The organism is Streptomyces sp. VNUA24 (assembly GCF_029167005.1).
Taxonomy (GTDB): Bacteria; Actinomycetota; Actinomycetes; order Streptomycetales; family Streptomycetaceae; genus Streptomyces; species Streptomyces scabiei.
The window spans coordinates 7,066,235-7,181,577 of sequence record NZ_CP119143.1 but is presented as its reverse complement, the minus strand read 5'-3'; the positions used below and the strand labels follow the sequence as shown (position 1 = coordinate 7,181,577).

Annotated in this window: 97 protein-coding genes, 2 tRNA genes and 2 pseudogenes (2 of these 101 running past the window's edge); 60 read left to right on the top strand and 41 right to left on the bottom strand. The window is 72.1% G+C overall.

Annotated elements, in window-relative coordinates:
* From eccCa to PYR72_RS30740, 5 genes are all read left to right on the top strand, one after another.
* Window positions 1-3,271 carry the 3' portion of a type VII secretion protein EccCa gene (gene eccCa, locus PYR72_RS30760; protein ID WP_275458297.1) on the top strand. It extends 746 nt beyond the left edge of the window, so 3,271 of the gene's 4,017 nt are visible here — the last part of the coding sequence; its start codon lies off the left edge, out of view; its stop codon occupies window positions 3,269-3,271.
* Window positions 3,268-4,761 carry a DUF6177 family protein gene (locus tag PYR72_RS30755; RefSeq protein ID WP_275458296.1) on the top strand — a complete coding sequence of 498 codons (1,494 nt, stop codon included), beginning with the start codon at window positions 3,268-3,270 and terminating at the stop codon, window positions 4,759-4,761. Before eccCa ends, PYR72_RS30755 begins: the two co-directional genes overlap by 4 nt.
* Before the next feature lie 128 nt (window positions 4,762-4,889).
* Entirely contained in the window at window positions 4,890-6,044 is a 1,155-nt protein-coding gene (locus PYR72_RS30750; protein ID WP_275458295.1) for an extracellular solute-binding protein, read from the top strand.
* Between the two features lie 48 nt (window positions 6,045-6,092).
* A complete protein-coding gene (locus tag PYR72_RS30745) occupies window positions 6,093-7,865 on the top strand; it encodes an iron ABC transporter permease (protein ID WP_275458294.1) in 1,773 nt (590 codons plus the stop codon).
* Window positions 7,858-8,985, top strand: a complete 1,128-nt coding sequence (locus tag PYR72_RS30740) for an ABC transporter ATP-binding protein (protein ID WP_275458293.1) — start codon at window positions 7,858-7,860, stop codon at window positions 8,983-8,985. Before PYR72_RS30745 ends, PYR72_RS30740 begins: the two co-directional genes overlap by 8 nt.
* Window positions 8,986-9,018: 33 nt before the next feature.
* Here PYR72_RS30740 and PYR72_RS30735 read toward each other — a convergent pair whose 3' ends face one another.
* From PYR72_RS30735 to PYR72_RS30720, 4 genes are all read right to left on the bottom strand, one after another.
* Entirely contained in the window at window positions 9,019-12,522 is a 3,504-nt protein-coding gene (locus PYR72_RS30735) for a BTAD domain-containing putative transcriptional regulator (RefSeq protein WP_275458292.1), read from the bottom strand.
* 313 nt (window positions 12,523-12,835) lie between these two features.
* Complete coding sequence (locus PYR72_RS30730) at window positions 12,836-13,648, bottom strand: peptidase S1 (protein ID WP_275458291.1); 813 nt, start codon at window positions 13,646-13,648, stop codon at window positions 12,836-12,838.
* A 446-nt stretch (window positions 13,649-14,094) separates the two neighbouring features.
* On the bottom strand, window positions 14,095-14,460 hold the full coding sequence (locus tag PYR72_RS30725) for a hypothetical protein (RefSeq protein ID WP_275458290.1): 366 nt from the start codon (window positions 14,458-14,460) through the stop codon (window positions 14,095-14,097).
* Window positions 14,461-14,613: 153 nt separating this feature from the next.
* A complete protein-coding gene (locus PYR72_RS30720; RefSeq protein WP_275458289.1) occupies window positions 14,614-15,114 on the bottom strand; it encodes an ATP-binding protein in 501 nt (166 codons plus the stop codon).
* A gap of 158 nt (window positions 15,115-15,272) precedes the next feature.
* Between PYR72_RS30720 and PYR72_RS30715 the strand changes: the two genes are divergently transcribed.
* From PYR72_RS30715 to PYR72_RS30695, 5 genes are all read left to right on the top strand, one after another.
* On the top strand, window positions 15,273-16,127 hold the full coding sequence (locus PYR72_RS30715) for a Scr1 family TA system antitoxin-like transcriptional regulator (RefSeq protein WP_275458288.1): 855 nt from the start codon (window positions 15,273-15,275) through the stop codon (window positions 16,125-16,127).
* On the top strand, window positions 16,124-16,390 hold the full coding sequence (locus PYR72_RS30710) for a DUF397 domain-containing protein (RefSeq protein ID WP_275458287.1): 267 nt from the start codon (window positions 16,124-16,126) through the stop codon (window positions 16,388-16,390). Before PYR72_RS30715 ends, PYR72_RS30710 begins: the two co-directional genes overlap by 4 nt.
* Before the next feature lie 7 nt (window positions 16,391-16,397).
* Window positions 16,398-17,393 carry an AraC family transcriptional regulator gene (locus PYR72_RS30705; RefSeq protein ID WP_275458286.1) on the top strand — a complete coding sequence of 332 codons (996 nt, stop codon included), beginning with the start codon at window positions 16,398-16,400 and terminating at the stop codon, window positions 17,391-17,393.
* A 90-nt stretch (window positions 17,394-17,483) separates the two neighbouring features.
* Window positions 17,484-17,759: a hypothetical protein gene (locus PYR72_RS30700; protein WP_275458285.1), complete on the top strand. Its 276-nt coding sequence runs from the start codon at window positions 17,484-17,486 to the stop codon at window positions 17,757-17,759.
* Window positions 17,756-18,151: a DNA-binding protein gene (locus tag PYR72_RS30695; RefSeq protein WP_343245545.1), complete on the top strand. Its 396-nt coding sequence runs from the start codon at window positions 17,756-17,758 to the stop codon at window positions 18,149-18,151. The genes PYR72_RS30700 and PYR72_RS30695 overlap by 4 nt, the downstream gene beginning before the upstream one ends.
* A 47-nt stretch (window positions 18,152-18,198) precedes the next feature.
* On the opposite strand, the gene PYR72_RS30690 is transcribed toward PYR72_RS30695, so the two are convergent.
* The 3 genes from PYR72_RS30690 to PYR72_RS30680 are packed head-to-tail and all read right to left on the bottom strand — an operon-like array spanning window position 18,199 to window position 21,343.
* Window positions 18,199-18,996: a sugar phosphate isomerase/epimerase family protein gene (locus PYR72_RS30690; RefSeq protein WP_275460569.1), complete on the bottom strand. Its 798-nt coding sequence runs from the start codon at window positions 18,994-18,996 to the stop codon at window positions 18,199-18,201.
* Between the two features lie 38 nt (window positions 18,997-19,034).
* Window positions 19,035-20,189: a dihydrodipicolinate synthase family protein gene (locus PYR72_RS30685; protein WP_275458284.1), complete on the bottom strand. Its 1,155-nt coding sequence runs from the start codon at window positions 20,187-20,189 to the stop codon at window positions 19,035-19,037.
* Window positions 20,186-21,343, bottom strand: coding sequence for a Gfo/Idh/MocA family oxidoreductase (locus PYR72_RS30680; RefSeq protein WP_275458283.1), 1,158 nt, complete (start codon window positions 21,341-21,343; stop codon window positions 20,186-20,188). The genes PYR72_RS30685 and PYR72_RS30680 overlap by 4 nt, the downstream gene beginning before the upstream one ends.
* Before the next feature lie 235 nt (window positions 21,344-21,578).
* Between PYR72_RS30680 and PYR72_RS30675 the strand changes: the two genes are divergently transcribed.
* The 10 genes from PYR72_RS30675 (at window position 21,579) to PYR72_RS30630 (ending at window position 31,580) form a co-directional block, all read left to right on the top strand.
* Window positions 21,579-22,622: a LacI family DNA-binding transcriptional regulator gene (locus tag PYR72_RS30675; RefSeq protein ID WP_275458282.1), complete on the top strand. Its 1,044-nt coding sequence runs from the start codon at window positions 21,579-21,581 to the stop codon at window positions 22,620-22,622.
* 116 nt (window positions 22,623-22,738) lie between these two features.
* Entirely contained in the window at window positions 22,739-22,936 is a 198-nt protein-coding gene (locus tag PYR72_RS30670; RefSeq protein WP_275458281.1) for a CsbD family protein, read from the top strand.
* A gap of 174 nt (window positions 22,937-23,110) precedes the next feature.
* Window positions 23,111-24,112 carry an iron-containing redox enzyme family protein gene (locus PYR72_RS30665; protein ID WP_275458280.1) on the top strand — a complete coding sequence of 334 codons (1,002 nt, stop codon included), beginning with the start codon at window positions 23,111-23,113 and terminating at the stop codon, window positions 24,110-24,112.
* A gap of 71 nt (window positions 24,113-24,183) precedes the next feature.
* Window positions 24,184-24,957 (top strand): methyltransferase, encoded by a 774-nt coding sequence (locus tag PYR72_RS30660; RefSeq protein ID WP_275458279.1) that lies wholly within the window; start codon window positions 24,184-24,186, stop codon window positions 24,955-24,957.
* Window positions 24,938-25,153 carry a CDGSH iron-sulfur domain-containing protein gene (locus tag PYR72_RS30655; protein WP_275458278.1) on the top strand — a complete coding sequence of 72 codons (216 nt, stop codon included), beginning with the start codon at window positions 24,938-24,940 and terminating at the stop codon, window positions 25,151-25,153. Before PYR72_RS30660 ends, PYR72_RS30655 begins: the two co-directional genes overlap by 20 nt.
* Before the next feature lie 14 nt (window positions 25,154-25,167).
* Window positions 25,168-26,703, top strand: coding sequence for an FAD-dependent oxidoreductase (locus PYR72_RS30650; protein WP_275458277.1), 1,536 nt, complete (start codon window positions 25,168-25,170; stop codon window positions 26,701-26,703).
* A gap of 76 nt (window positions 26,704-26,779) precedes the next feature.
* Window positions 26,780-27,586 (top strand): sugar phosphate isomerase/epimerase family protein, encoded by an 807-nt coding sequence (locus PYR72_RS30645; protein WP_275458276.1) that lies wholly within the window; start codon window positions 26,780-26,782, stop codon window positions 27,584-27,586.
* 254 nt (window positions 27,587-27,840) lie between these two features.
* Entirely contained in the window at window positions 27,841-28,767 is a 927-nt protein-coding gene (locus PYR72_RS30640; RefSeq protein WP_275458275.1) for an MHYT domain-containing protein, read from the top strand.
* 210 nt (window positions 28,768-28,977) lie between these two features.
* The gene (locus PYR72_RS30635) at window positions 28,978-30,780 is read left to right on the top strand and encodes a glycoside hydrolase family 3 protein (protein WP_275458274.1); all 1,803 of its coding nucleotides are present in this window, start codon (window positions 28,978-28,980) and stop codon (window positions 30,778-30,780) included.
* A 164-nt stretch (window positions 30,781-30,944) separates the two neighbouring features.
* Window positions 30,945-31,580 carry a hypothetical protein gene (locus PYR72_RS30630; protein ID WP_275458273.1) on the top strand — a complete coding sequence of 212 codons (636 nt, stop codon included), beginning with the start codon at window positions 30,945-30,947 and terminating at the stop codon, window positions 31,578-31,580.
* An 87-nt stretch (window positions 31,581-31,667) separates the two neighbouring features.
* Here PYR72_RS30630 and PYR72_RS30625 read toward each other — a convergent pair whose 3' ends face one another.
* The 4 genes from PYR72_RS30625 to PYR72_RS30610 form a co-directional block, all read right to left on the bottom strand.
* Window positions 31,668-33,098, bottom strand: coding sequence for a S28 family serine protease (locus PYR72_RS30625; RefSeq protein ID WP_275458272.1), 1,431 nt, complete (start codon window positions 33,096-33,098; stop codon window positions 31,668-31,670).
* Between the two features lie 204 nt (window positions 33,099-33,302).
* A complete protein-coding gene (locus PYR72_RS30620; protein WP_275458271.1) occupies window positions 33,303-33,653 on the bottom strand; it encodes a hypothetical protein in 351 nt (116 codons plus the stop codon).
* Window positions 33,654-33,774: 121 nt separating this feature from the next.
* Entirely contained in the window at window positions 33,775-37,575 is a 3,801-nt protein-coding gene (locus PYR72_RS30615; RefSeq protein WP_275458270.1) for an ABC transporter ATP-binding protein, read from the bottom strand.
* Window positions 37,576-37,682: 107 nt separating this feature from the next.
* Complete coding sequence (locus PYR72_RS30610) at window positions 37,683-38,576, bottom strand: serine hydrolase (protein WP_275460568.1); 894 nt, start codon at window positions 38,574-38,576, stop codon at window positions 37,683-37,685.
* 229 nt (window positions 38,577-38,805) lie between these two features.
* Here PYR72_RS30610 and PYR72_RS30605 point away from each other — a divergent pair, with 229 nt between their 5' ends.
* Window positions 38,806-39,171: a DUF4180 domain-containing protein gene (locus PYR72_RS30605; protein WP_275458269.1), complete on the top strand. Its 366-nt coding sequence runs from the start codon at window positions 38,806-38,808 to the stop codon at window positions 39,169-39,171.
* 341 nt (window positions 39,172-39,512) lie between these two features.
* Here PYR72_RS30605 and PYR72_RS30600 read toward each other — a convergent pair whose 3' ends face one another.
* The gene (locus PYR72_RS30600) at window positions 39,513-40,850 is read right to left on the bottom strand and encodes a phosphatase PAP2 family protein (protein ID WP_275458268.1); all 1,338 of its coding nucleotides are present in this window, start codon (window positions 40,848-40,850) and stop codon (window positions 39,513-39,515) included.
* An 819-nt stretch (window positions 40,851-41,669) separates the two neighbouring features.
* Between PYR72_RS30600 and PYR72_RS30595 the strand changes: the two genes are divergently transcribed.
* Both PYR72_RS30595 and PYR72_RS30590 read left to right on the top strand, forming a co-directional pair.
* Window positions 41,670-42,476 (top strand): endonuclease, encoded by an 807-nt coding sequence (locus tag PYR72_RS30595; RefSeq protein ID WP_275458267.1) that lies wholly within the window; start codon window positions 41,670-41,672, stop codon window positions 42,474-42,476.
* Between the two features lie 219 nt (window positions 42,477-42,695).
* Entirely contained in the window at window positions 42,696-44,186 is a 1,491-nt protein-coding gene (locus PYR72_RS30590; protein WP_275458266.1) for an FG-GAP-like repeat-containing protein, read from the top strand.
* Between the two features lie 88 nt (window positions 44,187-44,274).
* Here PYR72_RS30590 and PYR72_RS30585 read toward each other — a convergent pair whose 3' ends face one another.
* A complete protein-coding gene (locus PYR72_RS30585) occupies window positions 44,275-45,183 on the bottom strand; it encodes an alpha/beta hydrolase (RefSeq protein WP_275458265.1) in 909 nt (302 codons plus the stop codon).
* A gap of 105 nt (window positions 45,184-45,288) precedes the next feature.
* Between PYR72_RS30585 and PYR72_RS30580 the strand changes: the two genes are divergently transcribed.
* A complete protein-coding gene (locus tag PYR72_RS30580) occupies window positions 45,289-45,903 on the top strand; it encodes a TetR/AcrR family transcriptional regulator (protein WP_275458264.1) in 615 nt (204 codons plus the stop codon).
* Window positions 45,904-45,915: 12 nt separating this feature from the next.
* On the opposite strand, the gene PYR72_RS30575 is transcribed toward PYR72_RS30580, so the two are convergent.
* Window positions 45,916-47,601, bottom strand: a complete 1,686-nt coding sequence (locus PYR72_RS30575; RefSeq protein ID WP_275458263.1) for a thiamine pyrophosphate-binding protein — start codon at window positions 47,599-47,601, stop codon at window positions 45,916-45,918.
* 25 nt (window positions 47,602-47,626) lie between these two features.
* Window positions 47,627-48,607, bottom strand: a complete 981-nt coding sequence (speB, locus tag PYR72_RS30570) for an agmatinase (protein WP_059080999.1) — start codon at window positions 48,605-48,607, stop codon at window positions 47,627-47,629.
* A gap of 112 nt (window positions 48,608-48,719) precedes the next feature.
* On the opposite strand from speB, the gene PYR72_RS30565 reads away from it, so the two are divergent.
* Both PYR72_RS30565 and PYR72_RS30560 read left to right on the top strand, forming a co-directional pair.
* Window positions 48,720-50,282, top strand: coding sequence for a PucR family transcriptional regulator (locus PYR72_RS30565; RefSeq protein ID WP_275458262.1), 1,563 nt, complete (start codon window positions 48,720-48,722; stop codon window positions 50,280-50,282).
* Window positions 50,283-50,379: 97 nt separating this feature from the next.
* The gene (locus PYR72_RS30560; protein WP_013003398.1) at window positions 50,380-51,174 is read left to right on the top strand and encodes a phosphatase; all 795 of its coding nucleotides are present in this window, start codon (window positions 50,380-50,382) and stop codon (window positions 51,172-51,174) included.
* Here PYR72_RS30560 and PYR72_RS30555 read toward each other — a convergent pair.
* The 3 genes from PYR72_RS30555 to PYR72_RS30545 form a co-directional block, all read right to left on the bottom strand.
* Window positions 51,161-52,057 (bottom strand): acyl-CoA thioesterase II, encoded by an 897-nt coding sequence (locus PYR72_RS30555; protein WP_275458261.1) that lies wholly within the window; start codon window positions 52,055-52,057, stop codon window positions 51,161-51,163. The two genes, PYR72_RS30560 and PYR72_RS30555, sit on opposite strands and share 14 nt — an antisense overlap.
* Before the next feature lie 35 nt (window positions 52,058-52,092).
* Window positions 52,093-53,250 carry an acyl-CoA dehydrogenase family protein gene (locus PYR72_RS30550; RefSeq protein ID WP_275458260.1) on the bottom strand — a complete coding sequence of 386 codons (1,158 nt, stop codon included), beginning with the start codon at window positions 53,248-53,250 and terminating at the stop codon, window positions 52,093-52,095.
* Window positions 53,251-53,455: 205 nt separating this feature from the next.
* Complete coding sequence (locus PYR72_RS30545) at window positions 53,456-54,052, bottom strand: TetR/AcrR family transcriptional regulator (RefSeq protein ID WP_275458259.1); 597 nt, start codon at window positions 54,050-54,052, stop codon at window positions 53,456-53,458.
* 105 nt (window positions 54,053-54,157) lie between these two features.
* On the opposite strand from PYR72_RS30545, the gene PYR72_RS30540 reads away from it, so the two are divergent.
* The 10 genes from PYR72_RS30540 (at window position 54,158) to PYR72_RS30495 (ending at window position 67,605) form a co-directional block, all read left to right on the top strand.
* Window positions 54,158-55,774 carry a carboxyl transferase domain-containing protein gene (locus PYR72_RS30540; protein WP_275458258.1) on the top strand — a complete coding sequence of 539 codons (1,617 nt, stop codon included), beginning with the start codon at window positions 54,158-54,160 and terminating at the stop codon, window positions 55,772-55,774.
* 19 nt (window positions 55,775-55,793) lie between these two features.
* Window positions 55,794-57,905: an acetyl-CoA carboxylase biotin carboxylase subunit gene (locus PYR72_RS30535; protein ID WP_275460567.1), complete on the top strand. Its 2,112-nt coding sequence runs from the start codon at window positions 55,794-55,796 to the stop codon at window positions 57,903-57,905.
* Window positions 57,902-58,858 (top strand): hydroxymethylglutaryl-CoA lyase, encoded by a 957-nt coding sequence (locus PYR72_RS30530; RefSeq protein ID WP_275458257.1) that lies wholly within the window; start codon window positions 57,902-57,904, stop codon window positions 58,856-58,858. Before PYR72_RS30535 ends, PYR72_RS30530 begins: the two co-directional genes overlap by 4 nt.
* Before the next feature lie 5 nt (window positions 58,859-58,863).
* Window positions 58,864-60,024, top strand: coding sequence for an acyl-CoA dehydrogenase family protein (locus PYR72_RS30525; protein ID WP_275458256.1), 1,161 nt, complete (start codon window positions 58,864-58,866; stop codon window positions 60,022-60,024).
* A 353-nt stretch (window positions 60,025-60,377) separates the two neighbouring features.
* The gene (locus tag PYR72_RS30520) at window positions 60,378-61,436 is read left to right on the top strand and encodes an ABC transporter substrate-binding protein (RefSeq protein ID WP_275458255.1); all 1,059 of its coding nucleotides are present in this window, start codon (window positions 60,378-60,380) and stop codon (window positions 61,434-61,436) included.
* A 217-nt stretch (window positions 61,437-61,653) separates the two neighbouring features.
* Window positions 61,654-62,463, top strand: coding sequence for a siderophore-interacting protein (locus tag PYR72_RS30515; protein WP_275458254.1), 810 nt, complete (start codon window positions 61,654-61,656; stop codon window positions 62,461-62,463).
* Between the two features lie 109 nt (window positions 62,464-62,572).
* Window positions 62,573-64,018 carry a lysine decarboxylase DesA gene (desA, locus tag PYR72_RS30510; RefSeq protein ID WP_275458253.1) on the top strand — a complete coding sequence of 482 codons (1,446 nt, stop codon included), beginning with the start codon at window positions 62,573-62,575 and terminating at the stop codon, window positions 64,016-64,018.
* Window positions 63,999-65,285, top strand: a complete 1,287-nt coding sequence (locus PYR72_RS30505; protein WP_275458252.1) for a lysine N(6)-hydroxylase/L-ornithine N(5)-oxygenase family protein — start codon at window positions 63,999-64,001, stop codon at window positions 65,283-65,285. Before desA ends, PYR72_RS30505 begins: the two co-directional genes overlap by 20 nt.
* Window positions 65,282-65,836: a GNAT family N-acetyltransferase gene (locus PYR72_RS30500; protein ID WP_275458251.1), complete on the top strand. Its 555-nt coding sequence runs from the start codon at window positions 65,282-65,284 to the stop codon at window positions 65,834-65,836. The genes PYR72_RS30505 and PYR72_RS30500 overlap by 4 nt, the downstream gene beginning before the upstream one ends.
* Complete coding sequence (locus tag PYR72_RS30495) at window positions 65,833-67,605, top strand: IucA/IucC family siderophore biosynthesis protein (protein WP_275458250.1); 1,773 nt, start codon at window positions 65,833-65,835, stop codon at window positions 67,603-67,605. The genes PYR72_RS30500 and PYR72_RS30495 overlap by 4 nt, the downstream gene beginning before the upstream one ends.
* Before the next feature lie 250 nt (window positions 67,606-67,855).
* Here the strand turns inward: PYR72_RS30495 and PYR72_RS30490 are convergent, their stop codons facing one another.
* The gene (locus PYR72_RS30490; RefSeq protein ID WP_275458249.1) at window positions 67,856-69,469 is read right to left on the bottom strand and encodes a beta-N-acetylhexosaminidase; all 1,614 of its coding nucleotides are present in this window, start codon (window positions 69,467-69,469) and stop codon (window positions 67,856-67,858) included.
* Between the two features lie 103 nt (window positions 69,470-69,572).
* Between PYR72_RS30490 and PYR72_RS30485 the strand changes: the two genes are divergently transcribed.
* The gene (locus PYR72_RS30485; protein WP_275458248.1) at window positions 69,573-70,448 is read left to right on the top strand and encodes a DUF4429 domain-containing protein; all 876 of its coding nucleotides are present in this window, start codon (window positions 69,573-69,575) and stop codon (window positions 70,446-70,448) included.
* Between the two features lie 68 nt (window positions 70,449-70,516).
* On the opposite strand, the gene PYR72_RS30480 is transcribed toward PYR72_RS30485, so the two are convergent.
* A complete protein-coding gene (locus PYR72_RS30480; RefSeq protein WP_275458247.1) occupies window positions 70,517-72,100 on the bottom strand; it encodes a metallophosphoesterase family protein in 1,584 nt (527 codons plus the stop codon).
* Window positions 72,101-72,286: 186 nt separating this feature from the next.
* Here PYR72_RS30480 and PYR72_RS30475 point away from each other — a divergent pair, with 186 nt between their 5' ends.
* Window positions 72,287-72,544 carry a hypothetical protein gene (locus PYR72_RS30475; RefSeq protein ID WP_013003380.1) on the top strand — a complete coding sequence of 86 codons (258 nt, stop codon included), beginning with the start codon at window positions 72,287-72,289 and terminating at the stop codon, window positions 72,542-72,544.
* A gap of 70 nt (window positions 72,545-72,614) precedes the next feature.
* Window positions 72,615-74,432: a glutamine--fructose-6-phosphate transaminase (isomerizing) gene (glmS, locus tag PYR72_RS30470; protein WP_059083007.1), complete on the top strand. Its 1,818-nt coding sequence runs from the start codon at window positions 72,615-72,617 to the stop codon at window positions 74,430-74,432.
* A 303-nt stretch (window positions 74,433-74,735) separates the two neighbouring features.
* Here glmS and PYR72_RS30465 read toward each other — a convergent pair whose 3' ends face one another.
* Window positions 74,736-75,266, bottom strand: coding sequence for a universal stress protein (locus tag PYR72_RS30465; protein ID WP_013003378.1), 531 nt, complete (start codon window positions 75,264-75,266; stop codon window positions 74,736-74,738).
* A gap of 365 nt (window positions 75,267-75,631) precedes the next feature.
* On the opposite strand from PYR72_RS30465, the gene PYR72_RS30460 reads away from it, so the two are divergent.
* The 4 genes from PYR72_RS30460 (at window position 75,632) to PYR72_RS30445 (ending at window position 78,608) form a co-directional block, all read left to right on the top strand.
* The gene (locus PYR72_RS30460; RefSeq protein ID WP_275458246.1) at window positions 75,632-76,099 is read left to right on the top strand and encodes a hypothetical protein; all 468 of its coding nucleotides are present in this window, start codon (window positions 75,632-75,634) and stop codon (window positions 76,097-76,099) included.
* A 378-nt stretch (window positions 76,100-76,477) separates the two neighbouring features.
* On the top strand, window positions 76,478-77,701 hold the full coding sequence (locus tag PYR72_RS30455; protein ID WP_275458245.1) for a helix-turn-helix domain-containing protein: 1,224 nt from the start codon (window positions 76,478-76,480) through the stop codon (window positions 77,699-77,701).
* A gap of 103 nt (window positions 77,702-77,804) precedes the next feature.
* Window positions 77,805-78,407, top strand: coding sequence for an oligoribonuclease (gene orn, locus PYR72_RS30450; protein WP_275458244.1), 603 nt, complete (start codon window positions 77,805-77,807; stop codon window positions 78,405-78,407).
* A 128-nt stretch (window positions 78,408-78,535) separates the two neighbouring features.
* Window positions 78,536-78,608: transfer RNA gene (locus PYR72_RS30445), tRNA-His, on the top strand.
* A gap of 53 nt (window positions 78,609-78,661) precedes the next feature.
* Here the strand turns inward: PYR72_RS30445 and PYR72_RS30440 are convergent.
* From PYR72_RS30440 to PYR72_RS30430, 3 genes are read right to left on the bottom strand one after another with little or no spacing between them, the layout of a single operon-like run.
* Window positions 78,662-79,471, bottom strand: a complete 810-nt coding sequence (locus PYR72_RS30440; protein WP_275458243.1) for a serine/threonine protein kinase — start codon at window positions 79,469-79,471, stop codon at window positions 78,662-78,664.
* Window positions 79,468-79,680, bottom strand: coding sequence for a hypothetical protein (locus PYR72_RS30435; RefSeq protein ID WP_275460683.1), 213 nt, complete (start codon window positions 79,678-79,680; stop codon window positions 79,468-79,470). The genes PYR72_RS30440 and PYR72_RS30435 overlap by 4 nt, the downstream gene beginning before the upstream one ends.
* A 41-nt stretch (window positions 79,681-79,721) precedes the next feature.
* Window positions 79,722-80,009, bottom strand: a complete 288-nt coding sequence (locus tag PYR72_RS30430) for a hypothetical protein (RefSeq protein ID WP_275458242.1) — start codon at window positions 80,007-80,009, stop codon at window positions 79,722-79,724.
* 165 nt (window positions 80,010-80,174) lie between these two features.
* Here PYR72_RS30430 and PYR72_RS30425 point away from each other — a divergent pair, with 165 nt between their 5' ends.
* Together PYR72_RS30425 and PYR72_RS30420 are read left to right on the top strand one after the other, a co-directional pair.
* Complete coding sequence (locus PYR72_RS30425) at window positions 80,175-80,447, top strand: GntR family transcriptional regulator (RefSeq protein WP_275458241.1); 273 nt, start codon at window positions 80,175-80,177, stop codon at window positions 80,445-80,447.
* 31 nt (window positions 80,448-80,478) lie between these two features.
* Window positions 80,479-81,036 (top strand): hypothetical protein, encoded by a 558-nt coding sequence (locus tag PYR72_RS30420; RefSeq protein ID WP_275458240.1) that lies wholly within the window; start codon window positions 80,479-80,481, stop codon window positions 81,034-81,036.
* Here the strand turns inward: PYR72_RS30420 and PYR72_RS42995 are convergent.
* The 3 genes and pseudogenes from PYR72_RS42995 to PYR72_RS30410 form a co-directional block, all read right to left on the bottom strand.
* Window positions 81,035-81,334, bottom strand: a pseudogene (locus PYR72_RS42995) (VapC toxin family PIN domain ribonuclease); the annotation flags it as partial. The gene PYR72_RS30420 and the pseudogene PYR72_RS42995 sit on opposite strands and share 2 nt — an antisense overlap.
* A complete protein-coding gene (locus PYR72_RS30415) occupies window positions 81,331-81,510 on the bottom strand; it encodes a type II toxin-antitoxin system VapB family antitoxin (RefSeq protein WP_275458239.1) in 180 nt (59 codons plus the stop codon). The gene PYR72_RS30415 and the pseudogene PYR72_RS42995, both read right to left, overlap by 4 nt.
* 59 nt (window positions 81,511-81,569) lie before the next feature.
* Window positions 81,570-82,625, bottom strand: coding sequence for a LacI family DNA-binding transcriptional regulator (locus PYR72_RS30410; protein WP_275460566.1), 1,056 nt, complete (start codon window positions 82,623-82,625; stop codon window positions 81,570-81,572).
* A gap of 627 nt (window positions 82,626-83,252) precedes the next feature.
* On the opposite strand from PYR72_RS30410, the gene PYR72_RS30405 reads away from it, so the two are divergent.
* From PYR72_RS30405 to PYR72_RS30385, 5 genes are all read left to right on the top strand, one after another.
* Window positions 83,253-84,617, top strand: a complete 1,365-nt coding sequence (locus tag PYR72_RS30405) for an extracellular solute-binding protein (protein ID WP_275458238.1) — start codon at window positions 83,253-83,255, stop codon at window positions 84,615-84,617.
* Between the two features lie 5 nt (window positions 84,618-84,622).
* Entirely contained in the window at window positions 84,623-85,627 is a 1,005-nt protein-coding gene (locus PYR72_RS30400) for a sugar ABC transporter permease (protein WP_275458237.1), read from the top strand.
* A 10-nt stretch (window positions 85,628-85,637) separates the two neighbouring features.
* Entirely contained in the window at window positions 85,638-86,555 is a 918-nt protein-coding gene (locus tag PYR72_RS30395; RefSeq protein ID WP_275458236.1) for a carbohydrate ABC transporter permease, read from the top strand.
* Window positions 86,556-86,700: 145 nt separating this feature from the next.
* On the top strand, window positions 86,701-88,143 hold the full coding sequence (locus PYR72_RS30390; protein WP_275458235.1) for a GH1 family beta-glucosidase: 1,443 nt from the start codon (window positions 86,701-86,703) through the stop codon (window positions 88,141-88,143).
* Window positions 88,144-88,287: 144 nt separating this feature from the next.
* Complete coding sequence (locus PYR72_RS30385) at window positions 88,288-88,734, top strand: NUDIX domain-containing protein (RefSeq protein ID WP_275458234.1); 447 nt, start codon at window positions 88,288-88,290, stop codon at window positions 88,732-88,734.
* Window positions 88,735-88,817: 83 nt separating this feature from the next.
* Here the strand turns inward: PYR72_RS30385 and PYR72_RS30380 are convergent, their stop codons facing one another.
* The 7 genes from PYR72_RS30380 to PYR72_RS30350 form a co-directional block, all read right to left on the bottom strand.
* Window positions 88,818-90,836, bottom strand: coding sequence for a beta-galactosidase (locus PYR72_RS30380; protein ID WP_275458233.1), 2,019 nt, complete (start codon window positions 90,834-90,836; stop codon window positions 88,818-88,820).
* Window positions 90,833-92,155, bottom strand: a complete 1,323-nt coding sequence (locus tag PYR72_RS30375; protein WP_275458232.1) for a glycoside hydrolase family 36 protein — start codon at window positions 92,153-92,155, stop codon at window positions 90,833-90,835. The genes PYR72_RS30380 and PYR72_RS30375 overlap by 4 nt, the downstream gene beginning before the upstream one ends.
* Before the next feature lie 27 nt (window positions 92,156-92,182).
* Window positions 92,183-93,088, bottom strand: coding sequence for a carbohydrate ABC transporter permease (locus PYR72_RS30370; RefSeq protein ID WP_275458231.1), 906 nt, complete (start codon window positions 93,086-93,088; stop codon window positions 92,183-92,185).
* Complete coding sequence (locus PYR72_RS30365; protein ID WP_275458230.1) at window positions 93,085-94,083, bottom strand: sugar ABC transporter permease; 999 nt, start codon at window positions 94,081-94,083, stop codon at window positions 93,085-93,087. Before PYR72_RS30365 ends, PYR72_RS30370 begins: the two co-directional genes overlap by 4 nt.
* 48 nt (window positions 94,084-94,131) lie before the next feature.
* Entirely contained in the window at window positions 94,132-95,442 is a 1,311-nt protein-coding gene (locus PYR72_RS30360; protein WP_275458229.1) for an extracellular solute-binding protein, read from the bottom strand.
* Window positions 95,443-95,644: 202 nt separating this feature from the next.
* Entirely contained in the window at window positions 95,645-97,129 is a 1,485-nt protein-coding gene (locus PYR72_RS30355) for a HAMP domain-containing sensor histidine kinase (RefSeq protein WP_275458228.1), read from the bottom strand.
* Entirely contained in the window at window positions 97,126-97,830 is a 705-nt protein-coding gene (locus PYR72_RS30350) for a response regulator transcription factor (RefSeq protein ID WP_275458227.1), read from the bottom strand. The genes PYR72_RS30355 and PYR72_RS30350 overlap by 4 nt, the downstream gene beginning before the upstream one ends.
* Before the next feature lie 132 nt (window positions 97,831-97,962).
* On the opposite strand from PYR72_RS30350, the gene PYR72_RS30345 reads away from it, so the two are divergent.
* Window positions 97,963-98,517 carry a hypothetical protein gene (locus PYR72_RS30345; protein ID WP_275458226.1) on the top strand — a complete coding sequence of 185 codons (555 nt, stop codon included), beginning with the start codon at window positions 97,963-97,965 and terminating at the stop codon, window positions 98,515-98,517.
* Between the two features lie 79 nt (window positions 98,518-98,596).
* Here PYR72_RS30345 and PYR72_RS30340 read toward each other — a convergent pair whose 3' ends face one another.
* Window positions 98,597-99,469, bottom strand: coding sequence for a fused MFS/spermidine synthase (locus tag PYR72_RS30340; RefSeq protein ID WP_275458225.1), 873 nt, complete (start codon window positions 99,467-99,469; stop codon window positions 98,597-98,599).
* A gap of 78 nt (window positions 99,470-99,547) precedes the next feature.
* Complete coding sequence (locus PYR72_RS30335) at window positions 99,548-99,922, bottom strand: hypothetical protein (RefSeq protein WP_275458224.1); 375 nt, start codon at window positions 99,920-99,922, stop codon at window positions 99,548-99,550.
* Between the two features lie 258 nt (window positions 99,923-100,180).
* Here PYR72_RS30335 and PYR72_RS30330 point away from each other — a divergent pair, with 258 nt between their 5' ends.
* Window positions 100,181-101,692: a hypothetical protein gene (locus PYR72_RS30330; protein ID WP_275458223.1), complete on the top strand. Its 1,512-nt coding sequence runs from the start codon at window positions 100,181-100,183 to the stop codon at window positions 101,690-101,692.
* A 40-nt stretch (window positions 101,693-101,732) separates the two neighbouring features.
* On the opposite strand, the gene PYR72_RS30325 is transcribed toward PYR72_RS30330, so the two are convergent.
* Complete coding sequence (locus PYR72_RS30325) at window positions 101,733-102,332, bottom strand: histidine phosphatase family protein (RefSeq protein WP_275458222.1); 600 nt, start codon at window positions 102,330-102,332, stop codon at window positions 101,733-101,735.
* A gap of 220 nt (window positions 102,333-102,552) precedes the next feature.
* Here PYR72_RS30325 and PYR72_RS30320 point away from each other — a divergent pair, with 220 nt between their 5' ends.
* The 7 genes from PYR72_RS30320 to PYR72_RS30290 all read left to right on the top strand — a co-directional run bounded on the left by PYR72_RS30320 (window position 102,553) and on the right by PYR72_RS30290 (window position 109,483).
* Complete coding sequence (locus PYR72_RS30320) at window positions 102,553-103,596, top strand: phosphatase PAP2 family protein (protein WP_275458221.1); 1,044 nt, start codon at window positions 102,553-102,555, stop codon at window positions 103,594-103,596.
* A complete protein-coding gene (locus PYR72_RS30315) occupies window positions 103,547-104,710 on the top strand; it encodes a hypothetical protein (protein WP_275460565.1) in 1,164 nt (387 codons plus the stop codon). Before PYR72_RS30320 ends, PYR72_RS30315 begins: the two co-directional genes overlap by 50 nt.
* Entirely contained in the window at window positions 104,701-106,317 is a 1,617-nt protein-coding gene (locus tag PYR72_RS30310) for a hypothetical protein (protein WP_275458220.1), read from the top strand. The genes PYR72_RS30315 and PYR72_RS30310 overlap by 10 nt, the downstream gene beginning before the upstream one ends.
* A complete protein-coding gene (locus PYR72_RS30305; protein ID WP_275458219.1) occupies window positions 106,314-107,654 on the top strand; it encodes an AAA family ATPase in 1,341 nt (446 codons plus the stop codon). The genes PYR72_RS30310 and PYR72_RS30305 overlap by 4 nt, the downstream gene beginning before the upstream one ends.
* A 237-nt stretch (window positions 107,655-107,891) precedes the next feature.
* Window positions 107,892-108,254, top strand: coding sequence for a hypothetical protein (locus tag PYR72_RS30300; protein ID WP_275458218.1), 363 nt, complete (start codon window positions 107,892-107,894; stop codon window positions 108,252-108,254).
* Window positions 108,255-108,741: 487 nt separating this feature from the next.
* On the top strand, window positions 108,742-109,419 hold the full coding sequence (locus tag PYR72_RS30295) for a bifunctional DNA primase/polymerase (RefSeq protein WP_275458217.1): 678 nt from the start codon (window positions 108,742-108,744) through the stop codon (window positions 109,417-109,419).
* Window positions 109,410-109,483 (top strand) — tRNA-Lys (locus tag PYR72_RS30290). The genes PYR72_RS30295 and PYR72_RS30290 overlap by 10 nt, the downstream gene beginning before the upstream one ends.
* Before the next feature lie 78 nt (window positions 109,484-109,561).
* On the opposite strand, the gene PYR72_RS30285 is transcribed toward PYR72_RS30290, so the two are convergent.
* Window positions 109,562-110,938: a M6 family metalloprotease domain-containing protein gene (locus PYR72_RS30285; protein ID WP_275458216.1), complete on the bottom strand. Its 1,377-nt coding sequence runs from the start codon at window positions 110,936-110,938 to the stop codon at window positions 109,562-109,564.
* Between the two features lie 386 nt (window positions 110,939-111,324).
* Here PYR72_RS30285 and PYR72_RS30280 point away from each other — a divergent pair, with 386 nt between their 5' ends.
* Window positions 111,325-113,226, top strand: coding sequence for an EAL domain-containing protein (locus PYR72_RS30280; RefSeq protein ID WP_275458215.1), 1,902 nt, complete (start codon window positions 111,325-111,327; stop codon window positions 113,224-113,226).
* On the opposite strand, the gene PYR72_RS30275 is transcribed toward PYR72_RS30280, so the two are convergent.
* From PYR72_RS30275 to PYR72_RS30265, 3 genes and pseudogenes are all read right to left on the bottom strand, one after another.
* The gene (locus PYR72_RS30275) at window positions 113,217-114,329 is read right to left on the bottom strand and encodes an LLM class flavin-dependent oxidoreductase (RefSeq protein WP_275458214.1); all 1,113 of its coding nucleotides are present in this window, start codon (window positions 114,327-114,329) and stop codon (window positions 113,217-113,219) included. The two genes, PYR72_RS30280 and PYR72_RS30275, sit on opposite strands and share 10 nt — an antisense overlap.
* Window positions 114,330-114,544: 215 nt before the next feature.
* Window positions 114,545-115,276 carry a decarboxylase gene (locus PYR72_RS30270; protein WP_275458213.1) on the bottom strand — a complete coding sequence of 244 codons (732 nt, stop codon included), beginning with the start codon at window positions 115,274-115,276 and terminating at the stop codon, window positions 114,545-114,547.
* Window positions 115,273-115,343: pseudogene (locus tag PYR72_RS30265) on the bottom strand (decarboxylase); its annotated part runs 112 nt beyond the window's last position; the annotation flags it as partial. The pseudogene PYR72_RS30265 and the gene PYR72_RS30270, both read right to left, overlap by 4 nt.

Genomic DNA, 115,343 nt, shown 5'->3' with positions numbered 1-115,343 from the left:
GGGCGAGCGGCTGGCGGACTGGGAGTGGGCCAAGTGGCTGCCGCACGTGCTGGACGCGCAGGAGCACGACGGCCCGGTGGCGGCCCGCCGGATCGCGCCGAGCCTGCCGCAGCTGGCCCGGCACCTCCGTCACGAGCTGGGCCGACGCGCGTCGTACGCGGCCGAGGTGCGCCGGGGACTGGCCGACCGCAAGGCGCTGGCGCTGGCGTCCCGGATGCTCGTCGTGAGCGACGAGTACGGCGAGACCGCCGCCGAACTGCCCCGGCCCGACACGGCGGTGGGGCTGGCGGACATGGGGGTCACCGTGCTGCACCTGCTCGCCGAGCAGGTGCACGAGCCCGACCAGGTGTCGGTGCGGATCACCGTGCGGGGCGAGAAGGTGGTGGTGGAGGACCTGCGCGCCCCGGACCCCCTGGCCGTGACAGCCCCCGCCGCCGCCCCACCCGCGCACGGCACCTCCGACCGGGTCACCGCCGCCGGTGCCGAGGGTCTCGCCCGGCTGCTCGCGCCGCTCAGGCTGTCCGCCGAGTCGGCCGCCGAGGGCACCCCGGTCACCGGCCCCGTCGACTTCCCCGGCCTGCTCGGCATCGACGACCCGGCCGTGCTGAACCTCCACGACCTCTGGGCACCCCGGGGCGAGCGGGAGTTCCTGCGTGTCCCCATCGGCCTGACGGACCGTCATGAACCGGTGCTGCTCGACCTCAAGGAGTCCTCGGAGCTGGGCATGGGCCCGCACGGGCTGTGCGTCGGCGCGACCGGGTCCGGCAAGAGCGAGCTGCTGCGCACGCTCGTGCTGGCGCTGGCCGCCACCCACTCCCCCGAGGACCTGGCGCTCGTCCTGGTCGACTACAAGGGCGGCGCGACCTTCGCCCCGTTCACCGGACTCCCGCACGTGGCGGGCGTGATCACCAACCTGGAGAACCAGGCCGGGCTCGTCGAGCGCGTGCACTCCAGCCTCGCGGGCGAGGTCAAGCGGCGGCAGCAGGTCCTCAAGGACGCGGGGAACGTGGCCGACATCGGGCACTACGCGGCCCTGCGCGCGACCCGCCGGCCCGACCTCGAACCGCTCCCGCACCTCTTCGTGGTGATCGACGAGTTCGGCGAACTGCTCACCGCCAAGCCGGACTTCATCGACCTGTTCCTCTCCGTCGGCCGTATCGGGCGGTCCATCGGCGTCCACCTCCTGCTCTCCAGCCAGCGCATCGAGGGCGGCAAGCTCAAGGGCCTGGACACCTACCTCTCGTACCGGCTGGGGCTGCGCACCTTCTCCGCCGACGAGTCGCGGACCGTGCTGGACACGACCGACGCGTTCCATCTGCCGCCGCTGCCGGGCTTCGGCTATCTGAAGGTGGACACCTCCACGTACGAGCGGTTCAAGGCGGGGTACGTGTCGGGCGCGTACCGGGGGCCCGCGCCGGCCGCGCAGGTGGAGGACACCCCCCTGGCCTGGACGTATCCGACGTACAACACGCTCGACGGCGGGCCCGTCGAGGCGGTCGCCGAGGAGCCACGGGCGACCAAGCGGGAGACCGGGCCGACGGTGATGTCGGTGATGGTGGACCAGCTCGCCTCCGCCGCACCGCCGGCGCGGCGGATCTGGCTGCCTCCGCTGCCGGACGCGATCACGCTGGACGCGGCCGCCGGGCCCGTACAGGTGGACGAGCGGGGGCTGCGACTGGCGGCCGCCGAGGGTCCGTTGCGGGTGCCGCTCGGGGTGCTGGACGATCCGGCGCGGCAGTGGCAGGGGCACTGGGTGCTCGATCTGACGGTCGCGGGCGGCCACGCGGCGGTGATCGGCGGCCCGCAGTCCGGCAAGACGACCCTGCTGCGGACCCTCGCCCTCTCGCTCGCCGCCACCCACACGCCCGCCGAGGTGGCCGTGTACGGGCTCGACCTGGTCGGCGGCGGACTGTCGGCGCTCTCCGGGCTGCCGCACGTCGGCGGGATCGCCGGGCGCGCCGACCGGGAGCGGGCCGCGCGCACGGTCGCCGAGGTGCGGACGATGCTGAACGAGCGGGAGGAGCTGTTCCGGGAGCACGGCATCGACTCCGTCGACCAGCTGCGGCACCTGCGGGCGCAGGGCAAGGTGCGCGAGCTGGGGTCCACGGACGTCGTGCTGCTCATCGACGGGTTCGGGGCGCTGCGCGACGAGTTCGCGGAGCTGGACGACACGGTCGTGGACCTGCTCAAGCGCGGCGGCGGGTACGGCATCCACGTCGTGGGCGGCATGCTCCGCTGGAACGACGTACGGATCGCGACGCAGTCGATGTTCGGGACGCGGGTGGAGCTGCGGCTGAACGATCCGAGCGATTCGAGCGTCGACCGCAAACTGTCCGAGACGCTGTCGCCGGACACCCCGGGGCGGGTCCTGACCGACGGCAGGCTGTTCGCGCAGGCCGCGCTGCCCCGCCTCGACGGGCGGCCGTCGACCGGCGGTCTCGTTCCGGCGCTGGAGGAGGCGGCCCGCACGATCCGCTCCACCTGGCACGGTGAACTGGCCCCGCCCGTACGGGTGTTGCCGACGCGGCTGCCGTCCGGCCGGCTGCCGTCGGTGGTCGCCGAGCCGCGCCGGGTGCCGATCGGGGTGGACCAGGACGAGCTGGCGCCCGCGCTGCTGGACCTGTTCGGCGCCGACCAGCATCTGCTGATCCTGGGCGACAACGAGTGCGGCAAGACCAACCTGCTGAAGCTGGTCGCGGCGCGGCTCGTGGAGCGGTACTCGGACGAGGAGCTGGTCTTCGGCGTCTTCGACCCCCGGCGCGGGCTGCGGGGCGTTGTCCCGGAGCCGTACCGGGGCGGGTACGCGCACAACGCGAAGCTGGCGGCGGGTCTGTCGAGCGGGATCGCGGGCGAGCTGGAGAAGCGGATGCCGCAGAGCGCCGACCCGGACGCGCCGGGCGACGAGCCCGCGTTCACGGGGCCGCGGATCGTGATCCTGGTCGACGACTACGACATCCTCACCACGGCCGGACAGCAGCCGCTGGCCCCGTTCCTGCCGTACGTCTCCTCGGCGCAGGACATCGGGCTGCACTTCGTGATCAGCCGCCGGGTCGCCGGCTCCTCCCGGGCGATGTACGAGCCGCTGCTGCAGACCCTGCGCGAGACCGGTACGGCCGCGCTGCTGATGACCGGTGAGCGGAGCGAGGGGCAGCTCTTCCCCGGTCTGTACGCCTCGGCGCAGCCGCCGGGGCGGGGCACCCTGGTCCGCCGGGGGCGGGCCCACCAGTTGATCCAGACGGCACTCGACAGCGAGGAGGGCGACCGCCCGTGACCAGGGACGTCATCGCGCTCACCCCGAAGATGCCCGATGTGTGGGCCCTCATGACGAGTCTGTACGCGGGCGGCTCCGACCTGGACCTGTCGGCGGCGGCCGAGGGCGCGGTCGTGCAGCTGCACGGGCCGGGCGGGCGTCCGCTGGTGTCGGTGGAGGCGCCGGTGCTGGTGCAGGTGCCCGGCGAGGCGGAGCGGCTGCTCGGCGAGGCCGTGAGCGCTCCGTTCTGGTGGACGGAGGCGCGGGCGTCCACGGCGGTGCCGGAGGCGGAGCGGCTGGCGGGTGTGGTGTGCGGGCGGCTCAACGCCCTGCTGGGCGGCTCCACCTGGCCGCCCGGGGCGGCGAGCACCCAGGTGGTGGACGTGTCCGCCGTACCGTCGGCGGGGGCGGGGCAGCCCGCCGTGGACGTGGTGACCGAGCACGCGGCCGTCGTCCTCGTCGACCGGCCGGTGGTGGCCCTGACCAGCTGGCTCGCGGAGATCATGCGGACGGCGGTGGCGTCCCGGCGGTCCCTGCAGATCGTGACGCCGCGCGGCGTCCGCCTGACGCCCGCCGCCCGTACGACGCTGGCGCGCGTCCCCCACCGCTGGGTCGTCCAGGACCCGGAGTGCGGGTACTACGACGGCCTGTCGGGGGCGGTGCTGCGGTGGCGGGACGGGGCGTTCTCGCCCGCGTTCGCCGAGGACGGGACGGCGGCGGTGGCCGCCGCGTTCACGCGCCCGGCGGGCGCGCCGGAGCGGGACGCGGCGGGCGGCCGGGCGGAGGGCGCGGCGGACTCCCCGGCCGATTCCCCGGCGGACGAGGCGCCCGGACGGCAGCTGATCGTCGCCCTCCGTACGGTGCACCGGGCCGACGAGCGGCTGCTGCTGGGCGGCGCCCTGGAGGCGGCCTGGCGGGAGCTGACGGGGGCGCCGCCGGCCGGCTGGGGCACGGCCGAACCGGTCAATCTCCCCTGGTCGCGGCGGCAGTTGACCGATCTGACCCGGGAGCGGGCGCCCGAGCCGTCGCAGCTGGTCGTCGTCGGCGCCCCGGAGCGGCCGGCCCTGGCGACGGTCCGGGTGACGCGGACGACGAAGGGCGTGGAGGAGGACGCGGTCCTGACCCTCGGGTACGCGGCCGGTGAGGAACCGCCGCTGGACCGGATCGAGGCGCTGGCCGGCACGCTGGTCCGGGAGCACGGGCTGAAGACCATGCTGGCGTCGGTGCGTGCGGCGCGCGCCGACCTGACGACCGCGCCCCGCCTGGAGGGCCCGCCGCTGCCGGTGGCCTTCACGCTCGGCCCGGACGACGTGTACGGCATCGGCCTGGACCGGGCGCGGCGGCCCCCGGTCGAGGTCCGTGCGGTCCCGCTCGGCCCGACGGCCCGTCCGGCACTGCACTACCGCCTCGGGGACGGCGCGGACACCGAGGCGTGGGGGCGGCTCCAGCAGCTGACGGCACACCTGAGGGGCGATGGTTCCCGGCCATCCGCCGCTGTTCAGCGCGGGTGACTCGCGTCACTGACACAACGACCACTAAGAGCAGTACGAGCTCTGACGGGTACGGCATTTACCGGCCTGACCTGTGTCCCTAACCTCCCGGCAACAGCTGCCAGCAGGCACGCGCCAGGAGGAGAACCATGGCCAGATCAAGCCAGACCAGCACCCGACGCAGCATCGTCACCGCGTGCGCCGCGACGCTCGCGCTCGGCACCCTGGCCGCCTGCGGCGGCGGGGACACCGACGCGCCGAAGGTGGCGGAGAACAAGATCTCGGCGGGCAAGGTGCCGGACTACTACCCGGCGGACTACGCCGACCTGATCGCGGCCGCGGAGAAGGAGGGCGGCAAACTCACCGTCTACTCCAACCTCGGCGACGAGAACATGGCGCCGATCGTCCGGGACTTCAAGAAGAAGTACGGCTTCGTCAAGACCGTCTCCGTCAACGAGCTGGACAGCGACGAGCTGTTCCAGAAGACCCTGTCGGAGAACGCGGCCGGTTCCTCCCCGGCGGACGTGCTGATCTCCAGCGCGGCGACCGCGTGGTCGGACTTCTCGGCCCGCAAGGACACGGTCCTCACGTACAGGTCGCCGGAGCTGAAGGAGCTGGGCGCGAGCGCCGAGCTGCTGCCGAGCGTGTACTCGCTGTCGCAGGACCCGATGACGATCGCGTACAACACCTCGCTGATGGAGACCCCGCCGACCACCCTGACGGACTTCGCCGAGATCGTGACCTCGGACGAGGGCACGTTCAAGAACAAGGTGACGGTCCGTGACCCGGAGGGCTCGTTCGGCTTCACCGTCACGCGGGCGCTCACCGAGGGCAACCCGGAGGCGTGGGACGACCTGAAGAAGATCCTGCCGCTGACCCGCCCGGAGACCTCCTCCGGCACCCAGCTGGAGAAGATCGTCGCCGGTGAGTACACGGCCGGCTTCCTGATCAGCGCCTCCCCCGCGTACCCCGTGGTGGAAGACAGCGCGGGCCTGGTGAAGATCGTCTTCCCGAAGGACGGCACGGTCGTCCTGCCGCGCGGCATGGGCATCGCCGCCGAGGCGCCGCACCCGGCGACCTCGAAGCTCTTCATGGACTTCGCCCTCTCCGAGGAGGGCCAGCGCGCGGTCGCCGAGGGCGGTCTCGCCTCGTACCGCGACGGGGTGAAGGGCCCGGGCCTGCACACCTACCAGGAGGTCGTGGACGCGGTCGGCGAGGAGAACATCATCCACGTCAAGTACGAGCCGGTCTCCAAGGACGACTCCGCGGCCTGGCTGGAGCGCTTCGACGGACTGCGCAAGTAGCGGGCTCCGCAGGCAGCCAGGTCCCCAGGACGATCGGAGTCAGCTCAGATGTCAACCCTCACCCAGCCTCCCCGCACACCCGCGGACGAGTCACCCACGGAGACGTTCCGGCCCCCGCGCTACCGCCGCCCGTTCGGCATCGGACGGGACACGGTCGTCCAGTACGCGGTCCTGGCGTTCCTCGCCGTGCTGGTGCTGGCCCCGATCGTCCCGACCCTCTACCAGAGCATCCGCAACCGCCCGCTCTACGAGGCGGGCGGGGCCTTCACCCTCAGCGGCTACACCGACCTGTTCACCAAGGCCGGCTTCGGTGAAGTCGCCCTGAACACACTGCTGTTCGCGTCGCTGACGACGGTCCTCAGCCTGGCGATCGCCATCCCGATGGCGATCGTGGTGGTCCGCACCAAGCTGCCGGGCGGACGGCTGATCGCCCTCGCCATGCAGTGGCCGTTCTTCATCTCGTCGCTGATCCTGGGCTTCGGCTGGATCATCATGTACGGCCCGGCCGGGTTCGTCAGCGTCAAGGTGCAGCAGCTGCTGGGCTCGGTGCCGTGGAACCTGTACTCGATCCCCGGCATGGCGCTCACGGAGGCCGTGGCGCTCGCCCCGATCGCCTACGTCTTCTGCGCCAACGCCCTGCGGCAGTCCGACGCCTCGCTCGAATCGGCCGCACAGGTCTGCGGGGCGGGCCCCTTCCGGATCCTCGCGCAGGTGGTCGTGCCACTGCTGCGGCCGCCGATCGTGTACTCGGCGATCCTGGTCTTCTCCGTCTCCATCGAGACGCTGAGCGTGCCGCTGCTCTACGGCCAGCCGGTCAGCATCGACGTCTTCTCAACCTTCCTGTACCACAACGGACTTCAGTCGGTGGACCCCGACTACACGATGCTCGGCGCGGCCTCGACCGTGATCCTCGTGGTCACCCTGAGCCTGGTCGCCGTCCAGGCGAAGCTGCTGAAGGACGCGGCCCGGTTCGTGTCCGTGCGCGGCAAGGTGACCCGGCCGCGCAAGCTGGACCTCGGCTGGCTGAAGTGGGTCAGCATCGTGTGCATCTGGTTCTACGTGATCGTGGGCGCGCTCGTCCCGATCGCCGGCCTGGTGATGCGGTCCTTCACGCTCGTGTTCACGCCGCTGCAGTCGCCGTTCCGGACGGTCACGACGAAGAACTACGAGCTGGTCCTCGACTCCGACAACTACGTGCAGTCCCTCTACAACAGCCTGATCGTGGCCGGTGTCGGCTCGGTGGCCGTCTCCGCCCTCGCCGTGTTCGCGGTGATGGTGGCCCGGCGCTCGACGTTCCGCTTCGGCCGGGCGGTGGAGTACCTGGCCCTGATCCCGCAGTCCCTGCCCGGCATCATCATCGGTATCGGCTTCTTCTGGGCCTTCGCGCTCGCGCCCTTCGGGGTGGGGTCCGTCCTCCAGGGCACGATCTACGCCGTCGTCATCGCCTTCGGCATGCGGGCCCTGCCCAGCGCGTTCGGCTCGGTCGCCCCGGCGATCATGCAGATCGGCGGGGAGCTGGACAACGCGGCCCGGGTCTCCGGCGCCGACTGGCTGATGACCTTCTTCCGTGTCCTGCGGGCCCTGATCACCCCGGCGTTCGCGGGCGCGCTGATCCTCACTTTCGTGATCATGCTCAAGGAGTACTCCCCGGCCGTCTTCCTCTCCTCGGCCGACAACAACATCCTCGGCACCACCATGCTCAGTCTCTGGACGCAGGGCAGGGCCGGATCCGTCGCCGCGCTGGCCACCCTCCAGATCGGCATCACCGCGGTCTTCGTCGCACTCGCGGGACTGCTCATGAAGGGAAAGCACCATGCCTGAGGTGACCGTCAAGAACCTCGCCAAGACCTTCGGCGACAACTCCGTCCTGCGGGACGTCACCTTCACCATCAAGGACGGCGAGTTCTTCACGCTGCTCGGCGCGAGCGGCTGCGGCAAGTCGACGACGCTGAACTGCATCGCCGGCCTGGAGCAGCCGACGGAGGGCTCGATCGCGGTGGGCGGCAGACCCTTCGTGGACGCGGGCGCGGGGGTCTTCCTGCCCCCCGAGGAGCGCAACCTCGGCATGGTCTTCCAGTCGTACGCGCTCTGGCCGCACATGACCATCGCGAAGAACCTGGCCCTGCCGCTGAACATCCGCAAGGTCCCGAAGGACAAGCAGAGGACACTGATCCACGACGCCCTCGACAAGGTGGGCCTGGCCGCGCTCAGCGGCCGCTACCCCCACCAGCTCTCCGGCGGCCAGCAGCAACGCGTGGCCCTGGCACGGGCGTTGGTGTACTCCCCCACGGTCCTGCTCCTGGACGAGCCGCTCTCCAACCTGGACGCCAAGCTGCGCGAGCAGGCCCGCGCCTGGCTGAAGCGGCTCCAGGAGGAGCTGGGCATCACCACCGTCTACGTCACCCACGACCAGGACGAGGCCCTCGCGCTCAGCGACCGGATCGCGGTCATGGAGGGCGGCAACATGATCCAGATCGGCACTCCGCACGAGATCTACGAGAAGCCCGCCGCGCCGGCGGTGGCGGCCTTCGTCGGCCGCTGCAACTTCCTCACCGGCAAGGTCGTGAGCGTCGACGGCACCCGGCACACCGTGCTCCTGGACGCCGGCGGGGAGGTCGTACGGGTCGACAGCGACCGCCGCGTCCCGACCGGCGACTCGGTCACGGTCGCGGTCCGCCCCGAACGCCTGGAGGTCGTGGCCTCGGCCGAGACCCCGACGGCCATGAACCGCCTCGACACCCAGGTCGTCACCAGCTCCTACGTCGGCTCCCGCTACGAGTACGACGTGCGCCTCGGCGACCAGGTGGTGCAGGTGCTGAGCGGCAACGGAGGGCTGGCGGGCGAGGTGGCGCTGGTCTTCGACCCGGGGCACGCGCTGCTGTACGCGGACCGGGTGGAACTGCCGGAGGAACAGCGGGAGTTGCTGACGGTCACCACGTGAGGGTGGCGGTGGCCGGTGACCCGGCCGCCCGGGTCACCGGGGGTCTCGGTCTCCGCGCGGGATGCCGAGGGACCGGAAGATCTCCGCGGCCTCCGTCCGGTACGGGGCCGGGTCCTCCTCCCCGGTCGTGGCGACGGCGCGGCCGAGGATGTCGAGGGTGTCGGCCTGGGCCTTGCGGTGGCCGGTGGAGCGGTGCACCGCCAGGGCATCGCGGGCGTGGGCGGCGGCGACCGCGGCTTCGCCGTGCCGCAGTTCGGCACCGGCCAGGGCGGTCAGGGCCTCCGCCTGCACCAGCAGGTGTTCCGTGCCCCGGGCGATCTCCAGGGCGTGGGAGATCTGCTCGCGGTCGGGCAGGCCGGTCACGGCGGCCAGGCCGAGCAGGGCACGGGCCCGCAGTTCGTCCGCGCCACGTTCCTCGGCCAGCTTGAGCGCTTCCCGGTAGGCGACATCCGCCTCGCCGGGGCGGCCGAGGGCGAGCAGGACGCTGCCGAGGGCGATACGGGCGTCCGCGCGGTAGTACTCCTCGCCGTCCTGGTCGAAGAGGCGTGTGGCGGTCGTCGCCATGTCCAGGGCGGTGGTGAGGTCACCGGCGTCGCGGCGGACGGAGGACTGGAACCGCAGCACGTACGCCTCGCTGCCCTGTTCGCCGCTCTCCCGGACCATCGTCAGGGCGGTCGCCAGGTGGTGCGTCGCCCGCGCGGGATCCCCGAGGAGGTACAGGGTGCGTCCCAGGTTCGCGTGGGTCAGGATGCCGTTGTGCTGGGAGCCGAGGTCGCGCGGAGCGCGCTCGGCCCGCCGCAGCCGGTCCAGCGACTCGGTCAGCCGGCCGAGGTCGCGCAGGGTGATGCCGAGCGTGAGCAGGACGACCGGATGGCCGTCCGGCATGCCGTTGCGCCGGTCGATCTCCGTGGCCTTCTCCAGGTACTCCGCACCGCGTGTCAGCCGGCCGACGAGCCAGTTCACACTGGCGAGGTTGGTGAGCGCCACCGCCGTACCCTCCGGCCAGCCGCCCGCCTCGGAGAGGGCGAGCGTCTGCTCGAAGTGGGGGATGGCCGCGAAGGGGAGGCTCTGGTGGAGTTCCGCGGCGCCGAGCAGGTTGTGCATGGCGGCCTGGGCCACGGGCTCGTCGGCGGCACGGGCGGCGTCCAGGGCGGCCCGGCCGAGGGCCGCCCAGTCCACGGCGGTCTTACGGGTCCAGGAGTGGCCGCGCAGCGCGTCGGCGAGCCGCCAGGAGGCGGGGTGGCACTCGCCGGCGGCCTGCTGCACGGCGGCGGCGAGGTTGGGCAGTTCGTCGTCCAGCCAGCGGATCGCCGCGGCGGCGTCGGGGATGCGGAGCGGGGGCACGGCGTCACCCGGGCCTTCGCCCTCGCCATCGTCGTCGTCGGTGCCGGTGCCGGTGCCGGTGGGAGGCAGGGGTGGCTGGCCGGGGTACAGCAGCCGGGCGCAGTGGCCCGTGGCGGTCAGGAGCCAGGTGTACAGGGCCTCGGAGGCGACGCGGCGGTCGGCGACGGTCTCCTCCAGGCGCAGCCGCTCGGCCGCGTACAGCGCGACCAGGTCGTGGCGGCGGTACCGGCCCGCCCGGTGCTCCCGCAGCATATGGGCGGCGGTGAGCCGTTCCAGCAGCACGGCGGCCTCCGCGGGGGCGAGGCCCGCGACGACCGCGGCGGCATCGAGGCCCGTCTCCGGGCCGGGCACCAGGGCCAGCAGCCGGAACATCCGCCGGGCCGGGGCGTCGAGGGCGTGGTACGAGAGGTCGAAGGCACTGCGTACGGCGGTGGTGGCGTCACCGGTGACGGACAGGGCGGACAGCCGGTCGCCGTCACGCAGTTCGGCGGCCTGTTCCTCCAGGGTGCGCCAGGGGGTGTGGTCGAGGTTGGCGGCGGCGATCCGCAGCGCCAGGGGGAGGTGCCCGCAGGCGTGGGCGAGTTCGGCCGCCGCGCGCGGGTCGGCGTCGACGCGCTCCGCGCCGAGGGTGCGATGCAGCAGGAGCCGGGACTCCTCGGGGCTGAGCACGTCCACCCCGATCCGCCGGGCGCCGTCGCGGGCGGCGAGTCCGGCCAGCCGGTCGCGGCTGGTGACCAGCACCAGACAGCCGGGGCCGCCGGGCAGCAGCGGCCGGACCTGCTCCGCGTCCACGGCGTTGTCCAGCACGACCAGCAGCCGCCGCTTGGCGGCCAGCGTCCGGTACAGGTCCGCCGCGCTCTCCGGCGTCCCCGGAACATGGTCCGCGGCCACCCCCAGCGCCAGCAGGAACCGGGTCAGCGCCTCCACCGGGCGCACCGGGCCCTCCGGCGAGTGGCCGCGCAGGTCCACGAAGAGCTGGCCGTCGGGGAAGCGGTCGCGCACCCGGTGCGCCCAGTGAACGGCGAGAGCGGTCTTGCCCGCTCCCCCCGCGCCGGTCAGCGCACAGACCCCGCTCCTCCCGGCGGGCCCCTCCCCGGCGGCGGGCAGCAGGGCGTCCAGCCGGGCCAGGTGATCGGCACGTCCGGTGAAGAAGGCGGCGTCGTAGGGAAGGAGCGCGGGGACGACCGGCGGGGTGGAGGGTGCGGGGGCCGGGGACACGGTCGTACGGGCGGTGGCGGGGCGGGGCAAGTCCCTGCGCAGGACCCGCAGATGGGCGTCGGTCAGTTCGGGACCGGGACGGACGCCGAGCTGGTCGTCGAGGCGGTCGCGCAGGGCCGTGTACAGGCTCAGCGCGGCGGCCTGCTCGCCCGAGGCCGCGAGCGCCAGCATCAGCCGGGCGTGCACCCCTTCGTGCAGGGGCTCCAGATCGGCCGTCCTGCGCAGTTCGTGGAGGGCGTTCTCCGTCGTGCCCCGTGCCAGGGCGCTGTCGGCGTACGCCTGGAGCACCGTCAGCCGCAGCCGGGTGAGAGTGACGGCCGAGGGGTGCTCGCGCAGCCGGGACGGCATGTCCTGGAGAACGGCACCGCGCCACAGCCGCAGCGCCGACTCGGCCTGGGCGTACGCCTCGTCGGTGTCCTCGGGGAGGGCGGCCAGGGCGGTGAACCGGGCCGCGTCCGAGTCCTGTTCGTCCAGGTCGAGCACGTAGCCGGTCCGGGTCCTGCGCAGTACACCGCCGGGCCGGTCGTCGGGGTGTGTCGCCGGGGTGAGTAATCGGCGCAGCCGGGCCACGTAGGTGTGGACCAGGTTCAGGGAGCTGGCCGGAGGCCGGCCGTCCCACAGGGTGTCGACGATCTCGTCCTGCGACACGGTGGTGCCCGGGTGCAGACCCAGCAGGGCCAGCAGAGCGCTCTGTTTCGCCGCGCCGGGTTCGGTGGGCCGGCCCGTCACGTGGAGGACGAGGGGACCGAGGACGTCGACGCGGAGTCGCCGTTCGTCGCCGGGCTCCGACACCGTGTCCGGTTCCAGTAGTTCCATGAGCCTGAGCACCGAGGGACTGCGCGGTGACCGCGCCCGGCCCCGCTCGATCTCGCGGATGCTGCGGGTGCTGACACCGGATAGTTCGGCGAGCTGCCGCTGGCTCAGTCCCAGCTGCGCCCGACGGGAACGGAGCCAGGCCCCCAACTGCTCAGGCATGCACCCCTGCTTCTCCCCGCATCCCCGCCGACCGCCACCGGCGGCGGCCTCACCAGGCGAAACTCTCCGCCATGGATGGATGACAGTACGTGTGCGAGGCGTGCCTTGGAGAGATCCTTCTCCGTCAACCACTGACCGAAAAGTTTCCGGCAGAAGTGCGCTGACGTCATGTCAATTTCCTTTATATACAGGCAACTTGTGTGACAGATACATCACCGTCCCGGCCCCGTCCGGAGCTGCCCGATCCTGAAGCAGGGCACCTCCCCGCCGGGGAGGTGCCCTACGTGATCCGTCTCGGGCCGAAGCGGCCGAGCTAGTTGAAGTTCTGCTGAACCCAGGCGGCGTCGAGGGACCCTTCCTTCACGAAGGCCTTTCCGCTCTGAACGACACCGATCCGGTCCCCGGACAGGACCAGCGAACTGACGCCCTGGGACTCCTTGGTCCAGCCCGCCTCGAGACCGCCCTCCTTCACGAAGGCATCACCGTTACGGTGAACGACACCGATCCGGTTCCCGGACAGGGCCATCGACGTGACGCTCTGGGACTCCAGCGTCCAGTTCGCCGAGAGACCGCCCTCCTTCACGAAGGCATCACCGTTGCGCTGGACGACACCGATCCGGTTCCCGGACAGGGCCATCGACGTGACGCTCTGGGACTCCAGCGTCCAGTTCGCCGAGAGACCGCCCTCCTTCACGAAGGCATCACCGTTGCGCTGGACGACACCGATCCGGTTCCCGGACAGGGCCATCGACGTGACGCTCTGGGACTCCAGCGTCCAGTTCGCCGAGAGACCGCCCTCCTTCACGAAGGCATCACCGTTGCGCTGGACGACACCGATCCGGTTCCCGGAGAGGACCAGCGAACTGACGCCCTGGGACACGTTGACCCAGCCCCCCGAGAGACCGCCCTCCGTCACGAAGGCATTACCGGTACCACGCTGGACGACACCGATTCGGTCCCCGGTCAGGGCCAGGGAACTGACGCCCTGGAAGACCTGGACCCAGTCGGCGGAGCCTTCTTGGACATAGACGGTGCCGTCCGTGGTGAGGATGCCGGTTCGGTTGCCGGTGACGACGACGCTCGCGACCGGGGTGTCGGCGGCGGCGCGAGCGCCCTCTGCGGCCACAGCCGGCTGGGTCGTCAGCACCGGCAGGAGAACGGCAGCGGAAACCGCCGTGATCAGACCGGCCTTCCACCTTCGGACCGTAGACGACCGCTCTCTGAGAAAAGCGAACATGGTTGTCCCCTCGTGAGGAGTTCGAGTGCAGGGCTGGACCGCGCGACTTGACGGCCTGTGCTGGTGCCTCTCGCCGGCATCTCGACTCTAGGAACAAGGGAGGTCAGAAGAACTGGACGGTTTCTGGACGCCGGCCGTCTCCCACCCGGACCCCGGACGCAACCGTCCGAACTGCGGAAACGCACTGCCCGACCACGAGAGTCCGACTGCCGGGCGGCAAACCATTGCCGCCCGGCCGGCATTGTTTGCCGCTTCACTGCTGGGCGGCCCCGTGCGGAGCTCGAACACGCGTGAGTCCCGGGAGGTCTGCTTCCTCCCGGGACTCACGCGACGCCTTACGGGGTGACGATGACGGAGTTGTACGTGGTGATGTCGACGTCCGTCCAGGCGCCCGGATAGAAGGTCCAGTCGCAGTCCTCGCCGTTCCAGCCATGGCACAGCCGGAACTTCCAGCCGTCCGTCTGGTTGTTGAACACGGTGTGCAGGCCCACCTGGTTGCGGAGCTGGTGAACCCCTCGGGACCAGTACTGGTTGGTCACGCCACCGCTGCCGTTGGGTCCCCCGTAGATGCACGCGGCACCGGACGGGCAGCCGGCGGGCGCCGCCGAGGCCGGCGACGCCGACAGTACTCCCGTACCGAGCGCCAGCAACGCGGTCGCGGCTACCGCTGCGACCCTTCTCCGGATCGGCGTACGCGTCATGCATGCCCCCTCGATCGTGGTGGAACGGACGACGTGCGGCAGGTCTGTCGCCGGGGTGTGTCCGGCGCCGCACGAAGCCGAGGTGCTTGGAGGCAGACGGTAGGGCGACTTCACATCGGCCCACACCTGTAAAGAGCCGGATTGACAGTCCCGCTAGCCGCGCCTCTTGTGCGGCCGGCGTTCGGGGAGCCGTCTCATCAGGGACCGCCAGTCCGGCAGGTCGATCTCGACGAGGACGGTCTTGCCGGGCGGTCTGCCGTCCTGAACCTCCCAGCGGTCGGCCAGCGCGTCGACCAGGACCAGACCGCGCCCACCCTCGTCCAGGGGACGGGCCGGTCGTACGGTGCCGGGGCCCGGCGGCAGGCGTTCGGCTCGGGTGTCGGTGACCTCGATGCGGAGGGAGCCGGTGGGGAGGGAGAGGCGTAGCTCGAAGTCACGGCCCGGGACGCGGCCGTGCGTCACCGCGTTCGCGGCCAGCTCGGCCACGACCGCCGCCGCCCGGTCGGAGGGGTCCGAGCCGTACCGGATGCCCCAGGCGTGCAGCTGGTTCAGGGCCAGGTGCCGGGCCAGGCGGGCGCCCAGCGGGGTCGAGCTGAAGCGCTGCGTGAACGTCGGTGCCGTCAGCGTTTGTCGCGCGGCGGGCGGTGCGGTCATGACGCCCAATGTGGCCTGCGGGAAGCCCGGTTCGCCAGCTACGCGCCGCGTACGCCGGGGCAGCGTACGCGGTCACTCACTGGACGGTACTGGTGACATGCTGTGACCATGGTCCGGGAACGGTGTGGTTCGGCGGGCGGGTGCGCGGGAGGTGGCCCATGGTGGCCGACAGCGGCGGCATGACGGCGACGGGGCTGGGCGGCGGGGAGCCGGAGGCGTCCGACAGTCTGCGGACGTTCGGGGCGATGGTCCAGGCGTTGCGCGAGCACGCGGGGCTGGGCCGTGAGGAGTTGGCCGACGCGGTCGGCTACTCCAAGCACATGGTGGCGTCGGTGGAGTTGGGGAGAAGAATGCCGGATGCGGCGTTCGTGGAGGGGGTGGACCGGGAGCTGGGGGACACGGGTGCGCTGATCCGCGCGGCTCAGCATCTGGGGCGACAGCCGGGGTTGGCGGCTTGGTTCAGGAAATGGGCCAAGTTGGAAACCTCAGCGATCACTCTCTACACCTACGAGTGCCGGTTGATCCCTGGGCTGTTGCAGACAGAGGCGTACGCACGGAAGTTGTTCAACGATCGGCTGCCGTTGTTGGACGACCAGCAGATCGAGGAGCAGTGGGCTGCTCGGGAAGAGCGACAACGCCTCCTTCGCGAACGGCCAAACACCGCGTTCAGCTTCATCTTGGAAGAGCAGCTGTTCCTGCGCCGTACGGGCGGTGCAGAGGTCACGCGAGAACTCCTCGACCATGTGCTTGAGATCGCCGAACAACGGAACGTGGAGATCCAAGTCATGCCACTCGTCCGGGAGTCGCACGCAGGACTGGCCGGTCCCATCCGACTGCTGGAGACTCCCGAGAACCGCTGGTTCGCGTACTGCGAAGGCCAACGTGGCGGGATGTTCGTAGCCGAGACAAAAGAGATCAGCGTCCTCCAAAGTCGATATGCCAGGATGCGTTCACAGGCTCTCACCATCCCGGACTCCGTGAGCCTGTTGCAGCGGATGCGAGGGGACCTATGAGTGCGACCCAACTGGTCTGGTTCAAGAGCAGTTACAGCAGCGCCTCCGGCGACGACTGCGTCGAGGTAGCCCTGTCCTGGTTCAAGTCGAGCTACAGCAGTGGCGACGGCGACGACTGCGTAGAAGTAGCCGTAGCCCTCCCCCACGCCATCCACGTCCGTGACTCCAAGGCGAACACCGAACCCGGCCCCCAGCTCACCCTCACCCTCTCCCCCGCCGCCTGGGCCGGCTTCGTCCCGTACGCGGCCGGCGCCCGGGGCTGAACCGGCCATGATCGGGACCGTGTTCCGGAGTGACGACGTGCCCGCGGAGCACCGGTTCGACTACTGGCGGGAGTTGGTGCACCAGGCGATCGCGCCCAGCGACATCCACAGCGAGTTCGCGGGCGACTTCTGGGCGCAGCAGCGGCTGCTGGAGCTGGGGCCGGTGCTCGTGTGGCCGACCGCGCACCTGCCGACGGGGTTCCGGCGTACCGAGAAGATGGTGCGGCAGTCCGACCCGGAGATGTACCACCTGTCGCTGGTGCTCGGCGGCGACTTCGGGCTGGAGCACGTGGGGCGGACCGAGATGTACGGCCCGAGCGACCTGTGGGTGACGGACACGTCCCGGGCGTACGACGTGCGCCCGTCGGACAGTCTGGGCCGCCAGGTGAACAGGGGGATATGCGCGGATCTCCCCAAGACGCTGTTGCCCCTGCCGCCCGCCCGGATCACGCAGTTGCTGGGGCGGCGGCTGCCGGGGCGGCAGGGGGTGGGACCCCTGCTGACGGGGTTCCTCACCGGTCTGGAACAGCAGGCCGACACCCTGCAGCCGGCCGACGCGCCCCGCCTGGGCACCGTGCTGATCGATCTGCTGGCCGCCTGGTTCGCCCAGGTGCTGGAGGTGGAGGACGCGCTGCCGCCGGAGACGCGCCAGCGGGCCCTGACGGCACGGATACGGGCGTTCGTCCGGCGGAACCTGCACGACCCGGAGCTGAACCCGCGGGCGATCGCGGCGGCCCATCACATCTCGCTGAGCTATCTGCACCGGCTGTTCCAGGAGGACACCCCGGACGAGACGGTCGCGGCCTGGATCCGTGTCCAGCGCCTGGAAGGCGCCCGTCACGACCTGGCGGACCCCGGCCTGGACTCCACGCCCGTCCACACCATCGCGACCCGCTGGGGGATGCCCCGCCCGTCCGACTTCACGCGGGCGTTCCGGGGGGCGTACGGGGTGTCGCCGACGGAGTTCCGCGCGCGGGAGCGGGCGGCGCGGGAGGTGGGGTAGACGTCACCGATCCCCTGGATCGGTCGGCCGCTGTGGGCAGGTCCGCTACGCGACAGAACGTTCTAATAGAACTTTTGCTAGATTGGGTGGGTGAGTGAACCTGCCTACGGGCCCGGCGAGGGCCCGACCAAGTCCGTCTCGGTTTCCGTACACGAGGGCACCATCGCGGCCCTCCGTTCACGCGTCGGCAAGCGCGGCATCTCGGCCTACGTGGAGGCCGCGATCCAGCGGCAGATCGAGCGGGACCAGCTCGACGAACTCATCGCCGCGAACGAGGAGCTGCACGGCCCCCTCACCCAGGAGGAGATCGACGCGGCCGAGCGCGAGATGTTCGGCAGCGGCCGGGGCGACCGGGCGGTGGCGTGAGCGGCACCTGGGTGCTCGACAGTGAAGCCCTGTCCCTGTACCTGCGTGGCGATCGCACCATGACCGCCAGGCTCGCCGCCGCCCGCAAGCGGGACGTCAGGGTCATCACCAGCGCGGCCACGATCGTGGAAGCCGATCCCCAGGGGGCGCACACCGCCCGCCTCGCCTGGGCCCTCTCCCGGCTCGTCGTGGAGCCGGTCACCAAGGAGACCGCACAAGAGGCCATCACCCGCATGAAGGACAGCGGCAGGACCGGCGGGCACAAGTACGCCCTGGACGCGATCGTCGCCGCCACCGCCCGCGCGGCGCAGCCGCCGGTGACGGTCCTCGCCTCGGACCTCGACGACCTCAAGCCGCTCTGCGGCAAGCAGGTCGAGGTCCGACAGGTCTGACCCGGGCGGCGGGCCGGAGCATGGTGCCCCGGCCCGCCGCCCGGACCTCACGCCGCGTGTTCCACGAACCGCCGGGCCGTCTGCGCCAGCAGCGCACGGCCGTCGCCCGCCCACAGCTCGTCGTTGAACAACTCGACCTCGATGGGGCCGGTGTAGCCCGCCGCCTCGACGTACGCCTTCCACTCGCGCATGTCGATCGCGCCGTCGCCGATCTGGCCCCGGCCGGTCAGGACGCCCTGCGGCAGCGGGGTGATCCAGTCGGCGAGCTGGAAGGTGTGGATGCGGCCGGTCGCGCCCGCGCGGGCGATCGCCGCCGGGGCCGTGTCGTCCCACCAGATGTGGTAGGTGTCCACGGTCACGCCGACCTGCTCCGCCGGGAAGCGCTCGGCGATGTCCAGCGCCTGGGAGAGCGTCGACACCACGCAGCGGTCCGAGGCGAACATGGGGTGGAGGGGTTCGATGGCCAACCTCACCCCGTGGTCCGCCGCGTACGGGCCCAGTTCGGCGAGCGCGTCCGCGATGCGCTCGCGTGCCCCGTGCAGATCCTTCGAGCCGGACGGGAGGCCGCCCGAGACCAGGACGAGGGTGTCCGTGCCGAGCGTCGCCGCCTCGTCGATCGCCTTGCGGTTGTCGGCCAGGGCCGCCGCCCGCTCGGCCGGGTCGATCGCCGTGAAGAAGCCGCCCCGGCAGAGGGTCGTGACCGCGAGGCCCGCGTCGCGGACCAGCTTGGCCGTGGCCTCCAGTCCGTACTCCGCCACCGGTTCGCGCCACAGGCCCACGCCCGGGATGCCCAACTCGGTGCAGCCGTCGACCAGTTCGGGCATCGACAGCTGCTTGACCGTCATCTGGTTGATGGAGAAACGGGACAGATCTCCGTTGGCGCTCACTGGGCCACCCCGTACAGGGAGAGCAGGTTCTTCATGCGGGCCTCGGCCAGCGCCGGGTCCGGGAACAGGCCCAGGCCGTCGGCGAGTTCGTAGGCGCGCGCGAAGTGCGGGAGGGAGCGGGCCGACTGGAGGCCGCCGACCATCGTGAAGTGCTCCTGGTGGCCGACCAGCCACGCCAGGAAGACCACGCCCGTCTTGTAGAAGCGGGTGGGCGTCTGGAAGAGGTGGCGGGACAGCTCGACGGTCGGGTCCAGGAGGTCCCGGAAGCCCTGTACGTCACCTGTGTCCAACACCCGCACCGCTTGCGCTGCCAGGGGCCCCAGCGGGTCGAAGATGCCGAGCAGCGCGTGGCTGAAGCCCTTCTCGTCGCCCGCGATCAGCTCGGGGTAGTTGAAGTCGTCGCCCGTGTAGCAGCGCACCCCCTGCGGGAGCCGGCGACGGATGTCGATCTCGCGCTGGGCGTCCAGCAGGGAGACCTTGATGCCGTCGACCTTGTCGGGGTGGGCGGCGATCACGGCGAGGAAGGTCTCCGTGGCCGTGTCGAGGTCCGAGGAGCCCCAGTAGCCGTCCAGCGCCGGGTCGAACATGGGGCCGAGCCAGTGCAGGACGACCGGCTCGGCGGCCTGGCGGAGCAGGTGGCCGTAGATCTCCAGGTAGTCCTCGGGGCTCGTCGCGGCGGCGGCCAGCGCGCGCGAGGCCATCAGGATCGCCTGGGCGCCCGACTCCTCGACGAGCGCCAGCTGCTCCTCGTACGCCTTGCGGATCTCCGGCAGGGAGGCGGGACCCGTGAGCTGGTCGGTGCCGACGCCGCAGGCGATCCGGCCGCCGACGGCCTTCGCCTCGGCGGCGCTGCGGCGGATCAGCTCCGCCGCGCCCGCCCAGTCCAGGCCCATGCCGCGCTGCGCGGTGTCCATCGCCTCGGCGACGCCCAGGCCGTGCGACCACAGGTGGCGGCGGAAGGCGAGGGTGGCGTCCCAGTCGACGGCGGCGGGCGAGTCCGGGGAGACGTCCGCGTACGGGTCGGCGACGACGTGCGCCGCCGAGAAGACCGTACGGGAGGTGAGGGGGGTGCCGGGGGACACCGCCAGGGGCGCGGTGCGTGGGGTGTAGGCCCGCAACTGCCCTGCGGCCCCAGGGAGGTGGATCGTCACAGCTGGATCTCCGGTACGTCGAGACGGACACCCTCGGCCGAGGACTTCAGGCCCAGCTCGGCGAGCTGGACGCCGCGGGCGCCGGCCAGCAGGTCCCAGTGGTAGGGCGCGTCGGCGTAGACGTGCTTGAGGAACAGCTCCCACTGTGCCTTGAATCCGTTGTCGAACTCGGCGTTGTCCGGCACCTCCTGCCACTGGTCGCGGAAGGAGTAGGTGGCGGGGATGTCGGGGTTCCACACCGGCTTGGGGGTGGCGGAGCGGTGCTGGACGCGGCAGTTGCGCAGGCCGGCGACGGCCGAGCCCTCGGTGCCGTCGACCTGGAACTCGACCAGCTCGTCACGGTTGACGCGGACGGCCCAGGAGGAGTTGATCTGGGCGATCGCGCCGCCGTCCAGCTCGAAGATGCCGTACGCGGCGTCGTCGGCGGTGGCGTCGTAGGGCTTGTCCTGCTCGTCCCAGCGCTCGGGGATGTGGGTGGCGGTGAGGGCCTGGACGGACTTCACCCGGCCGAACAGCTCGTGCAGCACGTACTCCCAGTGCGGGAACATGTCGACGACGATGCCGCCGCCGTCCTCCGCGCGGTAGTTCCAGGAGGGGCGCTGGGCCTCCTGCCAGTCGCCCTCGAAGACCCAGTAGCCGAACTCGCCCCGGATCGAGAGGATGCGGCCGAAGAAGCCGCCGTCGATGAGGCGCTTGAGCTTCAGCAGGCCCGGCAGGAACAGCTTGTCCTGGACGACGCCGTGCTTGATGCCGGCGGCGTTCGCGAGCCGGGCCAGCTCCAGCGCGCCGTCGAGGCCGGTGGCGGTCGGCTTCTCGGTGTAGATGTGCTTGCCCGCCGCGATCGCCTTCTTGATCGCCTCCTCGCGGGCCGAGGTGACCTGGGCGTCGAAGTAGATCTCGACGGTCGGGTCGGCGAGGACGGCGTCGACGTCGGTGGAGACGTTCGCCGGGTCCAGGCCGTGCTGCTCGGCGAGCGCCTTCAGGGCGTGCTCGCGGCGGCCGACGAGGACCGGCTCCGGCCACAGGACCGTGCCGTCGCCGAGGTCGAGGCCGCCCTGCTCGCGGAGGGCGAGGATGGAGCGGACGAGGTGCTGGCGGTAGCCCATGCGTCCGGTCACGCCGTTCATGGCGATCCGTACGGTTCTGCGTGTCACGGCCGGTCCTTTCGTTGGTGTGCGTTCGTGTCTGCGTACGCGTCCGGCGCCGCGTACGCCCGACGAAAGGGTGAGCGTCACAGCAAGCGCTTTCTATCCAACAAGAAGCTAGCCTCTGAGCAGCGGTCTGGACAAGACCGCGAGGGGGTCGAGTTGTTCGAGGGGGCGAACGGCGATCGCGGTCGTAAGGTTCCCCGACAGCCCGAACATCACGCGCACCGGAGGACGAGCAACGATGACTGTGACCCTGGCGGACGTGGCGGCCCGTGCGCAGGTGTCGCCCGCGACCGTCTCCCGGGTGCTGAACGGCAACTACCCGGTGGCCGCGACCACGCGCGAGCGGGTGCTCAAGGCCGTGGACGAGCTGGACTACGTCCTCAACGGACCCGCCAGCGCGCTCGCCGCCGCCACCTCCGACCTGGTCGGCATCCTCGTGAACGACATCGCCGACCCCTTCTTCGGGATCATGGCCGCGGCCATCCAGTCCGAGATCGGCGGGCCCGGCGGGCGCGCGGGCGGGGAGCGGCTGGGTGTGGTGTGCAACACGGGCGGCTCCCCGGAGCGCGAACTGACGTACCTCACGCTGCTGCAGCGGCAGCGGGCCGCCGCCGTCGTGCTGACCGGTGGGGCCATCGAGGATCCGGCGCATCTGACCGCCGTCGGCAACAAGCTGCGCAAGCTGATGGAGGCCGGGACGCGGGTGGTGCTGTGCGGGCGGCCGCCCACGCCGGAGGCGATCGCGATCACCTTCGACAACCGGGGCGGCGGACAGCGGCTGACCGAGCATCTGATCGGACTGGGCCACCGGCGCCTCGGCTACATCGCCGGGCCGCAGGAGCGGACGACCACCCGGCACCGGCTGGAGGGCCACCGGGCGGCGCTGGCGGCGGCCGGCATCGAGGACGACCCCCGGTGGACGGTGTACGGGCGCTACGACCGGCTCTCCGGCTACGAGGCCACGCTGGAGCTGCTGCGCCGGGACCCGTCCCTGACCGCCGTGCTCGCGGCCAACGACACGGTGGCGCTCGGCGCGTGCGCCGCCCTGCGCGACTCGGGCCTGCGCATCCCGGACGACGTCTCCGTCGCCGGCTTCGACGACCTCCCCTTCAGCATCGACGCGGTACCCGCCCTGACGACGGTACGGCTGCCGCTGTCGGAGGCGGGCGCCCGCGCGGGCCGCATCGCGATGGGCCGCGAGGAGCCGCCGCCCGGGGGGATCGCCACGGTGCGGGGGGAGCTGATGGTGCGGGGGTCGACCGGGGCGCCTCGGGGGGAGTGACCCGGCGAACCTCTCACGGAGCGTGACGCTTCGGCGCGCGTCCGTCACCGTCCCGTCCTACGTTGGGTGTGCGAGGCATCGCCTCACCCCTCCCCCCACCCACGAAGGAGAAGATCATGGCCGCCAAGGACAAGGGCAGCATGGACAAGCTCAAGAGCAAGGCCAAGGAGATGTCCGGGAAGGTCACCGGGAACCGCGAGCAGCAGGTCGAGGGCAAGATGCAGCAGGCGCGCGGTGAGGCCAAGAAGATGAAGGGCAAGGTCCAGGAGCGCGCGCAGGCGACGCGGCGCCCGGCGCAGCGCGACGGCGTGTGACGGCACGCGGCGCGCGGGCGGACCGCCGCCGACCGGCGGTCCGCGGTCCGCGCGGCCGGTGCCGCTGACGAGGGGGCTCCCGTGACGGGAGCCCCCTCGTCATGTCCGCCTCGCGGGACCACGGCCACCGGGACGCACAGGTGCAAACTCACGCATCACGGGTACCCGGCGGCCATGGAGACCCGGGTGGCAGGACCGGCCCTGCCGGAGAGCAGAGGACATGTCTCGGCCGCGGTGACGGCGTTCCTGCGGGGCGAGGGGCCCCCGCCGGACAGCCGCGCGATCGCCGGGGCCGACCCCTTCGGCGACGATCTCCAGCTCGCCCTCTACCTCTGCTACGAACTGCACTACCGGGGCTTCGCCGGCGTCGACGCCGGCCTCGAATGGGACCCGGAGCTGCTGCGCTGCCGGGCCGCGCTGGAATGGCCGTTCCTGGAGTCGCTGCGCGACCGGGCGACCCGGCACGTGAGCGCCGAGGAGGCGCTGGACGACCTGCTCGTGGAACCGGCCGCCGACGACGACGGCGGCAGCGGCGTCAGCGGCTTCCTCCAGGACCACGGCGAGCTGTGGCAGGTGCGCGAGTACGCGGCGCAGCGCTCGCTGTACCACCTGAAGGAGGCCGACCCGCACGCCTGGGTGCTGCCCCGGCTGTGGGGGCGGGCGAAGGCGGGGATGGCCGCGGTGGAGTTCGACGAGTTCGGCGGGGGCCGGGCCGAACGGGTGCACGCGCGCCTCTTCGCCGACCTGATGACCGACCTCGGCCTCGACCCTGAGTACGGCCGCTACGTGGACGCGGCCGGCGCCGAGGCGCTCGCCCTCGTCAACCTGATGTCCCTCTTCGGCCTGCACCGCGCCCTGCGCGGCGCCCTCGTCGGGCACTTCGCGACGGTCGAGATCACGTCCTCCCCCGGCTCCCGGCGGCTCGCCCGCGCCATGCGGCGCACCGGGGCGGGCCCCGCCGCCGCACACTTCTACGACGAGCACGTGGAGGCCGACGCCGTGCACGAGCAGGTCGTCCGACGTGAGGTCGTCGCCGGACTGCTGGAGGAGGAACCGCAGCTGGACGCCGACGTGGCCTTCGGCGTCGACGCCACCAACCATCTGGAGGACATCCTCGCCGACCGTCTCCTCGGAGCCTGGCGGGCGGGCCGCTCGTCCCTGCGCGCGCCGGTCTGACGACCCCGGCCGTCCAGCCGTCCGCCCGTCCGCCCTCCCGACGCCCCCCACATGCCAGGAGGCCCCTTCCCGTGAACCCCCTCTCCCTCCCCGTGTCCCTGCCCGGCGTCTACGCCCCGCAGGACGACACCGAACTCCTGGTCCACGCCCTGGGGCGCGAACCTCTCGCCCCGCGGGCCCGTGTGCTGGACGTCGGTACGGGGACGGGAGCCGTCGCGCTGGCCGCGGCCCGGCGCGGCGCGGACGTCACGGCGGTCGACATCTCCCGGCGGGCCGTGCTCAACACCCGGGTCAACGCCCTGCTGGCGCGGCTGCCGGTGACCGTCGTCCGAGGGGACCTGCTGGGGCCCGTGGCCGAGCGGTCCTTCGATCTCATCCTGTCCAATCCGCCGTACGTGCCGGGCCCGGCCGGGACGCGGCGGCGCGGGCCCGGTCCGGGGCCGGGCGCGGCGCCCAGACCCGACAGATCCGACAGGCTCGGCCACGCGCGGGGTGCCGCGCGGGCCTGGCACGGCGGCTGGGACGGCCGGCTCCTGCTGGACCGGATCTGCCGGGACTCGCCGGGGCTGCTGCGGCCCGGCGGCGTGCTGCTGCTGGTCCACTCGGCGCTGAGCGACGCGGACCGGACGCTGACGCAGTTGCGGACGGCGGGGCTGCGGGCCGGTGTCGTGGAGCACCGCCGGGTCGCGTTCGGGCCGGTCCTGCGGGAACGGAGCGACTGGCTGCGCCGCCGCGGGCTGCTGGGGGCCGGCGACCGTGCCGAGGTCGACGGTGACGGCGACGGCGACGGCGACGGCGACGAGAAGGAAGAGCTGGTGGTCATCCGTGCCGAACGTCCCCGCTGAACGCCGCCGCGTCAGTCTGCAACGCCCCGGCCCGCTGCTGGTCGAGGGGCCGGTCGAGGTCGTGCTGGACGACGGTACGACCGTGTCGTCGGACCGTTTCTGCGTGGCCCTGTGCACCTGCCGCCGCAGCCGGATCTACCCGTGGTGCGACACCAGCCACCGCCGTCGCGCCCCGTCACAGCCGCCGCCCTCCTGAAAGGACCCCACACCATGCAGCCCGAGGAGCACACACGGCCGGAGCAGCGGTCGTACTGGATCGAGAGCGCGCCGCACGAGGGCGAACACCCGGCCCTGGACGGGGACCTGGTCGTCGACGTGGCGGTGGTCGGCGCGGGCATCGCGGGGATCAGTACCGCGTGGGAACTGGCGCGGCGCGGGCGGCGGGTGGCGCTGCTGGAGGCGGACCGGGTCGCGGCGGGCGTCACCGGCCACACCACGGCCAAGGTGACGGCCCTGCACACGCTGGTCTACGACCGGCTGCGGCGGACCCGGGGCGCCGAGGCGGCCGCGCTGTACGCACGGTCGCAGAGCGAGGCGATCCGGCATGCCGCCGCGGTGGTGGAGGAACTGGGCATCGCGTGCGACTGGGAGGACGCGGCGGCCTACACGTACGCCGAGGACGAGGGACGGGTCGCAGAGCTGCGGGCCGAGGCGGAGGCGGCCCGGGAGGCCGGGCTGCCCGCCGAGTTCGTGACGGAGACGGGGCTGCCCTTCCCGGTCGCGGGGGCGGTGCGGGTGGCGGACCAGGCGCAGTTCCATCCCCGCAGGTACCTGCTGGCGCTGGTCGGGGACCTGGTGCGGCTGGGCGCGTCCGTCCACGAGCGGACGCGGGTGACACGGCTCAAGGAGGGCTCACCGTGCCGGCTGACCACCGAAGCGGGGTTCACCGTGACCGCCGAGGACGTCGTGATCGCCACGCACTACCCCGTCTTCGACCGGGCGCTGCTGTTCACCCGGCTCTCCCCGCGCCGCGAACTCGTGCTCGCCGCGCCGGTGCCCGCCGACGCGGACCCGCACGGCATGTACCTCACCCCGGAGCAGCGCACCCGCTCCGCGCGGACCGCCCCGTACCGGGACGGACAGCGGCTGCTGATCGTCACCGGGGAGCACTTCACGCCGGGTACGGCCGGGGTGGAGGAGCGGTTCGAACTCCTCGCGGACTGGGCGGTCGAGCGGTTCGGGCCGCTCCGCTTCACCCACCGCTGGGCGACGCAGGACAACGACTCCACCGACTCCGTGCCGCTCGTCGGCCCCTTCCACGCGGGAGGCAAGCACACCTGGGTGGCGACCGGGTTCGGCGGCTGGGGCATGAGCGGCGGCATCATGGCCGGGCGGCTGCTGGCCGAGTCGGTCACCGGGCACAAGTCCGCGTGGAGCGACCTGTACGACCCGCGCCGGGTGCTCAGCGCGGTGCGGGAGGCGCCGAGCTTCCTCAAGCACCAGGCGCAGGTGGCCCGGCACTTCGTCGGCGACCGGATCAGCCCGCCCGGGAACGCCTCCGTGGACGCGATCGCCCCGGGCGACGGCGCGGTCGTCCGCGTCGGCGCCCACCACCACGCGGTCCACCGGGACGAGGACGGCTCGCTGCACGCCGTCTCCGCCCGCTGCACCCACATGGGCTGTCTGGTCGGCTTCAACCGCGCCGAACGGACCTGGGAGTGCCCCTGCCACGGCTCCCGGTTCGACGTGGAGGGCCGGATCGTCCAGGGGCCCGCGACGAAGCCGCTGGAACGGCGGGACATCTGATGCGCCGGCGCGAAGGCCGCCTGCCACGCCGGGCGGGGTGCCGCACGGCGCCGGACGGCGTGTACGGTCCGAAGGCATGAAACTCGCGTTCTCCACCCTCGGTGTCCCCGGTCTCCCCGTCGCCGACGTCGTACGGCTGGCCGTCGCGCACGGCTATCACGGCGTCGAGCTGCGCGCCCATCCCGAGGAGCCGGTGCATCCGGGGATCGGGGCCGGCGAACGCGCCGAGGTGGCCGCCGAGTTCAAGGCGGCGGGGGTGGAGATCCTGGGACTCGCGGGGTACGCGCGGGTCGCCGCGCCGGGCGAGGACGGTCCCGTACTGGACGAGATCCGCGGCCTCCTGGACCTGGCCCGGGACCTGGGCGCCCCCTTCGTCCGCGTCTTCCCCGGCGCCGACCCGGCCGGCGGCCAGAGCCCGGAGGAGGCCGACGCGATCGCGGCGCGGCGGCTCGGCACGGCGGCGGAGGACGCGGCCGACCGGGGCGTACGGGTGCTGCTGGAGACCCATGACTCGCACCGCACCGGCGCCGACGCGATCCGGGTGCTCGGCCCGGTCGGCCACGGCAGTGTCGGCTCCCTCTGGGACGTGATGCACACCTGGCTCGGCGGCGAACAGCCCGCCGAGTCCTACGCCGCCCTCTCCCCCTTCCTCGGCTACGTCCAGGTCAAGGACATCGCCTCCCCCGAGGACACCACCCCGCTCCCGCTCGGTGCGGGCGTCCTGCCGCTCGGCGAGTGCGTCGAACTGCTGTCCCGCAAGGACTGGGACGGGTGGCTGTGCTGGGAGTACGAGAAGCGGTGGTACGAGGAGGCCGCGCCGCTGCCGGAGCTGCTGGCGGCGGGCCGGGAACACCTCGGACGGCTCCTCAACGACGCCGCGTAGAGCACGGGCCCTGAGCTTGAAACATCAAGCTCAGGGCCCTTCTCTTGGGTGCGGCTTGCGTGCGGCTTGCGCGTGGCTTGGATGCGGCGCGAATTTTGACCGCGAATCAGTATCGACTCACCCAAAGCCGATCACGCGCCGAACAAGTACCGACAGTAACTCTGGGAAAACGGAGCGCTGCGACCGGTCCTTACAGCAGACTTACCTCCCGCGACGGCTGGCACAACTGGCCATGTATCGGGGGTATTTGGCATATGCAAGGCACGGTCGACGGTTTCAGCTACGGCGCGGTCACCCCGGTGGCCGCCTATGTCATGGCCTGCCTGGGCGCGGCGCTCGGCCTGCGCTGCGTCGTGCGGTCGGTCTACAACGAGCAGTCCTGGAAGCCCGGCTGGCTGGCCCTCGGGGCCGCCTCGATCGGCTGCGGCATCTGGACGATGCACTTCATCGCGATGATCGGCTTCCGGGTCAAGGAGAGCGAGATCCACTACGACGTCGGGCTGACCGTGCTCAGCCTCGTCGTGGCCGTCACCGTCGTCGGTGTCGGGGTCTTCGCCGTGGGCTACCGCGGGGTCAGCACGGCCTCCCTGTGCGCGGCGGGGTGCGTCACGGGCCTCGGGGTGGCCGCCATGCACTACCTCGGCATGGCCGCCATCCAGCTGAACGGGTACATCCGCTACGACCTCACCGTCGTCACCCTCTCCATCGGCATCGCCATCGCCGCCGCGACCGCCGCGCTCTGGGCGGCGGTGTCGATCCGGGGCTTCCTGACCAGCCTGGGCGCCAGCCTGGTGATGGGGGTCGCCGTCTCCGGGATGCACTACACGGGCATGGCCGCGGTGGGGGTCCACCTGCACAACACGGCCCCCGGCACGTTCACCGGCGAGTCGCCCACGTCGATCCTGCTGCCCATGCTCATCGGGCCGGTCATCTTCCTGCTGCTCGCGGGGGTGGTCGTGATGTTCGACCCGATGCTGGTGCTCGGCGAGGGCGACTGGGACCGGTCGTCCGCCGGCCGCGGCCGGCGGCGCGAGGCCGAGGCCCCGCGGCAGCCCTGGCGGGCCGACCGGCCCGACGTACCGCTGGAGCACCCCGACGACTCCGGGCCCTCCCTCTTCGACCCCCGTTCCCGCCGTGAGGCCCCGGCACGACAGGCGGGGGACCGCGCCCAGCAGTGGTGACGGGTGCGTTGTCGAGTGCGGCCCGGTGGGGCCTGGGCTTTTAGGGGCGCGGGGAACTGCGCGACCAGCCCCCACGCACCCGCACCCGAACACGCACCCCGACCCACTCCCACTCCCTTGACCGGAAGAAACTTTCCGGATAATCGTGGCACTCTGGAAGTTTTCTTCAGTCCGCAGCTCCCTCTCCCCCCTCCGGAAGGAGCACCGCACGTGCCCTCCAGACGTACCCTCCTCGCCGCCACGGCGGGCGTCACCACGGCCCTGACCCTCGGCACCGACGCCCAGGCCGTCAGCGGCCCCGACGACAAGCGGCTGCGCCGCCTCATCTCGCGCATGACGCTGGAGGAGAAGGTCGGCCAGCTGTTCGTGATGCGGGTCTACGGGCACTCGGCGACCGCGCCCGACCGGGCCGACATCGACGCCAACCTCCAGGAGCTGGGCGTCCGGACGGCCGCCGAGCTGCTGGCGAAGTACCGGGTCGGCGGGATCATCTACTTCTCGTGGGCGCACAACACCCGCGACCCCCACCAGATCGCCGCCCTGGGCAACGGCATCCAGCGTGCCTCCCTCGCCCTCCCCCGCGGCCTGCCCGTCCTGGTCTCCACCGACCAGGAGCACGGCGCCGTGGCCCGGGTCGGCAGGCCCGCCACCCTGCTGCCGGGCGCGATGGCGCTCGGCGCGGGCGGCTCCGGGACCGACGCCCGCGAGGCCGGCCGTATCAGCGGCGCCGAACTGCGCGCCCTCGGTGTCCGGCAGGACTACGCGCCGGTCGCCGACGTGAACGTCAACCCCGCCAACCCGGTCATCGGCGTGCGCTCCTTCGGCGCCGGTCCGAAGGCCGTGTCGAAGCTGGTCGCCGCGCAGGTGAAGGGGTATCAGGAGGCCGGGGTGGCGGCCACCGCCAAGCACTTCCCGGGGCACGGGGACACCACCGTGGACAGCCACTACGGCTTCCCGGTCATCGAGCACACCAGGAAGCAGTGGACGGCCCTCGACGCCCCGCCTTTCAAGGCCGCGATCCGCGCCGGGATCGACTCGATCATGACCGCGCACATCATGGTCCCCGCCCTGGACCCCTCCGGCGACCCGGCCACCCTCTCCCGCCCGATCATCACCGGCATCCTGCGCGGCGAGCTGGGTTACGACGGGGTCGTGGTCACCGACTCGCTCACCATGCAGGGCGTCCGGGAGAAGTACGGCGACGACCGGGTGCCGGTGCTGGCCCTGAAGGCCGGAGTCGACCAGCTGCTCAACCCGCCCTCGATCGACGTGGCGTGGAACGCGGTCCTCGACGCCGTGCACGCCGGCGAGCTGACCGAGGCCCGCCTCGACAGGTCGCTCCTGCGCATCCTGCGGCTCAAGGCGAAGCTGGGGCTGTTCGAGCGGCCGTACGTGAGTGACGCCGGGGTCGACCGGGTGGTGGGGATCGCGCGGCACCGCGACGCCGCCGACCGGATCGCCGAGCGGACCACGACCCTCCTGGTCAACGAGGGCGCGCTGCTGCCGCTGAACCGCACCGGGCGGCGCAAGGTGCTGGTGGTCGGCGCCGACCCGGCGTCCCCGACGGGCACCACGGGCCCGCCGACGGCCGTCCTCGCCGCCGAACTCACCTCCCTCGGCTTCACGACGACCCGGCTGCCGACCGGTACGGCCCCCACCCAGGCGGCCATCGACCAGGCGGTCGCGGCGGCGGCCGGCCAGGACGTCGTGGTCGTGGCTACGTACAACGTGACGGCGACCGGCACGCAGAAGACCCTCGTCGCACGGCTGATCGCCACCGGGGTCCCCGTGGTGGCGGTCGCGGTCCGCAACCCGTACGACGTGGCCCACCTTCCCGGGGTGAAGGGCTGCGTGGCCGCGTACTCCTGGACGGACGTGGAGGTGCGGGCGGCGGCTCGGGTGCTGGCCGGGCGGGTCGCGCCGCGCGGGAAGCTGCCGGTGCCCGTGCAGCGGGCCGACGCCCCGACGCGGGTGCTCTATCCGATCGGGCACGGTCTGACCTACGGCCCCTGACGTAGAGGGCCTACGCCGCACGATTCGTACACCGCCCCCAACTGACGCAATGCGCACGATATGTCCGGCGTGACCCCTCCCCGAGGGTCACGCTGGACGGGGGTTCATCGGGGGTGGCCATGCGAGGGGTGCGGCGCGTTCGAACGGTGCGCGCGGGAGTGCTGATGTCCGCGGCCGTCCTGACGGCCGCCGCGCTGTCGGGGTGCCGGGGCTGGTCCGGCGGGACGGACGGGGAGACCGGGGAGCGCTCGACCACGGCCGCGTCGGCCCCGCCGTCCGGGTACGGGTCGGTGTTCCTCGGTGTCGACGAGTGCAGTTCGTTCGGGACGACCAGCTTCACCGAGGTGCCCTGCGCGGGCGAACGGGCCGCCGCCCGGGTGGTGGCCCGGCACGACGACCGGGTGGGCCAGGGCCCGCTCTGCCCGCCGACCACCGACTTCGTCCTCCACATCAGCGAGTCCCGGCCCGCCCCGGACGGGTCCGGCGGGCCGGGTGTGTCCGGGGAGGACGAGGACGGCGACGGTTCCGTGCCGCAGGGCTACGCCTGTATGCGCAAGCTGCAGCCGCCGCACCCGGGCGACCCCGGCGGCGGAGGCGGCCCCCGCACCATCGTGGGCGACTGTGTCTACGGCGCCGGGCGGGGCGAGGTCCGCGAGACGGCCTGCGACGGCCGGGGCCGGCACGACCCGGAGTACGAGGTGACGGCGGCCGTCGACACCAGGACACGGTGCCCGGCCGCCACGGACCTGTACGTACGGCTGGGCGGGGAGCGGCCGGTGGGCTGCGCGGTGCCGGTGTGAGGGACCCGGGCGAGGGGCGGGAAACGGCAGGCCCGGCTGCCACCGGAGGGCGGCAACCGGGCCCGACTCGCCTACTGCTCCCGCGCCCTACGGCCGGAGCGTCATCTCCCGCTCGATGTCACGCTTGTCGAGCTTGGAGTCGAACTTCGCCAGCGGCTTCGCCTTGCCCGGGTCGGCCTGGACGGCGGCCGGGGCGACGCCCGCCCACTTCAGGATCCGGGCCGTGGCCAGGTCCTTCTGCGCCTTCACCAGACCGGCGACGTTGGCACCGTGGTTGGCGCCGGGCGCCGTGAAGACGTACGAGTCGCGCGCCTTCTTGCCCAGGTGGAACGGCTCGGAGCCCCACGGGTCGTTCTGCCCGTAGACGAACAGCATCTGCTTGGCGTTGTTCCGGACCCAGGTGTCGACGTCACGCATCGCGTTCGGGTCGAACGTCATGCCGATGTCCCGCGGGACGAAGTTCCGGGGCGGCTGGTAGCCGTAGCGGATGTACTTCTTCTCGATGTGCGGGAACTTGATGTCGGGCGCGCCCAGCTGCGTACCCGCCTGGTAGTAGTACGGCGTGTACGGCTCCAGGCCCTGGTCGGCGTAGGCGGAGAAGCCGGAGATCGTGTCGATGGACGTCCAGATCTCGTCGTCCGTCGCGGCCTTGGCGTCCTTCGGGATGACGCCGCTGTCGCAGTCGGCGAGCAGGCTGTACTGCCAGAAGCCCCACACGTAGTCGAGGACGACCGCCTCGTACGCCTTGTCGAGGCTGCCGATCGTGTCGAAGGTGAGGCCGTCGGCGGCGGCGACCTCCGCGTACTTCTTCTCCAGCGGCTCACGGCGCACCAGTGCCTCGCGCTGCACGGCGTTCAGCCGGTCGCGGCACTCCTTGGTGCCGACGTTCGCGAAGAACCGGTCGTACGCCGAGTCCTCGTCGTTGACGACGTCGTTGGGGGCGACGTACGCGACGACACCGTCCATGTCGTGCGGGTAGAAGCGCTCGTAGTAGGTGGCGGTCATGCCGCCCTTCGAGCCGCCGGTCGAGATCCAGTTCTCGCGGTAGATCTTCCTCAGCGCCCGGAAGATCCGGTGCTGGTCGCTGGCCGCCTGCCAGATGTCCAGCTTCGACCAGTCGGCCGGGCTGGGGCGGGAGGGGTTGAAGAACCGGTACTCCATGGAGACCTGGTTGCCGTCCACGATCTGGGTGGGCTCGCGGCGGCCGGGGTTGGTGGAGACGTTGTAGCCGCCGGTGTAGAAGACCGTCGGCCGGGTCGTGTCCTTGTGCAGCACGGTGATCCGCTGCTGGAACGTGCCCTTCTTCGGGTTCCTGTGGTCCACCGGCTGGGTGAAGTTGAGGACGAAGAAGCGGTAACCCGGGTACGGCTTCTCCTGGATGAGGCTCACGCCCGGTATGGCGAGCAGTCGGTCCTTGATGTCGGCGGTGTCCGACCCGGCGGCCGTGGCCGCCCCCGCCGTGCTCAGTGTGCCGATGAGCACCACGAGCGACAGCACCCACCTGAGTGCTTTGCGCATGCGTTTCTCCCCTATGCAGCTATGCAGTTGTGCAGCGGCTGTGCGCCGGAAGCTATCGGAGCCACCGCCGGGGCACCAGGGAAGAAAGGGGCCAACTGGACTGCTTTCGGCCGCAGCCGGGAGGGATAGGGAAAACCCTGTGCGGGGCACCGGCCCGCCGGGAGTCCGGAGCCGGCGCGGGACGGGCGGGACGGGCGGGGCGGTTCAGCGCAGGATCCAGCCCGAGTCGTAACTCCGGCCGCCCGCCCTCGCCTTGATGCACACCGGACGCCGGCCCGCGTGCACGGTCACGGGACCGGCGGGGTGCTTCTCGTTGCGCACCCACTGGCCGCCCCAGGCCCGGATGCGCAGGGTCCCCTTGCGGGCGGGCTTCCGCGGCACGAGGACGGCGCAGACGTACCGGCCGCCCTTGCGGTAGACCCGTATGGTGCCGGTGTCGAAGGTCAGCGTCCGCACCTTGCGCCCGGCGCACGACGCGGCCGCCTCCGCACTCGTCGGCGGCCCCGCCAGGGCCAGCAGCCCGGCGGTCGTCAGCACGGCCAGTACGAGCGCCACGCGCCGACGTATCCCACGCCCGCTCACTGCAGCCCCTCCCGCCACCCACCCGTACTGATGTACGGACGCGCAACCCCCCTCGAACGGTTGCGCGCTCAAGGGAACACGCTACGGAGGGACGCTACGGCTTCAGAACCGGCTCGCCCACGAACGTGCGCCACAGTGCCGCGTACCGGCCCTCGCGGGCGAGGAGCTCGTCATGGGTGCCGTCCTCCACGACCCGGCCGTGGTCCATCACGACGACGCGGTCGGCGCGGGCCGCTGTGGTGAGCCGGTGGGCGACGACCAGGGTCGTCCGGCGCCCGGCGAGCCGGTCGGTGGCCTGGTTGACCTGCGCCTCGGTGGCCAGGTCGAGCGCGGCCGTCGCCTCGTCGAGGAGCAGCACGTCCGGGCTCACCAGCTCCGCGCGGGCCAGGGCGATCAGCTGCCGCTGCCCGGCGGAGAGGTTGCGGCCGCGCTCGGCGACCTCGTGGAGGTAGCCGCCGTCGAGCGTGGCGATCATGTCGTGGGCGCCGACCGCGCGGGAGGCGGCCTCCACCTCGGCGTCGGTCGCGTCGGGACGGCCGTAGGCGATGGCGTCCCGGACCGTGCCCTGGAAGAGGTACGCCTCCTGGGGGACGACGCCCAGCCGGTGCCGGTACGAGGTCAGGTCGAGATCGCGCAGGTCGGTGCCGTCCACGGTGACCCGGCCGCCGGTCGGGTCGTAGAAGCGGGCGACGAGCTTGACGAGCGTCGACTTGCCGGCGCCGGTCTCGCCGACGAAGGCGACGGTCTGGCCGGCGGGGATCGACAGCGCCACCCCGCTCAGGGCGGCTTCCCCGTCTGCGGAGCCGTAGGCGAAGTCCACGTCCTCGAACCTGATCTCGCCACGCAGCGAGCGGACCCGGCGCGGCTCGGCGGCGGACTTCGTGGACGTCGGCTCGCGCAGGAGTTCCTGGATGCGGCCCAGGGAGACGGTGGCCTGCTGGTAGCCGTCGAAGACCTGGGAGAGCTGCTGGACGGGGGCGAAGAACAGGTCGATGTAGAGGAGGTAGGCGACCAGGGCGCCGGTCGTCAGGGTGCCCGCGTCGACGCGGTGGGCGCCGACGATCAGGACGGCCGCGGCCGCCGCCGAGGACAGGAACTGCACGAACGGGAAGTAGAGGGAGATCAGCCACTGGCCGTGGATCCGGGCCCGGCGGTAGCTGTCGCTGCCGGCCGTGAACCGCTCGCCGCCCGCGCGCTCGCCCCGGAACGCCTGCACGATCCGCAGCCCGGCCACCGACTCCTGGAGGTCCGCGTTGACCACGGACACCCGCTCGCGGGCCAGCTCGTACGCCTTCACGCTCGCCCGCCGGAAGAAGAACGTGCAGACGATCAGCGGCGGGAGCGTGGCGAAGACGACGAGGGCGAGCTCCACGTCCAGCACCAGCAGGGCGACCATGATGCCGAAGAAGGTGACGACGGAGACGAAGGCCGTGACGAGGCCCGTCTGCAGGAACGACGACAGGGCGTCCACGTCGGTCGTCATCCGGGTCATGATCCGGCCCGTCAGCTCCCGCTCGTAGTAGTCGAGTCCGAGGCGCTGGAGCTGGGCGAAGATCTTCAGGCGCAGGGAGTACAGGACGCGTTCGCCGGTCCGGCCGGTCATCCGCGTCTCGCCGATCTGCGCCGCCCACTGGGCGAGCACCGCGACCAGGCCCAGCAGGGACGCGGCCCAGACCGCGCCGAGGGCCGCCTGGGAGACACCGTCGTCGATGCCGTGCCGGATCAGCACGGGCAGCAGCAGGCCCGTGCCCGCGTCCACGGCGACGAGCCCCAGGCTGATCAGCAGGGGCAGGCCGAAGCCGCGCAGCAGCCGCCGCAGCCCGTACGACTCCTCCGGCGCGACCGCGCGGGCCTCGTCGATGCCGGGGGTGTCGGTCGCCGGGGGCAGCGCCTCGACCTGGGCGAGGAGTTCGGGGGTGGCGGGGGTGCCGTCGAAGGCGGTGTCGCGGGGCTCGCGGTCACCGGTCCACAGCCGGGGCGTGATGCCGCGCTCGGCGTCGAACTCGGCGTCCAGCTCGTCCCTTATCGAGTCGCGTACGGGGGTGTCCTCGGCCTGGGCGAGGGAGGCCGTGGGGGTGTGCCCGGGCGAGACACCGCCGAGTTCGTCGGGGTCCGTGAGCAGCCGGCGGTAGAGGGCGGAGCGGCGCTCCAGCTCCTCGTGGGTGCCGATGTCGGCGAGGCGGCCCCCGTCGAGGACGGCGATGCGGTCGGCGAGGTTCAGGGTGGAGCGGCGGTGGGCGATCAGGAGGGTCGTACGGCCCTCCATGACGCGGGTCAGGGCCTCGTGGATCTCGTGCTCCACGCGGGCGTCCACGGCGGAGGTCGCGTCGTCGAGGACGAGCAGGCGGGGGTCGGTGAGGATCGCGCGGGCGAGGGCGACGCGCTGGCGCTGGCCGCCGGAGAGGGTGAGGCCGTGCTCGCCGACCTTGGTGGCGTAGCCGTCGGGCAGCTCGGCGATGAAACGGTCCGCCTGGGCGGCGCGGGCGGCGGCCTCGATCTGTTCGTCGGTCGCGTCGGGGCGGCCGTAGGCGATGTTGGCGCGGACCGTGTCGGAGAAGAGGAAGGAGTCCTCGGGGACCAGGCCGATCGCGGCGCGCAGCGAGCCGAGGGTGAGTTCGCGGACGTCGTGGCCGCCGATGAGGACGGCGCCGCGGGACACGTCGTAGAAGCGCGGGAGGAGGAGGGAGACGGTGGACTTGCCGGAGCCGGAGGAGCCGACGACGGCGAGGGTCTCCCCGGGACGGATCTCGAAGCTGAGGCCGTCGAGAACCGGGCGCCCGTCCTCATAGGCGAAGGAGACGTCGTCGAACTCGACGGTCGCGGGCGCGTCTGCGGGGAGGTCCTTGGTGCCGTCGGCGAGCGTGGGCTCGGTGTCGATCAGCTCCAGGACGCGCTCGGTGCCGGCGCGGGCCTGCTGGCCGACGGTGAGGACCATGGCGAGCATGCGGACGGGGCCGACGAGCTGGGCGAGGTAGGTGGAGAACGCGACGAACGTGCCGAGCGTGATGTGGCCGCGCACGGCCAGCCAGCCGCCGAGCGCCAGCATCGCGACCTGGCCGAGGGCGGGGACGGCCTGGAGGGCGGGGGTGTACCGGGAATTGAACCGGATGGTCCGCAGCCGGCCCGCGTAGAGCCGCCGGCCGACCTCCCGCAGCTTCCCGGTCTCCTGCTCCTCCTGCCCGAACCCCTTGACCACGCGGACGCCGCTGACGGCGCCGTCGACCACGCCCGCGACGGCGGCGGCCTGGGCCTGGGCGTACCAGGTGGCGGGGTGCAGCCGGGCGCGGCTGCGCCGGGCGATCCACCACAGCGCGGGGGCGACGGCGACCGCGACCAGGGTGAGGGGGAGGGACAGCCACGCCATGATCACGAGGGAGATCAGGAACAGCAGGATGTTGCCGATGGTCATCGGCAGCATGAAGAGCAGGCCCTGGATCAGCTGGAGGTCGCTGGTGGCGCGGCCGACGACCTGCCCGGTGGACAGCTCGTCCTGCCGCCGCCCGTCGAGTCCGGTGATCGTCCCGTACATCTCCGTGCGCAGGTCGTGCTGGACGTCGAGCGCGAGACGGCCGCCGTAGTAGCGGCGGACGTAGGTGAAGACGTACACCAGGAGGGCGGCGCCGATCAGGGCCGCCGCCCAGGGGGCCATGGCCCGGGTCCGGTCCCCGATCACGTCATCGATGATCACCTTGGTGATCAGGGGGACCAGGGCCATCACGGCCATACCGCCGAGGGACGAGCCGAGGGCGAGGATCACGTCCCGGGGATGCCGCCAGGCGTATCCGGCGAGTCTGCGCGCCCACCCTCGGTCGCCCCCCTGCTGCGCTGTCACGCCGGTGCCCTCCGTCCGTCCTGGTCTCCGCTGGAGACCAACACGTGGGGCCGCGGATTTCATCCCGCCGCAACAATTCGGGAGGACGCTCGCGCCCCCGGTGGGGCTGTCCGGCGGCGGCCGGGGTGGTGGCCGCCGCCGGGCTCACGGTCCGGATGACGGAACCCGCGTCACCCGTTCTCGGGCACCGGGACGGTCGCCTCCTGGGGCCGGTCGGTGGGCACGTAGCGCTGCACGCTCGGCGCACCCGAGGCGCTCTTGGCGACGGGTACGAGATCCTTGTGGATCACCTTGGCGACGCCCTGGATGGTGTTGACGCCGTACTGCATGTCCGCGTTGCCGTGGGTGAGCACGGTGATCGTGTAGTCCCGACCGCCGCCGGTGAACGTGCCGACGCTGTGCACCCGCCAGCCGTGCGTGGCGCGGGACAGCCACCCGTTCTTGACGTGCACCTTCACGGTGGAGGGGGCCCCGGCGGGGGTGCCCCAGCGCTGCGAGGCGACGACCTTGTTCATGAGCTTGAGGACGTACGCGCGGGCGTTGTCGCTCAGCACGGTGTTCTTCGCGGTGAGCAGCGCGAGCAGGCGCTGCTCGTCCCGGACGGTGATCTGGGTGAGGCCCCAGTAGTTGTCCGCGCCCGGCTTGGTCTGGGTCATCTGGGCGGCGGTCAGGAACGCCTTGATCTTCTTCATGCCGAGCTGCTTCCACAGGGTGCTGGTGGAGGCGTTGTCCGACTGGGTGATCATGGCGGTGGCGAGCTTGGTCTCACGGTCGGTGAGATAGCGGTTCGTCTTCTTCGCGTCGAACAGCAGCGCGGCGAGCACCGTCACCTTCACGACGCTGGCCGAGTCGAAGGCGGTGTCCCCGCGCAGCGTGCAGGTGGTGCCGGTGGTCCGCTCCGACAGCCCGACGGCCACCGTCCCCTTCCGCTTCGCCAGCGCGGCGGTGATGTCCTTCTGCAGCTTGTCGGCCAGCCCGGCCTGCTTCGACGTACAACTGACCTGCGGTGTCGGCGCCGCACCGGCCGCCGGCGCGAACGCCACGGCCGCCGAGGACACGATCATCCCGGCGCCGATCCCCGCAGCCACCACACGCGCACTCCTGGACGTACGCGACACCCGGGATACCCCCGATATCCGGTGAGTCATCTACCTTTTCCCATCCCCTATGAGCGACTGGAACCCGCCGAGGGCGGGTTCACCACAGTCGACTCGCGAGAATGCACGATAGTTGTACGCCAGTTCGCTTCTGAATCGCGCCCCCGCTCCGCCCCCGGCCCCTAGGGTCGGCGTCATGACGACCACCCTGGAGACGATCCACGACGTGCCCGTGCTGATGTGCGCCCCCGAGGGCGGGAGGATCGCCCGCGAGAGCGACGCCCTGGATCTCATCGGCGACGCCGGGTACCAGGGCGCCGGCTGGGTCGTCGTCCCGGCCGAGCGGTTCGACGAGGCGTTCTTCGAGCTGCGTACGCGGGTCGCGGGCGACATCGTCCAGAAGTTCGTCCAGTACGGCGTCCGCCTCGCCGTGATCGGTGACATCTCCCGCCACACGGAGGCCAGTTCGTCCCTGCGGGACTTCGTCCGTGAGTGCAACCGCGGTCGTCAGACGTGGTTCCTGACCGACCTCGACGAACTGCGCGAGCGCCTGCGGGGCTGAGGACCCCGGCACGGGCCGGGTCGGGTCCCGCGGCTGCCGCGGGACCCTCCGGGATCGGAAACAGGACAAGATCTCGTGCGTGCGTGCGTGCGCGCGCGTGCGGACGGTACGGACGGACGCGGACGCGTCCGCACGCGTCGCGCCGTGGGGGCGTCCGGGGCCCGGACGGCCCGGTGTGCCACCCTCGGCACGGCCCCGGAGCGCCGCCTCGTCACCCACCCCGGTCGGGTGGGCCCCGGTGAGCCGTCGTCGCGCGCGGCGGGCCGCCACCACGCGCGGGGCGGGCCCGGCCCGTCCGGCCCGCGCGGCGCCCGCCGTACGCCCGCCCCCGGAACCGGTGCTCAGCCGACGAGTTCGTGCTGTCGCTCCGCCGAGGGCTCCGGGCGGCGTGCCGACGCGGACGTCCCGGCCCACCGTCTTTCGTTGCGCAGGTAGCCGTAGCCGACCGAGGCCATCAGCAGCAGCAGGAGCGGCCCGAATACCCACGGGTAACGGGCCATCTCCAGCGACAGGAACCGATAGGCCAGCAGCAGCGCGGCGAACACGGTCACGCCGTGGACGACCAGCCACACACCCGACCGGTCCCAGCCGCGGTCGGCCGTGCGCAGGGCCGCCTCGATGGTGAGCGTGAAGACGACACCGGCGATGAGATCCACGCCGTAGTGGTAACCGAAGCCCAGCGTCGCGGTGAGCGTGGCGATCAGCCAGAAGGTGCCCGCGTGGCGCAGGAAGCGCGGGCCGCCGCGGGAGTGGATGAAGATCGCCGTCGCCCAGGCCGTGTGCAGACTGGGCATGCAGTTGCGCGGGGTGAGGTCGTCGTACGGCATCGCGTGCGGGACCCCGACCGGCGGCGGGACGTCGGGCCACAGGTGGGCGAGCGCCCACTGCCCGCCGCCGGTGCCGAACGCGCCGGAGCCGTAGGCGAAGACCGGCCCGACGACCGGGAAGATCATGTAGATGCCCGGCCCGAGGAGGCCGATCACCAGGAACGTGCGCACCAGGTGGTGGCGCGGGAAGCGGCGCTCGGCGGCCACGTGGCGCAACTGGTAGAGCGCGACACCGACCGCGGCCACCGCGAGCTGGATGTAGACCCAGTCGAGGAGGTGGGTGCCGACCGGGCCGGTGGCCCGGACCAGCCGGCCCACCAGCCACGACGGGTTGCCCAGCGCGTGGTCGGCGGTGGCCAGGTACGGATCGAGCACCGTCGGGCGGGTCTTGGACGTGATCAGCAGCCAGGCGTCCCCGGTCTTGCGGCCGGTCACCAGCAGCAGACCCAGCCCGACGCCCTTCAGCAGCAGTGCCCGTTCACGGCCGGTGCGGCGGGTGAGGGCGATGACCGCGCAGCCCAGCAGCACCCACAGCGCGCCGTTGCCGAACATCATCTTCGCGTCGAGGGCCCAGCGCACCAGGAAGAAGACGACGTCGATCCCGATCGCGACACCGGCCGCGATGAACCGTTGCCGCCAGGTGAGCACGACCATCGTCAACGCCATGCTGGCGTACAGCAGCGGCCCCGACTTGGGGGCGAAGATCACCTCTCGTGCCTGGTTGGTGATCGGACCCGGCAGTCCGTAGCCCCGTGAGGCGATCTCCAGCGCAAGGATGAATCCGAGGGTCGCGACACCCGCCACGGCCCACAGAATCGCCCTCGGCCGGCGCCACTCGACGGACGACAGCACGCTTCGTATTCGCGGGACCACCCGCGAGACCTTGGATATCACCTACCCGGCCGTCGTCTCGTTCGCGGGGCCGGGTCTTCTCTCGGTGTGCAGCATGGCTTTCCGGTGGCTGGTGGGGGCGGGTGGACCGTTCCCGGCGGGCGGGACCGCGCTCGCGATCCGGGATCACGGGCGCGGAATCGGCGATCACGCGCACGGGATCGAGGACCACGGGCACGGGATCGAGGACCACGGGCACGATCAAGGATCACGCACACGGTTTCCGGGATCACGAGCGGGATCCCGGCGACCGCGGGCGGGATCCCGGATCACACGCGGGATCGCCCCTGGGAAGACCGCCGGCCGCCCCGTGAGGTTGCTCGCGGCAGGACACACGGGCACCGCGTCCGCCACGCGACGCGGAGCCGGTCCACGGCTCGTCCACTGGTCCACCCCCACTCGCCCCGGTCCGCCCTCGCGTTCCCCACCAGCATCGGTGACAGCCGGGAGAAGGCATAGAGCGCGCCGCGCACTCGGGCGGACCGGCCCGGGGACCGGCCGAGGGGCGGGCCGGCCGGACCTCCCGCCCCGCACCCGCTCAACACGCCTGATTTCCCACGTCAATGGGGGCCTCCCCTCGGGTGGGAACACGCGAGAGAAGCCTGGGGCACAAGGGTTGCCCCGTTGGCCAGAACGTCACCGAATCGCCTTCTCCCCGTAACACATGGACTGACCCGTCCATGCCAATCTCTCGATTGCCCACACAGTCAACCCGCGTAGAACGAGACTCCCCGAAGCAACTCCTCGTACTGCGCGGCCCTCTGGGAAGGGACACCCCTCATGCCCGCTGCGCGGATACGCAGTTGGAAGTCGGTCGCTCTCGCGACGTCGGCCGTGCTCGTCGGCATCGTCCTCCCGGCGGCCACCGCCTCCCCGGCCTCGGCGACGACGACCGCCTACGACAGCACGTACTACAAGAACGCGATCGGCAAGTCCGGCACGGCCCTGAAGTCCTCCCTCCACACGATCATCAGCGCCAACGTCTCCAAGATCTCGTACTCCGCGGTCTGGAACGCGCTGAAGGTCACCGACCAGGACCCGAACAACAGCAGCAACGTGCTCCTGCTGTACAGCGGTGTCTCCCGCAGCAAGTCCCTCAACGGCGGTGACGTCGGCGACTGGAACCGCGAGCACACCTGGGCCAAGTCCCACGGCGACTTCGGCGAGGCGATCGGCCCCGGCACCGACCTGCACCACCTGCGCGCCTGCGACGTGACGGTCAACAGCACCCGCGGCAACCTGGACTTCGACAACGGCGGCAGCGCCGTCACCAACGGCGGCGGCTCCACCGTCGACTCCGACTCCTTCGCGCCGCGCGCGGCCGACCGGGGCGACGTGGCCCGCATCATCCTCTACATGGCCGTCCGCTACGAGGGCGACGACGGCTGGCCCGACCTGGAGCCCAACGAGAGGGTGGGCAACGGCTCCAACCCGTACATGGGCAAGCTCTCCGTCCTGAAGGCGTGGAACGAGGCGGACCCGCCGAGCGCCTTCGAGGAGCGCCGCAACCAGGTCATCTACGACACCTACCAGCACAACCGCAACCCGTTCATCGACCACCCGGAGTGGGTCGAGGCGATCTGGTAACCGCCCGCCGAGCGCGGTGGACCCCCGGCCCCGTACATCCCCCACGTACGGGCCGGGGGTTCGCCGTTTCCCCGGCCGCGGCCGCCCGCCCCGGTCGGGATCGCTCAGTTACCGACCCATGACATTCGCACGTACAACCGATGAAGGCCCCGTCGAGTCGGACTACACGGACGCGGCTCCTCCGCCACGCCGGACCACACCGACCCGAAAGGCACGTGCATGTCACGAGTTCGAGCACGACACAGCATCCGCGCGACACGGCTGAGCGCCTCCATGGCGGCGGTGGCGCTGCTGACCGGGGGCCTGACGGCGCTGTCGCTCGGACCGGCCTCGGCCGCCCCCGCGAAGGTGGGCGTGGCGGACGACTTCAACGGCGACGGATACGGCGACCTGGTCGTCGGCGCCCCGAACGGCAAGGTGTCCGGGAAGGCCAAGGCGGGCTATGTGACCGTCCTGTACGGCTCGAAGAGCGGGGCCTCGGCGGCGAAGAAGAAGCTGATCAGCCGCTCGACGAGCGGGGTGCCGGGCGCCGCCACGGCGAACCAGCGCTTCGGCTCGACGTTCACCAAGGGCGACCTGGACCGGGACGGCTACGGCGACCTGGTGATCTCCGGCGGCACGGCGGGCTCGGTGATCGTCTGGGGGTCGGCCTCCGGGCTGACCGGCGGTACGAGCATCGCCAAGTACGGGGCGGCCCCGCAGGCGGGCGACTTCGACGGCGACGGCAAGACCGACCTCGCCCTCTTCTCCGTCCAGAACATCAGCGGCGACGACCCCGAGGGCGCCCCGGCGGCCCTGTGGAAGGGCCCCATCTCCCGCGCGGCCAAGCCCAAGGCCGTCCTCCCGCTCCTCGACAAGTCCCTGTGGTGGGGCTGGTACGAGGAGGACGCCTCCTGCGCCACCGGCCACGGCTGCGAGAACGGCCCGTCCTCCATCACCGGCCCGGTCGTCTCCGGCCAGGTCGGGGACGTCAACGGCGACGGCCGCGACGACCTGGTCCAGTGGTACTACACGGGCGACGGGACCTACGGCAACCGGCTCCTGCTGGGCGCTGCCACGGGCTTCAAGCGCGGCTTCGCCCCCGGCGACGACGTGACCCGCACCCCGGCCGGCACGGGCCTGGGCGACGTGAACGGCGACGGTTACGACGACATCGTCGTGGGCGCCGACGGCTGGACCGACCAGGTCCGCGTGGCCTACGGCTCCGCCACCGGCACCTCCGAGTCCAACGTCCAGACCTTCGACCAGAACCTGCCCGGCTTCCCCGGCGCCCAGGAGGAGGGCGACCTCGTCGGCTCGGCGGTCTCGGTCGCCGACGTCACCGGCGACGGCTACGCCGACCTCGCCCTCGGCATCGCCTACGAGGACGTCGACGACATCACCAACACCGGCGCGGTCGCCCTGGTCCCCGGCAGCGCCGCCGGCGTCACCGGCGCCGGGACGAAGGTCTTCCACCAGAACACCGCCGGGGTCCCCGGCGCCGCCGAGGCGGAGGACAAGTTCGGCACCACCACGGCCCTGGTGGACCTCGACGGCAACGGCCACCCCGACCTCGCCGTCGGCGCCCCCGCCGAGAACAGCGACAACGGGGCCGTCTGGGTCCTCCCCGGCACCGGCACGGGCCTGACCACCACGGGCGCGCTCTCCTTCGGCCCCGGCGACGTCTCGGCGCCGGCGACGGACGCGATGTTCGGCGCGTTCCTGCGCTGACCGACGCCCGCTGACCGGTACCGGCTCCCCGGTCCGGCGTGACGGCCACGCGCGGTCACGCCGGGCCAGGGGCCTGTGCCCGTACCGGTCAGACGGTGTGGCGCAGGATCTCCTCGGCCAGGCGGGCGTCCAGGGCCACGGGCAGGGTGTGCCCCAGCCCTTCGACCAGGACCAGCCGGGCGCCCGGGATCGCGGCGGCGGTGGCCTCCCCGTGGGCCGGCGGGAACATCGGGTCCTCCGTGCCGTGCAGCACCAGCGTCGGCGCGGTGACGGAGGCCAGGGCCGCCGTGTCGTCCCCGCCGGCCGACCCGGCGAGGGTGTGGTGGAACCCGGCGGCCAGATCGCGCGCCCGCTCGTACACCCGCCGCTCCATGCGCCGGTACTCCTCCTCGTCGAACGGCAGCACCGAGCCGTGCAGCACCCGCCACAGCGGCAGCCGCGCGGCGAGGTACCCGTCCGGTCCCGCCTCCGGGTCGGGCAGCGTGGTGGCGAGCACGGCCAGCAACCCGGCACTCGGCGGGGGCAGTTCGCCGGGCCTGGGCTGCTCTCCCGCCAGGGCCCGCCCCACCGCGGCCGCCGTGTCCGTACCGAGCGGCTGCGACGACAGACTCGTCAGGCTCAGCACCCGCTCCGGATCCGTCACGGCGATCCGCTGCGCGATGATCCCGCCCAGCGACGCCCCGACCAGATGCGCCCTCTCCACGCCGAACGCGTCCAGCACGGCCAGCGCGTCCGAGGCCATGTCCGCGACGATGTACGGCCGCACGGCGAAGTCGACGACGGAGGACCGCCCGGTGTCGCGGTGGTCGTACCGGATCACCCGCCGCCCTCCGTCCACGAGCCGCCGCACGATCCCGTCGTTCCACTGGACCCCCTGCGCCTGCGCGCCCATCACCAGCAGCACGGCCGGATGCTCCGGCGCGCCGAACTCCTCCGCCCACACCTCGATGCCGTCCACCGGGACGATCCGCTCGCGGCCGACCAGGTCCTCGCTCATGACTTCATTTTCCTGCATGGTCGTTCAAGATAATGGCCGGACGGAGATCCCGCACGAGGTTTTCCGAGGTGGACGCGTCGCCGCCGCACCCGGCACCCTGATCGCATGGCCGGAGTCAAGGGACAGGTGCAGCAGCGGGGCGTGGAACGCCGTCGCGCGATGGTGGACGCGGCGATCACGCTCTTCTCCCAGCAGGGCGTACGAGGGACCGGCGTCGCCGCGATCGCGGAACGGGCGGGCGTGACCCCCTCCGCCCTCATCCATCACTTCGGCAGCAAGGACGGCCTGGTCCGCGCGGTCCTGGAGGAGGCCGACCGGCGCGCCCTGGCCCGGTTGTCGGCCACCCCGTCCTCGGAGCCCACGCTCGACGAGGCGTTCGACTGGTTCGTGCGGGACGCCGAGCACACGGCGGCCGCCGCTCGCGAACTGACCGCCCTGCACACCACCCTGACGGCCGAGAACCTGGAACCGGGCGCCCCCCTCCACACCTGGTTCCGCGACCGGGGCCGGGCCCTGCGCGCCCATCTCACGGCCCTGTTCACCCGGGCGGCGGCCGACGGCACGGCCCGCCCGGACCTGAACCCGGCCCTCCTGGCGACCGAGGTGGCCGCCTTCCTCGAAGGCGCCCACCTGCTCTGGCTCCTCGACCCCGACCAGGTCGACCTGACCGCCGTCCACCGCGGCTACTTCGAGGGCCTGGCCTCCCGCCTGCGCCCCTGAACCCGGCCCGCGTCAGACGTGCGTCGGCGCGAACATCCGCAGCACCGCCGGGAGGACGACCACGGAAGGCCCGGGCGTGGCGAGGGACGCGGCCAGGTCGCTCGCGAGGGACTCGGGGGTGGTGCGCACGCCCGGGACGCCGAAGGACTCCGCCAGGGCCACGTAGTCGGGGCGGGACAGCTCCGTGCCGGTCGCCCCGCCGTACGCGTCGGTCATGTACGCGCGGAGGATGCCGTAGCCGCCGTCGTCGACGATCAGCCAGGTGACGTTCAGGTCGTACTGCCGGGCGGTGGCCAGCTCGGCGATCGAGTAGAGCGCGCCGCCGTCGCCGGAGACGGCCAGCACCGGGTGGGTGGGGTCGGCCGCCGCCGCGCCGAGGGCGGCCGGGAAGGCGTAGCCGAGGCCGCCCGAACCCTGGGCGGAGTGCATGGTGTTGGGGCCCTCGGGGTCGAACGCGGCCCAGGCCCAGTAGGACAGGATCGTCATGTCCCAGAAGGAGGGCGCGCGGGCCGGGAGGGCCCGGCGGACGGACGCCAGCAGCTCCTGTTCCAGGGTGAGTTCCTGGGCGTCGACGCGGGCGTGGACCCGGTCGAGGACGTCCCGCACGCGGTCGGGCGCGGACGCGTCCGCGCGCGGCTCCTCGATCGTCTCCAGCAGTGCCGTCAGCGCCAGGCGCGCGTCGGCGTGGATGCCGAGCGCCGGGTGGTTGGACTCCAGCTTCCCGAGGTCCGCCTCGATCTGGATCACCCGGCCGCGCGGCGCGAACGTGTGGTAGTTGGAGGAGAGTTCACCGAGGCCCGAGCCGACGACGAGGAGCACGTCCGCGTCCTCCAGGAAGTCCGTGGTGTGCCGGTCCTCCATCCAGGACCGCAGCGACAGCGGGTGCGTCCACGGGAAGGCGCCCTTGCCTCCGTACGTCGTCACGACCGGAGCCGACAGCCGCTCCGCGAGCTGCCGCAGCTTGCCCGAGGCGTCGGCCCGGACGACCCCGCCGCCCGCGATGATCGCGGGGCGGGCGGCGGTGGACAGCAGGTGGGCCGCCACGGCGGTCAGTTCGGGACGCGGCGGCAACTCCTCCGGGAACGCGTCGCCGCCCGTCACCACCGGGATCGACGTCTCGGCGGACAGCACGTCCTGCGGGATCTCCACCCACACCGGGCCGTGCGGGGCCGACAGCGCCGACTTCCAGGCCGCCTCGATCGCGGACGGGATCTGCGACTGCGTACGGACCGTGTGGACGGACTTCACCACGCCCCGGAACGAGGCGGCCTGGTCGGTGAGTTCGTGGAGGTAGCCGTGGCGACCGCCGCCCAGGCCGGCCCGGGGGACCTGGCTGCTGATCGCCAGCACCGGCGCCGAGGCCGCCGCGGCCTCCTGGAGCGCGGCCAGCGACGTCAGCGCGCCCGGTCCCGTCGACAGCAGCAGCGGGGCCGCCTCGCCGGTGATCCGGCCGTACGCGTCCGCCGCGAACCCGGCGTTGTTCTCCACCCGCAGGCCGATGTACCGCAGGCCGGAGCGGCGCAGCGCGTCGAACACGGGCAGGGCGTGCTGGCCGGGGAGCCCGAACACCGTCGTCGCGCCGAGTGCGGCCAGGGTCTCCACGACCAGGTCTCCGCCGTGACGGCCGGGGGGAGGGTTCAGCGCGGCCTCCGTCTGGGCGGCGGTCGGGCGGAGCACCAGGTCGTGGTCGTGGGTCACTGCGCTGCCTTCTCCTTGTCGCGGATCACCGGCCCGCGTTCTCCGCACGGGCCTCGGCGATCTGGCGGGACATGATCGTGGTGAGTTCGTAGGCCGTGTGCGAGGCGGCCACCGCGGTGATCTCGGCGTGATCGTACGCGGGTGCCACCTCGACGACGTCGGCGGAGACCAGGTGGCAGGAGGCGAGGCCCCGCAGGATCTCCAGGAGTTCCCGCGAGGTCATCCCGCCGGCCTCCGGCGTGCCGGTGCCCGGCGCGTGGGCCGGGTCGAGGCAGTCGATGTCGATGGAGATGTAGAGGGGCCGGTCGCCGATGCGCTGCCGCAGCTGGTCGGCGACCTCGTCGGGTCCGCGCCGCATCACGTCCGCCGAGGTGACGATCCCGAAGCCCATCTTCGCGTCGTCGGTGAGGTCCTGCTTGCCGTACAGCGGGCCGCGCGTGCCCACGTGCGAGAGGGCCTCGGTGTCGAGGATGCCCTCCTCCACCGCGCGCCGGAACGGGGTGCCGTGGGTGTACGCGGCGCCGAAGTACGTGTCCCAGGTGTCGAGGTGCGCGTCGAAGTGGAGCAGGGCCACCGGCCCGTGCTTCTTGGCGACCGACCGCAGCAGCGGGAGTGCGATGGTGTGGTCGCCGCCGAGGGTCATCAGGCGGGCGCCCGTCCCGAGCAGCTCGTCCGCGGCTGCCTCGACCGTCTCCACCGCCTCCTCGATGTTGAACGGGTTGGCGGCGATGTCACCGGCGTCCGCGACCTGCGCGAGGGCGAAGGGGGAGGCGTCCTGCGCCGGGTTGTAGGGGCGCAGCAGCCGGGACGCCTCGCGGATCGCGTTGCCGCCGAAGCGGGCGCCCGGCCGGTAGGAGACGCCCGAGTCGAACGGCACGCCCACGACCGCCACGTCCGCGCGGCCCACCTCGTCCAGCCGGGGGAGCCGGGCGTAGGTCGCGGGCCCGGCGTAGCGCGGGATGCGCGAGGAGTCGACGGGGCCGCGGGGCGTCTCGTTGCCGCTCATGGTGTGCTGCCTTCCTTCTGCGGGGTGACCGGCATCGACCCTAGGTCGCCGCCGCCCGCCTGCGAAGTGTACGTTTCCTCCATTCGAGCGGGATGCAATGGAGGAAACGCACATGACGCCGGACCCGGCGGTACCCGACCCGGCGCCCTCCCCCGCCCCCGCCGTCCCTCCCACCCCGCCCGTGCCCCTCTCCGCGCTGCTGGCCCACGGGGATCTGGGGCTGCGGCGGATCGCCGGCCCGGTGGACGCGGACCCGGCGGTCCACTGGGCGCACACCTCGGAGATGGCGGACCCGTACCCGTACCTGCTGGGCGGCGAGCTGCTGCTGACGGCCGGTGTCCACATCCCGGAGGCGGCCGGGCCGGGCGGCTACTTCGACACGTACGTCTCCCGTATCGTCGCGGCCGGCGGCGCGGCCCTCGGCTTCGGCGTCGCCCCGGTGCACGACCGGGTCCCGAACGCCCTGGTCGCCGCCTGCGACGCCCACGGCCTGCCCCTGGTCGAGGTGCCGCCCGGCACCACCTTCTCCGGCGTGGCCCGCGCGGTCTGGCAGCTCATGGCCCGCGCCCGCCACGCCGAACTCCGCCGGGTGACGGAGGCCCAGCAGGGCCTGGCGGCGGCCGCGTCCCGCCCGGACCCGGTACGCGCGGTCCTGCGGCAGCTCGCGCGGCGTGTGAACGGCGCGGCGGTCCTGTACGGCCCGGAGGGGACGGTACCGGCAGCGGCGGGGCGGGAGTACGACGAACCCGTCCACCAGGGCCTGGCAGCCCTGGCAACCGTGGTCCGCCCCGGCCCCGCCAGGGGCGCGACCAGCCCCCACGCCCCCGCACCCACCACCACACCCCGACCCCCCACCTCCGCGACCGACACGGTCGACGGCACCCACCTCGCCGCCTACGCCCTCACCACCGGAGGCAACGGCTTCACCCTCGGCGTGGCCACCGCGCACCGGGCCCCCGGCGACCACACCATCGCCTCGGTCGCGGCCGTCCTCCTCTCCCTCCTCGTCGGCGAACAGCAGAGCGGCACCGGCGCGGCCCGCGCGTCCGCCCTCGTACGCCTCCTGCTGGGCACCCCTCCGGAGGAGGTCGCCCCCCTCCTGGGCGGCGACCCCCGCCGGTCGGTCGTCCACGCCCGCCCCACCGACGGCGGCCACCCCGACGCCCTCGCCGCCGCCGCGCTCGGCGCCGCCCTGGGCTCCGCGCTGGTCGACGCGCACGGCGACGTCGTCCGCGTCCTCGTCCCCGCCGACCGCGAGGTCACCGCGCAGCCCGGCTGGACGTGCGGCGTGAGCGCGCCCGCAGAGCCGCACGCGTGGCCGGCGGCCGACGCGCAGGCCGCCCGCGCGCTGGCGCGCGCCGGAGCGACCCGGGCGGCGCTCGTCCGGCACGGCTCCCGTACCGCCCTGTCCGACCTGGTGCCGGAGGCGGACGCGGCCGCCCACGCCCGGGCCCTGCTGGCCCCGCTGGCCGAGGCGTCCGGCGCCGCCGCGCTCACCGAGACACTGCGCACCTGGCTCTCCCTGCACGGGAGTTGGGACCGTACGGCCGTCGCGCTGGCGGTGCACCGCAACACGGTCCGCCAACGGATCGGGCGGTGTGCGGCGTTGCTGGGCGCGGACCTCGACGACCCGGACGTACGGATGGAGTTGTGGTTCGCGCTGCGGCAGGCGTGAGCGGCGGCCGGAGGCCGTCCGTCCGCCGGGGAGTGACGCAGGTCGCAGCGGCGGGGACGCCCGCGACTCCCGCGGCCGTCTGCCTCACAATGGACCCATGCCGATATCCGGGACCCCCAGCCGCGCCGAGCTGATCGAGCACCTCGTACGGACGCGTATCGCGGGTGATGTGGCCACGCCGCGCGAGAACAACCTCTCCCACTACCGCGAACTGGCCAACGGCAACCGCCACTACTGGCTCGGTCTGGAGCTGGGGGACCGCTGGAGCGACGAGCAGGACGTGCTGGCCGTGATGGCGGAGCGCGTCGGTGTCAACGACGACCCGGGGTACCGCTACGGCCAGGACACCATCGACCCGGACCTGACCGTCGACGCGCTGGAGCGCATGGCGGCCCGGCTGCGCAAGGCGGCGGAGGGCGGGCAGCGCGTGCTGTTCGCCACCGGCCACCCCGGAGGGCTGCTCCAGGTGCACAACGAGACGGCGCGGGCGCTGCGCGCGGCCGGCTGCGAGATCGTCGTCATCCCGGACGGCCTGCAGACGGAGGAGGGGTACGTCATGCAGTTCGCGGACGTGGCCGTCCTCGAACACGGCGCCACGCTCTGGCACACCCACTCCCCCGAGCCGATGCGGGCCATCCTGCGGGGCCTGGAGGGCGCCGGCCGGCCGCTGCCCGACCTGGTCGTCGCCGACCACGGCTGGGCGGGCTGCGCGGGCCAGCTCGGCGTCGACTCCGTCGGCTACGCGGACTCCAACGACCCCGCCCTCTTCCTCGGCGAGTCCGAGGGCACCCTCCAGGCCGTGGTCCCGCTCGACGACCACGTGGTCAGCCCGCGCCACTACGACCCGATGTCGGCGTACCTGCTGCAGCAGGCGGGGCTCAGCGAGGCGTAGCCCCCGGCGCCCCGGGCCGCTCCCTCGGTACGCGGACGACGCCCTCCTGGATCACGGAGATCGCGAGGCGTCCGTCCTGCGTGTAGATCCGGCCCTGGCCGAGGCCCCGGCCCGCCGACGCCGACGGTGACTCCTGGTCGTACAGGAGCCACTCGTCGGCGCGGAACGGCCGGTGGAACCACATGGCGTGGTCGAGCGAGGCCCCGACGACGTCGCCGACGGCCCAGCCGCCGCGCCCGTGCGCGAGCAGGATGGAGTCCAGGAGCGTCATGTCGGAGACGTAGGTGGCGAGGACGACGTGCAGGAGGGGGTCGTCGTCGAGCTTGCCGTTGGCGCGGAACCAGACCTGGGAGCGCGGTTCGCGGGGCTCGCCGTAGCGGCCGTAGGGCGGGTCGTCGACGTAGCGGAGGTCGACGGCGGCCCGGGCCTCCAGCGCCTTCTCCACCACGGCGGGGTCGAGGCCGTACGTCGGCAGCACCTGCTCGGCGGTGGGCAGGGAGTCCGGGTCGGGCGCGTCGGGCATCGGGGCCTGGTGGTCGAGGCCGTCCTCGTACCGCTGGAAGGACGCGGAGAGGGCGAAGATCGGCTGCCCGTGCTGGACGGCGACGACGCGGCGCGCGGTGAAGGAGCGGCCGTCGTTCATGCGCTCCACGGTGTACACGATGGGCGCGCCGGCGTCGCCGATGCGCAGGAAGTACGCGTGGAGGGAGTGCGGGAGCCGGTCGGCGGGGACCGTGCGCCCGGCGGCGACGAGCGCCTGGGCCGCGACCTGCCCGCCGAAGACCCTCGGGACGATGGCGGGCCGGGACCGGCCGCGGAAGATGTTTTCCTCGATCTGCTCCAGGTCGAGCAGATCGAGGAGTGACTGCAGTGCCTGACTCATGGGGTCAGTTGTACAGAACGGTGTTTTCCGGGACCTTACAGACCCATGTCCTTGGCGATGATCGACTTCATGATCTCGCTGGTGCCGCCGTAGATGCGGTTGACGCGGTTGTCCGCGTACAGGCGGGCGATCGGGTACTCGTTCATGAAGCCGTAGCCGCCGTGCAGCTGGAGGCAGCGGTCGATGACGCGGTGGGCGACCTCGGTGCAGAAGAGCTTGGCGCTGGCGGCCTCGGCGGGCGTCAGCTCACCGGCGTCGAGGGCCTCCGTGGCGCGGTCGGCGACGGCCTCGGCCGCGTCCACCTCGGCCTGGCAGGCGGCCAGCTCGAACTTGGTGTTCTGGAAGTGCGCGACGGGCTTGCCGAAGACGGTGCGCTCCTGCACGTACTGCTTGGCGAACCGGACGGCGGCCTTGGCCTGCGCGTAGGCGCCGTAGGCGATGCCCCAGCGCTCGGAGGCGAGGTTGTGGCCGAGGTAGTAGAAGCCCTTGTTCTCCTCGCCGAGGAGGTTCTCGACGGGCACCTTGACGTCGACGAACGCCAGCTCGGCGGTGTCGGAGGTCTTCAGGCCGAGCTTGTCCAGCTTGCGGCCGATCGAGTAGCCCTCGGACTTGGTGTCCACCACGAGGAGGGATATGCCGTGCCGGCGGTCCTCGGCGCTGGGCGCGTCGGTCCGGGCGCAGACGATCATCTGGTCGGCGTGGACGCCGCCGGTGATGAAGGTCTTGGAGCCGTTGAGGACGTAGTGCGTGCCGTCCTCGCTGAGCTTGGCGGTGGTCTTCATGCCCGCGAGGTCGGAGCCCGTGCCCGGCTCGGTCATCGCGATCGCCCACATCTCCTCGCCGGAGACGAACTTGGGCAGGTAGCGCTTCTTCTGCTCGTCGGTGGCGAGCAGCTTGACATAGGGCAGGCCGAGCAGGACGTGCACGCCGGAGCCACCGAACGTGATGCCCGCGCGGGCGGTCTCCTCGTACAGGATGGCCTCGAACTTGTACGAGTCGATGCCGGCGCCGCCGTACTCCTCGTCCACCCGGATGCCGAAGACGCCCAGGTCGGCGAGCTTGTAGTAGAACTCGCGCGGCGCCTGGCCGGCGGCCAGCCACTCGTCGTACTCGGGCACGACCTCGGCCTCGATGAAGGCACGCAGGGTCTCCCGGAACGCCTCGTGATCCTCGTTGAACACCGTACGACGCACCGCCGCCACCTCCACCTGAGTACCTTCGGATGTGCCCAAGCGCCCACTGCCTCGCACGGCTAAGCGCTTGCTCAGATCAAAAGGTACCGGCGGGTAGGTACACGCGTCCAGATGGTCCACCCCGTAACGCTCGTCACGCTCATGGCGGATCGCCCGGTCCGCACGGCCCGCCGGCCGCCGCCCGCCCCGCCGTCCATCCGCCGGCTCAGCCGGCCGCGGCCGCCCCGAACGCCCCCCGCGCCATCCGGTGCAGCAGCTCCGCCGTGGCCGCGCGGCCCGGAAGTGAACCCGCCCGGCCCAGGTGCGGGGTGGAGTTGAGCAGTCCGAACACCGAGTGGACGGCGGACCGCGCGGCGGGCTCCACCAGCCCGGGATACACCTCCCGCAGCACCCCGACCCACAGTTCGACGTACTGCCGCTGGAGCTGGCGCACCAGTTTGCGGTCGCTGTCGCGCAGGCGGTCCAGCTCGCGGTCGTGCAGGGTGATCAGGGGACGGTCGTCGAGGGCGAAGTCGATGTGCCCCTCGATGAGCGAGTCCAGGACCTCGGCCCCGGACACCCCGTCGGCCTCCGCCACCCGCCGCTTCGCCCCGGTCAGGAGCTGCCCGCTGATGCCCACCAGCAGCTCCGCGAGCATCGCGTCCTTGCCCGCGAAGTGCCGGTACAGACCCGGCCCGCTGATGCCGACGGCCGCGCCTATCTCGTCGACGCCGACACCGTGGAAACCACGCTCGGCGAAGAGGCGGGCGGCTTCCTTGAGGATCTGCTCGCGGCGCGTGGGCGCGTCGGTTCTCGTGGCCATGGAGCCAATTCTAGACAGGGAGGTTAGCGGTCGTTAACCTGAACGAAACGGGTTAACGCTCATTAACAGGTGACCACCGTAATCACTGGGTGAGGGGACCGCACGATGGACCAGGCACCGGAGCTGACGACCGCGGCAGATCCCGCGGCCGAGGCGTATCGGGCCAACGAGGCCGCGCACCGCGCGCTGGGCGAGGAGCTGCGGGCCAGGCTGGCCGCGGCACGGCTCGGCGGCGGCGAGAAGGCCCGCGCCCGGCACACCGCGCGCGGCAAGCTGCTGCCGCGCGACCGGGTGGACACCCTCCTCGACCCCGGCTCGCCCTTCCTGGAGCTGGCGCCGCTGGCGGCGGACGGGCTGTACGACGGGCAGGCGCCGGCCGCGGGCGTCATCGCGGGGATCGGCCGGGTCTCCGGCCGGGAGTGCGTCGTCGTCGCCAACGACGCCACCGTCAAGGGCGGCACGTACTACCCGATGACGGTGAAGAAGCATCTGCGGGCCCAGGAGGTGGCCCTGGAGAACCGCCTGCCCTGCCTCTATCTGGTGGACTCCGGCGGCGCCTTCCTGCCGATGCAGGACGAGGTCTTCCCCGACCGCGAGCACTTCGGCCGGATCTTCTACAACCAGGCGCGGATGTCGGGCGCGGGCATCCCGCAGATCGCCGCCGTCCTGGGCTCATGCACGGCCGGCGGGGCGTACGTCCCGGCCATGAGCGACGAGGCCGTCATCGTGCGCGGCCAGGGGACGATCTTCCTCGGCGGGCCGCCGCTGGTGAAGGCCGCCACCGGTGAGGTCGTCACCGCCGAGGAGCTGGGCGGCGGCGAGGTGCACTCCCGGATCTCCGGTGTCACCGACCACCTCGCGGAGAACGACGCGCACGCCCTGCGGATCGTGCGGACCATCGTCTCCACCCTGCCCGCCCGGGGCCCGCTGCCCTGGTCGGTCGAGCCGGCCGTCGAGCCCAAGGTCGACCCGTACACGCTGTACGGCGCCGTGCCGGTCGACTCGCGCACCCCCTACGACGTGCGCGAGGTCATCGCGCGCGTGGTCGACGGTTCACGGTTCGCGGAGTTCAAGGCGGAGTTCGGGCAGACCCTGGTCACCGGCTTCGCCCGGATCCACGGGCACCCGGTCGGGATCGTCGCCAACAACGGCATCCTCTTCTCCGAGTCCGCCCAGAAGGGCGCCCACTTCATCGAGCTGTGCGACCAGCGCGGCATCCCGCTGGTCTTCCTGCAGAACATCTCCGGCTTCATGGTCGGCCGGGACTACGAGGCGGGCGGCATCGCCAAGCACGGCGCCAAGATGGTGACGGCCGTGGCCTGCACCCGGGTCCCCAAGCTGACCGTCGTGATCGGCGGCTCGTACGGCGCGGGCAACTACTCGATGTGCGGCCGGGCCTACTCGCCACGCTTCCTGTGGATGTGGCCGAACGCCAAGATCTCGGTGATGGGCGGCGAACAGGCCGCGTCCGTCCTCGCGACCGTGAAGCGGGACCAGCTGGAGGCACGCGGCGACGTCTGGTCCGCCGAGGACGAGGAGTCCTTCAAGGACCCGATCCGCGGCCAGTACGAGCGCCAGGGCAGCGCCTACTACGCCACCGCCCGCCTCTGGGACGACGGCGTGATCGACCCGCTGGAGACCCGGCAGGTCCTCGGCCTCGCCCTGACCGCCTGTGCCAACGCGCCCCTGGGTGACCCCCAGTTCGGCGTCTTCCGGATGTAAGGGGGATCTGAAGGTGAGCATGTTCGACACGGTCCTCGTGGCCAACCGGGGCGAGATCGCCGTCCGGGTCATCCGCACCCTGCGCGCCCTCGGCGTCCGCTCCGTCGCCGTCTTCTCCGACGCGGACGCCGACGCCCGGCACGTCCGGGAGGCCGACACGGCGGTACGGATCGGTCCGGCGCCGGCGGCGGAGAGCTATCTGTCGGCGGAGCGGCTGCTGGAGGCCGCCGCCCGCACCGGCGCCCAGGCGGTCCACCCCGGGTACGGCTTCCTCGCGGAGAACGCCGCCTTCGCGCGGGCGTGCGCGGAGGCGGGCCTGGTCTTCATCGGCCCGTCCGCCGACGCCATCTCCCTGATGGGCGACAAGATCCGCGCCAAGGAGACGGTCCGGGCGGCCGGGGTGCCGGTGGTGCCGGGCTCCAGCGGCAGCGGTCTGACCGACGGTGAACTCGCCGACGCCGCCCGCGAGATCGGCATGCCGGTGCTGCTGAAGCCCAGCGCGGGCGGCGGCGGCAAGGGCATGCGGCTGGTCCGGGACGCCGGGCGGCTGGCCGAGGAGATCGCCGCCGCCCGCCGCGAGGCCCGCGCCTCCTTCGGCGACGACACCCTCCTCGTGGAGCGGTGGATCGACCGCCCCCGGCACATCGAGATCCAGGTCCTCGCCGACGGGCACGGCGGTGTCGTGCACCTGGGCGAGCGCGAGTGCTCCCTCCAGCGCCGCCACCAGAAGATCATCGAGGAGGCGCCCAGCGTCCTGCTCGACGAGGCCACCCGTGCCGCGATGGGCGAGGCGGCCGTCCAGGCGGCCCGCTCCTGCGGCTACTCCGGCGCGGGCACGGTGGAGTTCATCGTCCCCGGCGGCGACCCCTCCGCGTACTACTTCATGGAGATGAACACCCGCCTCCAGGTCGAACACCCGGTGACCGAGCTGGTCACGGGCGTGGACCTGGTGGAGTGGCAGCTGCGGGTCGCGGCGGGCGAGCGGCTGGCGTTCGGGCAGGAGGACGTCACCCTCACCGGGCACGCGGTCGAGGCCCGGATCTGCGCCGAGGACCCGTCCCGGGGCTTCCTGCCCTCCGGCGGCACGATCCTGCGCCTGCGCGAGCCGCAGGGCGACGGCGTCCGCACCGACTCCGGCCTGACCGAGGGCACGGAGGTCGGCTCGCTGTACGACCCGATGCTCTCCAAGGTCATCGCCTACGGCCCCGACCGCGCCACCGCCCTGCGCCGGCTCCGGGCGGCCCTCGCCGGGACGGTCACCCTGGGCGTGCAGACGAACGCGGGCTTCCTGCGGCGGCTGCTGGCCCACCCGGCGGTGGTGGCGGGCGAGCTGGACACGGGGCTGGTGGAGCGCGAGGCCGGGGCGCTGGTCCCGCGCGAGGTCCCGGTGGAGGTCCACGCGGCGGCGGCCCTGCTGCGGCAGGCGGCCCTGATCCCGGCCCGGGGCGGCGGAACCGGGACCGGCACCGGCTGGACCGACCCGTTCGACGCGGCGGTCGGCTGGCGGCTGGGCGGCGAACCGGCCTGGACGGCCCACCATCTGCGGCTGCCGGGCCAGGAGCCGGTGACCGTACGGGTGCGCAGCACACCGGACGGCGGGACCGAGGTGCTGCCGGACGGGGCCGAGACCCCGCTCCGGGGGTCCGCGGGCACCTCCGGACCGGCCGGCGACGCGGGCCGCTTCACCTTCCTCCTCGACGGCCTCACCCACACCTTCCAGCACGCGGGCGACTGGCTGGGCCGCGACGGCGACGCCTGGCAGGTGGCCGACCACGACCCGGTGGCCGCGTCCCTGGAGGGCTCCGCCCACGCCGGCGCCGACTCGCTCACCGCCCCCATGCCCGGCACCGTCACGGTCGTGAAGGTGGCCGTCGGGGACGAGGTGACCGCCGGGCAGAGCCTGCTGGTGGTGGAGGCGATGAAGATGGAGCACGTCGTCTCCGCGCCGCACGCCGGGACGGTCGCCGAACTGGACGTCTCTCCGGGCGCGACGGTCGCCATGGACCAGGTGCTGGCGGTCGTCACTCCCCACGAGGAGCAGCAGGAGCACGCGGAGCAGCAGGAGCGCACGGGGGAACAGGAGCGTGCGAACCGGCCGGAGCACGCGGAGCGCCAGGAGGTGGCGCGGTGACCCTGCCCATGACGGTCCCCGAACCCGGCCTGCCGGCCCGGGTCCGTATCCACGAGGTCGGCGCCCGCGACGGCCTGCAGAACGAGAAGTCGACCGTCCCCACCGAGGTCAAGGCGGAGTTCGTCCGCCGCCTGGCCGACGCCGGGCTGACGACGATCGAGGCCACCAGCTTCGTCCACCCCAAGTGGGTGCCCCAACTGGCCGACGCGGAGCAGCTGTTCCCGCTCGTGAGCGACCTGCCGGTGGCCCTGCCCGTCCTCGTCCCCAACGAGCGGGGCCTGGACCGCGCCCTGGCCCTCGGCGCCCGCCGCGTCGCCGTCTTCGCCAGCGCCACCGAGTCCTTCGCCAAGGCCAACCTCAACCGCACGGTCGACGAGGCGCTGGCGATGTTCGAGCCGGTCGTCGGCCGGGCGAAGGCCGAGGGCCTGCACGTGCGCGGCTATCTGTCGATGTGCTTCGGCGACCCCTGGGAGGGCGCGGTCCCGGTCCCCCGGGTGACCCGGGTCTGCCACGCCCTGCTCGACATGGGCTGCGACGAACTCAGCCTCGGCGACACCATCGGGGTCGCCACACCGGGCCACGTCCGGGCGCTGCTGACCGACCTCACCGAGCACGTCCCCGTGGAGAAGCTGGGCGTGCACTTCCACGACACCTACGGCCAGGCGCTCGCCAACACCTACGCGGCGCTGCGGCACGGCGTCACCACCGTGGACGCCTCCGCGGGCGGCCTGGGCGGCTGCCCGTACGCGAAGTCCGCCACCGGCAACCTCGCCACCGAAGACCTCGTCTGGATGCTGCGCGGCCTCGGCATCGACACGGGCGTCGACCTCGGCCGCCTCGTCGCCACCAGCGCGTGGATGGCCGGACACCTGGGCCGGCCCAGCCCGTCCCGCACCGTACGAGCCCTGTCCCACAAGGACGCCGAGGGCCACCAGGACGACAAGGAGCAGTGACGTCCATGAACCACCGCCTCTCCCCCGAGCTGGAAGAACTCCGCCGCACGGTCGAGGAGTTCGCGCACGAGGTCGTCGCCCCCAAGATCGGAGACTTCTACGAGCGGCACGAGTTCCCGTACGAGATCGTGCGCGAGATGGGCCGCATGGGGCTGTTCGGGCTGCCGTTCCCCGAGGAGTACGGCGGCATGGGCGGCGACTACCTGGCGCTGGGCATCGCGCTGGAGGAGCTGGCCCGGGTGGACTCGTCCGTGGCGATCACCCTGGAGGCCGGGGTCTCCCTGGGGGCCATGCCGGTCCATCTCTTCGGCACACCGGCCCAGAAGGCGGAGTGGCTGCCGCGGCTGTGTTCCGGCGAGGTGCTGGGCGCGTTCGGTCTCACCGAGCCCGACGGCGGCTCGGACGCGGGCGCGACCCGGACGACGGCCCGGCTGGACGCGTCGACGAACGAATGGGTCATCAACGGCAGCAAGTGCTTCATCACCAACTCGGGCACGGACATCACGGCCCTGGTCACGGTGACGGCGGTGACGGGCCGCACCCCGGAGGGCAAGCCCCTCATCTCCTCGATCATCGTCCCGTCCGGCACCCCGGGCTTCACGGTGGCCGCGCCCTACTCGAAGGTCGGCTGGAACGCCTCCGACACCCGTGAGCTGTCCTTCGCGGACGTCCGGGTCCCGGCGGAGAACCTGCTCGGCGAAGAGGGCCGCGGCTACGCCCAGTTCCTGCGCATCCTCGACGAGGGCCGCATCGCCATCTCGGCACTGGCGACGGGCCTCGCCCAGGGCTGTGTGGACGAGTCGGTGAAGTACGCCAAGGAACGGCACGCCTTCGGGCGGCCGATCGGCGCCAACCAGGCCATCCAGTTCAAGATCGCCGACATGGAGATGAAGGCCCACACGGCCCGCCTCTCCTGGCGTGACGCGGCCTACCGCCTGGTCGCCGGTGAGCCGTTCAAGAAGGAGGCGGCGCTGGCGAAGCTGTACTCCTCCACCGTGGCCGTGGACAACGCCCGCGACGCCACCCAGATCCACGGCGGCTACGGCTTCATGAACGAGTACCCGGTCGCCCGCATGTGGCGCGACTCCAAGATCCTGGAGATCGGCGAGGGCACCAGCGAGGTGCAACGCATGCTGATCGCGAGGGAGTTGGGTCTGATCAGCTGACCGACAGCTGGTGTTCGAACGATGGCCGGAATCCGCTCTGACGGCGCGGCTCCGGCACCCGCCACCCGGTTCGCCCCGCGCGAGCCGGGTGTCCTTTTGTCCGTCATGCGCACCCGCCGGGCCGGACTCGAAGCGCCTTCACATCAGCGCCACGCACCACCACCCCGAAGACCAACAGTCCTTCACGCGCCTCACCACCCTTCGATTCACAGGCAATTCAAAGAATGAACGGAGGCGGATCCGGGGACTCCACCTCACGGGGCCACCCGCTGGACAATCAGTGAGGTTAGGCTAACCTACCTTCGAATTCGCTCACGGGCGGCCCTCCGCCCCGTTCGAAAGTAGCCATACACATGTCCAACGCCAGAGCCGCTCACCTCACCCGCCGTGGCATCCTCGCCGCCGGTGGCGCACTCGGTCTCGGTGCCGCGCTCGCCGCCTGCGGGGACGAGAGCTCGACGAGCAGCGGCACTGGCTCCGGCAAGGAGACGGCCGCCGCGAAGTCCGGCCCCTGGTCGTTCAAGGACGACCGCGGCGTGACCGCCAAGACCGACGAGACGCCGGCGAACATCGTCGCCTTCGTGGGGGTCGCCGCCGCGCTCCACGACTACGGCATCGGCGTCAAGGGCGTCTTCGGCCCGACGAAGACCGCGGACGGCAAGGCCGACGTCCAGGCCGGCGACCTCGACATCAGCAAGGTGACGATCGTCGGCAACGTCTGGGACGAGTTCAGCGTCGAGAAGTACGCGGCCCTCGCCCCCGACGTCCTGATCACCACCCTGTTCGACGACGCGGGCACCCTCTGGTACGTCCCCGAGGCGTCCAAGGACAAGATCGCCAAGCTCGCCCCGAGCGTCGGCATCTCCGTCTACGACCGCCAGATGACCGAACCCCTGCAGCGGATGCTGGAGCTGGCGAAGTCGCTCGGCGCGGACACGGGATCGCAGAAGATCACCGCCGCCAAGAAGCGCTTCGAGGACGCGGCCGCCCGGCTGCGCGCGGCCACCAAGGCCAACCCCGGCATCAAGGTGCTCGCGGGCTCCGCCAGCCAGGACATCTTCTACGTCTCCGGGTCCAACCTCTCCATCGACCTGGAGTACTTCAAGGCCCTCGGCGTGGACTTCGTGGAGCCGAGCGCCGCCGCGCTGAAGGCCAGCGGGGGCTGGTTCGAGAACCTCAGCTGGGAGAACGTCGACAAGTACGACGCGGACCTCATCATCATGGACAACCGCACGTCGGCCATCCAGCCGGACGCCATCGAGGAGGCGACGTGGAAGAAGCTGCCGGCGGTGAAGGCGGGTCAGGTCATCGGGCGCAATCCCGAGCCGATTCTGTCCTACGACAAGTGCGCGCCGCTTCTTGAGGAGCTGGCCGAGGCGATCGAGAAGGCGAAGAAGGTCGGACGGGGCTGAGGCCGGAGGTCGACTGCGGGTCCGGTGGGGCTTCTCGCGCAGTTCCCCGCGCCCCTAAATGCCCAGGCCCTGCGGGCCTGAAAAGCACGGGGCGCAGCCCCTGCTTTTCAGGGGCGCGGGGAACTGCGCGACCAGCCCCCACCCACCCGCACCCGACAACGGACCGAGCCGCCCCCGAACCCCCACCCGCTCCCGCCCCCCCTCTCCAGGAGCCCCCATGACGACGGCCGTAGCCGCCCCCTTCCGTTTCTTCTCCCTTCAGGTCGTGCGGACGGAGCGGCTGGGACCGTCTCTCGTGCGCGTCTCGTTCGCGGGGGACGACCTGCGGTTCTTCCACTCCGACGGCAGGGACCAGTCGCTGTCGCTGTTCCTGCCGCACCCCGGCCAGACGGTCCCGGCCGTGCCCCACGAGCTGGGCGACGGCTGGTGGCAGGCGTGGCGGGAACTGCCGGACGACGTACGGGCGGTGATGCGGTCCTACACGCTCCGGGCGCTGCGCCGGGATCCCGACGAGGTCGACATCGACTTCGTGCTGCACACCCCGGCCGGCCCCGCCTCCTCCTGGGCCTCCCGCGCCGCCGCCGGTGATCGCGTCCTGCTGCTCGGCCCCGCCGTCGCCGACAACCGGGCCATCCGGTTCCGGGCGCCCGAGGACACCGATCTCGTGGTGATCTGGGGGGACGAGACCGCCGTGCCGGCCGTGTCCGCCATCCTCGAATCCCTGCCCGCCGGGACCCGGGCCCGGGTGTGGCTGGAGGTGCGGGACGCCGGGGACGTCCAGGACCTGGCGACCGAGGCCGACGCCGAGATCACCTGGCTCGTGGGGGAGGACGGGCTCGACGCCGTCCGCGCGGCCCGGCTCCCGTCCGCCGAGCACCCGTACGTCTGGACGGCGGGCGAGTCCGGCCGGGTGAAGGCGCTGCGCCGGCACTTCGTCGCCGAGCGCGGGATCGACCGGCGCCGGGTCACCTTCGTCGGGTACTGGCGCCACGGCATGACCGAGGAACAGCTGCGCGCCGCGGCCTAGTTCACCCCTGCGACCGGAGTGATCACGCTCACGGTCCCGGTTACCCTGAATCCTCGTTACTTAGGTTAGGCTAACCTAAGTTGACGTTCCCTCACCGGAGGACCTCCCCATGCGCTCGCACCTGCTCAATGACACGACCGCGGAGCGGTACCGCCGCACCGTGACCGAAGGCGTGGAGCGGGTGGCGGCCAGAATCGCCACCACCGACCGGCCGTTCACCGGTGTCGGCGTCGACGCCCTCGCTCCCGTCATCGACAAGATCGACCTCGACCGGCCGCTGCACGACACGGCCGCCGTCCTCGACGAGCTGGAGGAGGTCTACCTGCGGGACGCGGTCTACTTCCACCACCCGCGCTACCTCGCCCACCTCAACTGCCCGGTCGTCATCCCGGCCGTGCTCGGCGAAGCCGTCCTGTCCGCCGTCAACTCCTCCCTGGACACCTGGGACCAGTCGGCGGGCGGCACCCTGATCGAGCGCAGACTGATCGACTGGACCAACGAGCGCGTCGGGTTCGGGCCCGCCGCGGACGGCGTGTTCACCTCCGGCGGCTCGCAGTCCAACCTCCAGGCCCTGCTCCTCGCCCGTGAGGAGGCCAAGACCGACCGCACGGACAAGCTGCGGATCTTCGCCTCCGAGGTCAGCCACTTCAGCGTGAAGAAGTCGGCGAAACTGCTGGGCCTCGCCCCGGACGCGGTCGTCTCCGTCCCGGTCGACGGCAACAAGCGCATGCAGACGGTCGCCCTCGCGCGGGAACTGGAGCGCTGCCGGAACGACGGCCTCGTCCCCATGGCCGTCGTCGCCACCTCCGGCACCACCGACTTCGGTTCCATCGACCCGCTGCCCGAGATAGCCGAGCTGTGCGCGCAGTACGACACCTGGATGCACGTCGACGCCGCCTACGGCTGCGGCCTCCTCGTCTCCCGCAGGCGGCGCGGCCTCCTGGACGGCATCGAGCGCGCCGACTCCGTCACCGTCGACTACCACAAGTCCTTCTTCCAGCCCGTGAGTTCCTCCGCCGTACTCGTCCGGGACGGGGCCACCCTGCGCCACGCGACCTACCACGCGGAGTACCTCAACCCGCGCCGCATGGTCACCGAACGCATCCCCAACCAGGTCGACAAGTCCCTGCAGACCACCCGCCGCTTCGACGCGCTCAAGCTGTGGATGACCCTGCGCACGATGGGCGCCGACGGCATCGGCCGTCTCTTCGACGAGGTCTGCGACCTGGCGGAGGAGGGCTGGCGACTGCTCGCCGCCGACCCGCGCTACGACGTCGTCGTGGAGCCCCAGCTCTCCACGCTGGTCTACCGCTACATCCCCGAGGCGGTCACCGACCCCGCCGAGATCGACCGCGCCAACCTGCACGCCCGCAAGGCCCTGTTCGCCTCCGGCGACGCCGTGGTCGCGGGCACCAAGGTCGGCGGCCGCCACTACCTGAAGTTCACCCTGCTCAACCCCGAGACCACGGTCGCCGACATCGCCGCCGTGCTCGACCTGATCGCCGGCCATGCCGAGCAGTACCTGGGAGAATCCCTTGACCGCGTCGCTTCCTGAACCCGCCGTGAAGACCCACGACTTCATCGGCATCGGGCTGGGACCCTTCAACCTCGGCCTCGCCTGCCTCACCGAGCCCATCGCCGAACTCGACGGGATCTTCCTGGAGACGAAGCCCAACTTCGAGTGGCACTCGGGCATGTTCCTCGACGGCGCCCACCTCCAGACCCCGTTCATGTCGGACCTGGTCACCCTCGCCGACCCGACCTCCCCGTACTCCTTCCTGAACTACCTGAAGGACTCGGGCCGCCTGTACGCGTTCTACATCCGCGAGAACTTCTACCCCCTGCGGGTCGAGTACGACGACTACTGCCGCTGGGCCGCGGGCCGGCTGAGCAACGTCCGCTTCAACACGACGGTCACCGAGGTGACGTACGACGAAGAGGCCGAGGTCTACGCCGTACGGACGGCCGCCGGCGACGTCCTGCGCGCCCGGCACCTGGTCCTCGGCACCGGCACTCCCCCGTACGTCCCGGAGGCGGTCCGGGACCTGGACGGCGACTGGATCCACAACTCCCGCTATCTGACGCACAAGCGGGAGCTGCAGCAGAAGGAGTCGATCACGATCGTCGGCTCCGGGCAGTCGGCCGCCGAGATCTACCGGGACCTGCTCGGCGAGATCGACGTCCACGGCTACCAGCTGAACTGGGTGACGCGCTCCCCGCGCTTCTTCCCGCTGGAGTACACCAAGCTGACGCTGGAGATGACCTCCCCGGAGTACATCGACTACTTCCACGCGCTGCCGGAGCCCACCCGCCACCGGCTGACGCGGGAGCAGAAGGGCCTGTACAAGGGCATCGACGGGGACCTCGTCGACGAGATCTTCGACCTGCTCTACCAGAAGAGCCTCGGCGGCCCGCTCCCCACCCGGCTGCTCACCAACTCCGCCCTGCACAGCGCCGCTCACGAGAACGGGACGTACACCCTCGGGCTGCGCCAGGAGGAGCAGGAGAAGGACTTCGAGCTGCACACCCAGGGCCTGATCCTCGCCACCGGTTACCGGTACACCGAGCCGGAGTTCCTCCGGCCCGTCCGCGACCGGCTCCGCTACGACTCCCTCGGCAACTTCGACGTCGCCCGCAACTACGCGATCGACACCACCGGCCGGGGCGTCTTCCTGCAGAACGCGGCCGTCCACGCCCACAGCGTCACCTCACCCGACCTGGGCATGGGCCCGTACCGCAACGCGTACATCATCCGCGAGCTGCTGGGCACCGAGTACTACCCGGTGGAGAAGACCATCGCCTTCCAGGAGTTCTCCGTATGAGCTTCACCTTCCGCCCCCTCGACCCGCTGCGCGACGCCGAGCTGCTGCACCGCTGGGTGACCCACCCCAAGGCGGCCTTCTGGATGATGCAGGGCGCCCGGCTGGAGGACGTCGAACGCGCCTACATGGAGGTCGCCGCCGACCCGCACCAGCAGGCCCTGCTGGGGCTGCGGGACGGCGAGCCGGTGTTCCTCATGGAGCGGTACGACCCCGCCCACCGGGAGCTGGTGGGCCTGTACGAGCCCGAGCCCGGGGACGTCGGGATGCACTTCCTGGTACCGGCGACGGACACGCCGGTGCACGGCTTCACCAGGGCCGTGATCACCGCCGTGATGGCCCACCTCTTCGAGGACCCGGCCACCCGCCGCGTCGTCGTCGAACCGGACGTGTCCAACAAGGCCGTGCACGCCCTCAACGAGCTCGTCGGTTTCGTCCCCCACGGCGAGATCGACAAGCCGGAGAAGCGCGCGCTTCTGAGTTTCTGTACGCGAGAGCAGTTCGCCGACAGCCGGGCCGGCCGGGGTACGGCGGCCCGAGGAGTGACCGTATGACCCTGTCCGATGCCGTCGCGCATCTCTCCCCCCACCACTGGGCCCGGGCCGAACGCCTGCTGATCCGCAAGGCCCTCGCCGAGTTCGCCCACGAGCGGCTCATCACGCCGGAGGCCACCGCCGACGGCCGCTTCGAGGTCCGCAGCGACGACGGTGCGACCCGCTACGGGTTCACCGCCGTCCGGCGCGCCCTCGACCACTGGCAGGTCGACGCCGACTCGATCACCCGTCGACGGGACGGCGTCGACCTCCCTCTGGCCGCCCTGGACTTCTTCGTCGAACTGAAGGAGTCCCTCGGCCTGAGCGACGAGATCCTCCCGGTCTACCTGGAGGAGATCTCCTCCACCCTGGCCGGCACCTGCTACAAACTCGCCAAGCCGAAGGCGCCGGTCTCCGAGCTGGTGGACGCCGGCTTCCAGGCCGTCGAGACCGGGATGACCGAGGGCCACCCCTGCTTCGTCGCCAACAACGGCCGCCTCGGCTTCGGCGTGCACGAGTACCTGGCGTACGCCCCCGAGACCGCGAGCCCGGTCCGCCTGGTCTGGCTGGCCGCGCACCGCTCGCGGGCCGCATTCACGGCGGGCGCCGGCATCGAGTACGAGACCTTCCTGCGGGACGAGCTGGGCACGGCGACGGTCGACCGCTTCCACGCCGTCCTCACCGGCCTCGAACTGGACCCCGCCGACTACCTGTTCATCCCGGTCCACCCCTGGCAGTGGTGGAACAAGCTCACCGTCACCTTCGCCGCCGAGATCGCCCGGCGGAACCTGGTGTGCCTCGGCGAGGGCGACGACGAATACCTGGCCCAGCAGTCGATCCGGACGTTCTTCAACAGCACCGCCCCCGAGAAGCACTACGTCAAGACGGCCCTGTCCGTGCTCAACATGGGCTTCATGCGCGGCCTGTCGGCGGCGTACATGGAGGCGACCCCGGCCATCAACGACTGGCTCGCAGGCCTCATCGCCAACGACCCGGTCCTGAGGTCCACCGGCCTGTCGATCATCCGCGAGCGCGCGGCGGTCGGCTACCGGCACCTGGAGTACGAGGCCGCCACCGACAAGCACTCCCCGTACCGCAAGATGCTGGCCGCGCTGTGGCGCGAGAGCCCGGTGTCGTCCCTTCAGGACGGCGAGTCCCTGGCCACCATGGCCTCCCTGGTGCACGTCGACCACGAGGGCCACGGCTTCGCGGCGGCCCTGATCGCCCGCTCGGGCCTGCCCCCCACGGAGTGGCTGCGCCGCTACCTGAAGGCGTACCTCACCCCGCTCCTGCACAGCTTCTACGCCTACGACCTGGTCTTCATGCCGCACGGCGAGAACGTCATCCTGGTCCTGAAGGACGGGGCCGTGGAGCGGGCGGTCTACAAGGACATCGCCGAGGAGATCGCGGTCATGGACCCGGACGCGGTCCTCCCCCCGACGGTCGAACGCCTGCGCGTGGACGTCCCCGAGGGCATGAAACTCCTCTCGATCTTCACCGACGTCTTCGACTGCTTCTTCCGCTTCCTTGCGGCGAACCTCGCGGAGGAAGGCGTCCTGGACGAGGGGGAGTTCTGGCGCACGGTCGCCGAGTGCGTCCGCGACTACCAGCGGGCGATGCCCGAACTCGCCGACAAGTTCGCCCAGTACGACATGTTCGCCCCCGAGTTCGCGCTGTCCTGCCTCAACCGCCTGCAGCTCCGCGACAACCGCCAGATGGTCGACCTCGCGGACCCGGCGGGCGCGCTCCAGCTGGTCGGCACCCTGAAGAACCCCATCGCGGGCCTGTAGCCCCGGCGGTCCCCCGAGCAGACGGGCACCTCGGAGTACGGTCCTCCGAGGTGCCCGTCGCGATACTTCGGTTCGGATGTCGGGTGCGGCTCCGGTGGGGGCTGGTCGCGCAGTTCCCCGCGCCCCTGACAGACCAGGCCCTGCGGGCCTGAAAAGCACGGGGCGCAGCCCCTGCTTTTCAGGGGCGCGGGGAAATGCGCGAGCCACCACGACGCACCCGCACCCGCCGACGCACCGAACCCCCCACCCTCTACCGCCCCACCGCCGGAGGCCACGGCACCCCCGGCGCACGGAAGTACCCCACCCCCAGCGCCTCCCACCGCGGCCCCTGCGCGGCGAGCCGCCCCCGATACCCGTCCCACCCGTGCGTGGACCTCGGCGACCACCCCAGCTCCGCGACCCCCGGCAGCCGTGGGAACGTCATGTACTCGATGTCCGCCGAGGAGGCGATCGTCTCCGTCCACAACGGCGCCTCGACCCCCCGCACAGCGGCCCCCGGCACCCCCTCCAGATAGGTCCCCGGGTCCCAGTCGTACGCCCGTCGCACGTCCACGTACCCGGCCCAGTCCAGCCCCAGCGGGGTGTCCTTGTCGTACTTCATGTCGAGGTAGATCCGGTCGGCCGGCGACAGGATGATCCCCGTGCCGTTGCGCGCGGCGGCGGCCACCCGCTCCTTCTCCTGCGCACCCGTGCTGTCCAGCCCCCAGTACTGCGCGAGGGCGCCCGGCGCGGGCGTGGCCCCGGTCAGCTGGTGCCAGCCGATCACGGTCTTGTCGTACTTACGGACCACCGGCTGCACCCGGTCCATGAACGTCGCGTAGTCCTCGTGGCTGGTCGAGTGCGCCTCGTCGCCGCCGATGTGCAGATACCGGCCCGGAGTGAGCGCGGCCAGCTCCCGCACGACGTCCTCCACGAAGTCGTACGTCACGTCCTTGCCGACGCACAGGGAGCTGAAGCCGACCTCGGTGCCGGTGTAGAGCGGGGGCGCGACCCCGTCGCAGTTCAGCTCGGCGTAGGACGCGAGGGCGGCGTTGGTGTGGCCGGGCATGTCGATCTCGGGGACGACCTCCAGGTGGCGGGAGGCGGCGTACCGGACGATCTCCCGGTAGTCGGCCTTGGTGTAGAAGCCGCCCCGGCCGCCGCCGACCTGCGTGGAGCCGCCGTACGAGGCCAGGCGCGGCCAGGAGTCGACGGCGATGCGCCAGCCCTGGTCGTCGGAGAGGTGCAGGTGCAGCTTGTTGAACTTGTAGAGCGCCAGCCGGTCGATGTACCGCTTCACCTGGTCGACGCCGAAGAAGTGGCGGGAGACGTCCAGCATCGCGCCGCGCCAGCCGTAGCGAGGGGTGTCCTCGACGGTGCCGCCCGCGACCCGCCAGGGGCCCGGCTGCACGGATCGCCTCTCGACGGCGGCGGGCAGGAGCTGACGCAGGGTCTGCACGGCGTGGAAGAGTCCGGCGGGCGCGCGGGCGGTGAGGGTCACGCCGGCCGGGCCGCTCTCCAGCCGGTAGCCCTCCTGGCCGAGACCCGTCTCCCCGGCGGCCAGGCGCAGGCGGATTCCGGCCTCCTGACGTGCGGTCACCGGCAGCCGGTATCCCGTCGAGGGCCGCAGGATCCCCGCGAGGTACTCCCCGATCCGGCGGACCTCGGGCCCGCCGTCCACGACGATGCGCGCGGCGCTCGTGAGCCGGTACGGCGATCCGGCGGGCCGCACCGAGGCGGGCGCCGGGATCACCTGCCCGAGCGGGACGGTGGTGGCTGCGGCTTGGGCGTTCTCGGACACGGGTGCGGCTCCCACGGCGAACATCCCGGTCGCCACCAGCAGCAGCGAGCCGAGCAAGCGGGTCGATCTGTGACGCGGACTCACGACGTGCTCCCTCCACCGATCGAACTGTGCGCCCCCACCCTCGCCCCTGCACCCCCTCCAGGTCTAGACCATCTCCCCGACGGCCGGTGGAAGAATCCTCTGCATGGCGGAAATCCTCCAGCGCGACGGCACGTGGACCTTCGACGGCGACACCCTGCGGCTGACCCCGGGCCGCGACAAGAGCGTCAGCCTGCTGCGCAAGACCCTCGGCGAACTCGCCGTGCCGCTCGGCGCGTTGGCGGGCATCTCCTTCGAGCAGGGCCGGAGGTCGGGACGGCTGCGCCTGCGCCTGCGCGACGGCTCCGACCCCCTCCTCCAGGCCACCGGCGGCCGGCTCACCGACGCCCACGACCCGTATCGGCTGAACGTCGACTCGGACCGGTACGGGGTCGCCGAGTACGTCGTGGACGAGGTGCGCAACGCGCTGCTGCTGGACGAGGTACCGGGCGGCGCGGTGGACACCTATCTGCTCGCCGGGCCCGCCGTCCCGCTCTCCGTCTCCGCCGGGGACGGCACCGCGAGCTTCGACGGCGACCACGTACGCCTGGAGTGGAACTGGAAGACCGAGGAGGCGAAGGCGGCCTCGGGGACGCGGACGCTGCCGCTGGCCGACATAGCGGGCGTGGAGTGGCACCCCTCGGTCGGCCTGGAGAACGGCTGGCTGCGCTTCATCGTGCGGAACGCGCCGACGAAGGCACCGCCCAAGTACGACCCCAACTCCGTGGAGCTGTGGGGCTTCAAGAAGGACCCGCTGATGGCCCTGGTCGCGGCGGCCGTCCAGGCCCGGCTCCCGCATCCGGCGGCCCCGGCGCCGAAGCGGCTGTCCGCGTCCGCGCCGGCCGCGGAGGCGCCGGCCCCCGAGGAGGACCACGACGCCCTGCTGCGCCGCCTGCGCGAACTGGGCGACCTGCACCGGTCCGGGGTGCTCACGGACGAGGAGTTCACCTTGGCCAAGCAGGCGGTCCTCAAGCGCATCTGACGCGCGGGAGGACCCCTGCCCGGCACCCGGCCGTTCGTGCGCCCCGCCTTCCGGGCGCACCCACGGCACTACTTGGCCCTGCGTGCCACCGTGAAGTGGTCGACCTGCGCCCCGGTCTCCGCGATGCCCCGCACGGTCAGCGTGGCCCAGTGCCCCTTCGGCGCGGGCTTCACGTCCACCCGCAGGAAGGAGTAGTCGAGGTACCGCACCCGCGACCAGGTCACGGTCTCGTTCTGTTTGCCCCCCTTGGTGTTGATGTAGGACGAGACGGACTCGACCTCGTTCTCGTGGCCCTCGTAGGACAGCGGGGCGGTGAAGGAGTAGAGGCTGCGTCCGGCCGCGCCCGCCGTCACGTACACCACGCCCTCGCTCTCCGGGTACGCCGTGCCGCCGATCGGGAGCTTCTTGGTGACCGCGCCCGCCTTGATGACGTCGGTGCGCTCGTACTGGTGGTTGTGACCGTTGATGACGAGGTCGACGGCGTACTTCTCGAACAGCGGCACCCACTCCTGGCGCACACCGCCTTCCGAGGCGTGCGCGGTGGAGGTGCAGTAGGCGCAGTGGTGGAAGAAGACCACGACGAAGTCGATGTCCTTGGACGCGCGGTACTTCTTGAGCTGCGCCTCCAGCCACGTGGTCTGGGTGCCGCCGGAGATGCCGAGGTTGGCCGGGATCTCGAAGGAGATGTCGTTGGCGTCGAGGGCGACGATCGCCGTGTTGCCGTGGACGAAGGAGTAGACGCCCGGCAGGTTCTTCGGGTCGGGGCCGTTGTCGGGGAGGTTCCAGCGGGCCTGCTCGCCGCCGTAGCCGTTGGGCGAGTACCAGGCCTCCATGTCGTGGTTGCCGTACGCGGGCATCCACGGGACGGACTTGGCGACGGACTCGGTCTGGGCGAGGAACTGGTCCCACACGCGGGAGTCGAAGCCGGTGTCGGCGGTCCTGCCCTGGCCGGCCGGGTCGGCGTAGGCGATGTCGCCGGCGTGCAGGTGGAAGGCCGGGTTCTGGCCGAGGAGGAGGCTGTTGTTGGCGAGGCCGTGGTAGCCGACGCCCTCGTCGCCGAAGGCCGTGAAGGTGAACGGCTCCTTGTGGGCGGGGGCGGTGGTGAAGGTGCCGACGGTGCCCGCGTACCGGGGCGAGGCCGGGTCGAAGCCGTCGTGGCCGACGCCGTAGTAGTAGGTCTTCCCGGGCTTGAGGTGGGTCAGCTTGGCGTGCACGTAGTACTGGGTGTGGTCGCCGCTCGCGCCGACACCGGCCGGGGTGAAGAGGGTGCGGACCTCGGCCTCGATCCTGGCCGAGAGGTGCGAGGCGTGCGTGCCGACCCGGACGAAGGGCTTCTTGACCGGGAGCGGGACCTGCCAGGAGACGGTGATCTCGGTACGCGGGTCGTTGCCGAAGGCGAGATGGCGGCCGAAGGGGGCGACGAAGGAGCCGTCGACGTGTTCGTCGCTCGCGGCGGCCCGGGTGGGCGCCGAGGTGCGGAGCGCGGCCGGGGTGGCGGCCCGGGCCGCGGCGGGGACGAACGCGCCGCCCGCGACGGCACCGAGGGTGACCGCGCCGCCTCTGATCATCGAGCGCCGGGAGAACGTGGAGCGCAGGTACTCGTGCTGCTCGGCCATGCTCATGCGCTCGGCCAGCCGCTCGGGTACGCCCATACGAGGAATGTCCATGGTGTCCGAAAGTCGTCGCCTCAGGCGACGGGATACGGGACGCCGGATGGACGGCACACGAACAGCCACTCATAACACATTCAACGTTCCCCCAAGGGGCCGTAACGGCAGCCTGCCCGATATCGGGCAGGATTCTTGCGAAACACCCGCCGCTCCTCCAGGATCTACCGAGTGCACGATGAACTTGTCGATCATTTGACGCGCTCCTCCCCCCTCAACCGGGGCGAGGCGCTGCGGGTGATCCAGGACGTGCTCGCCTACTTCGACGAGACGACCGAGGTCTACGTCCGTCGCCGCCACCGCGAGCTCCAGGCCCAGGGCCTGGTCAACGCGACGATCTTCGAACGGATCGAGGCGGACCTGAAGTACCGGGCGGTCGCACCGCCGGAGCTCACGCTCCGGCAGCTGCGCCGCATCGTCTACGGCTGACCGGCCACGACCCGGTCCGCCACGACCGGCCGGTCACGGCCGACCGTCTACAGCTAGGGGATACGTCTATATGTGCGGGATCGTCGGTTACATCGGCAGGCGCGATGTGGCGCCGCTGCTCCTCGAAGGTCTGCAGCGCCTGGAGTACCGGGGCTACGACTCGGCGGGCATAGTGGTCACCTCGCCCAAGACCGCCGGTCTGCGGATGGTCAAGGCCAAGGGCCGGGTCCGCGACCTGGAGGCCAAGGTCCCCGCGCGCTTCAAGGGCACCACCGGAATCGCCCACACCCGCTGGGCCACCCACGGCGCCCCCTCCGACGTCAACGCCCACCCGCACATGTCGGCCGACAACAAGGTCGCCGTCGTCCACAACGGCATCATCGACAACGCCTCCGACCTGCGCAAGAAGCTCGAAGCGGACGGCGTCGAGTTCCTCTCCGAGACGGACACCGAGGTCCTGACCCACCTCATCGCCCGCTCCCAGGCCACCACCCTGGAGGAGAAGGTCCGCCAGGCGGTGCGCATCGTCGAGGGCACGTACGGCATCGCCGTCATGCACGCCGACTTCAACGACCGCATCGTCGTCGCCCGCAACGGCTCCCCGGTCGTCCTCGGCATCGGCGAGAAGGAGATGTTCGTCGCCTCGGACATAGCCGCTCTGGTCGCCCACACCCGCCAGATCGTCACCCTCGACGACGGCGAGATGGCCACCCTCAAGGCCGACGACTTCCGCACCTACACCACGGAGGGCACCCGCACCACGGCCGAGCCCACCACCGTGGAGTGGGAGGCCGCCTCGTACGACATGGGCGGCCACGACACGTACATGCACAAGGAGATCCACGAGCAGGCCGAGGCCGTGGACCGGGTGCTGCGCGGCCGGATCGACGACCGCTTCTCCACCGTGCACCTCGGCGGACTCAACCTGGACGCCCGTGAGGCGCGCCAGATCCGCCGCGTGAAGATCCTCGGCTGCGGCACCTCGTACCACGCGGGCATGATCGGCGCCCAGATGATCGAGGAGCTGGCGCGCATCCCCGCGGACGCCGAGCCGGCGTCGGAGTTCCGCTACCGCAACGCGGTCGTCGACCCCGACACCCTCTACATCGCCGTCTCCCAGTCCGGCGAGACCTACGACGTGCTGGCGGCCGTCCAGGAGCTGAAGCGCAAGGGCGCCCGGGTGCTGGGTGTGGTGAACGTGGTGGGCTCGGCGATCGCCCGTGAGGCGGACGGCGGCATCTACGTGCACGCGGGCCCGGAGGTCTGCGTGGTCTCCACCAAGTGCTTCACCAACACCACGGTCGCCTTCGCGCTGCTGGCGCTGCACCTGGGCCGCACCCGTGACCTCTCCGTCCGCGACGGCAAGCGGATCATCGCGGGCCTGCGCAAGCTGCCGGCCCAGATCTCCGAGATGCTGGAGCAGGAGGAGGAGATCAAGAAGCTGGCCGAGAGTTACGCCGAGGCCCGCTCGATGCTCTTCATCGGCCGCGTCCGGGGCTACCCGGTGGCCCGTGAGGCCTCCCTGAAGCTCAAGGAGGTCTCGTACATCCACGCCGAGGCCTACCCCGCCTCCGAGCTGAAGCACGGCCCCCTGGCCCTCATCGAGCCCGCCCTCCCGACGGTCGCCATCGTCCCCGACGACGACCTGCTGGAGAAGAACCGCGCCGCCCTGGAGGAGATCAAGGCCCGCAGCGGCAAGATCCTCGCCGTCGCCCACCAGGAGCAGGAGAAGGCCGACCAGACGATCGTCGTCCCCAAGAACGAGGACGAGCTGGACCCGATCCTCATGGGCATCCCCCTCCAACTCCTGGCCTATCACACGGCGTTGGCCCTGGGCCGGGACATCGACAAGCCGCGCAACCTGGCCAAGTCGGTGACCGTGGAGTAGGCGACTCCCGTACGGGCCGGGCGGATCGCACCGGCCGCACGACGAAGACGGACCCCCGCGTGATGGCACCCATCACAAGGGGGTCCGTTCGATGACGCCGGGGTCGCCCAACTCCCCGGCGCACGCTGCCAACTACCCGTGGCCGTCACACCACTCCGTCAGGCATCACGCGGGTTATGCCCTTCACAAGGACACAAACACCCCTACGCGCCAGTAGACTTCCGCGTTTCCGAACCAGTCGGGGAACTCGGGGCTCTCGGGGAATTCAGGGAACTGAGGGGGGACTCAGGGGACTCAGAGAACTCAGGGAATGACGATGACCGGCCGCTGCGCCCGCTTGGCGAGCCGGCCCGCGACGGATCCGAAGATCCGCCCGACGATCCCGTGCGTGGACCCGACGACGATCGCGTCGGCCTCGTACTCCCGCCCCACCTCTTCGAGTTCGTGGCAGATGTCGCCGCCCCGCTCGACGAGGATCCAGGGCACTTCGGCGAGATAGTCGGCGCAGGCCAGTTCCAGGCCGAGGACCTCGGTCCGGTGGTCGGGGACGTCGACGAACACGGGCGGCTCGCAGCCGGCCCACACGGTCGTGGGCAGCCGGTTGGCGACATGCACGATGATCAGGCCCGAGCCGGAGCGGCGGGCCATGCCGATGGCGTACGCGAGAGCGCGTTCACTGGAGGTCGAACCGTCGAAGCCGACGACGACACCGTGCTTGAACGCGGGATCACAGGAGGGACGTGCCTCTTCCGCCGCAAGGGGCTCGGCCGCCGTCTGATCGGCGACGGGCCGCCGCTCGCGGTCCGCGGATTCGAAGAATTCTTGACCGGCCATGGGTGTCTCGGCGTTTGGATCCTCGTGTGGGACGACGTGTAGGGGACGTCAGTGTGCGGCGGAGCCGTGTCCGGGAAACATCTTCCCCAGCCCATACCCCCAAGGGTACGACCGCACGCCTCCTTCGCCCAGATCCCGCACCGGCTGCGCGGGGTTCCAGGGAGCATGCACGAGCACCGCCCCGTAACGCAATGGTTGCTGCCACGTACAGCCGGTTCATCCGGCCCGCCCCGATCCGGCACCGTCGCCGGCGCGTGGATCCCGGCCCCCGCGGCAACCCGATCACCCGGTACCAGTGACCGACGGCTCGAACACGCGTTGAACCCCCGTAAGCCGTCCCCGTGGGAGCCAGGAGGGAGCCCGCAGTGTCCGCGCACCGCACCGCGCCTCGGTCCGCCCCCGAGTCCGACGAGGTCCCCCCGCCCCGGCCGCACTCCCCCGGACGCGCCCCCCAGTCCCCGCCCTCACCCACGCCCTCACCCGCGGCGTCGTCCGCACCCCACTGCGCCGACACCGCCACGGACGTGGTGCGCTGGGCGGCCTTCAGCTGCGTCCTCGTGCCGGTCGTCCTCGTCTGGTACGGCACCTCCCTCGCCGGCGCCACGGGCGCGGCCCTGGGCCTGGCCGCGGTCACCGGCGTCTGCCGCGTCCTCCTGCGCCAGTCCGAACGCGGCGCGGCCCGCGCGGCCCGGGAGAACGCCGCACACCCTCCGGCGGCCCCCGCCGATCCGGTGGCCGAAGATCGCACCCCCCAGCGCGGCCGCCACGGACGCCCCGCTCCCGGGGCGCACAGAGGCGGACGGAACCCCGGCCCGAGTGCGCCGGTCGACTGACCGGTTTCCGCGCACACCCCCGTATCTTTTCAGCCAACTTCGGTTACCTGGGTGTTCCTTGGTCGAACACCCCCCCACCCCCCGTTCGACCTGCACCGAAAGGGGTCCAGGGGCCGCGCGCACCCTACGTGGACCGGCCACGGGGACGAGGCGTACTTCCCTGCACGCCCCACGAGTGCAACGCTTCGTGATCGAATGCTTTACGCCAAGTTGCCATGTCGACAATGTGCCGGTTGGCGATCTGGTCACGCCGGCACCACGGGACACAGTAGATTCGATCATGACTGTCTTACGGCGGGGGACTCGTGCAGGACCAAGGGGAAACGTGCAGGAGCGACACAACCGAGGAGCCGCGACCACCGAGGGGGGCTTAGCAGTATGAGCCAGGACTCCACCGCCGCGCCGGAAGCCGCGGCCCGGAAGCTGTCCGGGCGACGCCGCAAGGAGATCGTCGCGGTGCTGCTGTTCAGCGGCGGCCCCATCTTCGAGAGTTCCATACCACTGTCGGTGTTCGGGATCGACCGCCAGGACGCCGGCGTACCGCGCTACCGCCTGCTGGTGTGCGCGGGTGAGGACGGCCCGCTGCGGACCACGGGGGGCCTGGAACTCACCGCACCGAACGGCCTCGAGGCGATCTCGCGTGCGGGCACGGTGGTCGTGCCCGCATGGCGTTCGATCACCTCGCCGCCGCCGGAGGAGGCGCTCGACGCACTGCGCCGAGCGCACGAGGAGGGTGCCCGCATCGTCGGGCTGTGCACCGGCGCGTTCGTGCTGGCCGCCGCCGGACTGCTGGACGGCAGACCCGCGACGACGCACTGGATGTACGCGCCGACGCTGGCCAAGCGCTATCCGTCCGTCCACGTCGACCCACGAGAACTCTTCGTGGACGACGGTGACGTACTGACATCGGCCGGGACCGCGGCCGGAATCGATCTCTGTCTGCACATCGTGCGGACGGATCACGGCAACGAGGCGGCAGGGGCCCTGGCCCGGCGTCTCGTCGTGCCACCTCGTCGATCGGGCGGCCAGGAGCGCTACCTCGATCGGTCTTTACCCGAGGAGATCGGCGCCGACCCGCTGGCCGAGGTCGTCGCCTGGGCGCTGGAGCACCTCCACGAGCAGTTCGACGTGGAGACGCTGGCGGCACGCGCGTACATGAGCCGTCGGACGTTCGACCGCCGGTTCCGTTCGCTCACCGGGAGCGCTCCCCTGCAGTGGCTGATCACTCAGCGCGTGCTGCAGGCACAGCGTCTGCTGGAGACGTCGGACTACTCGGTGGACGAGGTCGCCGGGCGGTGCGGCTTCCGTTCGCCGGTGGCGCTGCGCGGGCACTTCCGGCGGCAGCTGGGGTCGTCCCCGGCGGCGTACCGGGCGGCCTACCGTGCCCGTCGTCCCCAGGGCGAGAAGCACAGCGACCACCATGACGGGCCGCACGGCGTCCCGGGGCCGGCGATGTCGCCGGAGCACGCCCCGGTGCCGCTCCAGGCCCGCCGCACGGCCGCGGCGAGCGCCCTGGCGCCGTCGGCGTCCCTCTCCGCGGAGGGCGCCAAGCCGGAGCTGTACGCGACCGGCCGGCTGCCGGGCCAGCGCAGCGCGCCGTAGCACCGGTCGGGCCCGTACGGCCCGGTCCCGCACCCGATCACCCCGTGATCACCCTGGTGCAGGACCGGGCCGTACGGCTGTCACGGGTCGTAAGGTGAGACACATGAACGATCGCATGGTGTGGATCGACTGCGAGATGACCGGCCTCTCGCTGTCCGACGACGCGCTCATCGAGGTGGCCGCCCTCGTCACCGACTCCGAGCTGAACGTGCTCGGCGACGGCGTCGACATCGTCATCCGTCCGCCGGACGCGGCGCTGGAGACGATGCCGGAGGTGGTGCGCGAGATGCACACCGCGTCCGGCCTGCTCGACGCCCTGGCCGGCGGCACGACCCTCGCCGACGCCGAGGCGCAGGTCCTGGCCTACGTGCGCGAGCACGTGAAGGAACCGCGCAAGGCCCCGCTGTGCGGCAACACGGTGGGCACGGACCGCGGGTTCCTCCTCCGGGACATGCCGACGCTGGAGGGCCACCTCCACTACCGCATCGTGGACGTCTCCTCCGTCAAGGAGCTGGCCCGCCGCTGGTATCCGCGGGCGTACTTCAACAGCCCCGAGAAGAACGGCAACCACCGGGCCCTCGCCGACATCCGCGAGTCCATCGCCGAGCTGCGCTACTACCGCGAGGCGATCTTCGTCCCGCAGCCCGGCCCCGACTCGGACACGGCCCGCACGATCGCCGCGAAGCACGTCCTGCCCGCGACGTAACCCCGTCCACCGGGGCCCCTCCGGGCCCCCGAACGCCCCCACCGAAACGTGTGCGCGGGCACCCCTTCGGACCCTGTACACTTTTTCTCGGCCGGTCGGTGAAACCTTCGGATGAACCGCCGGTCATGGTGGGTGTAGCTCAGCTGGTAGAGCACCTGGTTGTGGTCCAGGATGCCGCGGGTTCGAGTCCCGTCACTCACCCTGAAGGAACGAGCCCCGATCCGGGAAACCGGTTCGGGGCTCGTTCGTGTGTCTCAGCCTCGCCAGGCGTTCGCGAACTCCCTCACCCCCGTGAAGCGTTCGCCGGGATCGGGGTGCGTGGCCCGCTTCAGGACGGCCAGGCGGGCCGCCGTGCCCCGCCAGGCGTGTTCCTCGTCGCCCGCGTCCAGCAGCAGGCGGGCCGTGCGGCCCAGCGCGTGGACGGTGGTCCGGATGTCGATCGTCGCGCCGCGCTCGAACTCCTCCGGTGCCATGAACCGGGCCGACCCCGGTAGGCGGTCGGCTTCCAGCACGAAGGGGCCCGGCCGGTACTCGTCGAGGTCGATCAGCCGCATCTCGCCCGCCGCGAAGTCGTACAGCAGGGCCCCGTCGTAGAGATCCACGGCAACGTACCCGGCGGCCTCGACGGCGAGATGGGCGTCGAGGACACGGGCGAAGGCCGCCTCGATCCGGTCGACGGGCAGCGAGCGGAAGCGGGTCATCGGGCTGCCGGGGCGCGTACGGTCCCCTCTGCCGCGCTCGGCCGGGTCGTAGAGCACCTCGCCGTCCAGCCACGGCATGACCACGGCCGGCCCGTCCCGCAGCGCGATCCGGTGCATCTGCGGGACGATCGCCGGGTGCCGTACGGCCCGGTGGAACTCCCAGGCCCGCTCCAGCGACCGCCGGCCCACGGCGGCGACCGCCGTCTTCACGAACCACCGCTCCCCGCGGTCCGGCAGCCGCACGCCGTAGGCCCTGCACCCCGAGTCCTGCTTCCCGAACACCCGGAAGACGTCGCCGATCCGGGCCAGGTACGCCCCCAGGGGCTCCTCGACCCGGTCGACGTCCAACAGCGGGTGAGTCACTGCAAACGCTCCCCTCTCGACCGCGCGTTGCTCCGGGCGACGCCTTCCCTCAGCGCCTCGGACCGGGTCGCCGGTCTGAGGCCCTCCAGCAAAGCGTCCCACTCCCGGCCGCCGCCGACCGGCCGCAGTTGGACGTACGGGCCGACGAAGCCCATCACCCTGCCGATCCGCCCACTCCCCGCGTCCCGGACGGTGTCACCGAGGCTCACGTCCGGCGGGTCGGGGCGGCAAGGAGGTTCGCAGCCGCTCATCAGGCCACCGCCTCCGCCGCGAGCGCCAGGGCGGGCCGCCGCCGCGACTGTTCCCGCTCGGACTGGACGACGTACGGCCGGACCATGACGGTGGCGGTGCCGTCGAGCGGTCCGTGGAGGCCGTAGGGGGACCGCGGGGCCGGGAGCGCCTGCGGCAGCGGTAGGGGCCGGTTCCGGGGACTTCCGCGGTGCTGAGGGGCGGGGCGGTGGCCGGTCAGGCGGCGCCTGCCCGTGCCGGGGGCGAAGACGCCCAGCGCCCACCGCAGGAACGCGTGGATAATGCGCACTGTCGTCAGCTCCTTCGAAGCTGGTGGCCATGCCCCGGGAGGTCGCACAACCTCGCCGGGGTCTTTGCATGTCGAGAGATTACGCCACTTGTAAGGTGTTGTCAGGTGATGTCATGTGACTCCACATACCGTTAGGCATCGTCGCAGGTCAAATAGGGTCGGCATATGACTGTCGACCTCGAAGGACCTGAGCCGCTGTACGAACAGATCGCCGCCATACTCAGCGCGCGCATCGCGGACGGCACGTATCCGCCCCGCCGCAGGGTGCCCTCCGAGGCAGCCCTCTGCGACGAATTCAGCGTTTCGCGCCCGACCGCACGGTCCGCACTCCAGCTTTTGAGTCAGCGCGGCCTGATCGTCACTGTGCGCGGCAAGGGCTCGTTCGTCATCGAGCGCGCGGCCGCACAGTCAGCCGACGACGGCGACTCCGCGGGCTGACGCCCGACGGGACATCGGACGAGGGTGGGGCGTGAAAACCTGCGTGGACGAGGCCGTGGCGGAGGCGCTTCGCAACGGTGGCGGTGAGGCGGTTCGCCTGTATGTGTCCGCCTGCACCGAACGCATGGCGCCCTTGTTCATGGGTCTGCGGGCGGGAGACACGGGACGGGAAGCCGACCTGGACTTCTACGCGGAGTCCGTGCGCGATCTCTGGTACGTCGACCGGCCGCTCACGGAAGCCGCCGAGCGTGTACGCCTGCTGGAGCGGTTTCCCGAGCTTCGGCCGGACGAGGAGGGGATCACCGGTGTCGCCGACACCTACGCCTTCTTCGCCGTCCTCTGCCTGCGGCATGCCTTGTCGGCCCACGGGTCGGGAAGCCCCGATGACGCGGTGTCCTGCGGTCATGCGGCGCTCACCGCGATGGGGATGCTGGACCAGAACGTGCCGGGTGCCGGCCTGGTTGCCGAGGAACGACGGCTCCAGTCCTTCTCGCTGAGCGGTGACGCCTCAGGTCTCTGGGACGCGAGCGTCATGGCAGGGCGGGAGAGGCTCCGTATCGTGCTGGGCCGCCTGCCCCGCGGGACATGACCAGCAGGTCAACGGCACCTGCGGCCCGGTGCTGTCCGTACTGGGTCAGCTTGTACTGCGCTGGGTCGACCCAACGCCACGCGTTCTTCGGAACCGGCGAGAGGTGACACAGGGCGTCCAGCTCCTCCGCCAGTTCGTCCCGATGGGCGGGTCCCGTGGCGGAGTGGAGGAACTCGGCCCGCGTGGGTTCGCACACGAAGAAGGCCCCGGCGAAAACGTGACCGTCCCACGCGTGCGGCGCTCAAGGCGTCCGGAAGAGGTGCTACAGAGCCGAGGTGTCGAGAAGGTATGTGATCACTCGAAGGCTGCCCGGCGCGCCCGCTTGGCTTCGCTGTACGCCGCCGCGGCCGCGTCGAACTCACCACGCTCACCACGCGCGGCAAGTCTCTCCGCTGCCTCCAGCCTCCTGACGCGCGCGACATAGTCCGCTTCGGCGAGCGCTTCGTCGTCCAGGTCGATCTGGGTCACCGTCATCGGCTTCACCTCCATGCCGGCCCTACACAGGAAGCGCACTTCACCAACATCGCCCGCACTCAGGAAGAATCCCGCTCCACCAGCTCCGTAGGCAGCACCACCTGGCGTCGTTCCAAGCCCCTCGACACCGCCGGGCGGCGGTCCGCGATCTCGTCCAGGAGGAGGTCGATCATCGCGCGGCCCATCTCCTCTATCGGCTGGCGGACGCTGGTGAGCGGCGGGTCCATGTGGCGGGCGATCGCCGAGTCGTCGTAGCCGACCAGCGCCACGTCGTCGGGTATGCGGCGGCCCTCCTCGCGGAGCACCTGGCGGGCGCCGGCGGCCATGACGTCCGACTCGGCGAAGACCGCGTCGAGGTCCGGGCAGCGGGCCAGGAGTTCGCGCATCGCCCTGCGGCCGCCCTCCTCCGTGAAGTCACCGGGGGCGATCAGACGCTCGTCGACCTCGCGGCCCGCGTCCTCCAGGGCGTCGCGGTAGCCCTCGATGCGCCGCTGGGCGCCGTAGACGTCCAGACGGCCGGTGATCGTGGCGATCCGGGCGCACCCGCGTGCGATGAGGTGCTCGACCGCCGAGCGGCCGCCGCCGTAGTTGTCGGAGTCGACCGAGGGGAGTGTCTCGTGCTCCGAGCGGGGGCCGCTGATGACGGCCGGGATTTCCAGTTGCGACAGCAGATCGGGGAGCGGGTCGTCCGCGTGGACGGAGACCAGGAGGACACCGTCGACGCGGTGCGCGGCCAGGTACTGGGCGAGGCGCCGGCGCTCCCGGTCGCTGCCCGCGAAGATCAGCAGGAGCTGCATCTCCGTGTCGGACAGTTGCGCTCCGACACCCTTGAGGATGTCGGAGAAGTACGGCTCCGAGAAGAAGCGGGTCTCCGGTTCGGGCACGACCATCGCGATCGCGTCGGTACGGTTCGCCGCGAGCGCGCGGGCCGCCGTGTTCGGGACGTAACCCAGCTCCGCGACGGCCGCCTCGACCGCCGCGCGGGTCGCGTCGCTCACCCGGGGCGAGCCGTTGATCACCCGGGAGACCGTCCCCCGGCCCACCCCGGCCCGTGCGGCGACCTCCTCCAGCGTCGGCCGCCCACCGCTCCGGCCCCGTGCCCCGTGGCCTGCCACCATGGTCGTCTCCCGTCACTACCGCGCTGGCGTGGAATCTAACAGTCCTGATCCTCGTACGACGTACAGGACGTACTCGGCCGGGTCACGGCACCGCCGCCGACACCGGCCCGGTTCGCGCCCCGGCTCGTGCCCCCGCTCCCCCGCCGACCGCCCGGCCTGGCCGGACACCGGCCGGCCACCGGTCAGCCGTCGGCGGCTGGTTACACGAGTCCAACAGTGCGGCCGCCCCGGAACCCGGCAGTCCGGTACGGAACCGGAACGGGGCCCGGAGGCGGCCGTCACCGCCGGCCCTCACGCCCGTACCTGCCCGAACACCCCGCGCCCGGACCTTTCCCGCCGATCTACGAAGCCTCTCGCGGACCGACCCGGCCGATTTCGGGCATGCCCGGCCGAGGGCACCGGGTTAGTTAACAGCCCGATAACCGAAGACATCTCTCCGCGCTCGCTCCCTTGACACCCCCGCACGAACCGACGACTCTTCAACACATCACTCGTGGGAGCGCTCCCACAGTACCTGGCACTTACACATCCCGCACGTTCCCCGCCCGAGCCGCAGCATGAACAACAGGGCCCAACAACGCAGTTGGCCGGGGGGTCGGCACGTCAGGGCATCAGGAGGACGCAATGCGAGCACGTACCCTCCCGCACTCCCGGCTCCAGTCGGGCGGGGGCAGCCGAATCGCCCGCAGGACGCGCAAGACGGTGGTCATCGCGGCCGTCGCCGCGCTGGGCGCAGGGCTGCTGGCCGGCTGTGCCGACGACGGCAAGGACGAGGAAGGCGGCTCGTCGGACGGCGGCGGCGGTGGCAAGACCAAGATCACGCTGGGCCTCTTCGGCACCGCGGGCTTCGAGGAGTCCGGTCTGTACAAGGAGTACGAGAAGCTCCACCCGGACATCGACATCCAGCAGACCGTCGTGGAGCGGAACGAGAACTACTACCCCGCGCTCCTCAACCACCTGACCACCGGCAGCGGCCTCCAGGACATCCAGATGGTCGAGGTCGGCAACATCGCCGAGATCGTCGGAACCCAGTCCGACAAGCTGCTCGACCTGTCGAAGTACGGCAAGGAGAGCGACTACCTGCCCTGGAAGTGGAGCCAGGGCACCACCTCCGGCGGCCAGACCATCGCGCTGGGCACCGACGTCGGCCCGATGGCCATCTGCTACCGCAAGGACCTCTTCGAGGCCGCCGGTCTGCCCTCCGACCGCGAGGAGGTCGGCAAGCTGTGGACCGGCAGCTGGGACAAGTTCGTCGACGCCGGCAACCAGTACAAGAAGAAGGCGCCCAAGGGCACCACCTTCCTGGACTCCCCCGGCGGTCTGCTGCAGGCGATCCTGAGCAGTGAGAAGGACCGCTTCTACGACGCCTCGGGCGAGGTCATCTACAAGACGAACCCGGCGGTGAAGTCCGCGTTCGACCTCACGGCCAAGGCCGCCAAGGCCGGGCTGGTCGGGAACCAGACCCAGTTCCAGCCGGCGTGGGACACCACGATCGCCAACGGCAAGTTCGCCGCGATGTCCTGCCCGCCGTGGATGCTCGGCTACATCAAGGGCAAGTCGAAGCCCGAGGCGGCCGGCAAGTGGGACATCGCCCAGGCGCCGAAGTCCGGCAACTGGGGCGGCTCCTTCCTCTCGGTGCCCAAGAACGGCAAGAACGCCGAGGAGGCCGCGAAGCTGGCCGCCTGGTTGACCGCGCCGGAGCAGCAGGCGAAGCTCTTCGCCGTACAGGGCAGCTTCCCCAGCACCCCGGCCGCCTACGACTCGGCCGCGGTGAAGGACGCGAAGAACGACATGACCGGTGACGCGCCGATCGGCACGATCTTCGCCGAGGCCGCCAAGAACATCCCGGTCCAGACGATCGGCCCGAAGGACCAGATCATCCAGCAGGGCCTGACCGACAACGGCGTGATCCTGGTGACCCAGGGCAAGTCGGCCTCGGAGGCCTGGAAGAACGCCGTCAAGACCATCGACAACGCACTGGACAAGTGACCGGTATGCCCACAAGGCCCGACACCGCCGCGCCCCCCGTGAAGGGGGGCGCGGCCCCGGCCCGCCCGCCCGCGGAGTCCGCGAGCGAGGAGCGTCGCCGGGCCCGGCTGTCCCGCCGCTGGCAGCGGGACGTGCGCTGGAGCCCGTACACCTTCGTCTCCCCCTTCTTCCTGCTGTTCGTCGCGTTCGGCCTGTTCCCGCTGCTCTACACCGGCTGGGCCTCGCTGCACACCGTGGAGCTGACCGCCCCCACCGACATGAGCTGGGCGGGGCTGCGCAACTACACCCGGATCTTCGACGACGAGTTCTTCTGGAACGCGGCGAAGAACACGCTGATCATCGGGATCATCTCGACCGTCCCGCAGTTGATGATGGCGCTGGGCATCGCGCACATCCTCAACTACAAGCTTCGCGCCTCGACCTTCTACCGGGTCGTGATGCTCGCCCCGTACGCCACGTCGATCGCAGCCGCCACGCTCGTCTTCGTACTGCTCTTCGGCCGCGACTACGGAATGATCAACTGGTTCCTCGGTCTGATCGGGTTCGACGCCATCGACTGGCAGAACGACACATGGTTCTCGAAGATCGCCGTGTCGACCATCGTCATCTGGCGCTGGACCGGCTACAACGCACTGATCTACCTCGCCGCGATGCAGGCGATCCCGCAGGACCTGTACGAGTCGGCGGCCCTTGACGGCGCCAGCCGCTGGAAGCAGTTCATCCATGTGACGCTGCCGTCACTGCGCCCGACGATCCTGTTCACCGTCGTCGTGTCGACCATCGGCGCCTCGCAGCTCTTCGCCGAGCCCCTGCTGTTCGACGCCAACAAGGGCGCGTCCGGCGGTCCTCAGCACCAGTTCCAGACGCTGGGCCTGTACCTGTACGAGCAGGGCTGGGTGAACCAGCACCTGGGCCGCGCCTCGGCGATCGCCTGGACGATGTTCCTGATCCTCATCGTGGTCGGAATCATCAACTACGTCATCTCGCGCCGGCTGCGCGCCAGTAGTTAGGAGACCGGCCGTGACGACGACACTCACCAAACCTCCGGCCGACGCGGTGCCGGAGCCGCCGAAGAACGGGCGACGCAAGCGCGGACTGAGGGCCGCGCGGGCGGGCGGGCAGCACCACGCCGGGCCCGTCGCGTACCTCATCCTCATCGTGTTCACCCTGGTCTCGGTGTTCCCGCTGTTCTGGACGGCGGTCGCCGCCTCCCGCGACAACGCGCGGCTGGCGGACACCCCGCCACCGTTCTGGTTCGGCGCGAACCTCTTCGACAAGCTCGAAGTGGCCTGGAACGACGCCAATCTGGGCGAGGCGTTCCTCAACACCACGCTCGTGGCCGGCATTTCGTCGCTGACCATCGTCTTCCTGTCGACGATCGCCGGGTTCGCCTTCGCCAAGCTGCGCTTCAAGGGCCGGGGCGCCATGATGCTGATCGTGATCGGCACCATGATGGTGCCGCCGCAGCTCCAGGTGATCCCGCTCTACATGATGGTCGCCAAACTCGACTGGACCGACCAGCTCCAGGCGGTGATCCTGCCCTCGCTGGTCAGCGCGTTCGGCGTGTTCTTCATGCGGCAGTACCTGCTCCAGGCCCTGCCGGACGAGATCATCGAGGCGGCCCGCGTCGACGGCGCGAGCAGCTGGCGGGTGGTCTGGCACGTGGTGTTCCCGGCCGCGCGGCCCGCGATGGCCGTCCTGGGCATGCTGATGTTCGTGCAGACCTGGAACGACTTCCTGTGGCCGTTCCTCGTCCTGACCCAGCTGGGCAACCCGACCGTGCAGGTCGCGGTGGCCGGCCTGGGCCGCGGCTACACCCCCGACCAGGCCCTGATCATGGCGGGCGCGCTGCTCAGCACGCTACCGCTGCTGCTGGTCTTCGCGATCTTCGGCAAGCAGATCGTGGGCGGCATCATGCAGGGCGCGGTGAAGGGCTGAGGCCCCGGTTCGCCGCCGTACGTCTTCTCACCGGGGGTCGGGTCACCGCCGCCTCGACCCCCGCCCTTCGCCCTCGCCTTCGCGCGTGCACCACTCCCCCCACCCACCTCCGTCGGTCGACACGACCACCAATGGGAGCGCTTCCATGCCTGAACCCGTGAACCCGGCCACCCCGGTGACCTTTCCTCCCGCCTTCCTCTGGGGCGCGGCCACCTCCGCGTACCAGATCGAGGGGGCGGTGCGGGAGGACGGCCGTACGCCCTCCATCTGGGACACCTTCAGTCACACGCCGGGCAAGACCGCCGGCGGCGACAACGGTGACATCGCTGTCGACCACTACCACCGCTACCGCGACGACGTGGCGATGATGGCGGACCTGGGCCTCAACGCGTACCGCTTCTCCGTCTCCTGGTCGCGGGTGCAGCCGACGGGGCGGGGTCCGGCCGTCCAGAAGGGGCTCGACTTCTACCGGCGGCTGGTCGACGAGCTGCTGGCCAAGGGCATCAAGCCCGCCGTCACCCTCTACCACTGGGACCTCCCGCAGGAGCTGGAGGACGCCGGCGGCTGGCCCGAGCGGGACATCGTGCACCGCTTCGCCGAGTACGCGCGGATCATGGGCGAGGCGCTCGGCGACCGGGTCGAGCAGTGGATCACCCTCAACGAGCCCTGGTGCACCGCGTTCCTGGGCTACGGCTCCGGGGTGCACGCGCCGGGCCGTACGGACCCGGTGGCGTCGCTGCGCGCGGCCCACCACCTGAACGTGGCGCACGGTCTCGGCGTCTCGGCGCTGCGGTCGGCGATGCCCGCCCGCAACTCGATCGCGGTGAGCCTCAACTCCTCGGTGGTACGGCCGATCACCAGCTCCCCGGAGGACCGGGCCGCCGCCCGGAAGATCGACGACCTCGCGAACGGCGTCTTCCACGGACCGATGCTGCACGGGGCGTACCCGGAGACCCTGTTCGCCGCGACCTCGTCGCTGACGGACTGGTCGTTCGTGCGGGACGGTGACGTGGCGACGGCCCATCAGCCGCTGGACGCGCTGGGGCTGAACTACTACACGCCGGCGCTGGTCGGCGCGGCGGACGCCGACATGGAGGGGCCCCGCGCGGACGGCCACGGGGCGAGCGAGCACTCGCCGTGGCCGGCCGCGGACGACGTCCTGTTCCACCAGACCCCGGGCGAGCGTACGGAGATGGGCTGGACCATCGACCCGACGGGCCTGCACGAGCTGATCATGCGGTACGCGCGGGAGGCCCCGGGCCTGCCGATGTACGTGACGGAGAACGGGGCCGCGTACGACGACAAGATGGACGCGGACGGCCGTGTCCACGACCCCGAGCGCATCGCCTATCTCCACGGCCACCTGCGGGCGGTCCGGCGCGCGATCGCCGAGGGGGCGGACGTGCGCGGGTACTACCTGTGGTCCCTGATGGACAACTTCGAGTGGGCGTACGGCTACGGCAAGCGCTTCGGCGCGGTGTACGTCGACTACGCGACCCTGACCCGCACACCGAAGTCGAGCGCGCACTGGTACGCCCAGGCGGCCAGGACGGGCGCCCTCCCGCCGCTGGCGCCGGCACCGGCGTAACCGGCCATGGAGCGGGGGGCGGGGGAGCCCCCTGGGGGGAACGGGGGCCCGGGGCGCGGCGCACATAGGGGAAGCGCCGCGCCCCGGGCGTGGGTGGTCAGAGCTCCCTGGGGCATGCTAGCGGCCTACGAAGGGACGGGTCTCATGACGTTGCTGGTCGCCGCCGTCATCGTGCACGACCGGGACGCGGGGCGGGTCGTGCTCCTCCAGCGGGGCGAGAACGCGCGCTTCGCGCGAGGGAGATGGCATCTGCCGATCGGCAAGAGCGAGCCCGGGGAGCCGATCACCCGGACCGCCGTGCGCGAGCTGTACGAGGAGACCGGGCTGACCGTGAAGTCCGAGGCGCTGGAGGTCGTGCACCTCGTGCACGCGGCCCGGGGCGTCGAGGCACCGGACGGCTTCCTGACCGTCGTCTTCGCCACCCACGAGTGGAGCGGCGAGCTGGAGAACCGGGAACCCCACAAGCACGCCCAGGTCCGCTGGACCGACACCGGCGCGCTCCCCGACGATTTCGTCGAGGGCGACTTCGCCGCGCTGCGCGGGTATCTCACCGGCGGGCCGCGGCTGTCCCTGCACGACTGGGAAGCATGACCACGGGCCACGGGCCATGGGCCACGGGGACGGGCCGCGGCCCCCGGAGGAGTCGCGGCCCGATGCCTTCGTGAGCGGTGTCCTCAGCGGGGTTCCCGCACCACCGCCACGTCCCCGGCCGGTACCGACACGGTCGTCGAGCCGTCGGTCGTGGCGATCCTCTTGCCCGTCAGCAGCTCGGACGCGTCCGCGGAGACCGTGACCTCGGCGTCGGTGCCGCCGTGGTTGATCAGGAAGAGGTAGTCCGCGTCCGGGCCCCGGCGCAGGGCCGCCTCGACGCCCTCGGGGGTCGGGCGGACCGACGCCACGCCCGCGTCCTCGGCGATACGGGCCAGCAGGGAGGCCAGGGTCGTCGGGTCCGGGCGGGTGGCGACGTACCAGGCGGTGCCCGTGCCGTGGGTGTGACGGGTGACGGCCGGGACCCCGGTCAGGGGGCCGGAGGTGTACGAGGTCACCGCCTCGGCGCCCGCCAGGGCGACCCGCTCCGACCACAGTCCGGCCGTACCGCCGTCGCTCAGGCCCACCGACTCCCCCGGGAGCAGCGGGAACAGCTCGTCCGTGCGCACGCCGAGCGCGTCGCGGAACGCGCCCGGGTAACCGCCCAGCCGGACATGGCAGTTCTCGTCCACCGCGCCGCTGTGGAAGCCGACGGCCAGCGTGCCGCCGGCCTCCGCGAAACCGGTGAGGTTCGCCGCGCCCGCGTCGTCCACCAGGTACAGGCTCGGCGCCAGCACCAGCTTGTACGAGGAGAGGTCCGCGTCGGGGCGGACGAAGTCCACCGCCACGCCGGCCCGCCACAGCGGCTCGTACCAGGCGCGGACCAGGTCCTGGAAGCGGAGTTCGCCGCTCGGCTGGGACGGCAGTTCCACCGCCCACCAGGCGCTCCAGTCCCAGACGACGGCGACCTCGGCGACGCCTTCGCTGCCCCGCACCTCCGCCAACGCCCGCAGATCCGCGCCCAGTCGGACCACGTCCCGCCAGATCTGACTGTCCGTGCCCGCGTGCGGGAGCATCGCCGAGTGCCACTGCTCGGCGCCCGCCTTGGCGGCCCGCCACTGGAAGTAGGCGATGCCGTCGGCGCCCCGGGCCACGTGGGACAGGGCGTTGCGGCGCAGCTCTCCGGCCGTCTTGGCCCGGTTGACGGGCTGCCAGTTGACCGCGCCGGTGGAGTGCTCCATCAGCAGCCACGGGCTCCCGCCGCCCAGCGAGCGCACCAGGTCGCCGCTGAGCGCGATGTCGATCTCGGACTCGGGGTCCGTCGACCGGAGGTAGTGGTCGTTGGAGACGATGTCCAGCTCGGGTGCCCAGCGCCAGTAGTCGAGCCTGTCGAAGTTGAACATCACCATGAAGTTGGTGGTGGCCGGGGTCGCGGGGGCCGCCTCCAGCAGCACCTCGCGCTCGGCCTTGTACAGCGACAGCAGCGCGTCGCTGCAGAAGCGGCGCCAGTCCAGCTGGTGGGTCGGGTTCGGGACCGCGCCGGTCGGCCGGGGCGGGATGATCTCGTCCCAGTCGTAGTACCACTGGCTCCAGAACGTCGTGCCCCAGGCGTGGTTGAGCGCCGCCAGGTCGTCCTCGTACTTCTCGCGCAGCCAGACCCGGAAGGCGGCGGCGCTGGTGTCGCAGTGGCACTCGCCGTTGTGGCAGCCGTACTCGTTGTGGATGTGCCACATCACGACGGCCGGGTGGTCGGCGTACCGCTCGCCCAGCACGCGGGCGATCCGCAGGGCGGCCTCGCGGTAGGCGGGGCTGGAGGGGCAGAAGGTCTGCCGGCTGCCGTAGGAGAGGGTGCGGCCGTCCTTGTCGACCGGCAGGGCCTCCGGGTGCTTGACGAAGAACCAGGCCGGCGGGGCGGCCGTCGGCGTCGCCAGGTCGGCGGCGATGCCGTTCTCGTGGAGCAGGGCGAGGATCCTGTCGAGGCGGGAGAAGTCGTACTCGCCCTCGCGCGGCTCGATCAGCGCCCACGCGAAGATGTTGACGCTGACCATGTTCACGCCCGCCTCGCGCATGAGGCGTACGTCCTCGGCCCAGACCTCCTCGGGCCACTGCTCGGGGTTGTAGTCCCCGCCGTAGGCGATGCCGGGGACCTTCAGTTCGCGCTTCATTCGGTGGCCTCCGCGCCCTTCGTCAGCAGTCGGCGTGTGGTGTCCACGCCCCAGGTGTCCAGTGAGAGCAGGCGGTCGCTGGAGGCCGTCAGGCCCCCGGTCGCCTCGACGTGCGCCGCCCAGCGCTCGCGTGTCTCGACGGCGGGACGGGCCATCAGACAGTCGGGGTCGTTGATCCAGAGGCGGCCGTGCTGCCACTGGCGGCCGGCGCCGGTGAACTCGGCCGGGTCCTGGCCGGGCTGGCTGAAGTCGTCCGCCTCGGGGCGGCGGTGCGGAGCCGTGTCCGGGCTGACCCGCATGGCGTCGAACAGGCCGAGGGACGGCAGGATCGGCGCCCCGCAGCCCAGCAGGTAGGCGTCGGGGCCGATCGCGTCGCGGATCAGCTCGACGCCCTGGCGGTACGCCGTGAGGGCGTCCACTCCGGTGTGCCGTACGCCGTCCAGCGCGCCCGCGTAGAGGAAGTCGGTCTTGAAGTAGTCGTAGCCCTCGGCGCGCAGGGTGGTGAAGACCTCGGTGAGGTACGCCGCCGCCCCGGGGTGCGTGGTGTCGAGGGCGTACAGGTCGTGGCCCCAGTTGTGGCCGGCGTGGGTGGGGCCGCCGTCCTCGTCGCGCACCAGCCACTCGGGGTGTCCGGCGGCCAGGGTGCTCGACGGGTCGACGAGGAAGGGTGCCGTCCAGATGCCGGCGCGGCGGCCCCGGGCCCGGATGGTGCCGGCGATGCCCGCGCGGGAGCGGAAGCGGCCGGAGAGGGTGAGCCAGTCGCCGAGGGCCTTCTGGTAGCCGTCGTCGATCTGCACGACGTCGATCGGGAGGTCGAGGGTGTCCATCGCACGGAGGTTCTCGTGGATGTCGTCCTCGGTGACGGAGGTGAAGTACTCGTACCAGGAGCACCAGACGGTGGGGGCCGGGCGGGGGGCCGCGAGGCCGAGGCCCGCCGCCCACTCGCCCAGCACCGCCTGGATGTCCGTGCCGGTCCACTCCTTCACCGGGCCGTCGGAGGTCACCTCGGCGACCTGGTCCCTGACCGTCAGACGGATCGAGGGGACCTGGTGGACGGGGTCGGGTGCGGCCCAGAGGCGGACCGGTGTGCCGTCGCCCGGGTCGAGGGCCAGCAGGCCCTCCCCCTGGAAGGTGCCGGCCGGGACCGTGACACCCGGGCGGTAGCAGACCGTCGCCCGGTTGTCGCCGGTCGGGCGGTACGGGGCCGCGTCGAGGGCGTAGGCGCCACTGGGGCTCCAGGACTGCCAGCCCTCCTCGTGGACGCGTGCCGTACGGGTGTCCACGGGCACGGAGACCACGTGGGTGAAGGGGTGGTGCACGAAGGGTTCTCTCTCAGAAGTGGCCGGTCAGCCCTTGTTGGCGCCCAGGGTGAGGCCGCTGACGAACTGGCGCTGGAGTGCGAAGTACACGATCAGCGTCGGGATCGCGGTGAGCAGGGCACCGGCGGCGACCAGGTTGGGGTCGGTGAAGTACTGGCCGGAGAGGTTGTTCAGCGCCGAGGTGATCGGCATGTTCTCGCCGGTGGAGATCAGCACGAGCGCCCAGAAGAAGTCGTTGTAGATCCAGATGGACAGCAACGTGGCGAGGGCGGCCATGGCGGGCTTGCACAGCGGCAGCACGATCTGCCAGTACAGGCGCCACACCGAGGCGCCGTCGACGAGGGCGGCCTCGGTCAGCTCGTGCGGCAGGGAGCGCATGTAGTTGCTCAGCACGAAGGCGCAGAACCCGGACTGGAAGGCCACGTGGATGAGGACCAGACCGAGCGCGGAGTCGTACAGCTTGCCGCTCATCGTGATGCCGGGCAGGTCGATGAGCAGGTACAGGCGGTACAGCGGGGTGATGATGACCTGCTGCGGGAGCAGGTTGCCCGCCGTGAAGACCAGGAGCAGGAAGAGGTTGACGCGGAAGTCGAAGCGACTGACGTAGAACGCCACCATCGACGACAGGAACAGCGTCAACAGCACCGCCGGGACGGCGACGACGAGGGTGTTCACGAAGTAGTGCGTCATGCCCGACTGTGTGAACGCGTTCGTGAAGTTGTCGAAGTTCAGCGTGTCGGGCCACGAGACGTAGCCCTTCTCGCTGGTCTCGCCGTACGGACGCATGGCGGAGTACAGGGCCCACAGCAGGGGCGCCAGCCACGCCAGTGCCATACCGGCGAGGAAGACGTGCAGGAGGACCCGGGCGGGGCGCAGCGGCGCACGCTCCTTGGGGACGGCGATCGCGGCGGTCGTGTCGACGGTGGTGCTCATGCGCGCCGCTCCTTCCGGAAGGTCGCGATCAGATACGGGATGATCACGACGAGGGAGATCACCAGGAGGACGACGGCGATCGCCGATCCGTATCCGATACGGCTGGACTCTCCGATGATGTTGTTGGTGACGAGGATCGACAGCAGTTCCGTGCCCTCGGCGCCCTTGTTGAAGACGAAGACGAGGTCGAAGGCGCGCAGGGCCTCGATGATGGTGACGACCAGGACGACGGTGTTCGTCGGGCGCAGGGTCGGGAAGATGACGTTCTTGAACGTCTGCCACTCGTTGGCGCCGTCGAGCGCGGAGGCCTCGCGCAGGGACGGGTCGACGCCCTTCAGGCCGGCCAGGTACAGGATCATCATGTAGCCGGCATGCCGCCAGGACGCGGCGATGAGGATGGCCCAGAGGTTGAGGTCCGGGTCGCCGATCCAGTCGATGTAGTGGCCGGGTTCGTTGGCACCGATGAGGCTGTTGATCAGGCCCGTGTCGGGGTTGTAGATCAGCTGCCAGACGAAGCCGATGACCGCCAGGGACATCACGACGGGCAGGAAGAACGCGGTCTGGTAGACGCGGCTGAACCGGATGTTCTTGTCCAGCTGCACGGCCAGGAACAGGCCCAGCGGTGTGGGGATCAGGATGAGCGCCACGAACCAGATGACGTTGTGTTCGACGGCGGGCCAGAACTGCGGGTTGTTGGTGAACAGTTCCTGGAAGTTGTGCAGCCCGACCCACTTGATGGAGCCGAAGCCGATGCCGTCCCAGGTGGTGAAGGCCAGCGCGATCGAGGCGAAGGCCGTCACCCAGACGAGGGCGACGTGCAGGAAGGTCGGCAGGCCCGCCATCAGGCCCAGGGTGAGCCTGTCCCGGCGGGTGAGGAGCCGCCGGTGCCCCGTGGGCACCTTCGCGGACTTCCCGTTCTGTGCGCTTTTCGCGGCAGGGCCGGAGCCCGGAGGCGGCGTGGCCGCCTCCGGGCTCTCGGTGGGAGTGGTCGTCATGTCAGGAGGTCATCCAGTCGTGAGGACGGTCGATCGTCGGGACGGTCGTCAGGACGCGAAGATCGTCTTCTTCTGACGCTCGATGGACGAGAGCAGGCTGTCGACGCCCTTGGGGTCGCGGATGAACTTCTGCAGCGCCGGCTGCATCACCGTGGAGGTGAAGTCGGGGCGGCTGTCGCGGTCCATGAACTGGGTGAGGCTCTTGGCGCCGGAGATCATCTCGTACGCCTTCTTCTGCAGGGCGGAGTACGAGGAGGTGTCGGCCTTGGTGGAGGCGGCCACGACGTTCGGGTCGGCCTTGAGGTAGATCTGCTCCGCCTCGGGGGTGCCGAGGAACTCCAGCAGCTTGACCGCGCCGGCCTTGTTCTTCGGGGCCTTGCTCAGCATGTAGCCGTCGGTGGGGGCCTCGACGGTGTCCTGGCCGTACGCCGGGTCGATCTCCGGGAAGGCGAAGAAGTCGAGGTCGTCGAGGTCGGCCTTGTTGCTGAACTGCTGGCCCACGAAGGTGCCCAGCAGGTACATGCCCGCCTTCTTCGACACCAGGGTCTGCGCGGCGTCCTGCCAGGTACGCCCGCCGGCGCCCTCCTGGTGGTACGGGAGCAGCTCGGTCCAGTGGTCGAAGACCTTGCGGACCTTGGCGTCGGTCCAGGACGCCTTGCCCGACATCAGCTCGACGTGGAAGTCGTAGCCGTTGGTGCGGAAGTTGAGCTGGTCGAAGGTGCCCATCGCCGGCCACGCGTCCTTGTCGCCGAAGGCGATGGGGACGAGCTTGTCCTTCTGCATCTGCTTGCACAGGGCCATCAGCTGGTCCCATGTGGTGGGAACCTCGTAGCCCTTCTCCTGGAAGACGCTCTTGCGGTAGAAGAGCGCCCAGGGGTACGTGTACAGCGGCACGAAGTAGAACTTGCCGTCCGCGCCCTTGCTGAGCTTCTGCATCGCCTCGGGGAAGTTGCCCGAGATCTTGTCCCACACGTCGTCGATCGGGCTGGCGAGCCCCTTGGCGGCGAAGAACTGCATGCGGTAGCCCGCGAACCAGTGGAACACGTCGTCCGGCGTGCCCTGCAGGTAGGAGTTGATCTGCTCCTGGAACGTGTTGTGGTCCTTGGTGTTCACGTCGACCGTGATCCCGGACTTCTTCTTGAACGCCGCGTAGATCTCGGCGAACGCCTTCTTCGGCACCGCGTCCGACGCGTTGGAGCCGAGCGAGACGGTCTTCGAGTCACCGGCCGAGCTGCCACTGCCGCCGCAGGCGCTGAGCAGGGGAACGCCGGCGCCGAGCGCCACCGCCCCGCCGACGCCGCGCAGCACGCTGCGGCGGCTCGGGCCGGGGACGGAGAGACCGGAAGGTGTGAGGTGCATGTACGGCTCCCTGGGGACAGGTCGTTCGGTCTCAATGGCCCTCGCCGGTGACTGATCGAAAACAATCAGAAACCAACTCGACCGAACATCGGTGGCCGCCATAACAGCTCTATGTCATGTCATGCGTCAAGACTTCTTGTCCCCCTTTGTTGAAACGTAATCCCTGGATGTCGAAACGTGACCGACACATACGTGAGCCACCTCACATCCCGGAGGGCCCTCCCCGGGGGGCACCGCGACCGCGCAAGATCGCCCACCACGGCCGGCCGCCGCCGTCCCCGGCCCGGGCGGACGCCGCCCCGAAGTGTTTGCGCCGGCGTATCCCCACTCCCCCGCGTCCCCGCCGGGACGGCGGCCTGCCGCCGCCCGCGGACCCGCCCCCGTCGAGCTGGAGCCGGATCCGCACCTCGGTGCCGCCCAGCACCGACGCCCCGAGGCGGACGTCACCGCCGGTCGACTCGGCGAGCCTGCGCACGATGTCCAGGCCGAGCCCCGTCGAGCCGTCGCTGCCGGAGCCGCGCCCCCGGGCCATGGCGGCCTCCGGATCGGCGATGCCGGGCCCCGCGTCGGAGACCAGGACGATCACCGCGTCCTCGGCGTGGTGGACGTCCACCGCGAAGGCCGTGCCCTGCGCCGTGTGCCGGAAGACGTTGCCGAGCAGGGCGTCCAGGGCGGCGGCCAGGTCGGCGCGGGCGACGGGCGTGCGGACCGGGCGCTCGGCCCCCGCCACCCGCCAGACGCGCCCCTCGTCCTCCGCGAGCGCCGACCAGAACCCCATCCGCTCCCGGACCACCTCGGCCGCGTCGCACCCGGCGCCGGGCCCCGCCGGCGCCGTCCGCGGCTTGGCCTCCCGCGCGGTACGGATGATCGTGTCGACCTCGCGCTCCAACTGCTCCACCGCCGCCCGCGTCTGCTCGGCGGCCGGTCCGTCGCCGAGCGAGGCCGCGTTGAGCCGCAGCACGGTCAGCGGTGTCCGCAGCCGGTGCGACAGGTCGGCCGCCAACTCCCGCTCGTTCGCCAGCAGTTGCACCACCTGGTCGGCCATCGCGTTGAACGCCGCCGCCGCCAGCCGCAGCTCCTTCGGCCCCTCCTCCGGCACCCGCGCGCCCAGTTGCCCCTCCCCCAGTTCCCGCGCGCTGCGCACCAGCCGCCGCGCGGGCCGGACCATCCGCACCCCGAGCCGGTCCGCCACGGCCACCGAGCCGACGATCAGCAGGGCGCCCACCCCGGCGAGCACCGCCCACGCCGTGGCGAGCCCCCGGCCCACCTCCGCGTCGGGCACGTACACCTCCACGACCGCTGTCGCACCGGAACCGACCGCGGTGGGCTGCAGCAGCGTGGACCCACCGGGCACCCTGGTGGTGGAGGCCCGGCCCAGCTTCCGCACGGCCGCGACGTCCCGGTCGGACGCCCGCTGCCGGCCCACGTCGAGCGCGGGACTCCCCGCGCCCGCCGGCAGGTGCACCGCCATCCCGTCGTCGGACCCGACCGAGGCGAGGACCCGCTCCAACTGCTCCCGGTCGGTGGTGATGGAGAGCGCCGGGGCGATCGCGGCCGCCTCCCGCTCGGCGCCGGAGAAGGCCCGGTCCCGCGCCAGCTCCTTGACGACCAGCCCGAGCGGCACCGCGAAGGCCACCACGACCATCGCCGTCACCGCCAGGCACACCTTGACCAGGGCCCACCTCATGGCCGGGGCCCCGCCCCCGGCGGTTCCAGCTTCACACCGACCCCGCGCAGCGTGTGCAGATAACGCGGTCGCGCCGCCGTCTCTCCCAACTTCCTCCGCAGCCACGACAGATGCACGTCGATGGTCTGGTCGTCCCCGTACGACTGCTGCCACACCTCGGTCAGCAGCTCCCTGCGTGCGACGACCACACCGGGGCGCCCGGCCAGGAACGCCAGCAGGTCGAACTCCCGCCGGGTGAGGTCGAGCGGTACCCCGTCCAGCTCGGCCCGGCGGCGCAGCGGGTCGATCGCGAGGCCGCCGACCCGGAGGACCGGGGAGGGGGGCGCCTCGCCGGCGTAGGCGCGGGAGCGGCGCAGGACGGCCGCCATCCGGGCGGACAGGTGCTCGACCGAGAACGGCTTGGTCAGATAGTCGTCCGCGCCCGCGTTCAGCAGGCGGACGATCTCGGCCTCGTCGTCCCGCGCGGTGGCGATGATCACGGGGACGTCCGTGATGCCGCGCAGCATCTTCAGCGCCTCCGAGCCGTCGAGGTCGGGGAGCCCGAGGTCGAGGACGACCACGTCGAACCGGACGTGCGCGACCTCGCGCAGTGCCTCCAGGGCCGTACCGACGCTGCGCACGGTGTGTGCGGCGTCCGTCAGATGCCTGATCAGCGCCGAGCGCACGAACGGGTCGTCCTCGACCACGAGCACACTTGCCATGCGCCGCACCGTACGCCATGCGGAGGAGCCCGGCCGGAGCCTGTGGACAACTCACGCGGCAGGCCCGCGAGAAGGCCCGGGGCCGGACCGGCGCCCCCGGTCCCACGACACCGCCGGGGCGCGTGGGGCAGTATGGCCGCGATGCGCAGAGGACTCCTACACGTACTGGCCTGGCTGCTCGCCACGGGCGCGGCGGTCACGGTGACGTGGTGGGGCGTCCACACGGTGCTGGCCGGTACGGCCTACGACCCGCCCCGTGCCCTGCCCGTCACGGCCGCCGACGCCCGGGACCGGGGCGCCACGGCGCCCGCCACCACGACGGCCCCTCCCGAGCCCTCGACGAGCACGGAGCCTCCGGCGCGGAAGGAGGCGGACGAGCCGTCCCCCACCCCCTCGAAGCAGCCGGGGTCCGCGAAGCCGAGCCCCGGTCCGGGCACCGGCACCCCGGCCGCCCCGTCCGGCTCGGGCCGGGTGAAGGCGTACGACACCGAGGGCGGCCGGGTGGTCCTCTCGCTCGCCGAGGACTACGCGACCCTCGTGTCGGCGACGCCCGGTTCGGGCTGGTCGATGCAGGTGTGGAAGACGGAGACGTGGATCCGGGTCGACTTCGCCGCCGGCGCGGACCGGGTGTCGGTGTTCTGCACCTGGCACGACAGCGCGCCCCGGGTGGACGTGCAGAACTTCTGAGGAGGGGCGCCGCCCTCCGGGCACGGGCGCGTTCCCCGCGCGCGTGCCCCGCGGGCCGTTACATCTGGAAATCGGGACCTCAGCGGAACGCCGACGACGGCGGCGCGGGAGAGGCCACCGCGCCCGCGTCCGTCACGGGCTGCGCGCCGCCCGTGAAGTCGGTGAGCGCCCTGCCGTGCTCGACCCGGCCGGGGTGCGGGTCGGAGGCGGCACGGCGCGTCAGTTCGGCGACGGGGAGCGGTGTCGCGGAGGCGACGAGGACCGCGTTGCCGAACCGTCTGCCCCGCAGCACGGTGGGGTCGGCGATCAGCGCCAGCTCCGGGAAGACGACGGCGGCGGTGGCGATCTGGCCGCGCAGATGCGCCAGCGGCGGGCCGTCGGCGAGGTTCGCCGCGTAGAACCCGCCGGGTTTCACCACCCGCCGTACCTCCGTGAGGAACTCCGTCGACGTCAGATGCGCCGGGGTGCGCGCCGCGCTGAACACATCCGCTATGACCAGGTCCGCCCATCCGTCGGGCACCTTCGCGAGCCCCTCGCGCGCGTCCGTCGACCGCACCCGTACGCGCGCGTTGGGGTCCAGGGGCAGGGCGCGCCGCACCAGTTGGACGAGGGCCGCGTCCCGCTCGACGACCTGCTGGGTGGAGCGGGGGCGCGTGGCGGCGACGTACCGGGCGAGGGTGAAGGCGCCCCCGCCGAGGTGCACGGCGTGCACGGGCCGTCCGGCCGGGGCGACGACATCGATGACGTGCCCGAGCCGGCGCTGGTACTCGAACGACAGGTACGCGGGGTCGTCGAGATCGACGTGCGACTGCGGCGCCCCGTCGACCAGCAACGTCCACGCCCGGGGCCGGTCCCGGTCCGGAAGCAGCTCGGCGAGCCCTCCGTCGACCTCCTCGACCACGACGTCGGCGCCCTGCCCACGCCGCCCCTGCCCCTTCTTCGACCTGCCCATGACCTCATTATCGGGCGCGGGGCACCCGGTGCGCGCCGGGCACTCGGTACGCGCCGGGCGCCGGGGGCGCCCCGCGGGTCACCGGCAGTTGTCCGCGGCCTCGATCAACCGCGCCGCCTCGCCCAGGGCGGCGCGCAGCACCGTCGGGTCGGTCGCGAGGTCCGCCTCCCCCGGCGGCAGCAGCCAGTCCGCACCCTCCGCGGGGACCAGGACGGCCCCCCGCCCGTCGCTCTGCGTGCAGGTGCTCCCCGGCACGTCCCACGCGTCGGCCGTACCGGGCGGTACCAGGAATCCGAGGGTGTCGCAGGTGTCGTCGTGCAGCACGGGCCCGACCGTCGTGACGGGCCCCATCACGTCGAGGGCGCCCCGGCGGAGGATGTCGACCGCCTCCAGTCCCTGCCGCGCGGGCACGGTCACCAGGTCGCACTCGGAACGGGGTTCGTGGTTCTTCATCCGGGCCTCCCACGCCTACCAGCCCCCTGCCCAACGCGTCGCCCCGTCAAGGGCTACGGCGAAACTGCGCCGCAAAGGATGGCAGTTCATGGCATATCCGGGATGAGATATCCGGTTTGTAGCCAAACCTCGCGTGGCGGCCTCGATCGGGCGGGTACGTTCTTGCCCCGCCGGACACAGCGGAACCAACCGTGCAGCACGCACACAAGTCCTACTGAATCCGGCATGGTTCGACGGTTCGCGAGAGAGGGCCCGGCCATGGCGTCGTCATCGGTGACCTCGTCCCAGTTCCCCCGGCCGCAGCGGCCGAACCTCGCCTTCAGGCGGCTGCGCGGGCAGCGTTCGCCGGGCGAGTTCGCCTCGGCGGTACGGCGGGCCGCGCTGGAGATCGGCGAGCGGGTGAGCTGTGACGCTCGCTACGTCGGCCGGGTCGAGTCGGGCGAGATCCGCTGCCCCAACTACGCCTACGAACGGGTGTTCCTGCACATGTTCCCCGGCCGGACACTGACCGACCTGGGGTTCGCGCCCCGCGCGGAGGTACGCGGTCGGGGGGCGCGCCCCGCCGAGGAAGCGCCCTCGCCTCGCTACGAGAGCCGCTCTCACCCCTCACCCGACGTGAGGGGTGAGACGGAAGGGACGTACGAGCCGTATGACACGCAAGAGATGTACGACATGCAGGACCCGCGGGGCGACACGGGCTATGTGCGCGGCCGGCGGGGCCCGCAGCACACGTACCGGAACCACGAGGAGAGCGACGTGCAACGTCGCGCATTCATGACCGGCGGTACCGCCGCCGTGGCGGCCGCCTCGCTCGGCCCCTTCGCCCTGGGGGGCACGGCCTCGGCCGCCGGCCGTCCCGTCCACCGGGCGGGCACGGGGGAGGCGGGCGCGCTCGAAGCCGCCGTGCGCAAGATCCGGCTGCTGGACGACCGGCACGGGGCCGACGGGCTGTACCGCAGGGCCTCGGCGCCGCTGCGCGCGGCGTACGCGCTGCTCGACGCGGGCACCACCCGGCAGGCCACCGCCGACCGGCTGTACGCGGGGGCGGGCGAACTGGCCATCTCCGTGGGCTGGCTGGCCCATGACTCGGGGCGCTTCGACGACGCCCGCTCGCACTACGCGGAGGCGCTCGCGACGGCCCGGATGGCGGGGGACCCGGGCCTGGAGGCGCACGCGTTCTGCAACACGGCGTTCCTCGCGCGCGACGCCGGCCGCCCGCGCGAGGCGGTACGGGCGGCGCAGGCCGCGCAGCGGGTCGCCCGGCCGCTCGGGTCGCCCCGGCTGATGTCGCTGCTGGCGCTGCGGGAGGCGGGCGGCTGGGCGGGGCTCGCCGACCGTACGGGCTGCGAGCAGGCGCTGGCCCGGGCGCACGCCCTGTACGGGCGGGGCGCCGCCGAGGCCGACCCGGAGTGGATGAGCTTCTACGGGGAGGCCGAGCTGGAGGGCCTGGAGGCGCAGTGCTGGTCGACGCTGGGCGACTGGTCCCGGGCGGCCCGGCACGCGCGCCGGGCGGCCGGTCTGCAGAACCCGCACTTCACCCGGAACATCGCGCTCTACACCGCCGAGCTGGCCGACGACCTCGCGCGCGGGGGCCGGCCCGACGAGGCCGCGGCGGCCGGACTGCGGGTCCTCGACCTCCTCGACGAGGTCCAGTCCTCCCGCGTCCAGCAGATGCTGGCGGGCACGGCCCGGGTGCTCCTGCCGCACCGCCGGGCGGCGGGAGTGGCGGCCTTCCTGGAACGGCACGCGGGGGTCGCGCGGACGGCGTAGAGCGGTCCTCGGGGTCCGGCGACGGCCCGCCGGGGCCGCGTCAGTGGCCCGCCAGGTGCCCGGTGTCGTTCCAGGACTCGATCGCCGGGTCGCCGTAGGCCCAGCCGAGGACCGACAGCGACGTGGGGCTGAGGCGGACACGCGCGGCGAAGGAGAGGTCGAGGCCGAGCCAGCGCGCGGCTATGGAGCGCAGGACGTGCCCGTGGGCGAAGACCAGGACGTCGCGCTCGGCGGAACGGGCCCAGGCCACGACCTCGTCCGCGCGCGCGGAGAGCTGTTCCAGGGTCTCCCCCTCGGGGACGCCGTCGCGCCACATGAGCCAGCCGGGCCGGAAGTCCTGGATCTCGGCCGGGGTCAGCCCCTCGTACGCCCCGTAGTCCACCTCCATCAGCGTGTCCCACTCGGTGGCGCGGTCGCCGAAGCCCGCCAGATCGCAGGTCTCACGCGCGCGGGAGAGGGGACTCGTCCGGACGTCGGCGTCGGGCAGCCCGTCCAGGGGTGCCCGGTGCAGGCGCTCCCCGAGGAGCTTGGCACCGCGCCGGCCCTCTTCGAGGAGCGGGATGTCCGTCCTGCCGGTGTGCTTCCCGAGCAGGGACCATTCCGTCTGTCCGTGCCGGGCCAGCAGGATGCGCGGTGCCATGAGCGACCTTTCGGGGGCCTTCTGCGAGAAGGAAGAATAGGGAGGCGGATGGTTCCATCATCGCTCACGCTGTCGGGGGGCAACCCGGGAGGCGATCCCTGCGTCTTGGACATCGTCTTGCACAGGGGCCACCGCAGCACCACGCACAGATGAACACCGCGTACAGACGGGCACCGCACACAGGTGCACACCGAGGCACACAGATGGGGGAGGACGTCGGATGCCGCAGACCGAGGCGACCGAGGCACCGGTTGGCAGAAGGACCGGCGCACCGGTTACCGAGGAGGCTCCGACCGTGCGGGCCCGGTGGTGGACCGAGCTGCCGCTGATCCTGCTGGTGTACGGGGCGTACTCGGCCGGCCGGCTCCTCGCGCGCGGTGACACCGCCCACGCCGTCGACCACGGCCTGGCGATCCTGCGGTTCGAGAAGGGCCTGTGGCTGAACGCCGAGCATCCGCTGAACCGGCTGTTCACGCGGGAGCCCTGGATCGGGATACCCGCCGACTTCTGGTACGCGTCGCTGCACTACCTGGTGACGCCCGCGATCCTGGTGTGGCTGTTCCGGTCCCGCGCCGTGCGCTACCGCGCGGCCCGCACCTGGCTGCTGACCTCCACCTTCATCGGCCTCATCGGGTTCACCCTGCTCCCCACCTGCCCGCCCCGGCTGCTCGACCCGTCCCACGGCTTCGTCGACACGATGGCCCAGTACAGCTCCTGGGGCTGGTGGGGCGGCGAGGCCAGCGCTCCCCGGGGCCTGGGCGGCATGACCAACCAGTACGCGGCGATGCCGAGCCTGCACGTCGGCTGGGCCCTGTGGTGCGGAGTGATCCTCTGGCGCCTCGGCAACGGCTCGCGCCTCGTACGGACGGCCGCCGTGGCGTACCCGCTGATCACCACGATCGTGGTGATGGGCACCGCCAACCACTACTTCCTCGACGCGGCGGCGGGCGCCGCCGTGATGGGCGTCGGTCTGCTGCTGACCCCGCTGGTGCTGCGGACCGCCGACCGGTGCCGGGCCGCGCTCGGTCTCGCGGCCGCCGCGGGCACGGCGGCCGGGGACCGGTCCGGCGGCGTCGGCGGGCGGCGCGCGGAGGAGTCCGTCGCTCCCGCCACCGCGGCCTCGCGGGGCTCGGGTGCCCCCATTGTCAGTGGGGAGTGCCAGACTTCCCCGGGTGAGCGAATTCCACGGCAGCGGATCACCGAGCCCGAGCCGGGTGCCGTCCCCGCGGAGGCGGGGGACGGGGCTGCGGCAGCGGCTCGCTGAGCTGCGCGGACCCGAGGTCCCCCCGAAGGCGCTGGACGCGCGCGCCCTCGCCGCGCTCGCGGCCAACCCGGGCTGTGAGCGCCGCGCGCTGCTGGACGGCGCGGGGGTGAACAAGGCGGTGCTGGCCGGCGCGCTCGGCTCGCCCTCCGCCTTCGGCCAGTCCCAGTTCGCCTTCATGCGGGGCAACGCCTTCGAGGCCCGCGTCAAGGCGGACGGCGGCGCGGAGCTGCTGCGGCTGGTGCACGAGAGACTGGACCCCGGCGCCGGCCCGCCGGTGTCGGCCTCGGTCCCCGACCTCACGGCCGTGGGCCCCGAGGGCCGCACCGCCCGTACGGCACTGGCGCTGCGCGAGGCCACCGAGTCCGGGGGCTGGACGCTGCTCGACCACCCGATGCTCGCGCTCGACGTCGCGGGCACCCCCGCGTTCCTGGAGCCGGACGCGGTCGTGGTCCACCCCGACGGCACCTGGTCGGTCGTCGAGATCAAGTCCTTCCCGATGCTCGACGGGTCGGCGGACGCGGCGAAGGTGGGCGCGGCCGCCCGCCAGTCCGCGGTGTACGTGCTGGCGCTGGAGGAGGTCGCCGCCCGGCTCGGCGGCGAGACGGGCGGGGGCGCCCCCGCGCCCGAGGTGCGCCACCGGGTGCTGCTGGTCTGCCCCAAGGACTTCACCAACCTCCCGACGGCCGCCGCCGTGGACATCCGCAGACAACGGGCGGTCACCCGCCGCCAGCTGGCCCGGCTGACCCGCATCGAGGAGATCGCGGACACCCTCCCCGAGGGCACCTGCTTCGCCACGGACCTGCCCCGGGAGCGGCTGACGACCGCCGTCGAGGCACTGTCCGCCAGCTACGCCCCCGAGTGCCTCGCCGCCTGCGAGCTGGCCTTCCACTGCCGGGCCCGCTCCCGCACGGAGGGCGCGGTGACCTCCCTGGGCCGGGCCGCGCGCGCCGAACTGGGCGGTCTCACCACGGTCGACGAGGTCCTGGCGGCGGCCCACGGCCGGGCCGGTGACCCGGACGACCCCGCCGTGGCCGCGCTGCGCAGGGCGGCGGAGCTGCGGGCGGAGGCGCTCGCCACCGCGGGCGCCGCCCGGGAGGGCGCCGCGTGTCGCTGATCGCCACCCTCGCCCGGCTCGAAGCCGTCAGCTCCGGCCGCGCCCAGCCCGCGGCCACCGTCCTGCACCGGCATCTCTCGGACCGCCCGCTCGTCCTCGTGCCGCTGACCACCGCCGGTGAGGCCGGGGCCCCGCTCGGCGCGCTCGTGGGCACCGACCGTGACACGCCCCGGCTGCTGGTGGTGCCCCAGCCCCGGGACCGTGACCTGCGGTTCGCGTTCCTGGCCGAGCTGGCGGACATCGTGCTGCCGTACGTGGACTCCTACGCCGACGTGGTGGAGGCGGCCGAACGTGCCGAGACCGACCCGGAGACCGGCAAGCGGGTCAAGGTCGAGGTCGAACTGTGCGCGGACGCACCGCAGTTGATCCTGCCGAGCCGGACGGGCATCGACCTCGTACGGCTCCTCGGGCGCTCCACGCGGTTCCGGCGCACCGCCGAGCAGGACCCCGAGGCGCCGTATCCGGCGCCGCCGCGCGTGCCGCTGCTCGGGCGGTGGCTCACGCACTTCGGGGAACGCGCGCGGGTGCCGGGCTCCTCGCTGCTGCTCGCGCTCACCGACCTGCTGTCGCGGCACTGGGCGACCGGCCAGTCCGGGGTGGAGGACCAGCACCTGGGGTCGCTGCTTGCCTGGATCGACCCCCCGGAGGGGGAGTCGGGCGAGACGGCTGCGCGGCGGGCCGAGCTGGCGCGGGACGCCGAGGGGCAGTTGCTGTGCCCGCCCGCCGGGCCCGCGACCGACCCGGCCTTCGACAACAAGCTGCTGGCCCCGGCCGTCGAGCGGTACGACCGGGCGCGGCTCGCCCTGGCCGCCGCCGAGGACGGGCTGGAGGCGGACGACCGGCTGGGGGCGCTGGCCGCCGCCGAGCGGGAGATCCGCGCGCTGGTCGAGAGCCGCACCCGGCCCACCTGGGACGCGGTCTGGCACGGACTGGACCTGCTGCGCGCCCTGCCGGAGGGCGCCCACGCGGCCGACCGGTGGACCCGCGACCGCTGGTCCTTCACCGGCCACCGGGACCGGATCGTCGCCGGGGAGCCGCCGCAGCCCCGGATCGACGACGCGGTAACCGCCGCGAACAAGCTGGCCGCGCGCGAGCGGGAGCAGGCCCGGCTGGACGCCCAGGAGGCCCTGGACGACCCGCTCGTCATGGCCGGGCGGCGGCTGGCCGGGGAGGCGTTCGCCGGTGAGGTCACGGACGTCGTGATGGCGTACAGCGAGAGCAAGCGGCCGAGTCCGCGGCCGCTGGTCACCGTGCGCACCGGGGACCGGCCGCATCTCGGGGAGCGCGCGAAGGTGTACCGCTCGCTGGGCGGGAAGCCGCAGACGGCCGAGTTCGTGGGGTACGAGGCGGACGCGCGGGGCGAGGGCCCGGATGGCGGCCTCCTGGTGCTGCGGATCATGGACCGGATGGGGCGGGGCAAGGAGCCGGAGGCGGGGTCGGTCCCCGAGAAGGGCGACGCGCTCTGTTTCACCCTGTTCGAGCACGACCAGCGGGGCGGGGCGAAGCTGCCGGACCCGGAGGACACCCCGTGGACGCACGGAGGGCCGCCGGGTGAGCCCGACGCCGTGCCGCTGCCGGACCCGGTGACCGAGGAGGACGTGCTGTGACCCCCACCGAGGCCGTGCTCGACCCCGGGGCCGCGGCGGGCCGTGCCACCGACGCCATCCTGCGCGACACGCTGCACGGCGACGCGCGCGGTGTCGTCGTCGACTCGCCGCCCGGCGCCGGGAAGTCGACCCTCGTCGTCCGCGCGGCGCTCGAACTCGCCTCCGCCGGGCGCCCGCTGATGGTCATCGCGCAGACGAACGCGCAGGTCGACGACCTGGTGATCCGGCTCGCGGAGAAGGAGCCGGACCTTCCCGTCGGCCGGCTGCACAGCAGCGACAGCGACCCGTACGACAAGGCGCTGGACGCGCTGGCCAACGTACGGAAGTCGGCGAAGGCGGCCGAGCTGACCGGGCTGGACGTGGTGATCTCCACGGCGGCGAAGTGGGCGCACGTCAAGGGCGTCGAGCCGTGGCGGCACGCGATCGTCGACGAGGCGTACCAGATGCGGTCGGACGCGCTGCTGGCCGTGGCGGGGCTGTTCGAGCGGGCGCTGTTCGTGGGCGACCCCGGGCAGCTGGACCCGTTCGCGATCGTGGGCAGCGAGCAGTGGGCGGGGCTGTCGTACGACCCGTCGGCCTCGGCGGTGTCGACGCTGCTGGCGCACAACCCCGACCTGCCCCAGCACCGGCTGCCGGTGTCCTGGCGGCTCCCGGCGTCGGCGGCACCCCTGGTGTCGGACGCGTTCTACCCCTTCACCCCGTTCCGCAGCGGCACGGACCACGGGGACCGGCGGCTGGGGTTCGCGGTGCCGTCGGACGGTTCCGGTACGGACCGGGTGATCGACGAGGCGGCCGAGTCGGGCTGGGGGCTGCTGGAGCTGCCGGCCCGGCACACGCCGCGCACCGACCCGGAGGCGGTGCACGCCGTCGCCCTGGTCGTACGGCGGCTGCTCGACCGGGGCGGGGCGGCGGCCTCCGAGCGGTCCGAGGAGCCCGTGCCGCTGACCGCCGACCGGATCGCCGTCGGTACGGCCCACCGCGACCAGGCCGCCGCGGTGCGGGCGGCGCTGGCCGAACTGGGCGTCACCGACGTGGTCGTGGACACGGCGAACCGGCTGCAGGGGCGGGAGTACGACGTCACGGTCGTCCTGCATCCGCTGTCCGGCCGCCCGGACGCCACGGCGTTCCACCTGGAGACCGGGCGGCTGTGCGTCCTCGCCTCCCGGCACCGGCACGCGTGCATCGTGGTGTGCCGGGCGGGCGTGGACGACCTGCTCGACGACCATCCGTCGACCGAGCCCGTGCAGCTGGGGGTGACCGTGAAGTTCCCGGACGGCTGGGAGGCGATGATGTCGACCTGGGCCCACTGGTCCGAGCACCGGGTGAGTACCGGGTGAGTCGGCGCCCCTGACCGCGCGGGGCCGTGGTGCCCGGCTCGGGAGGCGTGGCGCGGGGCGTTCCGGCGGTCGCGAGCGGGGCGGCGCTCCCGGGCGCAGGTGTGCGGGGGGCCGCGGATGGAAAGCCTGGGCAGGGTCGGTGCCTACTTGCGCGGTCACGAGACAATGGACGGTGGCCCTCCACCCGGGACACCCCCGGGGCCGGCCCACCGAACCGTCGTACGAGGAGGAGAAGACATGGCGGAGCCCACGCCGCGTCGGAACGAACCGCGGCTACGCCCCGCGCCCCTGCTCTTCGAGCCGGCGGAGGCGGCCGGCGATCCCGAGCACTTCTTCGACCTGGAGTCGATCGACGATCCCCGGGCACTGCTGTCGCGGGCGACGGAGCTGGCACAGGCGTTCCGGGCGGCCGCGGACCGGGCCGTGGAGTTCCAGGCGATCGCGGCGGCACAGCTGGCGGACCCCAGACGGTTCGACCGGCTGACCCCGGCGGACATCGCGGAACGCGCGGAGTGGACCGAGGACTACGCCAAGAAGATGGTGGAGTACGGACGGGAACTGCAGCGGGGGCGGGACGTGAGCGGACCGGAGTCCCTCTGACCGGAACCCGTCCGGTGGGGGCGGGGGACGTGGGGCGGGGTCTGCCCGGGACCGGCGTCGACGGGGGCTTCGGCACAAGCCGGGTGACCGTGCTTCGGGCCGGGCCCGGGCCCGGCAACAGCGACAGCGACAGCGACACCTGACCGCGCTCCGACGGTGGTCGCCCGCACCCGCACGTCCGCGCCCCGCCGCCCGGGAGTGTCACCGCACCGGCACCCGGCAGCCCGCCCGCTCCACCCGCCGGTTTGCCGGAAGGGTCGCCGCAACCGTCGCCCCGGGTGTCGCCGCCCCCACGCGCCGGACAGACCGCGTCGTCGCGGACCGGCACCCGCCCGCGCCCCCAGCACACACCCCCGGCGGGGAACGGTCGGCGCGAAACGGCTTCTGGCATATGCCGGTCGGGCAAGATACCCCACTTGCCCCCCTCGCGTCCCGATTTCCGGCAACCGCCCGGGGTCGGGCGCTCACGGGCGGTAGACCTGGAGGCATGAGCGGTGGAGTGAGGACGGGCAGGTACCCGCAGGACGGGGACGACGTCGCGGGGGTCACGGCGGACGGGGCGGCCTGGCTGGCCTCGGCAGGAACGTATCCGCGCAGCACCCTGACGCTGTGGGAGGAGCGGCCCTCGGCGCCGGTGGTGCTGCCGTGCGGGTCCGTCTTCGACGTCGTCAGCGTGCCGGCGATCTTCGGGCGGCGCATGCTCGACCGGCTGTGGGACGAGGGCCCCGGCTCCGGCCCGGTCGCCGTCTACCGGGGGCGCGTGCTGCTGTTCGCCTCCCCCGGCACCGCCCACCGGCTGCCCACCCTGCTGGCGTGGGAGGAGTGGGGCTCCCCGGGCCGCACCGGCGCCGTCCCTCCCCTGCTCTGCCACGGCACCGGCGACGCGGTGACCGTTCCCGCCGTGCTCCGCACCGAGCCCGAGGACCGCCGGACCGGCCTCGAAGAGGGCCGCGCCGGCACACCGGACGCGCCCGGAACGAGCCGCCTCGGATCACGCTGGCTCGTCGCCCCGGACACCCTCCGACCTTGGCTTCCGGGACCCGAGGTACTGCTCTGGGCGGCCGTCCGGGCAGCCCGCGCGAGCGCCCGTGCGACCGTGCGCGTATCGATTTTTCCTCCCGCCGATCAGGGTGCTAAGGTCTACGACGTCAGCAGGCGCCGCTAGCTCAGTTGGTTAGAGCAGCTGACTCTTAATCAGCGGGTCCGGGGTTCGAGTCCCTGGCGGCGCACGACACGAGAGAGGCCCCTCGCGCAAGCGAGGGGCCTCTCTCGTTGCCCCGCCCCACACCACGTCCCGCCCCACACCCCTACCGCTCCGTCGTGATCCGTACCGTCCACGCCCCCGTGGCCGTACGCCCCTCCACCGCCACCCGCACACCGTCGCCCGGCACCGAGAAGCTCTCGCCCACCGTCACCGGCGCGTCCGCCAGCGGCGGGTACACGGACTCGTCCCAGCACGCCTCGGTACGCGGATGGGCGTCGACGACCTCGACGGGGCCGCTGCCCGACTCGGTGCCGCCGCGGATGCGGTAGACGAGGACGCCCTGCGTGCAGACGGCGGCGTCGTTGCCCACCGCCCCCCGCGCCTCGATCGCCAGCGCGGTGTCCGGGCCGGTCCGGACGACCGCCAGCTTCGTCCCGCGTCCGGCGCCGGGGGCCGGCACCCCGGCCGGGGCCACCGCGCCGACCGCGCCCGCTCCCCCACCGCCCGCCCGTCCGACGGTCCGGCCCTCCCGGTCCCGGCCCGAGCCGACCGCCTCGGCCTCCCCCTCGTACGCCCCTCCCGGCCCCGCCCCCACCGCCTCCATCGTCAGCCGGGTGCTCCCCGCTCCCCGTACGCACGTCACCTGGCCCGGCTCCAGCCAGCCCAGCTTCCACTTGTGCCAGGCGAACAGGTCCGGGGCGAGGGCGAACTGGCTGCCCATGAGGTCCCAGTCGCCGACGTGGGTGTCCCAGTCGCCCTTGCCGTCGGCGGGGCGGCGATAGAGGTCGGGGAGGTCGAAGACATGGCCGGTCTCATGGGCGAGGACGAGACGGTCCGGCGGGTGCCGCTCGAACACGGTGACGACCCGGCGCAGGCCCGTGCCGTCGATCTCCAGCGGCGTCTCCAGGTTGACCACCTTCGTCGCGTCCGAGTCGACACCGGGCGCGTGCGGGTCGGCGACGAAGTACACGATGTCGTAGCGGGAGAAGTCGACGTGCGGGTCGGCCGTGGCGAGCGCGTCCCTGAGGTAGGCGGCCCGGTGCGTCGCGTTCCAGTCACGCCGTATGGCGTACGCCGTCGACGGCCGGGGCATCTCCAGCCACTCACGGCGCGGATGGGGGTGGAGTGCGAACTTGCCGTACGACGCGCGCGCGAAGAACTCGCTGGTGGCCGGAAAGTGATCCGCGGTCAGCTCCGCCGGTGTGGTGAGAGGGGCCGCGTCCGGGAATGACAAGAATACGAGTACGGCGTCGAGGTCGCGGGTGGGGCGCGGATAGGCGGAGTTCCAGGTGTCGAGGCCCTCCGAGTGGTGCGCCTGGGTGCGCCGCAGCGTGCACGGCTCCGACAGCGGCACGGCGGAGGGAGCCGCGATCAGGGAGGTCGCGGCGAGCGCGGTGAGGGAGGTGAGCATGGCCGCAGTGCTGCGCAGCACGGGCGCCCGGTCGCCGAGGAGTTCCTTCCAGGGGAGCGGACGCTGCACGGAGACCTCCGGATGCGGATCTTGTGGACACCGCGTCCAGATTTTCTGAATTAGTAGTACTTTGCCCTGTTTGTCTGCACCAGAAGGGTGAGGGAGAGGCGAGATGGAGCCGGATGACCTCTGATGGCCGACACCCCGGACACTCACGGAACGTCACAAGCGGTCGACGGAACGGGGAAGCCGTTCAGCTCGGGGCAGAAACGATCTGCCAGATCAGGTCGTTGTTCAGGGAGACTGGAGAGTGGCTGGAAGGCCCTGGGGGCAGCCTCTATGATCGGCACACTTTCCTGCACGGACACGGCTTGAGCGCCCCTACGTACCGGTTCGGCCGCTCCGACGAGACACATGAGATCCGTACGAAAACGAGTGCACTGCGGGAGCGAACGGTGAGCGGAACGTCCCAAGGGCCGGCGCCCGCGGCAGACCTCGTCCGGCCGGCGATCACAGAGCGTCACGCCAATGCGTCAGTTCAGGCGTCCCGGCCGTCGGAGGAGAGTCCCACGGCACCCGCCGCCTTCTCCGTCGCGCCCCTGGCCATGGCCGTCGTCGACCGCGACGGACTGGTCGTCACCGCCAACGGGGCGATGGGGACCCTGCTCGGCACGGGCACGGAGCCGCTGACCGGACGGGTCGCCGCCGATCTGGTGGACCTCGCCTCGGACACCCGCACCTGGCACGCGTACCGCGAGGTGCTGCGCGGCCGGCAGGCCCGGCTGCGCTGTACGCGCCGGCTCAAACAGCGGGACGGCAGCTGGCTGTGGGTGCAGGTGTCGGTGGCGCCGCTGCCCGAGGAGGAGCGGGCGGTGCTGCTGTCGGTCACCGACATCAGCGCCACCCGTCAGCTTCAGGCCAGGCTCCGCCACCTGCAGATGCACGACCCGGTGACCCGGCTCCCCAACCGCACCCTGTTCTTCGAACAGCTCTCCGCCGCCCTCGAACGGGAGGGGTACGACGAGGCCGGCACCGGCCGGATCGGCCTGGTCTATCTGGACCTGGACGGGTTCAAGGCGGTCAACGACACCCTCGGCCACCGTGTCGGCGACCGGCTCCTCGCGGCCGTCGCCGAGCGGCTCACCCGGTGCGCCGACGAGGCCGCCCTGCTGCGCAAGCCCGGCACGCCCGCCGGGGCACCGCTGGTGGCCCGACTCGGCGGCGACGAGTTCGCGCTGCTCGTGGAGGACTCCACCGGCACCGAACAGCTCGCCGACCTGGCCGACTCGGTCCTCAAGGCGCTGCAGGCGCCCTTCGACCTGGCCGGTCAGCGCCTGTCCGTCTCCGCGTCGATCGGGGTCGTCGAGCGGCGGTCGACGAGCACGACGGCGACGGGGCTGATGCAGGCCGCCGACACCACGCTGTACTGGGCGAAGGCCGACGGCAAGGCACGCTGGACACTGTTCGACCCGGAGCGCAACGCCCACCGGATGACCCGTCAGGCCCTGTCGTCCACGCTGCGGGCGGCCGTCGGGCGGGGCGAGTTCGTCCTGGAGTACCAGCCGCTGGTGGGCATGGCGGAGGGTGAGGTGCGCGGGGTCGAGGCGCTGGTGCGCTGGCATCACCCGCAGTTCGGCCTGTTGACGCCGAATCGGTTCATCTCACTGGCCGAGGAGGACGGCTCGATCGTCCAGCTCGGGCGGTGGATCCTGGCCACCGCCTGCCGACAGGCCCGGCGCTGGCAGACCGACCATCCCGATCGGGCGCCGATCTTCGTCAGCGTGAACGTGGCCGTCCGCCAGGTCTGGGACTCCGACCTGGTCGCCGACGTCGCCGAGATCCTCGCGGAGACCGGCCTCGCCCCGCATCTGCTGCAGCTGGAGCTGACCGAGTCCGCGCTGATGGGCTCCGCCGGCCGCCCCCTCCAGGCTCTCAAGGCCCTCAGCGACATGGGCGTACGCATCGCCATCGACGACTTCGGCACGGGGTACTCCAACCTCGCGTACCTGAGCCGGCTGCCGGTGTCGGTGCTGAAGCTGGACGGGGCGTTCGTCCGGGGGTTCCAGTACGAGGGCGGGGAGGAAGGCGCGGGTCCCGGTGCGGCCGGGCCCGAGGCCGGTGACGTCGAGGACGCCGGGCAGCCCAGCCCCGCCGACGAGATCATCGTCGAGGCGCTCGTCCAGCTCGCCCACCGGCTCGGGCTGTCGGTCACGGCGGAGGGCGTGGAGACGGACGCGCAGGCGTCCCGGCTGCGCAGGCTCGGCTGCGACACCGGGCAGGGGTGGCTGTACTCCCGCGCGGTGTCGCCGGAACGGATCGCGGAACTGCTGGGGGCCGCGGCCTGCCCTCAGGCCTGATCCTCGGTGCGCGGCAGGTCGTAGGCGTCCGCGATCAGCTCGTAGGAGCGCAGGCGCAGTTCGGCGCTGTGGGCGTGGGTGGTGAGCATCAGCTCGTCGGCGCCGGTGCGCTTGTGGAGGTCGTCGAGGCGCGTGCGGACCTCGTCGACGGTGCCGTGCACGACGTCGGCGTTCCAGAAGTCGATGAAGTCCCGCTCCACCGCGCTGAACTCGTACGCCTCCGCCTCCTCCGGCGTCGGGACGAGGCCGGGGCGGCCGGTGCGCAGCCGGACCATGTTGAGCGCGGCGGCCCTGACCTGGCGACGGGCCTCCTTCTCCTCGTCGGCGGCGAGGGCGGAGACGCCGATCAGCGCGTACGGGGCGTCGAGGACCGGCGAGGGGCGGAACGACTCGCGGTACAGGTCGAGCGCCGGGATCGTGTTCCGCGCGGAGAAGTGGTGGGCGAAGGCGAAGGGCAGGCCGAGGGAGCCAGCGAGGCGGGCGCTGAAGCCGGAGGAGCCGAGCAGCCAGACCGGCGGGCGGTGCGGGGACTGGACGCCGCCGGGTGAGGTGCTCTGGATCGGGCCGGGGACCGCGTGGATACGGCGGTAGGGGTGGCCGTCGGGGAAGTCGTCGTCCAGGAAGCGGGTCAGCTCCGCGAGCTGCTCGGGGAAGTCGTCGGCGCCCTCGTTCAGGCGGGCGGAGCGGCGGAGGGCGGCGGCGGTGGCGCCGTCCGTGCCGGGGGCGCGGCCGAGGCCGAGGTCGATACGGCCGGGGGCCATCGCTTCGAGGGTGCCGAACTGCTCGGCGATCACCAGGGGGGCGTGGTTGGGGAGCATCACGCCGCCCGAGCCGAGGCGGATGCGGGTGGTGTGGGCGGCGAGGTGGGCGAGGATCACGGCCGGGGAGGACGAGGCCACGCCGGGCATGGAGTGGTGCTCGGCGACCCAGTAGCGGTGGAAGCCCCTGCGCTCCGCTTGGCGGGCGAGGGTGACGCTGGTGCGGAGGGCGTCCGTGGCGGTGCGGCCGGCACCTACGGTGACCAGGTCGAGGACGGAGAGGGGGAACGGGGCGGTGCCCTTCGTCTCGCCGCGTATCTCGCCTCGTGTCTCGTCTGTGGTCACGGTGGGGCCTCCTGGGGTGGGTGGTGCGGGGTCGTTCCACGGACAACAGGAGGGTGGCTCCGGTTATTCCCTCGCCCCCGCCGCCCCTACCCGTCCCATCCCTCAAGGGGCTGCGCCCCTTCGACCCCCACACGTCCGCCCGGTGGGGGCTGGTCGCGCAGTTCCCCGCGCCCCTGGACGAAGGGCCTGCGGCCCGTTCGTCCGGGGGCGGGTGGTCATACCTGGACGATGGGTTCCCTGGTGAAGAGTTGGCCCAGGCGCGGTGCGTTGACCCTCCTGTCGGCCAGCCGCAGGGCCTCCCAGAGGGAGACCTGGTTCGCGGTGAGGACCGGTTTGCCGAGTTCCTTCTCCAGAGTGGGGAGGTGGGAGGCGGTGTGGAGGGCCGTGTCCGGCAGGAGCAGGGCCTCCGCCTCCGGGTGGTCGCCGGCGCGGGCGAGGGCAAGAGTCTCGTCGAGGCCCCAGGTGCCCACCTCCGCCGCGGTGACGCCGCCCCCGCCCCGGACGGAGAGGACCTCGATGCCGGCCGCCGCCAGGAAGTCGGCGAAGAGGCGGGCCACGTCGTCCGGGTAGGCCGCCGCGACGGCGACCCGCGTGGCGCCGATCTCCCGTGCCGCGTGGGCGAACGCGAAGGACGTGGAGGAGGCCGGGAGCCCCGCCGCGCGGGCGAGGGCCCGGATCTGCTCGTGGGCGCCTTCGTAGCCGTGGACGAAACTGCCGCTGGTGCTGGCCCAGACGACGGCCTCCGCGCCGGACAGACGCAGGGCCTCGCAGCCGGCGGCCAGCCGTTCGGGGGCGCCCAGCTCACGCAGGGCGTCCAGCCGATGGGCGTCCTCACCGGTGTCGGTGTGCACCACGTCCACCCGGATGTCGCTGCCGAGCAGTTGCTCCATCCTCGGATAGTCGTCCTCGGCGGAGTGGCCCGGATAGAGGAAACCGAGTGCGGTCATGCCCAACCTTCCTGTTCTTCCGGCAGTACCGGCGGTGGCGGAACAGGCCCCGCACCCAACGGCAGCC

Coding starts and splice junctions, on each gene's coding strand:
- PYR72_RS30480 (WP_275458247.1), bottom strand. CDS start 72,100: ATGGGCGTACCCGAGCGGCTGGCCGAGCGCATGAGCATGGCCGAGCAG.
- PYR72_RS30640 (WP_275458275.1), top strand. CDS start 27,841: ATGCAAGGCACGGTCGACGGTTTCAGCTACGGCGCGGTCACCCCGGTG.
- PYR72_RS30365 (WP_275458230.1), bottom strand. CDS start 94,083: ATGACGACCACTCCCACCGAGAGCCCGGAGGCGGCCACGCCGCCTCCG.
- PYR72_RS30590 (WP_275458266.1), top strand. CDS start 42,696: ATGTCACGAGTTCGAGCACGACACAGCATCCGCGCGACACGGCTGAGC.
- PYR72_RS30495 (WP_275458250.1), top strand. CDS start 65,833: ATGACCCTGTCCGATGCCGTCGCGCATCTCTCCCCCCACCACTGGGCC.
- PYR72_RS30580 (WP_275458264.1), top strand. CDS start 45,289: ATGGCCGGAGTCAAGGGACAGGTGCAGCAGCGGGGCGTGGAACGCCGT.
- PYR72_RS30675 (WP_275458282.1), top strand. CDS start 21,579: ATGACTGTGACCCTGGCGGACGTGGCGGCCCGTGCGCAGGTGTCGCCC.
- PYR72_RS30665 (WP_275458280.1), top strand. CDS start 23,111: ATGGAGACCCGGGTGGCAGGACCGGCCCTGCCGGAGAGCAGAGGACAT.
- PYR72_RS30515 (WP_275458254.1), top strand. CDS start 61,654: ATGACGACGGCCGTAGCCGCCCCCTTCCGTTTCTTCTCCCTTCAGGTC.
- PYR72_RS30715 (WP_275458288.1), top strand. CDS start 15,273: ATGGTGGCCGACAGCGGCGGCATGACGGCGACGGGGCTGGGCGGCGGG.
- PYR72_RS30385 (WP_275458234.1), top strand. CDS start 88,288: ATGACGTTGCTGGTCGCCGCCGTCATCGTGCACGACCGGGACGCGGGG.
- PYR72_RS30390 (WP_275458235.1), top strand. CDS start 86,701: ATGCCTGAACCCGTGAACCCGGCCACCCCGGTGACCTTTCCTCCCGCC.
- PYR72_RS30270 (WP_275458213.1), bottom strand. CDS start 115,276: ATGACCGCACTCGGTTTCCTCTATCCGGGCCACTCCGCCGAGGACGAC.
- PYR72_RS30565 (WP_275458262.1), top strand. CDS start 48,720: ATGACGCCGGACCCGGCGGTACCCGACCCGGCGCCCTCCCCCGCCCCC.
- PYR72_RS30750 (WP_275458295.1), top strand. CDS start 4,890: ATGGCCAGATCAAGCCAGACCAGCACCCGACGCAGCATCGTCACCGCG.
- PYR72_RS30320 (WP_275458221.1), top strand. CDS start 102,553: ATGCCGCAGACCGAGGCGACCGAGGCACCGGTTGGCAGAAGGACCGGC.
- PYR72_RS30300 (WP_275458218.1), top strand. CDS start 107,892: ATGGCGGAGCCCACGCCGCGTCGGAACGAACCGCGGCTACGCCCCGCG.
- PYR72_RS30705 (WP_275458286.1), top strand. CDS start 16,398: ATGATCGGGACCGTGTTCCGGAGTGACGACGTGCCCGCGGAGCACCGG.
- PYR72_RS30650 (WP_275458277.1), top strand. CDS start 25,168: ATGCAGCCCGAGGAGCACACACGGCCGGAGCAGCGGTCGTACTGGATC.
- PYR72_RS30405 (WP_275458238.1), top strand. CDS start 83,253: ATGCGAGCACGTACCCTCCCGCACTCCCGGCTCCAGTCGGGCGGGGGC.
- PYR72_RS30540 (WP_275458258.1), top strand. CDS start 54,158: ATGGACCAGGCACCGGAGCTGACGACCGCGGCAGATCCCGCGGCCGAG.
- PYR72_RS30525 (WP_275458256.1), top strand. CDS start 58,864: ATGAACCACCGCCTCTCCCCCGAGCTGGAAGAACTCCGCCGCACGGTC.
- PYR72_RS30615 (WP_275458270.1), bottom strand. CDS start 37,575: ATGAAATCCGCGGCCCCACGTGTTGGTCTCCAGCGGAGACCAGGACGG.
- speB (WP_059080999.1), bottom strand. CDS start 48,607: ATGAGCGGCAACGAGACGCCCCGCGGCCCCGTCGACTCCTCGCGCATC.
- PYR72_RS30740 (WP_275458293.1), top strand. CDS start 7,858: ATGCCTGAGGTGACCGTCAAGAACCTCGCCAAGACCTTCGGCGACAAC.
- PYR72_RS30625 (WP_275458272.1), bottom strand. CDS start 33,098: ATGCGCAAAGCACTCAGGTGGGTGCTGTCGCTCGTGGTGCTCATCGGC.
- PYR72_RS30720 (WP_275458289.1), bottom strand. CDS start 15,114: ATGACCGCACCGCCCGCCGCGCGACAAACGCTGACGGCACCGACGTTC.
- PYR72_RS30605 (WP_275458269.1), top strand. CDS start 38,806: ATGACGACCACCCTGGAGACGATCCACGACGTGCCCGTGCTGATGTGC.
- PYR72_RS30670 (WP_275458281.1), top strand. CDS start 22,739: ATGGCCGCCAAGGACAAGGGCAGCATGGACAAGCTCAAGAGCAAGGCC.
- PYR72_RS30355 (WP_275458228.1), bottom strand. CDS start 97,129: ATGAGGTGGGCCCTGGTCAAGGTGTGCCTGGCGGTGACGGCGATGGTC.
- PYR72_RS30690 (WP_275460569.1), bottom strand. CDS start 18,996: ATGACGGTCAAGCAGCTGTCGATGCCCGAACTGGTCGACGGCTGCACC.
- PYR72_RS30350 (WP_275458227.1), bottom strand. CDS start 97,830: ATGGCAAGTGTGCTCGTGGTCGAGGACGACCCGTTCGTGCGCTCGGCG.
- PYR72_RS30400 (WP_275458237.1), top strand. CDS start 84,623: ATGCCCACAAGGCCCGACACCGCCGCGCCCCCCGTGAAGGGGGGCGCG.
- PYR72_RS30745 (WP_275458294.1), top strand. CDS start 6,093: ATGTCAACCCTCACCCAGCCTCCCCGCACACCCGCGGACGAGTCACCC.
- PYR72_RS30535 (WP_275460567.1), top strand. CDS start 55,794: ATGTTCGACACGGTCCTCGTGGCCAACCGGGGCGAGATCGCCGTCCGG.
- orn (WP_275458244.1), top strand. CDS start 77,805: ATGAACGATCGCATGGTGTGGATCGACTGCGAGATGACCGGCCTCTCG.
- PYR72_RS30735 (WP_275458292.1), bottom strand. CDS start 12,522: ATGCCTGAGCAGTTGGGGGCCTGGCTCCGTTCCCGTCGGGCGCAGCTG.
- PYR72_RS30415 (WP_275458239.1), bottom strand. CDS start 81,510: ATGACGGTGACCCAGATCGACCTGGACGACGAAGCGCTCGCCGAAGCG.
- PYR72_RS30560 (WP_013003398.1), top strand. CDS start 50,380: ATGCCGATATCCGGGACCCCCAGCCGCGCCGAGCTGATCGAGCACCTC.
- PYR72_RS30330 (WP_275458223.1), top strand. CDS start 100,181: ATGGCGTCGTCATCGGTGACCTCGTCCCAGTTCCCCCGGCCGCAGCGG.
- PYR72_RS30485 (WP_275458248.1), top strand. CDS start 69,573: ATGGCGGAAATCCTCCAGCGCGACGGCACGTGGACCTTCGACGGCGAC.
- PYR72_RS30380 (WP_275458233.1), bottom strand. CDS start 90,836: ATGAAGCGCGAACTGAAGGTCCCCGGCATCGCCTACGGCGGGGACTAC.
- PYR72_RS30335 (WP_275458224.1), bottom strand. CDS start 99,922: ATGAAGAACCACGAACCCCGTTCCGAGTGCGACCTGGTGACCGTGCCC.
- PYR72_RS30710 (WP_275458287.1), top strand. CDS start 16,124: ATGAGTGCGACCCAACTGGTCTGGTTCAAGAGCAGTTACAGCAGCGCC.
- PYR72_RS30555 (WP_275458261.1), bottom strand. CDS start 52,057: ATGAGTCAGGCACTGCAGTCACTCCTCGATCTGCTCGACCTGGAGCAG.
- PYR72_RS30360 (WP_275458229.1), bottom strand. CDS start 95,442: ATGCACCTCACACCTTCCGGTCTCTCCGTCCCCGGCCCGAGCCGCCGC.
- PYR72_RS30645 (WP_275458276.1), top strand. CDS start 26,780: ATGAAACTCGCGTTCTCCACCCTCGGTGTCCCCGGTCTCCCCGTCGCC.
- PYR72_RS30345 (WP_275458226.1), top strand. CDS start 97,963: ATGGCCGCGATGCGCAGAGGACTCCTACACGTACTGGCCTGGCTGCTC.
- PYR72_RS30725 (WP_275458290.1), bottom strand. CDS start 14,460: ATGACGCGTACGCCGATCCGGAGAAGGGTCGCAGCGGTAGCCGCGACC.
- PYR72_RS30370 (WP_275458231.1), bottom strand. CDS start 93,088: ATGAGCACCACCGTCGACACGACCGCCGCGATCGCCGTCCCCAAGGAG.
- PYR72_RS30295 (WP_275458217.1), top strand. CDS start 108,742: ATGAGCGGTGGAGTGAGGACGGGCAGGTACCCGCAGGACGGGGACGAC.
- PYR72_RS30340 (WP_275458225.1), bottom strand. CDS start 99,469: ATGGGCAGGTCGAAGAAGGGGCAGGGGCGGCGTGGGCAGGGCGCCGAC.
- PYR72_RS30545 (WP_275458259.1), bottom strand. CDS start 54,052: ATGGCCACGAGAACCGACGCGCCCACGCGCCGCGAGCAGATCCTCAAG.
- glmS (WP_059083007.1), top strand. CDS start 72,615: ATGTGCGGGATCGTCGGTTACATCGGCAGGCGCGATGTGGCGCCGCTG.
- PYR72_RS30455 (WP_275458245.1), top strand. CDS start 76,478: ATGAGCCAGGACTCCACCGCCGCGCCGGAAGCCGCGGCCCGGAAGCTG.
- PYR72_RS30500 (WP_275458251.1), top strand. CDS start 65,282: ATGAGCTTCACCTTCCGCCCCCTCGACCCGCTGCGCGACGCCGAGCTG.
- PYR72_RS30325 (WP_275458222.1), bottom strand. CDS start 102,332: ATGGCACCGCGCATCCTGCTGGCCCGGCACGGACAGACGGAATGGTCC.
- PYR72_RS30520 (WP_275458255.1), top strand. CDS start 60,378: ATGTCCAACGCCAGAGCCGCTCACCTCACCCGCCGTGGCATCCTCGCC.
- PYR72_RS30425 (WP_275458241.1), top strand. CDS start 80,175: ATGACTGTCGACCTCGAAGGACCTGAGCCGCTGTACGAACAGATCGCC.
- PYR72_RS30465 (WP_013003378.1), bottom strand. CDS start 75,266: ATGGCCGGTCAAGAATTCTTCGAATCCGCGGACCGCGAGCGGCGGCCC.
- PYR72_RS30585 (WP_275458265.1), bottom strand. CDS start 45,183: ATGAGCGAGGACCTGGTCGGCCGCGAGCGGATCGTCCCGGTGGACGGC.
- PYR72_RS30595 (WP_275458267.1), top strand. CDS start 41,670: ATGCCCGCTGCGCGGATACGCAGTTGGAAGTCGGTCGCTCTCGCGACG.
- PYR72_RS30610 (WP_275460568.1), bottom strand. CDS start 38,576: ATGATCGTGTCCTCGGCGGCCGTGGCGTTCGCGCCGGCGGCCGGTGCG.
- desA (WP_275458253.1), top strand. CDS start 62,573: ATGCGCTCGCACCTGCTCAATGACACGACCGCGGAGCGGTACCGCCGC.
- PYR72_RS30630 (WP_275458273.1), top strand. CDS start 30,945: ATGTCCGCGGCCGTCCTGACGGCCGCCGCGCTGTCGGGGTGCCGGGGC.